Source organism: Rhodococcus sp. GQ147 (assembly GCF_059759155.1).
This window is the reverse complement of the sequence record NZ_JCAXDU010000011.1, coordinates 57,672-172,708: the sequence shown is the minus strand read 5'-3', so window position 1 is coordinate 172,708 and position 115,037 is coordinate 57,672. Positions and strand designations below refer to the sequence as shown.

Annotated in this window: 101 protein-coding genes and 4 pseudogenes (2 of these 105 cut by a window edge); 57 read left to right on the top strand and 48 right to left on the bottom strand. The window is 67.7% G+C overall.

The features are described from left to right. Positions 1 to 981: the 5' portion of an alpha/beta hydrolase gene (locus AC6CID_RS14715; protein WP_498354136.1), read on the bottom strand. The gene continues 756 nt to the left of window position 1, outside the view; only the first 981 of its 1,737 coding nucleotides appear in the window; the start codon lies at positions 979 to 981; its stop codon lies off the left edge, out of view. A gap of 109 nt (positions 982 to 1,090) precedes the next feature. Beyond that, positions 1,091 to 2,812: an alpha/beta hydrolase gene (locus tag AC6CID_RS14710; RefSeq protein ID WP_498354135.1), complete on the bottom strand. Its 1,722-nt coding sequence runs from the start codon at positions 2,810 to 2,812 to the stop codon at positions 1,091 to 1,093. A 328-nt stretch (positions 2,813 to 3,140) separates the two neighbouring features. Between AC6CID_RS14710 and AC6CID_RS14705 the strand changes: the two genes are divergently transcribed. Then, the gene (locus AC6CID_RS14705; RefSeq protein ID WP_039584755.1) at positions 3,141 to 4,067 is read left to right on the top strand and encodes an HNH endonuclease; all 927 of its coding nucleotides are present in this window, start codon (positions 3,141 to 3,143) and stop codon (positions 4,065 to 4,067) included. Positions 4,068 to 4,163: 96 nt separating this feature from the next. On the opposite strand, the pseudogene AC6CID_RS14700 reads toward AC6CID_RS14705, so the two are convergent. Then, a pseudogene (locus AC6CID_RS14700) lies at positions 4,164 to 4,633 on the bottom strand (transposase); the annotation flags it as partial. A 404-nt stretch (positions 4,634 to 5,037) separates the two neighbouring features. Then, positions 5,038 to 5,385, bottom strand: a complete 348-nt coding sequence (locus AC6CID_RS14695) for a hypothetical protein (RefSeq protein ID WP_039584756.1) — start codon at positions 5,383 to 5,385, stop codon at positions 5,038 to 5,040. Between the two features lie 315 nt (positions 5,386 to 5,700). Between AC6CID_RS14695 and AC6CID_RS14690 the strand changes: the two genes are divergently transcribed. After that, complete coding sequence (locus AC6CID_RS14690) at positions 5,701 to 6,189, top strand: DUF2510 domain-containing protein (RefSeq protein ID WP_033098702.1); 489 nt, start codon at positions 5,701 to 5,703, stop codon at positions 6,187 to 6,189. A 16-nt stretch (positions 6,190 to 6,205) separates the two neighbouring features. Here the strand turns inward: AC6CID_RS14690 and AC6CID_RS14685 are convergent, their stop codons facing one another. From AC6CID_RS14685 to AC6CID_RS14630, 12 genes and pseudogenes are all read right to left on the bottom strand, one after another. Beyond that, entirely contained in the window at positions 6,206 to 6,976 is a 771-nt protein-coding gene (locus tag AC6CID_RS14685; RefSeq protein ID WP_257235729.1) for a helix-turn-helix domain-containing protein, read from the bottom strand. A 238-nt stretch (positions 6,977 to 7,214) separates the two neighbouring features. Beyond that, positions 7,215 to 8,096: an HNH endonuclease gene (locus tag AC6CID_RS14680; protein WP_200359794.1), complete on the bottom strand. Its 882-nt coding sequence runs from the start codon at positions 8,094 to 8,096 to the stop codon at positions 7,215 to 7,217. 97 nt (positions 8,097 to 8,193) lie between these two features. Continuing rightward, a complete protein-coding gene (locus AC6CID_RS14675; protein ID WP_498354134.1) occupies positions 8,194 to 10,065 on the bottom strand; it encodes a DNA/RNA helicase domain-containing protein in 1,872 nt (623 codons plus the stop codon). Between the two features lie 125 nt (positions 10,066 to 10,190). Further along, positions 10,191 to 11,228 carry a DUF8808 domain-containing protein gene (locus AC6CID_RS14670; RefSeq protein WP_200359798.1) on the bottom strand — a complete coding sequence of 346 codons (1,038 nt, stop codon included), beginning with the start codon at positions 11,226 to 11,228 and terminating at the stop codon, positions 10,191 to 10,193. 629 nt (positions 11,229 to 11,857) lie between these two features. Further along, a pseudogene (locus tag AC6CID_RS14665) lies at positions 11,858 to 13,247 on the bottom strand (IS1380 family transposase). Between the two features lie 602 nt (positions 13,248 to 13,849). After that, positions 13,850 to 14,227, bottom strand: coding sequence for a hypothetical protein (locus AC6CID_RS14660; RefSeq protein WP_498354133.1), 378 nt, complete (start codon positions 14,225 to 14,227; stop codon positions 13,850 to 13,852). After that, a complete protein-coding gene (locus tag AC6CID_RS14655) occupies positions 14,224 to 14,529 on the bottom strand; it encodes a hypothetical protein (RefSeq protein ID WP_498354132.1) in 306 nt (101 codons plus the stop codon). The genes AC6CID_RS14660 and AC6CID_RS14655 overlap by 4 nt, the downstream gene beginning before the upstream one ends. A gap of 18 nt (positions 14,530 to 14,547) precedes the next feature. Next, the gene (locus tag AC6CID_RS14650; protein WP_498354131.1) at positions 14,548 to 15,444 is read right to left on the bottom strand and encodes a hypothetical protein; all 897 of its coding nucleotides are present in this window, start codon (positions 15,442 to 15,444) and stop codon (positions 14,548 to 14,550) included. Further along, positions 15,408 to 16,022: a DUF8017 domain-containing protein gene (locus tag AC6CID_RS14645; RefSeq protein ID WP_232238051.1), complete on the bottom strand. Its 615-nt coding sequence runs from the start codon at positions 16,020 to 16,022 to the stop codon at positions 15,408 to 15,410. The genes AC6CID_RS14650 and AC6CID_RS14645 overlap by 37 nt, the downstream gene beginning before the upstream one ends. A gap of 365 nt (positions 16,023 to 16,387) precedes the next feature. After that, positions 16,388 to 16,948, bottom strand: coding sequence for a DUF8017 domain-containing protein (locus AC6CID_RS14640; protein ID WP_498354130.1), 561 nt, complete (start codon positions 16,946 to 16,948; stop codon positions 16,388 to 16,390). 361 nt (positions 16,949 to 17,309) lie between these two features. Continuing rightward, complete coding sequence (locus AC6CID_RS14635; RefSeq protein WP_498354129.1) at positions 17,310 to 18,047, bottom strand: DNA/RNA non-specific endonuclease; 738 nt, start codon at positions 18,045 to 18,047, stop codon at positions 17,310 to 17,312. Beyond that, positions 18,044 to 18,451, bottom strand: coding sequence for a hypothetical protein (locus AC6CID_RS14630; RefSeq protein WP_498354128.1), 408 nt, complete (start codon positions 18,449 to 18,451; stop codon positions 18,044 to 18,046). Before AC6CID_RS14630 ends, AC6CID_RS14635 begins: the two co-directional genes overlap by 4 nt. A gap of 553 nt (positions 18,452 to 19,004) precedes the next feature. On the opposite strand from AC6CID_RS14630, the gene AC6CID_RS14625 reads away from it, so the two are divergent. Then, positions 19,005 to 19,370, top strand: a complete 366-nt coding sequence (locus AC6CID_RS14625) for a VOC family protein (protein ID WP_498354127.1) — start codon at positions 19,005 to 19,007, stop codon at positions 19,368 to 19,370. Between the two features lie 209 nt (positions 19,371 to 19,579). Here AC6CID_RS14625 and AC6CID_RS14620 read toward each other — a convergent pair whose 3' ends face one another. Continuing rightward, a complete protein-coding gene (locus AC6CID_RS14620) occupies positions 19,580 to 21,124 on the bottom strand; it encodes an HD domain-containing phosphohydrolase (RefSeq protein WP_498354126.1) in 1,545 nt (514 codons plus the stop codon). Positions 21,125 to 21,233: 109 nt separating this feature from the next. Between AC6CID_RS14620 and AC6CID_RS14615 the strand changes: the two genes are divergently transcribed. The 3 genes from AC6CID_RS14615 (at position 21,234) to AC6CID_RS14605 (ending at position 26,224) form a co-directional block, all read left to right on the top strand. After that, positions 21,234 to 21,971 carry a hypothetical protein gene (locus AC6CID_RS14615; RefSeq protein ID WP_498354125.1) on the top strand — a complete coding sequence of 246 codons (738 nt, stop codon included), beginning with the start codon at positions 21,234 to 21,236 and terminating at the stop codon, positions 21,969 to 21,971. Between the two features lie 337 nt (positions 21,972 to 22,308). Then, positions 22,309 to 23,409, top strand: a complete 1,101-nt coding sequence (locus AC6CID_RS14610; protein WP_498354124.1) for a hypothetical protein — start codon at positions 22,309 to 22,311, stop codon at positions 23,407 to 23,409. Beyond that, positions 23,396 to 26,224 (top strand): FtsW/RodA/SpoVE family cell cycle protein, encoded by a 2,829-nt coding sequence (locus tag AC6CID_RS14605; RefSeq protein ID WP_498354123.1) that lies wholly within the window; start codon positions 23,396 to 23,398, stop codon positions 26,222 to 26,224. Before AC6CID_RS14610 ends, AC6CID_RS14605 begins: the two co-directional genes overlap by 14 nt. Positions 26,225 to 26,228: 4 nt before the next feature. Here AC6CID_RS14605 and AC6CID_RS14600 read toward each other — a convergent pair whose 3' ends face one another. From AC6CID_RS14600 to AC6CID_RS14590, 3 genes are all read right to left on the bottom strand, one after another. Then, positions 26,229 to 27,218 carry a rod shape-determining protein gene (locus tag AC6CID_RS14600; RefSeq protein WP_024103618.1) on the bottom strand — a complete coding sequence of 330 codons (990 nt, stop codon included), beginning with the start codon at positions 27,216 to 27,218 and terminating at the stop codon, positions 26,229 to 26,231. Between the two features lie 171 nt (positions 27,219 to 27,389). After that, positions 27,390 to 27,743 (bottom strand): hypothetical protein, encoded by a 354-nt coding sequence (locus AC6CID_RS14595; RefSeq protein WP_498354122.1) that lies wholly within the window; start codon positions 27,741 to 27,743, stop codon positions 27,390 to 27,392. A gap of 140 nt (positions 27,744 to 27,883) precedes the next feature. After that, the gene (locus AC6CID_RS14590) at positions 27,884 to 28,435 is read right to left on the bottom strand and encodes a helix-turn-helix domain-containing protein (RefSeq protein ID WP_019288188.1); all 552 of its coding nucleotides are present in this window, start codon (positions 28,433 to 28,435) and stop codon (positions 27,884 to 27,886) included. An 82-nt stretch (positions 28,436 to 28,517) separates the two neighbouring features. Between AC6CID_RS14590 and AC6CID_RS14585 the strand changes: the two genes are divergently transcribed. Beyond that, positions 28,518 to 28,877, top strand: a complete 360-nt coding sequence (locus AC6CID_RS14585) for a hypothetical protein (RefSeq protein WP_006552826.1) — start codon at positions 28,518 to 28,520, stop codon at positions 28,875 to 28,877. A 9-nt stretch (positions 28,878 to 28,886) separates the two neighbouring features. Here AC6CID_RS14585 and AC6CID_RS14580 read toward each other — a convergent pair whose 3' ends face one another. Continuing rightward, positions 28,887 to 29,552, bottom strand: a complete 666-nt coding sequence (locus tag AC6CID_RS14580; RefSeq protein WP_006552827.1) for a FadR/GntR family transcriptional regulator — start codon at positions 29,550 to 29,552, stop codon at positions 28,887 to 28,889. Between the two features lie 11 nt (positions 29,553 to 29,563). Here AC6CID_RS14580 and AC6CID_RS14575 point away from each other — a divergent pair, with 11 nt between their 5' ends. From AC6CID_RS14575 to AC6CID_RS14455, 25 genes are all read left to right on the top strand, one after another. Further along, positions 29,564 to 30,784, top strand: a complete 1,221-nt coding sequence (locus AC6CID_RS14575) for an MFS transporter (protein ID WP_006552828.1) — start codon at positions 29,564 to 29,566, stop codon at positions 30,782 to 30,784. Between the two features lie 82 nt (positions 30,785 to 30,866). Then, positions 30,867 to 31,745, top strand: coding sequence for a sulfurtransferase (locus AC6CID_RS14570; RefSeq protein WP_112319981.1), 879 nt, complete (start codon positions 30,867 to 30,869; stop codon positions 31,743 to 31,745). 121 nt (positions 31,746 to 31,866) lie between these two features. Next, entirely contained in the window at positions 31,867 to 32,496 is a 630-nt protein-coding gene (gene pnuC / locus AC6CID_RS14565) for a nicotinamide riboside transporter PnuC (RefSeq protein ID WP_220666802.1), read from the top strand. After that, a complete protein-coding gene (locus AC6CID_RS14560; RefSeq protein WP_498354121.1) occupies positions 32,496 to 33,551 on the top strand; it encodes an AAA family ATPase in 1,056 nt (351 codons plus the stop codon). The genes pnuC and AC6CID_RS14560 overlap by 1 nt, the downstream gene beginning before the upstream one ends. 115 nt (positions 33,552 to 33,666) lie before the next feature. Beyond that, positions 33,667 to 36,216, top strand: coding sequence for a phosphoenolpyruvate synthase (locus tag AC6CID_RS14555; protein WP_498354120.1), 2,550 nt, complete (start codon positions 33,667 to 33,669; stop codon positions 36,214 to 36,216). Positions 36,217 to 36,276: 60 nt separating this feature from the next. After that, positions 36,277 to 37,062 carry a helix-turn-helix transcriptional regulator gene (locus AC6CID_RS14550; RefSeq protein ID WP_064061379.1) on the top strand — a complete coding sequence of 262 codons (786 nt, stop codon included), beginning with the start codon at positions 36,277 to 36,279 and terminating at the stop codon, positions 37,060 to 37,062. Between the two features lie 141 nt (positions 37,063 to 37,203). Then, on the top strand, positions 37,204 to 38,241 hold the full coding sequence (locus tag AC6CID_RS14545; protein WP_039583813.1) for an iron-siderophore ABC transporter substrate-binding protein: 1,038 nt from the start codon (positions 37,204 to 37,206) through the stop codon (positions 38,239 to 38,241). 20 nt (positions 38,242 to 38,261) lie between these two features. After that, positions 38,262 to 39,281, top strand: coding sequence for a FecCD family ABC transporter permease (locus AC6CID_RS14540; protein WP_498354149.1), 1,020 nt, complete (start codon positions 38,262 to 38,264; stop codon positions 39,279 to 39,281). Beyond that, positions 39,278 to 40,330 (top strand): FecCD family ABC transporter permease, encoded by a 1,053-nt coding sequence (locus AC6CID_RS14535; protein WP_033098035.1) that lies wholly within the window; start codon positions 39,278 to 39,280, stop codon positions 40,328 to 40,330. Before AC6CID_RS14540 ends, AC6CID_RS14535 begins: the two co-directional genes overlap by 4 nt. Continuing rightward, positions 40,327 to 41,127, top strand: coding sequence for an ABC transporter ATP-binding protein (locus AC6CID_RS14530; protein ID WP_033098034.1), 801 nt, complete (start codon positions 40,327 to 40,329; stop codon positions 41,125 to 41,127). Before AC6CID_RS14535 ends, AC6CID_RS14530 begins: the two co-directional genes overlap by 4 nt. Before the next feature lie 150 nt (positions 41,128 to 41,277). Further along, positions 41,278 to 42,327, top strand: coding sequence for a LacI family DNA-binding transcriptional regulator (locus AC6CID_RS14525; protein WP_033098033.1), 1,050 nt, complete (start codon positions 41,278 to 41,280; stop codon positions 42,325 to 42,327). Positions 42,328 to 42,459: 132 nt separating this feature from the next. Further along, complete coding sequence (rutA, locus tag AC6CID_RS14520) at positions 42,460 to 43,545, top strand: pyrimidine utilization protein A (RefSeq protein WP_498354119.1); 1,086 nt, start codon at positions 42,460 to 42,462, stop codon at positions 43,543 to 43,545. 72 nt (positions 43,546 to 43,617) lie between these two features. Next, the gene (locus AC6CID_RS14515; protein WP_498354118.1) at positions 43,618 to 44,583 is read left to right on the top strand and encodes a carbon-nitrogen hydrolase family protein; all 966 of its coding nucleotides are present in this window, start codon (positions 43,618 to 43,620) and stop codon (positions 44,581 to 44,583) included. Next, complete coding sequence (locus tag AC6CID_RS14510) at positions 44,580 to 46,232, top strand: amidase (protein WP_064061383.1); 1,653 nt, start codon at positions 44,580 to 44,582, stop codon at positions 46,230 to 46,232. Before AC6CID_RS14515 ends, AC6CID_RS14510 begins: the two co-directional genes overlap by 4 nt. 8 nt (positions 46,233 to 46,240) lie before the next feature. After that, complete coding sequence (locus AC6CID_RS14505) at positions 46,241 to 47,728, top strand: MFS transporter (protein WP_498354117.1); 1,488 nt, start codon at positions 46,241 to 46,243, stop codon at positions 47,726 to 47,728. Further along, on the top strand, positions 47,725 to 48,375 hold the full coding sequence (locus AC6CID_RS14500; protein ID WP_498354116.1) for an isochorismatase family protein: 651 nt from the start codon (positions 47,725 to 47,727) through the stop codon (positions 48,373 to 48,375). Before AC6CID_RS14505 ends, AC6CID_RS14500 begins: the two co-directional genes overlap by 4 nt. A 131-nt stretch (positions 48,376 to 48,506) precedes the next feature. After that, positions 48,507 to 49,685 carry a sugar ABC transporter substrate-binding protein gene (locus AC6CID_RS14495; protein WP_064061384.1) on the top strand — a complete coding sequence of 393 codons (1,179 nt, stop codon included), beginning with the start codon at positions 48,507 to 48,509 and terminating at the stop codon, positions 49,683 to 49,685. Next, positions 49,672 to 51,210, top strand: a complete 1,539-nt coding sequence (locus tag AC6CID_RS14490; protein WP_498354115.1) for a sugar ABC transporter ATP-binding protein — start codon at positions 49,672 to 49,674, stop codon at positions 51,208 to 51,210. The genes AC6CID_RS14495 and AC6CID_RS14490 overlap by 14 nt, the downstream gene beginning before the upstream one ends. Next, positions 51,210 to 52,241: an ABC transporter permease gene (locus AC6CID_RS14485; protein ID WP_217579977.1), complete on the top strand. Its 1,032-nt coding sequence runs from the start codon at positions 51,210 to 51,212 to the stop codon at positions 52,239 to 52,241. Before AC6CID_RS14490 ends, AC6CID_RS14485 begins: the two co-directional genes overlap by 1 nt. Positions 52,242 to 52,408: 167 nt before the next feature. Beyond that, positions 52,409 to 52,912 (top strand): NADPH-dependent FMN reductase, encoded by a 504-nt coding sequence (locus tag AC6CID_RS14480; RefSeq protein ID WP_016692083.1) that lies wholly within the window; start codon positions 52,409 to 52,411, stop codon positions 52,910 to 52,912. Further along, positions 52,909 to 53,406: a flavin reductase family protein gene (locus AC6CID_RS14475; RefSeq protein WP_498354114.1), complete on the top strand. Its 498-nt coding sequence runs from the start codon at positions 52,909 to 52,911 to the stop codon at positions 53,404 to 53,406. Before AC6CID_RS14480 ends, AC6CID_RS14475 begins: the two co-directional genes overlap by 4 nt. Further along, positions 53,403 to 54,623, top strand: coding sequence for a 3,4-dihydroxy-2-butanone-4-phosphate synthase (ribB, locus tag AC6CID_RS14470; RefSeq protein WP_019288208.1), 1,221 nt, complete (start codon positions 53,403 to 53,405; stop codon positions 54,621 to 54,623). Before AC6CID_RS14475 ends, ribB begins: the two co-directional genes overlap by 4 nt. A gap of 130 nt (positions 54,624 to 54,753) precedes the next feature. Further along, positions 54,754 to 55,812, top strand: coding sequence for a DNA polymerase IV (locus tag AC6CID_RS14465; protein WP_498354113.1), 1,059 nt, complete (start codon positions 54,754 to 54,756; stop codon positions 55,810 to 55,812). Between the two features lie 29 nt (positions 55,813 to 55,841). Continuing rightward, positions 55,842 to 57,839, top strand: a complete 1,998-nt coding sequence (locus tag AC6CID_RS14460) for an ABC transporter ATP-binding protein (RefSeq protein WP_498354112.1) — start codon at positions 55,842 to 55,844, stop codon at positions 57,837 to 57,839. After that, positions 57,836 to 58,621 (top strand): energy-coupling factor transporter transmembrane component T family protein, encoded by a 786-nt coding sequence (locus AC6CID_RS14455; RefSeq protein WP_019288902.1) that lies wholly within the window; start codon positions 57,836 to 57,838, stop codon positions 58,619 to 58,621. The genes AC6CID_RS14460 and AC6CID_RS14455 overlap by 4 nt, the downstream gene beginning before the upstream one ends. Positions 58,622 to 58,625: 4 nt before the next feature. Here the strand turns inward: AC6CID_RS14455 and AC6CID_RS14450 are convergent, their stop codons facing one another. Then, a complete protein-coding gene (locus AC6CID_RS14450) occupies positions 58,626 to 59,285 on the bottom strand; it encodes a DedA family protein (protein WP_230810661.1) in 660 nt (219 codons plus the stop codon). A gap of 136 nt (positions 59,286 to 59,421) precedes the next feature. Here AC6CID_RS14450 and AC6CID_RS14445 point away from each other — a divergent pair, with 136 nt between their 5' ends. Next, complete coding sequence (locus AC6CID_RS14445; protein WP_006552865.1) at positions 59,422 to 59,688, top strand: hypothetical protein; 267 nt, start codon at positions 59,422 to 59,424, stop codon at positions 59,686 to 59,688. After that, complete coding sequence (locus AC6CID_RS14440) at positions 59,685 to 60,167, top strand: flavin reductase family protein (RefSeq protein WP_006552866.1); 483 nt, start codon at positions 59,685 to 59,687, stop codon at positions 60,165 to 60,167. The genes AC6CID_RS14445 and AC6CID_RS14440 overlap by 4 nt, the downstream gene beginning before the upstream one ends. Before the next feature lie 64 nt (positions 60,168 to 60,231). Here AC6CID_RS14440 and AC6CID_RS14435 read toward each other — a convergent pair whose 3' ends face one another. Both AC6CID_RS14435 and AC6CID_RS14430 read right to left on the bottom strand, forming a co-directional pair. Further along, a complete protein-coding gene (locus AC6CID_RS14435; RefSeq protein ID WP_498354111.1) occupies positions 60,232 to 61,836 on the bottom strand; it encodes an MFS transporter in 1,605 nt (534 codons plus the stop codon). A gap of 90 nt (positions 61,837 to 61,926) precedes the next feature. Next, positions 61,927 to 62,124: a DUF4177 domain-containing protein gene (locus tag AC6CID_RS14430; protein WP_006552868.1), complete on the bottom strand. Its 198-nt coding sequence runs from the start codon at positions 62,122 to 62,124 to the stop codon at positions 61,927 to 61,929. A gap of 104 nt (positions 62,125 to 62,228) precedes the next feature. Between AC6CID_RS14430 and AC6CID_RS14425 the strand changes: the two genes are divergently transcribed. Next, entirely contained in the window at positions 62,229 to 63,191 is a 963-nt protein-coding gene (locus AC6CID_RS14425) for an Acg family FMN-binding oxidoreductase (RefSeq protein WP_498354110.1), read from the top strand. 78 nt (positions 63,192 to 63,269) lie between these two features. On the opposite strand, the gene AC6CID_RS14420 is transcribed toward AC6CID_RS14425, so the two are convergent. Next, a complete protein-coding gene (locus tag AC6CID_RS14420) occupies positions 63,270 to 63,707 on the bottom strand; it encodes a PPOX class F420-dependent oxidoreductase (RefSeq protein WP_371746955.1) in 438 nt (145 codons plus the stop codon). Between the two features lie 57 nt (positions 63,708 to 63,764). Here AC6CID_RS14420 and AC6CID_RS14415 point away from each other — a divergent pair, with 57 nt between their 5' ends. Further along, on the top strand, positions 63,765 to 64,544 hold the full coding sequence (locus AC6CID_RS14415) for a maleylpyruvate isomerase family mycothiol-dependent enzyme (protein ID WP_039587782.1): 780 nt from the start codon (positions 63,765 to 63,767) through the stop codon (positions 64,542 to 64,544). A gap of 126 nt (positions 64,545 to 64,670) precedes the next feature. Here the strand turns inward: AC6CID_RS14415 and AC6CID_RS14410 are convergent, their stop codons facing one another. Both AC6CID_RS14410 and AC6CID_RS14405 read right to left on the bottom strand, forming a co-directional pair. Next, positions 64,671 to 64,946: a hypothetical protein gene (locus AC6CID_RS14410; protein ID WP_498354109.1), complete on the bottom strand. Its 276-nt coding sequence runs from the start codon at positions 64,944 to 64,946 to the stop codon at positions 64,671 to 64,673. Positions 64,947 to 65,101: 155 nt separating this feature from the next. Then, on the bottom strand, positions 65,102 to 66,001 hold the full coding sequence (locus tag AC6CID_RS14405; RefSeq protein WP_498354108.1) for a helix-turn-helix domain-containing protein: 900 nt from the start codon (positions 65,999 to 66,001) through the stop codon (positions 65,102 to 65,104). Between the two features lie 36 nt (positions 66,002 to 66,037). On the opposite strand from AC6CID_RS14405, the gene AC6CID_RS14400 reads away from it, so the two are divergent. Continuing rightward, complete coding sequence (locus AC6CID_RS14400) at positions 66,038 to 66,598, top strand: TIGR03086 family metal-binding protein (protein ID WP_033098055.1); 561 nt, start codon at positions 66,038 to 66,040, stop codon at positions 66,596 to 66,598. A gap of 20 nt (positions 66,599 to 66,618) precedes the next feature. Further along, a complete protein-coding gene (locus tag AC6CID_RS14395; protein ID WP_019288910.1) occupies positions 66,619 to 67,527 on the top strand; it encodes a pseudouridine-5'-phosphate glycosidase in 909 nt (302 codons plus the stop codon). A gap of 30 nt (positions 67,528 to 67,557) precedes the next feature. Here the strand turns inward: AC6CID_RS14395 and AC6CID_RS14390 are convergent, their stop codons facing one another. Next, positions 67,558 to 68,223 (bottom strand): NUDIX hydrolase, encoded by a 666-nt coding sequence (locus tag AC6CID_RS14390; RefSeq protein WP_231411936.1) that lies wholly within the window; start codon positions 68,221 to 68,223, stop codon positions 67,558 to 67,560. 61 nt (positions 68,224 to 68,284) lie between these two features. Between AC6CID_RS14390 and AC6CID_RS14385 the strand changes: the two genes are divergently transcribed. Further along, a complete protein-coding gene (locus AC6CID_RS14385) occupies positions 68,285 to 69,265 on the top strand; it encodes an ADP-ribosylglycohydrolase family protein (RefSeq protein WP_217579970.1) in 981 nt (326 codons plus the stop codon). Between the two features lie 116 nt (positions 69,266 to 69,381). Continuing rightward, positions 69,382 to 70,512, top strand: coding sequence for an iron-containing alcohol dehydrogenase (locus AC6CID_RS14380; protein WP_258913894.1), 1,131 nt, complete (start codon positions 69,382 to 69,384; stop codon positions 70,510 to 70,512). Between the two features lie 7 nt (positions 70,513 to 70,519). Here AC6CID_RS14380 and AC6CID_RS14375 read toward each other — a convergent pair whose 3' ends face one another. The 6 genes from AC6CID_RS14375 to AC6CID_RS14350 all read right to left on the bottom strand — a co-directional run bounded on the left by AC6CID_RS14375 (position 70,520) and on the right by AC6CID_RS14350 (position 81,590). Next, positions 70,520 to 70,714, bottom strand: a complete 195-nt coding sequence (locus AC6CID_RS14375; RefSeq protein ID WP_006552878.1) for a hypothetical protein — start codon at positions 70,712 to 70,714, stop codon at positions 70,520 to 70,522. Between the two features lie 129 nt (positions 70,715 to 70,843). Next, positions 70,844 to 71,305 carry an SRPBCC family protein gene (locus AC6CID_RS14370; RefSeq protein ID WP_039587779.1) on the bottom strand — a complete coding sequence of 154 codons (462 nt, stop codon included), beginning with the start codon at positions 71,303 to 71,305 and terminating at the stop codon, positions 70,844 to 70,846. Positions 71,306 to 71,328: 23 nt separating this feature from the next. After that, entirely contained in the window at positions 71,329 to 72,102 is a 774-nt protein-coding gene (locus AC6CID_RS14365; RefSeq protein ID WP_039587793.1) for a PIG-L deacetylase family protein, read from the bottom strand. A 38-nt stretch (positions 72,103 to 72,140) separates the two neighbouring features. Continuing rightward, positions 72,141 to 74,183 carry an elongation factor G-like protein EF-G2 gene (locus AC6CID_RS14360; RefSeq protein ID WP_418345575.1) on the bottom strand — a complete coding sequence of 681 codons (2,043 nt, stop codon included), beginning with the start codon at positions 74,181 to 74,183 and terminating at the stop codon, positions 72,141 to 72,143. Positions 74,184 to 74,334: 151 nt separating this feature from the next. Further along, a complete protein-coding gene (locus AC6CID_RS14355; RefSeq protein ID WP_217579967.1) occupies positions 74,335 to 76,098 on the bottom strand; it encodes a sulfite reductase subunit alpha in 1,764 nt (587 codons plus the stop codon). Beyond that, the gene (locus AC6CID_RS14350; RefSeq protein WP_498354107.1) at positions 76,095 to 81,590 is read right to left on the bottom strand and encodes a glutamate synthase-related protein; all 5,496 of its coding nucleotides are present in this window, start codon (positions 81,588 to 81,590) and stop codon (positions 76,095 to 76,097) included. The genes AC6CID_RS14355 and AC6CID_RS14350 overlap by 4 nt, the downstream gene beginning before the upstream one ends. A 326-nt stretch (positions 81,591 to 81,916) precedes the next feature. Here AC6CID_RS14350 and AC6CID_RS14345 point away from each other — a divergent pair, with 326 nt between their 5' ends. Then, positions 81,917 to 83,341: an aldehyde dehydrogenase family protein gene (locus AC6CID_RS14345; protein WP_024103652.1), complete on the top strand. Its 1,425-nt coding sequence runs from the start codon at positions 81,917 to 81,919 to the stop codon at positions 83,339 to 83,341. 111 nt (positions 83,342 to 83,452) lie between these two features. Here AC6CID_RS14345 and AC6CID_RS14340 read toward each other — a convergent pair whose 3' ends face one another. Next, a complete protein-coding gene (locus tag AC6CID_RS14340; RefSeq protein ID WP_452585223.1) occupies positions 83,453 to 84,250 on the bottom strand; it encodes an SDR family NAD(P)-dependent oxidoreductase in 798 nt (265 codons plus the stop codon). A 149-nt stretch (positions 84,251 to 84,399) separates the two neighbouring features. Then, positions 84,400 to 84,696: a chorismate mutase gene (locus AC6CID_RS14335; RefSeq protein WP_019288919.1), complete on the bottom strand. Its 297-nt coding sequence runs from the start codon at positions 84,694 to 84,696 to the stop codon at positions 84,400 to 84,402. Positions 84,697 to 85,015: 319 nt separating this feature from the next. Here AC6CID_RS14335 and AC6CID_RS14330 point away from each other — a divergent pair, with 319 nt between their 5' ends. Beyond that, entirely contained in the window at positions 85,016 to 85,963 is a 948-nt protein-coding gene (locus tag AC6CID_RS14330; protein WP_094980687.1) for a hypothetical protein, read from the top strand. Between the two features lie 192 nt (positions 85,964 to 86,155). Beyond that, the gene (locus AC6CID_RS14325) at positions 86,156 to 87,340 is read left to right on the top strand and encodes a thiolase family protein (protein ID WP_094980686.1); all 1,185 of its coding nucleotides are present in this window, start codon (positions 86,156 to 86,158) and stop codon (positions 87,338 to 87,340) included. A 60-nt stretch (positions 87,341 to 87,400) separates the two neighbouring features. On the opposite strand, the gene AC6CID_RS14320 is transcribed toward AC6CID_RS14325, so the two are convergent. Genes AC6CID_RS14320 through AC6CID_RS14310 form a run of 3 tightly spaced genes read right to left on the bottom strand, consistent with a single transcriptional unit; the run spans position 87,401 to position 94,295 of the window. After that, positions 87,401 to 91,627, bottom strand: coding sequence for a TIGR02680 family protein (locus AC6CID_RS14320; protein WP_498354106.1), 4,227 nt, complete (start codon positions 91,625 to 91,627; stop codon positions 87,401 to 87,403). Beyond that, the gene (locus tag AC6CID_RS14315) at positions 91,624 to 92,769 is read right to left on the bottom strand and encodes a TIGR02678 family protein (protein WP_498354105.1); all 1,146 of its coding nucleotides are present in this window, start codon (positions 92,767 to 92,769) and stop codon (positions 91,624 to 91,626) included. Before AC6CID_RS14315 ends, AC6CID_RS14320 begins: the two co-directional genes overlap by 4 nt. Further along, on the bottom strand, positions 92,766 to 94,295 hold the full coding sequence (locus tag AC6CID_RS14310; RefSeq protein WP_094980683.1) for a DUF2397 domain-containing protein: 1,530 nt from the start codon (positions 94,293 to 94,295) through the stop codon (positions 92,766 to 92,768). Before AC6CID_RS14310 ends, AC6CID_RS14315 begins: the two co-directional genes overlap by 4 nt. Before the next feature lie 175 nt (positions 94,296 to 94,470). Here AC6CID_RS14310 and AC6CID_RS14305 point away from each other — a divergent pair, with 175 nt between their 5' ends. Next, positions 94,471 to 94,959 (top strand): MarR family winged helix-turn-helix transcriptional regulator, encoded by a 489-nt coding sequence (locus tag AC6CID_RS14305; RefSeq protein ID WP_094980682.1) that lies wholly within the window; start codon positions 94,471 to 94,473, stop codon positions 94,957 to 94,959. After that, positions 94,952 to 96,742 carry an AMP-dependent synthetase/ligase gene (locus tag AC6CID_RS14300; protein ID WP_064061204.1) on the top strand — a complete coding sequence of 597 codons (1,791 nt, stop codon included), beginning with the start codon at positions 94,952 to 94,954 and terminating at the stop codon, positions 96,740 to 96,742. Before AC6CID_RS14305 ends, AC6CID_RS14300 begins: the two co-directional genes overlap by 8 nt. A 75-nt stretch (positions 96,743 to 96,817) precedes the next feature. Here the strand turns inward: AC6CID_RS14300 and malQ are convergent, their stop codons facing one another. Then, positions 96,818 to 98,941 (bottom strand): 4-alpha-glucanotransferase, encoded by a 2,124-nt coding sequence (gene malQ / locus AC6CID_RS14295; RefSeq protein WP_498354104.1) that lies wholly within the window; start codon positions 98,939 to 98,941, stop codon positions 96,818 to 96,820. Between the two features lie 61 nt (positions 98,942 to 99,002). Here malQ and AC6CID_RS14290 point away from each other — a divergent pair, with 61 nt between their 5' ends. After that, positions 99,003 to 99,533 carry an O-acetyl-ADP-ribose deacetylase gene (locus AC6CID_RS14290; protein WP_094981099.1) on the top strand — a complete coding sequence of 177 codons (531 nt, stop codon included), beginning with the start codon at positions 99,003 to 99,005 and terminating at the stop codon, positions 99,531 to 99,533. On the opposite strand, the gene AC6CID_RS14285 is transcribed toward AC6CID_RS14290, so the two are convergent. Continuing rightward, complete coding sequence (locus tag AC6CID_RS14285) at positions 99,524 to 100,957, bottom strand: TY-Chap domain-containing protein (RefSeq protein ID WP_094980679.1); 1,434 nt, start codon at positions 100,955 to 100,957, stop codon at positions 99,524 to 99,526. The genes AC6CID_RS14290 and AC6CID_RS14285 overlap by 10 nt on opposite strands. Before the next feature lie 231 nt (positions 100,958 to 101,188). Here AC6CID_RS14285 and AC6CID_RS14280 point away from each other — a divergent pair, with 231 nt between their 5' ends. From AC6CID_RS14280 to AC6CID_RS14270, 3 genes and pseudogenes are all read left to right on the top strand, one after another. Beyond that, positions 101,189 to 101,347, top strand: a complete 159-nt coding sequence (locus AC6CID_RS14280) for a hypothetical protein (protein WP_019288929.1) — start codon at positions 101,189 to 101,191, stop codon at positions 101,345 to 101,347. Next, a pseudogene (locus AC6CID_RS14275) lies at positions 101,344 to 102,309 on the top strand (FAD-binding protein); the annotation flags it as partial. The gene AC6CID_RS14280 and the pseudogene AC6CID_RS14275, both read left to right, overlap by 4 nt. Further along, a pseudogene (locus tag AC6CID_RS14270) lies at positions 102,309 to 102,557 on the top strand (4Fe-4S dicluster domain-containing protein); the annotation flags it as partial. The pseudogenes AC6CID_RS14275 and AC6CID_RS14270, both read left to right, overlap by 1 nt. Positions 102,558 to 102,598: 41 nt before the next feature. Here the strand turns inward: AC6CID_RS14270 and AC6CID_RS14265 are convergent. Continuing rightward, entirely contained in the window at positions 102,599 to 103,633 is a 1,035-nt protein-coding gene (locus tag AC6CID_RS14265; RefSeq protein ID WP_264721788.1) for an alpha/beta hydrolase, read from the bottom strand. A 341-nt stretch (positions 103,634 to 103,974) separates the two neighbouring features. On the opposite strand from AC6CID_RS14265, the gene AC6CID_RS14260 reads away from it, so the two are divergent. The 5 genes from AC6CID_RS14260 to AC6CID_RS14240 all read left to right on the top strand — a co-directional run bounded on the left by AC6CID_RS14260 (position 103,975) and on the right by AC6CID_RS14240 (position 109,290). Beyond that, on the top strand, positions 103,975 to 104,289 hold the full coding sequence (locus AC6CID_RS14260; protein ID WP_228044996.1) for a non-ribosomal peptide synthetase: 315 nt from the start codon (positions 103,975 to 103,977) through the stop codon (positions 104,287 to 104,289). 93 nt (positions 104,290 to 104,382) lie between these two features. Continuing rightward, positions 104,383 to 105,921, top strand: coding sequence for a carboxylesterase/lipase family protein (locus AC6CID_RS14255; RefSeq protein ID WP_498354103.1), 1,539 nt, complete (start codon positions 104,383 to 104,385; stop codon positions 105,919 to 105,921). A 102-nt stretch (positions 105,922 to 106,023) separates the two neighbouring features. Beyond that, positions 106,024 to 106,680, top strand: a complete 657-nt coding sequence (locus AC6CID_RS14250; RefSeq protein ID WP_006552906.1) for a TetR/AcrR family transcriptional regulator — start codon at positions 106,024 to 106,026, stop codon at positions 106,678 to 106,680. Between the two features lie 10 nt (positions 106,681 to 106,690). Next, positions 106,691 to 107,638, top strand: a complete 948-nt coding sequence (locus tag AC6CID_RS14245) for an ABC transporter ATP-binding protein (RefSeq protein ID WP_217579952.1) — start codon at positions 106,691 to 106,693, stop codon at positions 107,636 to 107,638. Then, positions 107,635 to 109,290: an ABC transporter permease gene (locus AC6CID_RS14240; protein WP_231411917.1), complete on the top strand. Its 1,656-nt coding sequence runs from the start codon at positions 107,635 to 107,637 to the stop codon at positions 109,288 to 109,290. Before AC6CID_RS14245 ends, AC6CID_RS14240 begins: the two co-directional genes overlap by 4 nt. 4 nt (positions 109,291 to 109,294) lie before the next feature. Here the strand turns inward: AC6CID_RS14240 and AC6CID_RS14235 are convergent, their stop codons facing one another. Genes AC6CID_RS14235 through AC6CID_RS14210 form a run of 6 tightly spaced genes read right to left on the bottom strand, consistent with a single transcriptional unit; the run spans position 109,295 to position 112,528 of the window. Beyond that, a complete protein-coding gene (locus AC6CID_RS14235) occupies positions 109,295 to 109,585 on the bottom strand; it encodes a GNAT family N-acetyltransferase (protein ID WP_006552909.1) in 291 nt (96 codons plus the stop codon). Then, entirely contained in the window at positions 109,582 to 110,232 is a 651-nt protein-coding gene (locus tag AC6CID_RS14230) for a Type 1 glutamine amidotransferase-like domain-containing protein (RefSeq protein WP_498354102.1), read from the bottom strand. The genes AC6CID_RS14235 and AC6CID_RS14230 overlap by 4 nt, the downstream gene beginning before the upstream one ends. A gap of 4 nt (positions 110,233 to 110,236) precedes the next feature. Further along, positions 110,237 to 111,091, bottom strand: coding sequence for a maleylpyruvate isomerase family mycothiol-dependent enzyme (locus AC6CID_RS14225; RefSeq protein ID WP_006552911.1), 855 nt, complete (start codon positions 111,089 to 111,091; stop codon positions 110,237 to 110,239). Next, positions 111,088 to 111,528, bottom strand: a complete 441-nt coding sequence (locus tag AC6CID_RS14220) for an HIT family protein (RefSeq protein ID WP_217579948.1) — start codon at positions 111,526 to 111,528, stop codon at positions 111,088 to 111,090. Before AC6CID_RS14220 ends, AC6CID_RS14225 begins: the two co-directional genes overlap by 4 nt. Before the next feature lie 9 nt (positions 111,529 to 111,537). Further along, positions 111,538 to 112,302, bottom strand: coding sequence for an SIR2 family NAD-dependent protein deacylase (locus tag AC6CID_RS14215; protein ID WP_064256615.1), 765 nt, complete (start codon positions 112,300 to 112,302; stop codon positions 111,538 to 111,540). A gap of 22 nt (positions 112,303 to 112,324) precedes the next feature. Continuing rightward, the gene (locus tag AC6CID_RS14210) at positions 112,325 to 112,528 is read right to left on the bottom strand and encodes a hypothetical protein (RefSeq protein WP_006552914.1); all 204 of its coding nucleotides are present in this window, start codon (positions 112,526 to 112,528) and stop codon (positions 112,325 to 112,327) included. Between the two features lie 436 nt (positions 112,529 to 112,964). On the opposite strand from AC6CID_RS14210, the gene AC6CID_RS14205 reads away from it, so the two are divergent. The 3 genes in view from AC6CID_RS14205 to AC6CID_RS14195 are tightly spaced (each overlapping or abutting the next) and all read left to right on the top strand, a layout consistent with a single transcriptional unit that may run on beyond the window. Beyond that, a complete protein-coding gene (locus tag AC6CID_RS14205) occupies positions 112,965 to 114,092 on the top strand; it encodes a Re/Si-specific NAD(P)(+) transhydrogenase subunit alpha (RefSeq protein ID WP_006552915.1) in 1,128 nt (375 codons plus the stop codon). Next, positions 114,093 to 114,422, top strand: coding sequence for an NAD(P) transhydrogenase subunit alpha part 2 (locus AC6CID_RS14200; RefSeq protein ID WP_006552916.1), 330 nt, complete (start codon positions 114,093 to 114,095; stop codon positions 114,420 to 114,422). Continuing rightward, positions 114,422 to 115,037: the start of an NAD(P)(+) transhydrogenase (Re/Si-specific) subunit beta gene (locus AC6CID_RS14195; RefSeq protein WP_006552917.1), read on the top strand. It continues 809 nt past the right edge of the window; 616 of the gene's 1,425 nt are visible here — the first part of the coding sequence; its start codon is at positions 114,422 to 114,424; its stop codon lies off the right edge, out of view. Before AC6CID_RS14200 ends, AC6CID_RS14195 begins: the two co-directional genes overlap by 1 nt.

The following is a 115,037-nucleotide window of genomic DNA, read 5'->3' as shown; positions in this document are numbered from 1 at the left end:
CCAGCCACGACCTGTCGTCGTAGCCACGGCGAGGTACTCGCGCTCGAAGGCGCCTGTGCGGTCGAGTTCGGCAACGACATGCGAGGCGAGCACCTCCATCTCGTCGTAGTCCGTGTAGCCGTCGAGACTGTCGAGGGAGCGGTAACCGGCGTAGACGCGGATCGGCATCATCGCGGGTTCCCCGGTCACCGCGGTGATCTCCTCCGGAGACGGACCGCCTGCGACGAACGTGCGCCCTTCACGTCCCAGCGAATCCCACGGTTCGAGAGATGCGTCCGACCCGGATCGCTCCGGCGCCTGTGGCTGCTCGACCCCGTCGGCGGTGCCCTCGTCGACGGCCCTCGCCGATCCGTTGGCGATCCGCGCGATCTCCATCGACAGCAGACCTTCCACCGCCCAGAACATGATCAGCCCGACCAGCACGACACTCACGATGCGCGCCAGGGGAGCCGGCAATACGCGGACGACGAGTCCGGTGACCCATTGCGCCACGTGCCGCAGACCGCGGCCGATGACGAGCAGGAGCAGCGTCACCACCACGGCGACGAGCAGCACACCCGGATAGTCCCAGCTGCTGCCGGGTTCCATCCCGACGAGTTCGCGGCTGATGTCCTGCCACCACGAACCGAGGACGAGGAAGGTCGGCACCACCACGACGGCGACCGCTGCGAGCAGGTACCAGCCGATCTTCTTCACGGTCGCCGACCAGTTCGTCTCGAAGCCGCACTTGCGGACGATCCACGCGACGAGCACGCCGATGCCGTAGCCCGTGATGACGCTGATGCCGGTCGCGACACCCTGCAGGTACCAGGGGCGTGGAAGCAGGGACGGCGACAGCGACCAGCAGTAGAACAGCAGCGCGACGGCGAGGCCGACCGGATGGAACCGGCCCAGCCATCGCAGGATCCCGTCCTTCAGCCGAGCCGAGAACGATGGGGATGGCTCAGGAGGTGCGGGCTGTGTATCGAGGGTCGTGGTCATCGGCGGTCGCTTTCGTCGGTACCAGGGCGCAGGAAGGCATGGCGAAGAGACGGAATGCGAAGCCGTAGGGGAGAAGCTAGCAGAGCCTCGGGCAGCGTGCCGTGCTCGACTACTCGTCTGCGGTGTTCAACTGTTCGACGGCCTCGGCGATCCGCTGCGTGTCGGTGAGCGTCCACCCCTCTGGGGACGTCACGGCGGCCCAGCCGTAGGGGATGAGGTCCTCGTAATTGTGCCCGTGACCGGCGGGTGGCGACGTGCCGACCATGATGTCGGCCGCGACCTGAGCGAAGGTGACGATCGGGTACCACCGCATCGACGGTGAGCGATCCGTGCCCGGAGGTTCGGCGAGCCAGTCGGGTCGCTCGAAGAGCAGTCCCGGTCCCCACCACACCACCGGATCGGACGCATGCTGCAGATACAGGACCCGCGGGTCGTTCCACGGTCCTTGCTGGTCCTCGAGCGTCTGCAGGTCGGAGGCGAACCGCACCGCGACGCCGTCTTCGTAGACGGGCAGGACCTCGGGGCTGCCGGGATCACGATGGTCGACGATGCTGCGCCACAGCTGGTTCGAGTTCGGAGGTCCGACGAACAGCGCGCCGTCGATCTGGCTGCGCATGTCAGTGAGGTCGTCGAAGGCGGCTTCGGCGGATTGCGAGCCGAGGCTCTCGCCGTAGACGACGAGCTTGGGTCGCTGGTCCTCCGGCAGTTGCGACCAGCGTTCGTGGACACCGTTGATCAGTGTGTTGCCGGCGGCCTTGGCGGCGGAGCCGTCGACGAGGAAGGAGATCCAGCTCGGCAGGAAGGAGTACTGGATCGCGGCGATCGCCGAGTTGCCGTTGTAGATCGCTTCGATCGAGTCGGCGGCGAACGGGTTCACCCACCCGGTCCCGGTGGTGCCAGCGACGACGAGGATCTCGCGCTCCCACGCCTTCGTGCGGTCGAGTTCGTCGAGGATCAGCTGCACCTGCTCATCGGTGGTGCCGTCGGCTTCGAGTCCCGCGTACACCCGTATGGGTTCGAGTGCGGGAGCGTCGTTCAGTTCGGTCAACTGCTCGGCGTCCATCCCACCGGCGACGAACGTGCGCCCCTGACGTCCGAGACTCTCCCACGTCGACGGCGACGCTGAGCTTCCCGACCGCTCGGGAATCTGAGGCTGCTCCACGCCGGGGTCGGTGCTGTTGTTGTCGTCGGCGAAGACGATGCGTGCTGCCATTGAGCTGCTCGCGAGCAGAACCTGGTCGACGAACACGACCACCACGAGCACGAGGATGACCGGTGCGAGGACGCCGGCCGCGGCGACCGGAACACGCAGGCGGGTCGCGAGGAACTCCGCGAAGCGTCGTCCGACCCACCGCAATCCGCGCGCGATGTAGAGGAGGGCAGCGAAGATCGCGACGCTCACCAGACCGGTGCGGAGATACGCGAAGCCCGTTGTGGTCTCGATGCCCATGAGCGCACGGACTTCGTTCTGCCATTCCGCCGCGGCGAGCAGGCTCCCCAGAAGTGTCCCTACCGCGATGAGGGCCACCACCACTTCGGCGATGCGGCGGACCGTGTGGCGCCGTCGCCACCACGTGAGGCGCGGCGCGATCCATCGTCGTGCAGGAAACGCGACGAGCACACCGATGCCGTACCCGACGATGCCCGTCACACCGCTGATGAGTCCCTGGAAATACCACTCGCGGGGAATGAGGGAGGGGCTCAGACTCCACGCGAAAAAGAACAGGGCGACGACGAGACCGAGAAAGTCGAGGCCGAAGACGGAGAGGTGGCGCCGACCCGTATTGCCTTCGCGCGGAGTTGTCTCGTCTGTATCGACTTGCGTGCTCACGGGAGCGACCCTAACCCGGTCGGTGACCCACCGCGGGCCGAGCGAAGCCGGCCTCTCGTCGCCTTTGAGCTCAGGTTTGTGCGCTGCTGGGCGCGACGTATCCGGGTCCTGACGCCGCTGCCAGCGCCGTAGTGAAGGCATTCCGGCTCAGTGATGAGGGTCCGTCCGCCGGCTGGGACCCATGGAAAGTAGACGACACTTCCATGCAATCGCTGGGTGAGTCCACGAGGAAGGCGTTCTAGTTGCTAATGGTTCAATAGGGATCATTCGACTGATGCGCCGAAATATCGCCGGCGCGTGGTCTCTGATGGGGTAATCAGGAGGATTTGTGAGTGACGGTTCGTGGAGCGGCGACGATTTCGATGCTCGTCTCCGCCGCGAGGCAATGGCATGGTTGACCATCCGCACGAATGACGGTCTCGATCCGATCAGTCGACAGGACCTCCTCGACTTCACGATCGATGGGGAGATGTTCCGGCTCATGGACCCGACGCGCGGGATCCGGAAGCCGAAGGAGCTTTCGTCAGCTCTGTCCATCAGTACGACGTATCGCGCGCCCGGTGCGAAGCGTCCGTACGAGGATCAGGTCGGCTCGGACGGACTCTTGCGCTACAAGTGGTCGACGACCGACCCGAACAACATGGACAATCGTGGTTTACGCGCGGCCATGAACGAGGGCGTGCCACTGATCTGGTTCTACGGCGTCGGTCCGAGCTTGTTCCAGCCCATCTATCCGGTGTTCATCATCGGGGAAGAACCTGACGAACACCAGTTCGTCATCGCCACCGAAGTCGCTCGCGATCTTCATCGTCCCGATTCCCGAGCGGAAGAGCAGCTTCGGCGATATGTCGTAGCAGAGACAAAGCGTCGGCTCCATCAGCCGGTTTTTCGTGCAACTGTGATGCGTGCGTACGAAACGCGATGTGCGGTCTGCGCTCTCGGTCATAGTGAGCTGTTGGATGCTGCGCATATTGTGCCTGACTCACACGAGGCAGGTATTGCGTCGGTGACTAACGGGCTCGCTCTGTGCAAGATCCACCACGCTGCGTACGACGTGAACATCCTTGGCATTACGCCGGACTTGGTCGTGGAGATCCGGAGGGCCCTTTTGGACGAGATCGACGGCCCGATGCTCGAGCATGGCTTGAAGGAGCGGCATGGACAGAAGCTGATGGTGGTTCCGCCGTCTCGTAGTGAGCAGCCTGACCGAGAACTCCTGGAAATTAGTTACGTCCGCTTTCTCAGCGCAGGCTGAGAGCTGACAGCAGCAGTCCCGCGTAGACCAGGACGATTGGACCTGGTGCACGACTCGGTGACAGTTTCGATCACGCAGCCTGTGCGGTTGGTGTAGTCATGATGTCTCGAACTCGACAGGCGTCAATCTGCCCAGTGGGAGCTGACGTTTCCAACGGTGATAAGTCCGCGCGATCCTCTTACCGCAAGCGGGTGGTGCCCCAGTGACGATCGCGACGCGCAACTGCTCGCAAGTGACCCAACGCTGCCGGTCGAGGACGTTGCGCTGGAGCAGCGCAAAGAACGATTCCATCGCGGCGTTGTCGCCGGCCGCCCCGACCCGGGCACATCGTCCTGACCAAGCCGTGACAGCCCCAGAACGCGAACGAATGCCGGCTGCGAAATTGCGATCCGCCATCGGGATGCACCACGTACCCGGCGACCGAACCTCGCCGAGCCACTGCGGATTCGAGGGCGGCCACAGCGAGTCGAGACTTCATCCGGTCACCAATCGAGTAGCCGACGATCTGGTTCGAGCAGACGTCCTTGATCACACAGGCGGAGCTTGCCCTCGTCGGTGCGGTGCTCGGCGGGGGTACTTCCCTTCGCGCAGTTCAGCGCTCTTACCGGCGGTGGTGCCGGGTGTGATGCGGTCTTCGACGTCAGCCTTTCGCATCCAGTTGGTCGAGCAGGATGCGCTGATGCCGAAGTCCGTGGCGAACTGCCGCAAGTGCTGGCCTGGTTCGCGGTGGCGGGCCACGCGCACGACGTCGTCGCGGAACTCTTTCGTGTAGGGCTCGGGCACGGGGTCGATCCTTCCAGCAGTGCCTGACGACACCGCAGTTCAGATGTCATCGATCCGTGCAGCAGTCCCGGTGCTCTGGCAACGCTGCCGAGAAATTCAAACCCGCAGTGCGCCGGCATCCATCGCAGAGAGCAGCTTCGAACTCGTGTGCGTAGCGCGGGCAGTCCGTCACGGATATCAGCGACCGTCAGGTCGACGTGCAAGCGCAGCCATCCAGGCCCGATCCGTTGTCGCGGCGGAACCAAGCCCAGGGTCCACGCCGCGAGGTGCGGCTGGCCTTCGAGCCGGCCCACGTCCACCAGCGCCGGTCGTTCCGATCGTCGCGCATGATGACCAACGCGCCGTCGGTGACTTGGTCGGAGCGGTGCACCCGCTGACCGTCAAACGCCGCTACGGCTCGCCGCGTCAACGTCACTCCGGAGGGTATTGCACCCAGCAGGATATCGCGAATGTCGCGCGCGATCTCGAACGATGCACCGTCGGGCAGGGGATCCCACTTGGCGTGGTCTTGGATATGGGTTGGCTCGACGAACACGTGCCGTCGCTTCCAGGCGATGCGGGTGACCTTCTACGACCGTCCGCCGAGTAGCAGTATATGGGGCCCTCGACGTCGTCGGTGAGCACGCTGGTCTCCACAGAATCGATCTCTTGCCGGCCCGGCCTATACCGTGAACTCTGGGGCAGTGGCAACGCGGTGCGGTGCGCCAACTCGGTCGGTCCCTTGATGAGCTCCACTACAGCAGGCACCGGCGGTGCACTCTTACTGCGACCCGCCGCTGGGCGGAACCGGTAACAGTGCTCGCTTGCATGCCGATTAGTCCAACAAATCCCAGTCGAGAATGGACAAGTGATGAGCACGCAAGCGGGATGGTACGCGGACGGCAATAGCCCGGGCGTCGAGCGCTGGTGGGACGGAAATCAATGGACAGAGCAGACTCGTCCGATGTCGGGGCCAGGATTCGGAGCGCCAGCTCCCGTAAATCCGGAGAAGAACGGGATGGGCCTGGCCTCGCTGATTCTGGGGATCGTGGGTCTCCTGTTCTGTTTGATGCCGATCACCGGGTTCATCGGCTTCATTCTCGGCATCATCGGGCTCGCTCTGGGTCTAGCGGGTATCAGCCGTTGTCGTAAGAACAAGGCGACGAACAAGAAGACCGCGATCTCGGGCACCATTCTCAGTGCCCTTGCCGTGATCTTCGGCATCGTTGGCATCGTCATGTTCTTCACCGCCGTCGACCAGCTCGGAAACGATCTCGACCAGATCGGAACCGACCTGCAGGATTACAGTGATTGCATCAGTGAGGCAGAGAATCTCGACGAAATGAACCTGTGCGAGTAGCCGCAGTTTCGGCTCTTCACGCTGCCTGAGCAGTTCGGCAGGGACACCTCACCGCCCTGCCGTGCGCGTCGTCCGGTAGCCACCCGTACTCGTCGCACGCTCCGCACTTCGCCGGTCGGATCCGTGGAACGGACAGTCCCTGCCACATCGGTAGCCACGCGTGCGCGTATCGCATCGGATCGCTGGGGCGATGCGCCGCCTTCGCGGTCGCTACCAGCGTCGGAACGCCGTGCGTCGCGATCAACGCTTCGATCGCGGCTACGGCATCCGGCCTGAGGTACGCGAATGTTGCTGTCAGTCCGGATTCTTTACATGCCGCCGCCAACCGGGCGACCTCGGGACTGTGCGATGCGTTCGAGACCTGGGACGTGCGGTTGGTTTCCGTCCTTGGTGAATCAGTACTTAAAAGACCGCCTGGCTCTCCGATGTCCGCGCTGCCGCGGGTCGGATTTTCAGGCCCCGGCTGGACGTGCGGCTCTTCGTAGATCGTCTGAATGGTGATCCACTGGCCGCGCTCGTTCTGGATCTTCTCGCGGATCAGGTAGCCGAGTTCGGCGAGCTCACGAAGGGCGGAGCGGATGGCGTCGCGACCTTCCTTCGGCGACTGGCCGGCGATCGAGTCGGACCGCGTACGCCAGTCGTCCGGCTTGGACAGCAGCCAGATGAGCACACCGCGTGCTCGGAAGGACAGGCGCTCGTCGTTGATGACGGCGTTGCTGAGGATAGTGAAGTTGCTGGCCAGGCGCGGTCCACGACGCACGCCGCCAGCCAGGGTATTCTGGCCCACGTTCGACTCCATTCCAGTCGGACATCTGGCCCGTCGGGAGTTGCCGCTCCTGGCGGGCCTTCTTCACTTGTGACGCCACGCGGATCGGTGACGATCTTGAGATCTTGGCACTCCTCTGGATGTGCGCGCAAGGGAAATCTTCTAAGCCGCTTTACCGCAACGGTTTACATGACCACGCGGGTCGCGACATCTCTGCGGCGGTCGTCATCGAGTCTTCCTGTCGGAGTTAGGGGGCCGATCAGATCCAGCTGCACGCTTCTCTGTGCCGGGCGAGCGCCGCAGCGTCCGGACGATGAGCGGAGCTTTTCGGTACTCGAAGTCGCTTGCCGGCTAATGCGGCGTACTCGCTGCTCGCGAGTTGGGGAGCCACTTCGATGGTGAGGTCGCTGCGCACCGTCCACAGTTGCAGGTCGAACAAAGTGTGGAGGTCGGCGCGGAGGAGCAGACCATTGGTCACATGGTTGCTGTGCTCTCCGAAGTAGCGGTCGATATGGGCTGCTTCCAGGACCGCCTCGACGTCGCATCCCGTAACTGCGCAACGACGTTCATACGCTGCCAGCAATGCGCGACGGAACTTGGGCTGACCGTATCGCACAGCAATGGCTCGTTGAGCGCGTTTACGGACATCGTCGCCCTTCTCATAAGTGGGAAGGCTGGCGGGCAGCTCTATATCGACGACGGGGAAGTGGGCGAAAGCAAGATCGGCTTCCGGGCCGAACAGAGAGCGCAAGCGACTCTCGGCGGACGGGTCGGACACTTGGTTGGCTCCGGCCTGCGCCGCGAGGTTCCTCCCGAGCAACTTCTGTAGTTGAGCCCAGGTGGGCGATGAAACTACGTCCTCACTGATTGTGTCGAACTCGAATCGGTGGGTGTAACCGCCGGTCCGAACGTCGCTCCAGTGTGCGGGCGGCGCGCTGGGCGTGATTTCGTAGAGGCCGGAAGTTGCTCGTGCATACGCGACGAACCCGTTGCCTTGACCCGTTATCCAGAAGTAGATGTCGTCACCGGGCACAATCTTCTTGAAGTACGACGGGCTACGCACATCCCAGAAGCCGTCGTCCCTCGCGTAATCCCAGTGTTGTGGCGTCTTCTCGTTGATCTTGACGATCCAGCTGGTCATTGCCCATGCGCCTTCTCAGGTTCGCATCGGGTGGGGGCATGTCCTGCTGTGGAAGCCCGTCGGGCCGTGCTCGGTGTTCGATACTCGTCGTGAGGTGTCAGTCGGCGATCAGTGCACGGAGCGCGTCGCGTGTTTCGGCGTCGGTCGAGTAGATGACGGTGCCGATCATTCCGCGGGTGAGCAGCACCTTGTAGACGTTGCGGACCAACCGGTCGAAGCGCACGTCGGAAATTCGCGTGCGGTTCTTGAAGTCCGGATCGCGGTTGGCCTCTCGGACCGTGGTGAATCGTTCGTTACGCCAGACCAGATCAGGTCCGAGGATGACTCCGTTCCAGTCGTATTCGAAACCCTGGGCGGTGTAGACGCAACCGACCTGGCCGAAGCCCCCGTCCTCGGTAGCCCACAACGCAGCTGGGGGAGCGTCGCCGACCCGGCGGTCGCTCTTGCTGTTCCACGGACGCGCCCAGCTGCCGATCCGAACGTCGGGAACCAGATTTCCGGCCTTGTCCGCATTACTCCACGGCCAGCAGTAGCCTGCCGTCATCCGCGCCGAGTATCCGCGCTCCCGCTGCTGGGAGAGGAAATGTTCCATCTCCTCGGGGCTGTCCGCAACACGAACGGTGAACTGCGGGTCGCCCTTCCACTCGAACGGCCCTCCGTCCTCCAGATCGAGCAGCCGCTTCACCCATAGCAGATACTCCTCGCTACCCCCGCAGCGGAACTGTTCTCCCAGATGGATGTGCTGCGTCTCGAGCCCGAGTGAGGCTGCATAACGTTCGATCTGGGCGAAAGACCCCATCTCTCCGGGGCGTACCACCTGGTGCTCGTCGAGAAGGAAGACAGGGACGCGCGCGGCCGCGATGAGTTCGTCGACCTGCGGTCGGTCTGTGCGGAGCTCGGCTCGGGTGTAGCGGTCTACAGAAGTTTCGCGAATGCGGTGGGCCTCGTCGAGGATGAGGACATCCAACCCATTGCGATCTGCTGTCATGAACTGGTTGAAGTACTTGAACATCTTTTGCACGCGCGGCGCACGGTGTCCCGCAACTTTCCGGAGGGTTTGCGTGAACGATCGAGACCCGGTCGCGTGTAGGACGGTTCGTCCGCGCCGCGCGAGCTCGCCGAGCAGTGACAACGCCACCACGCTCTTACCGCTGCCGGGACCGCCGGTGACGATGATGACGCGCTTGCGATCGGCGGCGCGTGACTGTTCGACCTCGTGGAGTACGAGGTCGACGGCGAGCTGTTGGTTTCCGAGCAAATGGAACTGGGGGCGGTCGCGTACTTCTGCGGCGGCAACCTCGAGGAGTTGCCGGGAGGGGGCGATCGCCGACTTCATCAGAGCGTCGCCGGCGGAATAGCCGGGCGCAGCGGCGAGACGGCTCCGAAGGAACGCGATCATGTCTCCGCGCTCGGCAGCGGTGAACATCCGTCCCGTGACGCTCATCGGATAGGAACGCAAATCGGCGACGGCACTCTGATCGGTGGCGTTGTGGAGGTAGGCGATACCGGCAAGGGCGTCGGGTTGATCGGAAACCGTGCGGGCGAAGTCCACGAGATAGTCGCAGTACCCCTTCACCTGCGCGGCCGGGTGCAGCTTCGGTCCTCCCGGCATCCCGGCTACCTCGACAAGTTCGGGGTTGTCCTCGTACCGCCGCGCTGCCGACCATTGCTTCAACTCGACGACCACATACGAGGCCGCACCGGTCTGCGGATGCGTCCCTGCCAGGACGACGTCGGCACGCTGGGACGTCAGAGGAAGGTGATATTCGAGCAGCATCTCGACGTCGTCCAACCCGGCGTCGACCAGGTCGCGAGCGAGAACGGGCAGGCTCCGTGCCCAGGACTTCTGCTCGGATTCTCCGGCGCGTCGTCCCGTGCGAAACAGCATCTGTTCCAACAACTGCTCCGCGAGCGATTCGGGACGATCGAGGTCGACGATCCGGCGGGCGGTAGTACGAAGCAGCGTCACAGTCAGGTCCCCAAGGCAGCACGAATCCACTCGTGCGGGTGGGGGCATGTCCGTGGCTGCTCATCGCAGCGGAAGTCCGTCGGGCCGCAGACAGAACTATATCGGTGAGGGGTGCCGCAACTCGTTCAGGGCGAGTGTGGCTGGTACGTACCGGACGATCTCCACAGCAACGAGCCGGCAGGCAAGGCCGCATAGACGCCGTGAGCGGCCGACGCCGTCCGCTTGTGCAGAACCGGGATCCGGGTGAGGCTGGAAACGTCGGCCAAGAATTGTCGTTCCAGGGCTCGCGTCACATGGTCCTGCACCGGGATGCTGGCCGACTTGTCGAGGTTGCATCGCGCGTCGGTTGCCACCAGGTTGGCAACACCGTCGATGGGGATCATCGACCACGGCACCACGTGATCGATGTGGACTTCGGAGTGCAGACGACCGTCGCAGTAGAAGCAGCGACCCGACTGCAGGTCACGGAGCGGGTCGACGAGAGCACGCAGCGCGGTGCGGTCGGTGCCGAAGAGAAAGCCGTCGACGTCCTCGGCATCGAGTTCGGCGCGGTTGAGATCGATGACATCGTGCGCCCATACGGAGCGGACGAAGGTTCTGAGCAGCACGGATGTGCGGCGAAGCCCCTCGGGCACACCTGGGCGCAGCACGATGACGGCGATCCGGTCGACGTCACTCACGGTCATCTTCTTGTGAAAGCCCGCCGCGTCGTACAAGAACTCGTCGCGGGTAGCGCTGTGGGGGACGGTCTGAAGATGCGTGAGCGGTTGTTGCGCGATCGTCAGCCGTAGGGAGCGAACGAGTCGTCGATAGACCGGATGGGCGGACTCCCGAGCTGCCTCCGCGGTGCGAAGCCCATCGGATATCAGGATGCCTCTGACCTCTGCGATGCGATCCGGGATCGAACGTCCGCGCCGGACTTGAACGAGTCGTCCGTGGCGGTGGAACGACCGAACCTGATTCCAGTAATAGCCGATGATCCGGTGCGCGATCTCGTCGATCGGAACGGTGAGACTCCCGTCTGGAGCAGCGGTGTTCTCGACGCAGATGTCGACGAGTGCCATGACGGTCGCGAGTTTGTACGTGGAATTGCGGCGGCCGGCTTCGAGGAGTTGCACGACGCGGCCGGCGACGTCGAGGGGGTCAAGTGCCGCGTAGCTCATCCCGGCACAATATCCGCCGCTCGAGCCGTGAGGCTTTCGCGCTACGAATTCGAAACCGGAGGTCGTGCGGTGAGAGCGCTCGGTCGATGCGGTTCTTCTGTCAATCCGAATCGTTCATCGAAGATGTCCTGCAACGTGAGAGCGATCTACTGCTCGGCTCAAGCATGGGCGAGCAGCATCGTGGCGTTTGGCCACTGTATGGGGGCGGATCCGAATGGAGACAGGGACGACGAGCGACCGGCAATGATCGAACTCGAACCCGAATTTGATATGTGGACGATAGGGGAGTGCAATGGGCTTCCTCGCGCGCCGAACTCGGGTTTGCTCACGCTACACGCGGGGCAAGCCTCGGGTCAGCGCGCGAGAGTTGTGGGGGCGCACGCGGCCTGGAGACAGGATCCCGGGCCTTCTGGGCTACGACCCCTTCCACTACGTCGTGTACACCCAACCGTCGTTGCCGCAAATGACTGCGTCGAGATTCTTAGCCTGAATCCACTGACGTGATGCCGAAGCCCGTTCCGGCCGGGCGAGTGGATGTATGGGCAGTTGCGGACATGCGGTGACCGCTGGTTTGCCCAGCTTTCCACGGTGCGGTTCCGGTCGTGCCGTCTCGGCGGGTCGGTCGGTGTTCAGGCGATAGCTGGCGGGCTGTGGCCGATGGTATTGGTCCACAATCGAAGCCATGCGTCCGACCAGGGCCAGTGCGTGGGTAGCCGCAAGATCGGTTTTCGTTGCGGTCGACACAATCGGGCCGGGATATCGACGATCTTGCGCCGTAGCGTCGCCCCACGGGCGCGAACATGCCCACCACCTGCAAGAAGGCCGGCGGCGCGCAGCAGGTTGTGGGCGATCGCCGCGCAGAGCACCCACGCGGAGTTCGCCCCGAAGCGCCCCGACAGCATGTGCGCCAGGGGTCCGTCGATGAGGTCGGCGAAGACGGTTTCGATGATCGCGTGCCGGCGATGGGTGACATCGGCGTCGGTGGCCGAGGTAGTGGTGTTGGTGAAGAACGGATGATGCCGCCACACCGGGAACAACGCGTCGGGATAGCGGGCGTCTTTGACGCGGCGCACGATCAACCGGGCGGTAACCGGAGTCGTGGTGGAAGCAAAAGCGGTGTAGGTGGTTTCGGCGACCTCGGCATCTTCAGATCCACGCTCCGGTGTCCGGGTCGCGGACCGCTCCGGGGTACTTCACCGGGATCCACGCCTCGTCGGCGATGGAGTCGATCGCGCGCCGGACCGCGGTGTTCTTGTCCAGGACCAGCGAGAAGCACACTTTCGCGCGCAGGCACGCCGAGATGACCGAACGGGTGCCGTAGGCGGAATCACCGCAGACCGTGATGGCACCGGCCGCGCCCGCTGCCCGGGCGGTGACGATGGCCTGGGTGACCATCCGACCTGCACCGTTACCGGAGCCGGCTTTCCCGGCGCGCAGTCGCATCCCGGTGATGATCGGCGTGGAGTCGGCTGTGCTGATGGTGGTGGCCAGTGGGGACAGGCCTTTGCGCAGGATCTGTTTGCCGGCGATTTTCGTGTGTCCGTAGCTCGCGCCTTGTTTGGCGCGGTCGTAGACCGGGCGCAGCAGCGAGTCGATGTCGATGAACGCCTGCTCGGCCAAACCGGGCAGGATCTCGACCCGGGCCGTGAGTGCGATCAGGTGTTCGCGGAGCACGGATTCGAGCTGGCGGGCATGACCGAAGCTGAACTCGCGTAGCAGTGTTCCCACGGTCGAGGGGGCGTAGACACCTCCGAAGAGGTGTGTCATGCCGCCGGAGCGTAGCAGGTCGATGTTGTCGGCGCCGGCGCACATCCCGGCGATCAGGGTGAGCAGTTTCGGTGCCGGGTTCGCCGCCCCGGACGCGACCTTCGTGGTGGTGATCGAGACCTTCTCGGCGAGCAGGTCCGGCAGGTGGGTGTGTTCGGCCAAGGTCATGATCGGGACCAGTCCGGCGCACGAGACGAGGTTGTCCTCGTCGAACATGGCGGAGCCGTCGATGAACTTGTGGGACACTTTCACCGGAAGTGCCTTTCGTGAACTGGTGGATTTGTTGTGTGAGAACTCCAATCTTCCCAGTTCAGGGGGCACTTTCTTCAGTTCGACACGCTGCTACGCAGTCGGTCTTTCGGTGGAATCAGGGTAAGAGCAGGAATGAGATCGGTGTTGCCGAGGCGCGTCACACATGTGCGACAAAGTACCTCCCGCAGGTGGTGTCGGCTGCGTCAGAAGCTCGCGTCTTTGCTGTCATCGGCGTGCATGCAGCTCGGGAGGTTTCACAATTGTTCCACCTGGGTCTCGACGGAGAGCACCGATACGCGGAGTTCGTTCACGACGGCCGTCCGCGAGCGTTCGTCTATCTCGACCATCCGTCGAGTGGCGGCAAGAAAAAGCGATTCGCGACGGCCGTGACACCAGAGCAACTCGATCGCCTACGCACTGAGTTCGCGGCCACCACGATCTGACGCTGCGCGAGATCCTGGCCGTCGATGCCGACGCGACAACGACTTGGGTGTTCCAGCCCCGCTATCCGGGGGTGGAACCACCCAAATCAGGAGGAGCTGCACCAGCTCGCAATCCACGTCCGCAGGGACAGCTCTACAACGAATGCACGTGATGGTCGATCATCGCTGCCAGGGAATTCTGTACGGCTCTGGCTCGTCCTCGACCGGAGTTGCGGCAGGTGGCTGATGATCCCAACGCCAGCGGTAGTGCTTCGATGCTTTCAGTTCGATCACCTCTGGAGGGAGAGTGCGAAGGATCCGTTCGATGTCGCGCCATTCGGCTGTGCCTGCGTCGACGCGGGCCGCGAAGGCTCGGAGCGCGTCGGATGCGGCGTCGGTTTCGGCGAGCCGGCTCATCAGTGCTTCGTCGACGTCGATGCGCGTATCCCAGTCACCGTTGCTCGCCTGGTCGGCGCGGATGCGGCGGGTGTCGATGGCGTGTCCGGCGTCCTGGATCCTGCGGACGGCTGCTTCCAGGTGGGGCGGGACGTCCCTCATACGGCATCCGCCCAGGGGTCGTCGCCGACGACATAGCCGGATTTGGGGGCGTTGCATGTATCGCCTGTATCGGCCACGCTGGCGATATCCATGGCGAGTTCGGCTTTCGTCTTGGTGTCGGTGTCGGTGTAGGCGTCGGTTATCGGTGCAAGCTTTTCTTCGAACTTCTCGTTGAGATAGCCGGACGGAGATGCCATCGCCGCAAGGAATCCTTCGAGCGCCTCGACGATCTCCCGCACGCTATCCACGAGATCATCGATCTGCGAAGCCGCTTGTCTGATGATCTCGACAATGGCGTTCACCTGGATGTACGTGCCGATTCAGGGGATCTTCTTGACGGCGAACTTCAATGCCTGGGTGGTGTTCTCGAGTGAGACTTCCGCTTCCAGCATCGTGGCGAGTCGCCGAACCCCACTGATTGCAGCATCCCTGACCTTGTCGGAGGTGAAGAAACACATCTCCTTCGCTACTCGGCCTACCGGGCCTTCCCACTCCATAGCTGCCGCTTGGCGTTCAGCGTGCTCGGTGAAACTTTGAGCAGCGGCACCGTCCCAATGCGGATCGAGTTGTTCATAACCTGCACGGAGGTTGGAACCACATGTCTCCATACCTTCGGCTGCGATGCGATATGCGTCGCCGATACGCTTCAGTTCGTTCCAGTTTCCCGTCAATGGCTCCACGAACTGCAGGAGCGGACTCCATCCCGTTGCAGCGTGAATCGCGTCGTCTACATCTCCGAGCCAACCTGCTGCGTCCGCGATGACTTGCCGAATATCCTCGGCTCCTACTTCGGACAGCGGAAGGTCTACTTCCTCTGCCTTCCGGTAAGTCACCGGGTCGAGGAACGGAGCTGCGGGGCCGGGCGCTGGGGTGTACGAGTCGTAGTGGGCGTCGATCGGCTCTTCGAACAGTATGTTCGCGTTGAGAGCGTCATATGTTTGGGCCTCTTGGTCTGCGTACATCCACGCAACTCGGTTGAGCTCCACACCGGTCGACCGAGTAACCGCCGCCAAGCCGCCGTACCGGGAAGACATGAAGTCCGCGGTCGCTGCCAGAGGGGCGCTCAATAGTGCAAGTACACCTGCGCCCAATCCTTGCTGAACACTGCATTCCGCACGTATGTAGTCGGTGGAGGCCGAGGCGTCGTCGGCAATGTCATCGAATAACACAGCGGTTCCGGCTACTTCTTCGGGAGCTGCCTTGAATGTTTCGCCCATGACACTTTCTGTCTTCTTGATGCGCTTCGTTTGGTGGGTCGAAGCGTCGAAATGATGTCGTCTGCAACCCCGCCCTCGTACGCGCCATCGATATCCTGGTGGACTTCGACCATCAACACCATGGTTTCTGCGGTGGCGTAACCTGGCGTCGCCACGACGTCGAAGCGGGCCGAGCCTGGTTCGCACGAACTGATTCGCGGGATATCGGTAACGAGGGCTGAGACGCGGACCGCGGGCCGCCCTGCGACTTCGAACCATACGGGGCCGGTGTACTCGACCGTCGGCAATGTTCCGGCATTGTCGTCGAAAATCCACTCGACGGCGCGGACCTCTTGTTGCGCTACCGATTCGAGGTCCAGGTCCCGCGAACCTGCCGCGCCGGAGATCGCAAGCCAGCCCCCGTCTTCCTCCGGGCAATAACCGTAACCGAAGAACCCGACAGCTCCATAACTGGCCTTGTCGTTCTCGTTGGACCATCCGGCGATAGAACGGTAGTCGTTGGTCCAGTCCGCCGGAATATCGTATGTAAGACCGTATCTCGTGCTGATCGGTTGCGGCGCACCTGGAGCGGCGGTCATCTGAGGCGGTGGGCGCAGCATCGAGGGGAACCCCTCCGGCAATGGCGGGGGAGAGGTTCGTGGACCCACCGGTGCCGATGGCGCGGAGGTAGTCGGCACCAAGGTCGGAACCGAGGGGACGTCAGGGCCGACAATCGAGGACACCCGCGGTAGCAGCAGGATTGCTGCTATCCCTCCTGCAATAGGCAGTACGGTGCGCAACAGAAACGACTTCACGTGCCCCCTCCCGACTGGATCTCGACCCCCTCGAGATCAGCGCGGAGACTGTAACAGGTGCCGCGGTTCGTCTCGTCGAGTGCACTCGACGAGAGCTCCATCGACTGGGATCTGCACAGTGCTGCGGTGTCAATGAGTCCAAAAGTCGATCAAGACGGTCGGAGCGTTGCGATGATGTCGTCGGCGACGTCGACGTCGTACGCGCCTTCGTTGACCTGCACCATCAACACCATGGTCTGCGCCGTCGCATAGCCCGGGGTGGCAACGATGTCGAACCGGGCGGCGTTGGGTTCGCAACCACTGACCTGCGGAATACCATTGATACGGGCGGAAATTCGAACGGCGGGGCGGTCAGCGATCTCGAACCATACGGGGGCGGCGTACTCGACTGTCGGCCGCGTGCCGGCGTTGTCGTCGAAGATCCACTCGACGTCTCGGATCCTCTCGGTAGCTACGGTTTCGAGGTCGATATCTCGCGAGCCCGCCACGCCGGACATCGCCAGCCAGCCTCCGTCTTTTTCGGGACAGGACCCGTAGCCGAACGAACCGACGCTGCCGTAGACGGCATGGCCTTCCTCACCGGACCATCCGGAGCTAGCGCCGTGGTCGTTCTTCCAGTCCGCCGGAATCTCATAGATGAGGCCGTATCTGGTGTCGATCGGTTGCGGTTGCCCTGGCTCGACGTCGATCTTCGGTGGGGGAAACAACATGGAGGGAAAACCCTCCGGAAGGGGAGGTCGCGTGGTCTGCGGTGTGGAAGGGCCCGATGCGGCGACGGTGGTCGGCACCAAGGTAGGTACGGACGGGACTTCGGGACCGAGAAACGAGGACACCCGAGGAAGTAGCAACAGTGCTGTTATCCCGCCGACTATCGGCAGCACCCTGCGCAGCAGACAAGACTTCACGTGCCCCCTTCGACTTGATCTCGGCCCCTCGAGACCAGCGCGGCGACTGTAACAGGCGCAACTTGATGCGCTGAAACGAGGCTCGCTCGCGCTACACGCGAAGCGAGCCTCGGTTCAGCGCGCGAGAGTTAAAGGGACGCAACCGCTCCCGCGCCTATGCGAGACGTCACCAGTGGATGGCGGCCACCGAATCCAGTGGCTCGGCGATCGTCTCCGCTGCGACCTGCAGATCCGCATCTCGCAACGCCTGCGGAATCCGCAGCCGGGCGCGTTGTTCGATCTCGGCCAGCGGAACCTGGAAGACCCGGAACTCGTCGAGGTCGAGCACCTCGAGCTGGTCGAGGTTCTGGCTCAGCAGGAAGCCTCGGGCCTCGAGCTCGCCGTTCTCCATGAACACGAGCACCTTCCAGAACTCGTGGGGGATCTTCACCCTCCTGAACTCGCGGTCATCGTCCGCGAACACCGGGCCGCCGAACGCCGACACCTTGAGGTCGTCGACGTCCACGTCGGCGAAGACCGCGTCCTCGAGCTTGCCCCAGACGCCGTCGCGGGCGCTCTGGTTGAAGTCGTCCATCTGCGGGGTGATGTTGGTGTAGATGAACGAGTCCCTGTTCGCCTTGGTTGCTTCGCTCGTGCTGCCCCACAGCAGGTCGGCGCGTCGTGCGAGGTGCCCGCGATCGAGTCCGTTCGCTCCATACAGCTCGTTGCCGACCTGGGCGTCCGCTGCCAGACGTGGATCGTTGACGAAGTCGATGTTCTTGCGGCTGACCTTCTTCATGGATCCGCCGTCGATGTTCCACGCCACCCATGCGGCGAACCGACGCGACTTGCGCATCGCCAGCGAGAAGTGCGTGTAGTGCAGCACCTCGGAGCCGTCGTTCGCCTTCGCGATGTCGGGCTTCACTTCGGGAAGCGGGACGGGCGTCGACAGGAAGTTCGGGCCGAAGCCGGCGTTCGCGACCGCCTCTTCCGGGCCGGCGGGGTGAGGGTCACACCCAGCTTCTCGAAGACGGATTGCGGCAGGCACGCCAGCGCGTGCTCGTCGGAGCTACCGTTCGCTTCGCCGGCGAAATGCAGGCCGGCAAAGACTGTGGTCGCCGCCGCGTCGGTTCCGGACCGGAACATCCATGCCGCTCCAGAGTGGCCGCCGCTGCTGATCTCACCGTCGGCTGCGGGGTGTTTCGGGTCGGGTCCGATCTCGAACGCACCGATGGACTTCGTGCCGAGCCCGCAGATCTCCGGATCGAACTGCCGATCCTTGACCGTCGCCACGGCAATGTCCCCGGCCGGCCCCAGGTGCGACCGCACGAGTCGTCCTATCCGGTTGTCGTCGCGTTTTCCGGGGCGGCGTCGCTGCTTCCGGGGCGCGATGGAATGCGGGTTCGGACGACCGCTCGATCACATCGGTCGGGACCTTCACACCGTTCACGGTGATGCTCTCGAGAAGCGGGGAGGTGCCCGGTGCTTCGAGAGCCTTGGGCTTCGATACCTTCTCGTTCACCGTGAACTGCACGGCGAGCTCGCCGGTGGGTTTGCCGTCCACATGCTTGTATCCGACGCCGACAGACGAGACGTTCGGATCATCGAGGTAGTCGGCGCCCTTGGTGCGGATGAACTTTCGCAGAGCGACGGTGAGTTCATCCCTCTCGGGGCGGGGTGTGCGATTCGTCGGCCAGAGAGAGTGCGGCGGCCTCGGCTTCGTCCAACAGCCGCCACTGTCCGGGTTGCGTACTCATTCTCGGGACTCCGAAGCGCGGGTAGTGGTGTACTCGAATTCGAGATGACCCATCACCCGATTTGTGTGGAATGAACCCCGCTGAGCGGGGTCGAACCCACCGAAGATCGTCGAAGGAGTGACCGCATGCGTCCGACCGGCATCACCACGAACATCAACGTCCCGGACATCGGGGAGGCGCGGAGCTTCTACGCGGACTATCTGGGGCTGAGCGTCGAAGAGATGAACCTCGGATGGGTCGCGCGGTTCACCACTCCCGACGGTCGTGCCGTCGTCCAGTTGGTCAGTGGTGACGAGAGTGCTCCCGTGGACTCGGCGATCTCCGTCCACGTCGGCGACGAGGTGGAGGCGGCCTACGAGGAAGCGCAGCGTCGCGGGTTCGAGATCGTGTATCCGCTGACGACGGAGCCGTGGGGAGCGCGGCGGTTCTTCGTCCGTGCACCGGACGGCACGGTCGTCAATATCGTCAGCCACTCCGACGACCCGCGGTAAGGGGACGAGGACGCCGTTCCGATCCGGTGTTCTCGACGGCGTATATATCGGTCGAGAACACCAGATCGTCCGGATCGTCGCGCCGTCGCGTGCGGAGGCGAGGAAGTACCCAGTCCTGTAGTACGTCGGCATACATCTGGTGCATCGCCTGAGGCGGACACTGCTTTGTGTGGGTTCGACCCCGGATAGCGAGGCTGAGTCCACACGGATCAGCTCAGACCGAGGTCGATCGCGGCGAGTCCGGCCTGTGTGCGGTTGTGGACGTCGAGCTTCGTGTACACGTGCTCGACGTGATTGCGCGTCGTCTTGTGCGCGATACCCAGCTCGTCGGCGATCTGCCGGTTCGAATAACCCAGAGCGACGAGTCTGAGGATCTCCACCTCGCGACCCGTCAATCCCGCAGGCCAGGGCGCGCGTCGCTTCGTCGGGTGCCCGGCCGCGAGCAGCACGGCCTCGACCGCGTCCGTGTCGAGTCGTCCGGCCTGCGCGTCGCGGCACATCCTGGCCGCCGCGGCCTCGGCCGTCAGTGCTCTACGGTGCGGTCTAGCTTCTCGTAGCCGCTGATAGGTCTCCGCGGCGGCGAGGATCCGCGCCGTCACGCTCAGGTCGACGGCCCGGAGTCCGCCGGGATATCCGGAGCCGTCGAGTCGCTCGCGGTGCGTCACAGCGACGGCGACGACGGGCTCCAAGCCTCCGACGCGGCTGAGGATCCGTCCGGTCAGATACGGGTACAAGCGGACCCGTTCCCATTCCGCGGTGGTGAGCGGATCGACCTTCTCCCAGATCTGGTTGGGCACACCCATTCGCCCCGGTCCGTGTACGAGCCCCGCACGGTAGAGGAGTTCGACCTCCGCGACCGGAAGCCCACGATGCCGGCCCGCTGCCGCCGCCAGATCCGCAACACGTCGCGAATGTCCCAGCAGATAAGGGCATTTGAGGTCGACGAAATCTGCCATCGCGCGCAGCATCTCGTCCAGTTCGGGCTTGCTCAATGTGTAATCTCGATCGGACGCCTGGGCCAGCGCCGCCGACCATGCGTCCTGTTCGAGCACACCCGCCGTGATCGCGTCGACGTCGTCGACGAACACCTGCACCACGCGCGGGCCGAACTGGGTTCCGCTTCGCGCACGAGCGACGGCGACCGCCTGCGTAGGCCCACCGAGACGTAAATGCACTTCGGTCACGTCGGCCAGGTGGACGATCTGCATCTCGACGGGAATCTCGTCACCGCGCGCACCCGAAGGTAGCCCCGCACCGTCCCAGCGCTCGAAGGTGAAGGTCAGCATCGCGCTCACCCGAGGATCCAGCCCGACGCGATCGGAGAGAACACTCGCGGACCCACAGTGGGATCGGATGAGTTCGGACACCTGCCGGCGCGCGGTGAACAGGAAGGCCGTGGCGTGGAAGAAGCGCTCCGCGAACGGCAGTCCCCGCCCGCTGTGACCCATCAGCATGCGGAAGAAGGGGAGTCCCGTCATGTCCAATGCATAGGTGTCGGCGCGGAACGCGATATCGTCGCCGAACATCCGTGCCAGTTCGTGGGAGTCCGCGTGACATCCGATCCAGGCCACCAGGTTCGCGTAGAAGACGACGTCCCTCTGGTCGGCGCTCAGCTCCATCCGGTCGGCGATGCGCGTGGCGATCACCGCCGAGCGCAACATGTGCTCCATCGGCTGACCGAGACCCAGATCGATCGCAAGGGACAGCGCGGCGACCAGCTCCGCCCGTCGCGGACCGTCACCCGTGGACGTCATGGACTCAGTGTCCTCGCGCGATGCCCGGTCCGAAAGATGAGGCAGCGGCCTCATGACGTGCGGAGGCGGCGGGCACAGGATCGAAGTACCCGCAATCGAGGAGGACGACATGACCATCACCCCGCAGGCAGCCGCCCAGCAGTCCTGCGAACTGCCCCGGGTTTCCGGAGAGCGTTTCGCCGGCTACGCCGTGATCGGCGCGCCGTTCGCGAGCGGCCACTATCTCGCGCTGCGCAGATTCCCGACCAACAGCATCGGCGCCGGCTTCACGTCCGTGTGGCACCGCGACCCGGACGGCGCATGGACGGTGTACAGCGACGTCCCGGCCGAACTGAGCTGCCCGCGCTATCTCGGTCGCGCGCTGAGCCGCACCGAGCAGACCGACGTGCGCGCCGAGTGGACCGACCCCGCCGACCTGCACGTGACCGTCGGTACCGAACTGGAGTGGGATCTCCGGATGACCACCTCGCCGGCGACCACCGTCATGAACGCAGCGGGCAGTCTGATGCCCGACGCCCTCTGGCACAGCCCGACGGTGCTGGCCGCGATGGGTCGCGCCGCCGGGCCGGTGCTCGGCGCCGGCCGGATGCGGCTCGGTGGGCACCTGCCGAACGGGCAGTGGTTCCGGGCCAACCCGCGGCAACTGTGGGTCGCGCACACCGAGCGTGCCGTCGTCGGTGGAGTGGCTCTCGGACCGGAAGGTCCACTGACTCACCAGGACCGCTTCGGCGACTTCCGGCTCCCGCAGCGCGGCCTGTTCGCGACGGTGCAGGTCTGGCTCGAACCGTTCGACGCCCGGCGCCACCACCCGGCACGTCCCGACACGGTGTATGCGGACGGCGAGTGATCGGTGGGTGTTCCCGGTGGTAACAGCCTCTGGGGCAGAAGTGCCGCAAGGTTTCGTTCGAAAGTCGAGGCAACTCTTGCGCAAATGACACACAATGGATTTCGGTAACGAGTCGTCAAGTGGGAAAGGCAATTCAAGGTCAATTCACCCGCCCGCTCCGGTCTGGCTGACACTTGCGGGAGGCCTGGCGTTTTCGGGATGCGCGATGATCGAAGCAGTCTTGGGAATCCATGCGAGAGACTACGAGCCCGTCGAGGTTCGATCCGTCCCGCCCACACGGACGGACGACGACGCAGGGGGCGGCGTAGAACTCGGAAGACTGCTTGCCGTAGCGACTTTGACGCCTGCGCAGGCCGCGCTGCTCGTTACCGATACGGTCGATCAACTCGAACTCGCGCACACCCGGGGCCACCATCCGATCCGCCTCCGAGGCGACGCCGTGATGGTGTCCGAGAACGGTCAGCTCACCATCGACTGCGTCAAGAACGCGGGCTCCTGGGACGAGGTGCGCGACGCGACGGCCGGACTTCTTCGCCGAATCGTGACGAACTGCCGCAACGAAGCGCTCGAGGAGAGAGTGGACGCGGCGATCGCCGAGTCGACGGATTTCGTCGTCCTGGCGAGACGCGTTCGTTATGCTGCCGCAACCGAATTCGACGAAACCGAGGTAGGAAGGAAACGATCGCAGATCGCCGCGCTCGTCTCGGTGGTGAAGGGGCATGCTCGTCCGGTGGACGGTACGGCGGAACGGGCAGACGTGCCGCGCGTGACGGAAGAGAGGACCTTCGTCCCGAATCGACGTCGCCCGCCGGCCGGGACGGTGTGGCATCGCAAGAAGCGACGGCTGCCGCGACGCCGGACGGTCATCGCGCTGGTCGCGATCATCGCGCTCGTCGGGCTGGCGTGGGTAGCTCCCGCAGCGTGGTCGGAGCTGAATCGGGGCTGGCACACCCTTCTCGACCCGGTGGACTCGTCGATGGACGACCGGATCGATCCGGTCTCACCACCGCCGCCGGTGCCCGAAGCGGCACCGGAGGCGGGCGTGCCGGGTCCCGTCGACACCGGTCTTCCCACGAACGCCGGACCGATCACGCAGGTCGCCGCGAGCTTCGCGAATGGTCCGTGCGAGCCGGGACGATCGTGCACCGTCCGCGTCGACGTCGGGCTCGACCCCGCCGCGAATATCGGTGCGGTCACGTGGAATCTGACCGTCTACGACCGATGTACGGGCGTGACACTGCCGGGCGGGACGATCACCCTGCCGGTGCCGGCGGGAAGCCCGGAGGCCTACGGCATCGGAAGCGTCGACCTGCCACCCGGGTCGGCGCTCGCCGTCGCCGCGGTCACCACCGTTCCTGCAGAGGCCGCGTCCGAGCCGGTGTACGTTCCCACCGAGAATGCCGCCTGCGTGCCCGGGGGCTCTCGTGACGGCGGATAGGCACCCATCCGATCCCTGGCTCGTCACGGCGGCCGTCGCACTGGTCGCTCTCGGCATGCTCAACATGATCTCGACGGGCATGTCGTCGCTCGCAGTGCGTCACGCCCTGCTCGCCGCCGTGGGGATCGGTGCGATGTGGGTGACGTCGCGTATGCGGATCGCCGCCCTGGGGCGTTTCGGGTGGGCGCTGTTCACCGCGTCGGTGGTCCTGCTCGCGGCGGTGCCGCTGGTGGGTATTGCGACCAAGGGCGCACAGCGCTGGCTGGACCTGGGTGTGTTCACCCTGCAGCCCTCCGAGATCGCCAAGCTCGCGCTGGTCATGGTTCCCGCCGCAATACTGGCCGGCGGGTACACGCTCGGCAGGTTCGTCGGTGTCCTGATCGTGTCGGCGGTGCCGATCGCCCTGGTGGCGCTGCAACCCGACCTTTCGACCGCCGTGGTGCTCGTGGCGACCGTGCTGCTCATGCTGATCCTGGCGAGAGTCCCATTGCGGTCGCTGTTCCCGCTGTTCGCGCTCGGGCTCGCGTCGCTGCCGATGGCCGTGTTGTTCCTGCGTCCGTACCAGCTCGAGCGGATCCACGTCTTCCTGTCGAACGACGCCGACCCGCAGGGATCGGGTTGGGCCGCATGGCAGGCGGACATCGCGATCGGCAGCGCGGGGTGGTGGGGCCTCGGGCGCGAACCGGACTACGATCTGCGGGCGCAATATCTCCCCGAGTCGGAACACGACCTGGCCTTCGCGAGTCTCGTGTACGGGTGGGGCCTGGTAACCGGCATCGCCGTCGTGGCGGCCGTCGTGATCATCGTGTGGCGTTCCGTGGTCGCCGCCCGCGTCGCACGCACTCGGGAGGCGGCACTCGTCGCAGCGGGTATCGGCGGTGTGTTCGGGCTGCATACCGTGGTGTCGGTGGCCCAGAGCCTGTCGCTGTTGCCGCACACCGGCATGCCGATCCCGATCTTCAGCTACGGAGGCACCGCCTCGATCATCGGGTTCGTCTCGATCGGCTTGGTGCTCGCGGTGCGCCGCGACGGCGTGACCCGGCCGCTGTGGGTGACCGAACCAAAGAAGCGCCGTCTGCCGCGCGGAGTGTCGGTGGGTGCGCTGACGCTGACGGCCTCGCTCGCCGCGATGTCGGTCTTCGCGTGGCAGATGCAGACCGAGCACGGCACCGAGTTCCGCGCGACGAGCGATACCCAAATGCTCCGCTGCATCCGCCTGCCCGCCGAGCGCGGCCAGATCCTCGACCGGACCGGCGTTCCCGTCGCGACGAACGTCGCCGAGTACACCGTCGCCGTGGTCGCCCGGATGTTCGCCGAAGGTGCCCCGTCGGCGCGCTACGAACTCGCGGCGCTCCTCGGCATGCCACTGGAGAAGCTCGACGAGGAACTGCGGAGCAGTACCGGCGGGGAGATCCAGGTCGTGCTCGGACGCGTCGGGCCCGAACAGGCCCGGGCGATCGTGGACGCTCGGCTGCCGTGGGTGCTCGTCTACCCGACGGGCCGCAGACAGTACCCGCACGGGGAGATGCTGGCGTCGCTCCTCGGATACGTCGGGATCGCGGACGAGCAGGACATGGAACTCTGGCCGACCCTCGCGCTCGGATCACGGGTCGGCAAGGCCGGGCTAGAGCGGCAGTACGACGCGTTGCTGCGCGGCGTCGACGGCAAGCAGTGCGTGTACGTCGATCCGTCCGGACGTCCGGTGGGCACGGGGGAGCGGGTGGATCCGATCCGCGGCCACGACCTGCGGTTGCATCTCGATGTCGGCATGCAGCGGGCCGCGACCGACGCGCTCGCCCAGACGGTGCGCACCAGCGGAGGCGACCTCGGCGCCGCGGTCGTGATGGACGCCCGCACCGGCGCGGTGCTGGCGCTGGCCAGCGTTCCCGGCTACGACAACAACGTCTACGGACCCCCGGCCGACCTCGCCGCGATCGCGGCGCAGACCGCGGCATCGGGTCCGGGCCGCATGCTCAACCATGCGGTGCAGACGGCAGCGCCACCGGGGTCGACGTTCAAGATCGTCACAGCGTCGACGAACGCGGCGTTCGACGTGCTGTCCCCGGATGCCTTCCTGGCGGGCGGCGCGGCCTACACCTACGGCGGTCACACCTTCGCCAATTGGCAGCCGATGGGCCCGAACAACCTGCTCGGGGCGATCCAGTGGTCCGACAACGTCTACTTCTACCAACTGGCCGACCTTCTCGGTCCCTACCGCATCGCCCAGATCGCTTCCGAGCTCGGCGCAGGTGCCCCCTCGGGGATCGATCTGCCGGCCGAGTCCGCAGGCTTCCTCGGTACCCCGGACAACGTCGAGAGCATCGGAGGTGCCTGGTATCCGGGTTCGACCCTGCTCATGGGTATCGGCCAGGGCACCGTCACGGCCACGCCGATCCAGGTCGCGCGGTGGACGGCGGGTATCGCGTCGGGTCAGATGGTGACCCCGAAGCTCGCTGCCGCCTACGGACCCGGCGACGCGGTCCCGATTCCCACCGAGCAACCTCGGCCGTTGTCGTTCGCCGACAAACTCGAACCGGTGCGCGCCGGCATGCGGGCGTCGGCCTCGGCCGGCACCGCCGGTCAGCTCGCGAGCCTGCCGGTCACGGCCGCCGCCAAGACCGGCACGGCAGAGGATCCCTCGGCACCGGGCAAGGGGCTCAACGCCTGGTTCTCCGCGGTCGTGCCCGCCGAGTCGCCGGAGGTCGTGGTGACAGCGCTGGTGCGCGGTGGCGGTTTCGGATCGGCCACCTCGGGACCGGTCGTCAAAGGTCTGCTCGAGCGTTACCTCGCGCAGCTCCGGACGCCGAATCCCTGACAGGTCAGGCGGCGTAGGCGGCGATCACGTCGGCGTGCTCGATGCACGAGGTCGCGCCCTCGGCGACGCAGGTGAGCGGACGCTCGGCGGTCTTCACCGGCAGGCCGAAGGCCTCCTCGAGCAGTTGCGGCACGCCGCGCAGCATCGATCCGCCGCCGATCGCCAGGATGCCTTCGGCCATCACGTCGCTGATCGCGCGCGGCGGCAGGTCGTCCAGGCAGCTCGACAGCGTCTGCACGATGCTCGTCGTGGTGGGCCGGACCGCATCCATGATCTCTTCGGTCTCGAGTGTCACCAGACGCGCGCGGCCGGTCGCGGCGTCGCGACCTTCCACCACGAGCGACCGTTCGTCGGCGGTCTCGGGCGCACCCACCTTGGCGCGCTCGGCAGTGAGTTCGCCGACGATGATCTGGTGTTCGGCGCGGAGATACCGGAGGATCGCGCTCGTCAGGTCGTCCCCGGCGATGCGGCAACTGCGGTGCGACAGGACACCGCCGTAGCAGAGAGCGGTGACTTCCGCAGTGCCGCCGCCGATGTCGACGACGAGATGGGTTCGGGGCTCGAGCGGGTCGATCCCGCACCCGATGGCACCGGCGACCGGCTCGGGAATCAACCCGACCTTCCGCAGACCGGCCTCGTGCCCCACCTCGAGCAGCGCACGACGCTCGAGCGGCGTGGCCCCGGCGGGAGCTGCGATGACGCCCACGGGCCGGATGCCGTAGCGACGTCGGGGCGCGAGCTGGGCGAGCACGGCCGTGACGAATGTCCGTGCCGTTTCGAGATCCACGATCACCCCGTCGCGTATCGGGTGGACGGGAGTGATCCCACCGGGTGTGCGGTCGACGAGGTCACTCGCCTCCTTGCCGATCGCGAGCGCTCGGCGCGGTTCCTTCGTCCGCACCATCATCAGCGACGGTTCGTTGAGCACTATGCCCTCGTCGGGCGTTCCGACTACGGTGTTGGCTGTTCCGAGATCGATACCGAATCCACGCACGTCGGCCTCCGAGGGGATCCCAGCGAAATTTTCCGGATGGTGTCCAACGGCATCGTGATGATGTCGTGTACCGCTCAGGTTACCGCCGCCGAATTCTGTTACGCGCGTTGTTCACCGGAATGATATGCCGCGTTGTGCCGCTGAGTGCCCCGCTCGTCTCGGATGACCGGATCAGGCGGGATCGAGTTGCAGCACAACCTCGACGCGACCGCGTTCGTCGCGTGTCGCGACGGCGTGGCCGGTGCGTTCCTCGTCGTCGAGTTGGATGCTCATGGGAGCACCGGCGCCGAGAAAGTTGCGCCACCAGGACTTCTCGTCGGGCATCGCGACGCCGATCATCACGGAGTCGCCCGAACGTCGGTAACTGATCGGCAACGTGATCGTCCTGCCGGATTTTCGACCCGTGTACCTGATCGGTGCGACATAGCTGCGGATCCGGTTACCGATGACGGGTAGACCGGTGGCTGCCATGACCATGGAGTTGAAGGGGCCTGCGAGACGGAACAACGTACCGGCAACTGTCATGTCTACCTCCCGCAGACACGGTACGGGAAGGCGTAACCGTCCGACATCGGTTCGACTTCGGCCGGCCCACGACGATCTTCGCGCAGTGGGCCGACGCGCACGTCGCCGAGTTCCGCTGAGGTCTGTTCCTCTGTCGAGCCCTACCCCTCTTCGGACGCGGTGCCAGGAGGAACCGGTATCACCGCGGTCGTCAGGGTGATGCGCATCCGGTCGTCACCGGTATCCGTGCGATACGGGGCGAGGATGTCGGCGAGCCTGCTCTGGATATCCGCGAGATCGTCGGTCGTGACGTAGAGCGGGGTGGTCCCGAAACCCAGATAGTCCCGCAGGCTCCGGTCGTCGTCCCCGATGAACTTGTCGAAGCTCTCGCCGAGCGCACCCAGGAAGGTGACGAAGGCATTGCGCAGTTCGGCGTCGCTCATCGCGGCGAGGTCGTCGTGGCCGACGTGTGCCATGCGGTCGCCGAGCGCGAGGGTGCGTTCGACGGTTCCGCGCACGCGACGTTCGTCGACGACGGTGACGATCTCGGCGTCGATCAATGCTGCGACGTGCCGGTAGAGCGTGGCTTGGGTGACGTCGGGGAGTGCCGACCGGAGTTCGCTCGTGGTCAGCTGCCGTCCTCCGAGTTGCTGCACGATCCGCAGTCGAACCGGGTGCAGCACGACTTCCGCGATCGGGGACGTCTTCGCCATCGGTACCTACCCATCATTGTTATCACCGTGATAATGTTCTCAGTGCTGTAGTCAGTTTACCGTCGACGGAAGGTCCGACGTCATGGCCCGAACGACATACGACAACGCAACCCTCCACCTGTCCTTCTCTCGGTGGGAAGCCTTCATGGTCCGCCGAACCGCGATGGAGGTGCCGATCTCGGCGATCACCGGCGTGGAGGTCCTTCCGGGATGGACGTCCGAGATCCTCGGCATCAGATCGGGCATGGTGATCTCCGGCTTCTTGAAGGTGGGCACCTTCCGGCACCCGCGCGGCATCAAACGCCTGGTCGTCATGAAGCGAGGCCATCCGGTGCTGCGCGTCGCGCTGGGCGGCCCGGGCGTCGAGTTCGACGAACTTCTCCTGAGCTCTCCGGAGGCGTACACCCTTGCGGACGGCCTGCGTTCGGCCGGGGTTCGATGAGCGGCGGCGTCAGTCGGTGAGTTCCGCGAAGAGCCCCTGCGCCGCCTCCACGGTGGCGTCCTCGTCGCCGGCGATGACGGCGGCGACCAAGGTGGTGTGTTCGGGTTCGAAACCCAGGCCCGTGACGCGGACGTGCCGGTCGATGGTGCGGCGGATCGACGGAAGCAGCGAGTCGTAGAACTCGAGGTACACCGCGTTGTGGCTGGCCTCGACGATGCCGCGGTGCAGGGCGACGTCGGCGGCCACCGCGGCGTCGATGTCGGATCCGGCGAACAATCGGTTGCGCTCGGCGAGCAACTGTTCGAGCCGGGCCACGTCGTCGGGGGTGCGCCGGCGCGCGGCCAGGACGGCGGCGGTGACGTCGAGGGCCTGCCGCAGTTCGAGCACATCGCGTTCGTGGGCCGTGGCGAAATACTTGCCGAGGGTGCCGGTGACGTCGGAGGTCGCGAGGACGTAGGTGCCCGAGCCCTGGCGACGTTCGAGCATGCCGGTGTGGACGAGGGCCTGCACGGCTTCGCGGACGGTGTTGCGGCCGGTGCCGGTGAATTCGCACAGGTGCGGTTCGGTGGGGATCTTCTCACCGACCTTCCAGCGACCGCTGCAGATCTCACTGCGCAACTGCTCGGTGACCTGCTCGATCAGGTTCGTTCGCTGAACAGGTTTTCCCGAAGTCATCCCATCATCCTATGATTTCCGGTGTGAGTCTTCTGCGTGGCCGGCTGCTGGTGTTCTGTGCGATCGCGATGTCGGCCCTCGTGCTGAGAGTTGCGGTCACCTCGTTCAGCCCGCTCGCCGCGCAGATCAGTGAGGAGATCGGCTTCTCGTCCACGGTCGTCGGTGTCTTCGGCATGATCCCGACCGCGATGTTCGCGGCCTTCGGCCTCGCCACCCCGGCGCTCGGCCGACGATGGGGACTCGAACGCACCGCGCTGATCGCCATGCTCATGGCCGGCGTGGGCATGGCGACCCGCGCGCTCATGACCGACACCTGGTCGCTGCTGCTCCTGTCGGGGCTCGCGCTCGGTGGGATGGGCATCGGCAACGTCGTCATCCCTCCTCTGGTCAAGCGCTACTTCTCCGACACGCTGGCACTCGTCAGCTCGGTGTACATCGTCGGCGTGCAGCTGAGCACCATCGTGCCCGCCTTCGTCGCGGTTCCTCTCGCCGACGCCTTCGGCTGGCGCGTCTCGCTCGGAGTGTGGGCGCTCGTCGGATTCGCTGCGGCCGTTCCGTGGGTGTGGGTGCTGCTGCGTCATCGGAATGCCGATGCCGGGGAAGTGGCTCCCGTCGACCGGAACGTCGACGGCAGGGTCTGGCGGTCGCCGGTGGGTTGGGGGATGGTCGGCATGTTCGGCATGACGTCGCTCGTCACCTATTCGATGTTCACGTGGATCCCGGACATCCTCGCCGACGCCGGCGCCAGCCCCGCTTTCGGAGGCGCGATGGTGGGGCTGTTCGCCCTGCTCGGACTGGTCTCCGCATTCGGCGCTCCGTCGCTGTGCGCGCGGATGACGAATCCGTTCCCCGTGGTCGTGGCGTGCGCGTCGTGCTTCCTCGTCGCCTTCGCAGGCCTGTGGATCGCGCCGATGAGTGCACCGATCCTGTGGATCGTGCTGCTCGGACTCGGGCCGAGCACGTTCCCGATGGCCCTGACCCTCATCAATCTGCGCTCCCGCAGCCACGCCGGATCCGCAGCCCTGTCGGGATTCACCCAGGGTGTCGGCTACACCGTGGCGTGCCTGGGCCCGCTGCTGTTCGGTGTCTTCCACGACCTCACCTCGGGCTGGGCGGCCTCGTTCGCCTTCATGACGGTCGCCGTCGCGGTACTGGTGGCCGGCGCCTATCAGGCCTGCAAGCCGCGGGTGGTCGAGGACAGCTGGAACACCCGCCCGATCTCGGTGGGTTAGACACCGCTCAGCGGGGACGAACCCACCCAAGTCGTATGGCTGCTCTACTGGAAGGAGATTCCGAGAGCAGAGGAGGACCTCGATGAGCGACACGAAGCCGAACACCGTCTCCGCGGAGTGGCTGTACGAGCAGTTGGGGGACGAGGACCTCGTCATCGTCGACGCCACCGTGCACCTGAGCACGCCGCCGGACGGGTCCGTGCACATCGAACCCGGGTTGGCGACCTACCTGGAAGAGCACATTCCCGGCGCGGTCTACGCCGACCTGTTCACGGACTTCTCCGATCACGAAGCGCCGCAACCGTTCACCGCGGCGTCGTCGGAACGGTTCGCCACCGCCGCCGGTGCGGTCGGCATCGGTGAGGGACGCCGCGTGGTGCTGTACGACCAGAAGAACGGCATCTGGGCCGCGCGACTGTGGTGGCAGCTGCGGCTCGAAGGTTTCGGCGACGCCGCCGTGCTCGACGGCGGACTGCCCGCCTGGAAGGCTGCCGGCTATCCGGTCTCCGACGAGCAGGTGGTCCCGCACGGCGCGACCTTCACCTCGCAGCATCGGCCCGAGCTCGTGCGGTCGACGGAGGAGATCGCGGCGTCGCTCGACGACCCGAACACGCTGATCATCAACGCCCTGGATCCTGCGACCTACCGCGGTGAGAGCCCGTCCTACCCGCGGCGCGGACACATCCCCGGCAGCATCAACATCCCCTTCGGCGACCTCGTCGACCCGTCGACCGGACGCTTGAAGCCGGCGGCGGAACTGCGCGAGATCTTCGACAAGGCGGGTGCCCTGAATCCGGACGTCAAGCCGGTGACCTACTGTGGCGGCGGCATCGCGGCCTCCGGACTCGCGCACGCGCTCGCAGCTGCAGGTCGGTCGGACGTTGCGGTGTACGACGGTTCGCTCAACGCGTGGACCGCCGACGAATCCCTGCCGCTCGTGGAGGGCCCCGACCCCCGCTGATCCTCCGAAACTTCGGTGTTCTCGACGTCGTATAGCGCCGTCGAGAACACCGAAGTCGGTTTCACCGTTGCATCAGTTAGAGCAAACATGATCTAATCGCTGCCACAAGCGAAAGGCGGCGATGATGATCGCATTTCTGAACTCGACGGCATTCACCGCACTCGGTACGCCCACCACCTGGGCCGAAGTGTTCGGCTTCGTCAGCGGCGCGTGGTGCGTGTATCTGGTGGGACGGCAGTCGATCCTCAACTGGCCGATCGGGATCGCCAACAACCTCGTGTGGATCCTGCTCTTCGCGACCGCCGGACTCTACGCCGATTCCGGACTGCAGGTCGTGTACATCGTGCTCGCCGTGTGGGGTTGGAGCAACTGGGCGCGGGGCAGGGACGGGGATGCCCTGCCGGTGACGGGCACGAACACGACCGAGTGGAGCGTGCTCGCGGTCGTCGGTGTCGCTGCGGTGATCGGGCTGACAGCGTTGCTGGAGGTCGCGACGAACTCGACCGTCGCGTTCTGGGACGCGACCACCACCGTGCTGTCGTTGCTCGCGACGTGGGGGCAGGCGAAGAAGCGGTGGGAGTCGTGGCTGCTGTGGATCGTCGCCGACCTGATCTACATCCCGCTCTACCTGCACAAGGGACTGACGCTCACGGCGTTGCTGTACGCAGGTTTCCTGCTCCTGTGCATTCGGGGCCTGGTTGCCTGGCGACGCTCCATGGCGGTCGAGTGGCAACTGGTGGAGGTGCAGTGATGTATCGGCACGCACTCGTCATCGGGAAGTTCTATCCATCTCACGTCGGTCACCATCACCTCGTCCGGCGCGCTGCGGAAATCGCCGAACGCGTCACCGTCGTCGTCATGTCCTCTGTAGCAGAGACGATTCCGTTGGGTGACCGCGTGTCGTGGATGCGCGATTCACACGCCGTCGACACGACGGTCACCGTGACGGGAATTCCGTGCGACGCACCGATGGACCTGGAATCGGACACCGTATGGGCCGCGCAGGTCGCCTGTATGAAAGCAGCCGCGCGCACCGTCACCGATGTTCCGGTCGATGCGGTGGTCTCCAGCGAGAGGTACGGCGACGAGCTCGCGCGACGCTTCTCGGCCACGCACGTGTGCGTCGACCCGCTCCGTGTCGCGCATCCCGCCTCCGGCACAGCCTGCCGTAATGATCTCGCCGGGCGCTGGGACGATCTCGACGCACCGGCCCGTGCCGGCCTCACGACCCGCATCGTCGTCCTCGGCTCCGAATCCACGGGCACCACCACCGTGAGCCGAGAGTTGTTGCGTCGATTCCGAAATCGCGGTGGTGTGTGGGAACGAACCGGCTGGGTGCCGGAATACGGACGACAGGTCACCTACGACAAGCTCCGCACCGGAGAAGTGATCGACATCATCTGGACCGGCGACGATTTCGAGAACATCGCCGTCGAACAGACGCGACTCGAGGAACAGGCAGCACGGGAAGGGTCTCCGCTGCTCGTCTGCGACACCGACGCGTTCGCGACCACCGTGTGGGAGCGACGCTATCTCGGCAGCAGTGAGCGGGCGTGGCGCGGTGTCCGCGACCGGCGAGCGCTGTACTTGCTTACCGACCACAACGGTGTTCCGTTCGTGCAGGACGGCATCCGGGACGGCGAACACATCCGCGCGCAGATGACGGAGTGGTTCGTCGACGCGCTCACTGCCACGGGACGCTCGTGGGTGATGCTCACCGGCAGTCTCGAGGAGCGGGTCGACCTGGCGGAACGGGTGGCGGACCAAGCATTGCGGCTGGGCTCGCAGTTCGGCGCGCCGCTGTAGCGTCGAAATTCGTCTCCCCCTTCTCACGTTATACCGGATCCTCGGCCCTCATGAGGATCGAAAAGTGGGTTCATACTCGCCCACACAGCATTGAAGCCGCAGGTGGGGAGCTGAAATGGGTTACATACAGAATTTTCGGGAGATCGACCGCACGGCGGTGTCGATCGTGGGTGGCAAGGGAGCGAGCCTGGGGGAGTTGTGGCGCCTCGTGCCGCTCCGCGGCAATACGTCCGCCGCCGACGTCGACGTGCCCGACGGGTTCTGCGTGACGACGGACGCCTATCGAACGGTGCTCTCCGAGCTACCGTGTGTCGACGACCTGCTCGAGCGACTCGCGAAGGCCGAACCCGACGACATCGCAGCGCTGAGCACGCAGATCCGTACGGCGATCGAAGAGTGCACGATCCCCGGTGACATCGCGGAGGAGATCGCCGCGCGGGTCCGCGAACTCGGGGAGGACGTGCCCGTCGCGGTGCGCTCGTCCGCGACCGCCGAGGATCTGCCGACGGTGTCGTTCGCCGGGCAACAGGACAGCTACCTGGACATCCGGGGTGTCGAGGACGTTCTCCGGCACGTGAGCAGGTGCTGGGCCTCGTTGTTCACCGAGCGTGCCGTCGCCTACCGGGTGAACAACGGTTTCGACCACCGGAAGGTGTACATGGCCGTGGTCGTGCAGAGGATGGTGTTCCCGCAGGCATCGGGTGTGCTGTTCACCGCCGATCCCGTCACTTCGGACCGCACGGTGTCCCGCGTGGATGCGGTCGCCGGGCTCGGTGACGACCTGGTGTCGGGCTTGGTGAACGCCGACGCGTACGCGGTGCGTGCCGACGAGGTCGTGGACCGGACGCAACGGCAGGAGACACCGGTGCTGAGCGACACGCACCTCGTCGAACTCGTCGGGTTGGGCAGGCGCCTCGAAGCGCACTTCGGGCGTCCCCAGGACATCGAATGGTGCCTGGCCGACGGCGTCTTCCACATCGTGCAGAGTCGACCGATCACCACGCTGTTCCCCGTCCCGGAGGCCGGCGACGACGACAATCACGTGTACCTGTCCGTCGGACATCAGCAGATGATGACCGATCCGCTGAAACCGTTGGGAATCTCCTTGTGGCAGTTGACCAGCCGTGCGCCCATGCGACACGCGGGTGGGCGGCTGTTCGTCGACGTCACGCCCATGCTGGCCTCACCCACCCAGGGACCGGGCATCGTGGACATGATCGGCAGGTCCGACCCGCTCTTCGGCGACGCGCTGCGAACCGTGCTCGATCGAGGATTCGTCCCGACGCGCCCGGATGACCCTGCCGCCTCGCGGGTCGGCCTGCCACCCGCTCCGGACGAGATCGACCCGGCCGTCGTGCCCGAACTCGTCGCGCGCAACGAGGCCGCGATCGCCGAATCGGCGCGTCGCATCGAGAACGAAACCGGTTCGGCACTGCTCGATTTCATCCGCGCCGACATCCGCGAACTGCAAGATTCGTTGTTCGGTAAGGAGGTCGGAGAGGTGCTCGCCGCCGGTATGCAAGCGGCCGAGCGTCTCAACGAGGTGGGGCAGAAATGGTTGGGGGAGAAGAACGTTGCGGACGTCGTCTCGCGCTCGGTGCCCTACAACGTCACTTCGGAGATGGGGTTGGCGCTGCTCGACGTCGCCGATGCCGCACGCCCGTACCCGGACGTCGTGGCGTTCCTGCGGCAAGTCGACGAGGAGGGCTTCGACGACGCACGCTTCCTCGGCGAACTCGGCGCGCGTGAGGGCGGACCGCAGGTACGAGCGGCACTCGAGGACTTCCTCGACAAGTACGGCAGGCGGTGTGTCGGGGAAATCGACATCACCCGTCCCAGGTGGGGTGAGCGCCCCACGATGCTGGTCCCGATGATCGTGAGCAATCTCGACAACTTCGAAACCGGTGCCGCGACACAGCGTTTCGACGATGGTCGCCGCCAGGCGGAGGAGAAGAAGCGCGAACTCCTCGAACGTGTGCGGGGTCTGCCCGACGGAGAGCAGAAGGAGCGGGAGATCGAGAGGCTCGTCGACCGGGTCCGCGCGTTCGCGGGATATCGGGAGTATCCGAAGTACGGCATGATCGGCCGCTACTTCGTCTACAAGCAGGCATTGTTGCGGGAAGCGGAACGTCTCGTCCGAGCCGGGGTGATCGACGACGAGGAGGACATCTTCTTCCTGCGGTTCGACGAACTCGAGGACGTCGTGCGCGCGCCGCGGCCGGTCGGCGACCTCGTTGCGGAGCGGAAGCGGGAGTTCGCATCGTTCGCCACGCTCACGCCGCCTCGGGTGCTGCTGTCGACAGGTGAGACGCTCACCGGCGCGTACAGCCGTGACGGCCTGCCCGACGGGGCGCTACCCGGTATCGCGGTGTCCACCGGTGTCGTGGAGGGCCGCGCCCGCGTGGTCACCGACCTGGACCGGGCCGAGCTCGAACCCGGCGACATCCTGGTCACCGCGTTCACCGACCCCAGCTGGACCCCGGCGTTCGTCACCGTCAGCGCGCTGGTGACGGAGGTCGGGGGCGTGATGACGCACGGCGCGGTGATCGCGCGCGAGTACGGGCTGCCGGCCGTGGTGGGCGTGGAGGACGCCACCCGCATCATCCGCGACGGACAGCGCATCCGCGTGCACGGCACGGAAGGGTACGTCGAGATCCTGTCCTGACCGGCGCCTCGGCAGCGCGACGTGTGAGGATTGTCGTCGTCGTGCAGCGGAGGAGGCCGAGTGAAGAGTGTCGAGGCGGCGGAGAGCAGGACGTTGCCGGTCTACGAGGCCGGCGAGATCGACGTGCCGTTCGTCATCGCAGGCATGGACGAACTCGTCTCCCGCGAGACCCGCTTCGAGCCGCATTCGCACCCGACGCACGAGTTGCTGTGGAACGACCGGGGTGCGTCCAGCGCGACCATCGGGTCGCGCACATGGACCATCACCTCGACGATGGGACTGTGGATTCCGGCGGGCCTGCTGCACTGGGGTGTCATGCCCGCCGGAACCTGGTACCGCACCGCGCATTTCGGGATCGACTCCGCTCCCTCGCTGTCCGACGGTCCGGTCGCGGTGGAGATGGCACCCCTGCTGCGACTGCTGCTCGACCGGCTGGCGGACGATCGTCTCGGCGACGAGTCGCGGTCGTTGACCGAGCGCATGGTGCTCGACGTGCTCACCCCCGCCGAGCACGAACTGATGGTGCAGGTGCCGTCGTCGACGGTCGTGCGACCGATCGTCGAGGCGATCGCCGAGGACCCGAGCGATCCGCGGACGCTCTCGGATTGGGCGGCCGAACTCGGGGTGAGCACCCGCACCATCACCCGCACCTTCCGGGCGGAGACCGGCCTGAGTCTCGGACGCTGGGTCGCGGCGGTCCGTGCGCAGCGAGCGGTGATGCTGCTCGGCCACGGCACGGATGTCGACGACGTCGCCGAACAGGTGGGCTACCGATCGGCGAGCGCGTTCGGCGCGGCCTTCCGCAGGGTCACCGGCACGACACCGGGAATGTTCCGGGTGGGCTGATGTCCCGATCGCTACAGGGGATGTCCCGATCGAGCGATTGCGTCGGATTCGGGCGAACATTACGGTTTAGGCAAACCTCGCCTAACTGCCGCCAGTGGTAAGGCCGAGCCCCCACCCCGTACGAGAGTGAGTTCTGCCTCCATGCGTTCGAAGCGCCTCCTGACGATCGCCGCCGCATCCGTCGCGGTCGCCCTCGGTCTCACCGCCTGTGGATCCTCCGACTCCTCGGACACCGCCGACTCCGGCTCCGCCGGTTCGGGCGAGTACCCGATCACCATCGAGCACGCGCTCGGCACCGTCACCCTCGACGAGAAACCCGAACGCGTCGCCACGGTCAACTGGGCCAACCACGAGGTGCCGCTCGCGCTCGGCGTCGTACCGGTGGGTATGGCAGCCGCCAACTTCGGTGACGACGACGGCAACGGCATGCTGCCGTGGGTCGAGGAACGTCTCGAGGAACTCGGCGCCGAGACCCCCGTGCTGTTCGACGAGACCGACGGCATCGACTTCGAGGCCGTGTCCGACACGAACCCCGACGTCATCCTCGCCGCCTACTCCGGTCTGACGCAGGAGGACTACGAGACCCTCAGCGAGATCGCTCCCGTCGTCGCGTACCCGGAGGCTCCCTGGGCCACCTCGTGGCGCGACATGATCGAGCTCAACAGCGCCGGCCTGGGCATGGCCGAGGAGGGCGAGGAGCTCGTCGCGAGCCTCGAACAGGAGATCGCCGACGCGGCCGCCGCCCACCCCGAACTCGAGGGCAAGGCGACGATGTTCCTCACCCACGTCGACACCGCCGACCTGAGCCAGGTCAGCTTCTACACCGCCAACGACACCCGCGCCGCCTTCTTCGAGGACCTCGGACTGGCCACCCCGAAGAGCGTCGCGGACGCCTCCACCGACGACGCCTTCTCCAAGAAGGTCAGCGCCGAGCAGGTCGACGTCTTCGACGACGTGCAGATCATCGTCACCTACGGCGACCAGGAACTCGTCGACGCGCTCGAGGCCGACCCGCTGCTGTCGCAGATGCCCGCCGTCCGCAACGGCTCGATCGTCTTCCTCGACGGCTCCGGGCCGCTCGGCACCGCAGCGAACCCGACGCCGCTGGCGATCTCCTGGGTTCTGTCCGACTACGTCCAGCTGCTCTCCGACGCAGCTGCCAAGACGAACGCGGAGTGACCGCACTACACGACGAGTCGATGCCGAGCGCCTCCGAGAAGGGGCGCTCGACCATCGGCAATTCCGTCTGGCTTCTCGTTCTGCTCGGTGTGCTCGTCCTGCTGGTGATCGCATCGATCACGATCGGTTCGCGCAACGTCGACTGGGCCGACATCGTCGCGGCTCTCGGCGGCGCCACCGACAACATCGGTCAGGGCGCGATCGCCAAACGCATCCCGCGCACGGTGCTCGCGATGCTGGTCGGCGCGGCGCTCGGTCTCGCCGGCGCCGTGATGCAGGGGGTGACCCGTAATCCCTTGGCGGACCCGGGCATTCTCGGCGTCAACATGGGTGCTTCGCTCGCCGTCGTGATCGGCATGGCATGGTTCGGACTGTGGACGCAGACGTCGATGATCTGGGTCGCGATCATCGGTGCCGCCGCCGCTGCGGTGTTCGTCTACACGATCGGGTCGCTCGGGCGTGGGGGAGCGACACCCCTCAAGCTCGCCCTCGCCGGTGCCGCCACCTCGGCGGCGCTCGCGTCGTTCGTCACCGCCGTGATCCTGCCGCGCGGCGACATCGCCGGCAGCGTGCGGTCGTGGCAGATCGGCGGCGTGGGTGGAGCGAACTTCGACGCCATCTCCCAGGCGTTGCCGTTCTTCGTCCTCGGCTTCGCCATCTGCCTGCTGTCGGCGCGCAGCCTCACTTCGCTCGCGCTCGGCGACGACATGGCCGCCGGTCTCGGCGAACGGGTCGCTCTCGCCCGCGGCATCGCCTCGCTCGGTGCGGTGCTGTTGTGCGGGGCGGCGACCGCCATCGCCGGCCCCATCGCGTTCGTCGGCCTCGTCGTGCCGCACCTGTGCCGGTTGCTCATCGGCATCGACAACCGGTGGTTGCTGCCGTTTTCCGCTCTCGTCGGCGCGGGATTGCTCACCGCCGCCGATGTCGTCGGCCGCATCGTGGCGCGACCCGCCGAAATCGACGTCGGCATCATCACCGCGCTCATCGGAGCGCCCTTCTTCGTGTACATCGTCCGACGGCAGAAGCTGCGCGAACTGTGACAATCACACTCGAGACCACCGAACCCGACATCGACGAACTCGCCGCGAGCAGAGTGCGGCGCGGACGGCGTCGACACCTCGTCATCGCCGTGCTCACGACTCTCGTGGCCGCAGCCTTCGCCGCGAATCTGATGTTCGGCAAGACGTTCTATCCGCCCGCGGACGTGCTGCGCGTCGTCCTCGGACAGGACGTGGCCGGCGCGAACTTCACCGTCGGACGCCTGAGACTTCCCCGCGCGGTCCTCGCGGTGGTCGCCGGAATCTGCTTCGGGCTCGGCGGCATCACCTTCCAGACGATGCTCCGCAACCCGCTCGCGAGCCCCGACATCATCGGCATCAGCTCCGGGGCCGGTGCCGCGGCGGCCTTCGCCATCATCGTGCTCGGACTCGGTGGCACCGGGGTGTCGGTCGTCGCGATCATCGCCGGTCTCGCCGTGGCTCTCCTGATCTACGGCCTGTCCTATCGCGGCGGGGTGGCGGGCACACGCCTGATCCTCATCGGCATCGGTATCGCCGCCATGCTCGACAGCGTCACCTCCTACCTGCTGAGCACCGCGGCGACCTGGGATCTGCAGGAGACGATGCGCTGGCTCACCGGCAGCCTCAACGGTGCGACGTGGGGTGCGACGGTGCCCGTCGTCGCCGCCCTCCTGGTGCTCGGGCCCGTGCTGCTCGTGCAGACACGCAACCTGTCGATGGTCCAGCTCGGCGACGATGCCGCGCAGGCACTCGGCGTGCGGGTCGAACGCACACGCGTGTTCGCGATCGTCTCCGCGGTCGGACTCATCGCGTTCGCGACCGCCGCGGCCGGACCCATCGCATTCGTCGCCTTCCTGTCCGGCCCGATCGCCGCGCGGATCGTGGGGCGGGGCACGTCGCTGTTCGTCCCGGCGGCACTCGTCGGGGCGCTGCTCGTGCTGGTCGCGGATTTCGTCGGCCAATACGCCTTCGGCACGCGCTACCCGGTGGGGGTGGTGACGGGTGCGCTCGGCGCGCCCTATCTCGTCTACCTCATCATTCGCTCCAACCGCGCGGGAGGCTCGCTGTGACCGCAACGCACGCCCTGATCGCCGAGAACCTCGAACTCGGCTACGGCAACCGCACCGTCGTCGAGAACCTCGACCTGCAGGTGCCGCCGGGGCGGATCACGTGCATCGTCGGCGCCAACGCGTGCGGGAAATCGACGCTGCTGCGGTCGATGTCGCGACTGTTGTCGCCGCGCGGCGGCCACGTCCTGCTCGACGGCAAGGACGTCCACCGCTTGCCCGCCAAGAAGCTCGCCCGCACGCTCGGGCTGCTGCCGCAGTCGCCGATCGCCCCCGAGGGCATCGTCGTCGCCGATCTGGTGGGCCGCGGCCGGCATCCGCACCAGCGGGTGCTCTCGCGCTGGAGCCGGGAGGACGACGCGGCAGTGGCCGATGCGCTCGCCGCCACCCACACCACCGAACTCGCCGAGCGTTCCGTGGACGAACTGTCGGGCGGTCAGCGGCAGCGCGTGTGGATCGCGATGGTGCTCGCGCAGCAGACCGACCTGCTGCTACTCGACGAACCCACCACCTTCCTCGACGTCAGCCACCAGGTGGAGGTGCTCGACCTGCTCACCGACCTCAACCGCGACCGCGGGACGACCATCGTCATGGTCCTGCACGACCTCAACCTCGCCGCGCGCTACGCCGACCACCTCGTCGCGATGGCCGACGGCAGCATCTATGCGTCGGGGGATCCCTCCGAGGTGCTCACCGGGGAGACCGTGAAGGCGGTCTTCGGTCTGGACAGTCGCGTGATCTCCGATCCGGTCTCCGGCAAGCCGCTGGTGCTGCCGGTGGGTCGGCACCACATCATGTGACCGTCCATCCGCTACAGGAATGGTCATCCGCTACGGAAATTTCTGCAGCGGATAGCAGAAGTCGTAGCGAATGCGCGGGAGAGGCCGGAGGTTCGCCCTGTTCTCCGCGCGAACTCTGCTCTCCCTGTCTCGTGTCCCTACAATCCGGGAATGGGGAACAGGTCGGTCACCAGTTACGACGTCGCCCGCCGCGCGGGGGTGTCGCAATCGACGGTCTCGCGCGCCCTGCGCGACGACCCGCGCGTCGTGGAGAAGACCCGCCTGCGCATCCGGGCTCTCGCGAAGGAGATGGGGTATGTCCCGCACGTCACGGCCCGGAGCCTGATCACCCGGAAGTCGTCGACCATCGGGATCGTCAGCGGCGACCTGCACAATCCGTCGTACCCGACGCTGGTCAACACTCTGCAGGATTGCTTCGCCCGCAACGACTACCGGGTCCTGCTCATGAGCGACCGCACCGAGGGATCTCTGGATAAGGACATCCTCGCGTTGCGCGGGGGACTGGTGGACGGCGTCGTGTTCATCTCCTCGCGCCTCGATTCACCGATGGTGTCGGAGATCATCGACTGGAAGATTCCCCTCGTCATCCTCAATCGCGACGTCGACGGTCGGTATGCGCACCGGGTGGATCGGGTCACCTCCGACAACATCGGTGGTGGCAGGCTTGTCGCCGACCATCTGGTCGACATGGGACACACCCGCATCGCCCTGATCTCCGGTCCTCTGGAGAACCCCAGCATCCGATTGCGTGAGAAGGGCTTCCGCGACCGGCTCGAGGAGCGCGGTATACCGATCGACGAGGGGTGCGTCCATCGCGGTGCCGTCGATGCGGCCACGGGTCTCGCCGGTGGGTTGATGCTGCTGACCGGGCCGGATCGTCCCACGGCGGTGTTCTGCGCGACCGACTACATCGCCTACGGCACTCTCGACGCGGCCAAGCGGCTCGATCTGGATGTGCCCGGTGAGGTCTCGGTGGTGGGATACAACGACCTGCAGCAGTCGAGCTGGTCGATCTTCGATCTGACGACCGTGCGCCAGCCGCTCGAGGACATGGCGGTGGCCGCGGCGGAGCTGCTGCTGGCGCGGATCGACGGGGACGAGGGACGGCCGGTGCATCGGAACTTCGACGTCGAGTGGGTGCCGCGGGGGAGTGCGGCACCCTGTTCGGTGCCCTTTGCGCAGTCCGTCGCCGATCGTTAACGCGGGCAACAATCCCGTTACCCGTCGACACACATCCGGCAACAACTCCTGAATACATTCGAAGTCACAGCGAGCCAGGCAGTGCCGCCGGATCGCTTCCTCGAATCTCCCCGCCCCTCAGGAGTGAGTGACATGGAAATCGGCGTCTTCATCCCCATCGGCAACAACGGCTGGCTCATCTCCAAGAGCGCCCCGCAGTACATGCCGTCGTTCGAACTCAACATGACGATCGTGCAGAAGGCCGAGAAGCACGGCCTCGATTTCGCCCTGTCGATGATCAAGCTCAAGGGTTTCGGTGGCGAGACCGAGTTCTGGGACCACAACCTCGAATCCTTCACGCTCATGGCGGGTCTCGCGGCCGTCACCGAGAAGATCAAGCTGTTCGCCTCCACTCCGATCCTCACCCTGCCGCCGGCGATGGTCGCCCGGATGGCGTCGACGATCGACTCGATCGCTCCCGGCCGGTTCGGTGTCAACATCGTGACCGGTTGGGCGCCCAACGAATACACGCAGATGGGTTTGTGGCCCGGCGACGAGTACTTCGGCTACCGCTACGCGCAGGCCACCGAGTACGTGACGGTGATGAAGCAGTTGTGGGCCGACGGCGTCAGCAACTTCAAGGGTGCGCACTACACGATGGACGAGTGCGTGCTCTCGCCGAGCCCGTCCGGCGGCGGGGTACCGATCGTCGCGGCGGGACAGTCCAAGAGCGGCATGAAGTTCGCATCCGAGATGGCCGACTTCAACTTCATCATGGGCACCGGGATCAACACCCCGACCGCCATCTCGGACTCCGTGGCGAGCCTCGTCGACGCGGCCGCTGAGACCGGCCGGGACGTCGGTGCGCTGACCCTGTTCATGATCATCGCCGACGAGACGGACGAAGCGGCACAGGCGAAGTGGCAGGACTACCACGACAACGCCGACCTCGCCGCACTCGGCTACATGGCCGATCAGTCCGCTGCCGATGCCACCGCCGACGATTCCTCCACGGCGAAGACCATCTCGCTGCCCGAGGGCGCGGTCAACTTCAACATGGGCACCCTCGTCGGCTCCTACGAGACCGTCGCGAAGATGCTCGACGAGGTCGCGGAACTCGAAGGCATCAAGGGCATCATGCTCACCTTCGACGACTTCGTCGAGGGCATCGAGAACTTCGGTACCCGCATCCAGCCTCTGATGAAGAGCCGCAACACCATCCAGGCCGCCGCAGCCTGACACGAACGACGGGTGGGAGCGCGAGCGTCGAGCCGCGCTCCCACCCGTCAACCCATTTCCAGGAGGTTTCTCTTGACTTCGCGCACCCTCGACGTCGCCATTGTTCAGGCCGGCGAACTGACCGAGGACCTCCTCGGCAACCTTGCCGGACTCGCCGCCCTCGTGCGCGCGGCAGCTGCACCCGACGACGGCACCACACCCGACCTGGTGGTCCTGCCCGAGCTGATCACCAATCCCTACTTCTGCACCAGCCACGAGGTCGACCGCACGTCCTGGGCCGAGACCATCCCCGGCGACGCCACCGACCTGTTCGGCGCACTCGCGCGAGAACTCGGATGCGCCATCGCCTTCGGTGTCTTCGAACGTACCGCCCACGACGTCACCCACAACTCCGTCGTCATGATCGACGCCACCGGCGAGATCCTGAGCTGGCACACCCCCGACGGCGGAACACTGCCCGCCTACCGGAAACTGTCGCTGCCGGCGAGCAAGGTCGGCGACGTCGACATCGACGAGAAGTACCACTTCGCGCCCGGGCAGGCGCCCGCGACCGTCGACGCCTTCGGCACCCGCTTCGGTTGCGTCATCTGCTACGACCGCACGTTCCCCGAGAACTGGGCGGTCGCCCGTGCACTCGGCGCCGAGGTGATGCTCGCGATCGTCTCGTCGCTCGGCACCCGCGAGGACCTCTTCCTCGCCGAACTGCAGACCCGCGCCCTCGAATCTCAGATGTGGATCGTCGCGGCCAACCGCGCCGGCCCGGAGACCCTCAACGGGGTCACGGTCGACTACTTCGGCCTGTCGTGCGTGATCGCCCCCAACGGTGCGATCGTCGCCCAGGCCCCGGCCCATCGTGCGGGGGAGACGTTGCGGTTCACCCTCGATCTCGACGCGGTCCCCACGCAACGCGCCGCCTTCCCGCTGATGCGGGACCGGCGCCCGGACGTGCTGCGCCTGCTCGCCGACCTCACCACCGGCACGGTGCGGCCGGCCCCGCTGCCTCGGCCGGCCTCCGCGACGACGGAGGTGCTCCGATGACCACCACCGACTATCCCGACCTCACCGCCGCATCGGCCACGACCGTCGACGACCTGCTCCCGCAGGCTCGCGCCGACATGGAGCCGCTTCTCGCGGCAGGGCGACGCACGCCCCTGGCCTCGGTGCCGGACGGTCCGGCCTGCGAGCCGGCGCATTCCACCGCGTTGCTGGCGGCAAGTCCCGTCCCGGCCTCGCCGATCGAGGCACCCGCCCACGCCGTCCGTACCGACACGCCCGTACACGAACTCGGCGTCCTCGACCTGCTCGCCGCCTACCGGTCCGGCGCGACCACCCCCACCGACGTTCTCACCGCGCTGCGGGCCCGATGGAGCGACCCGGAACTGTCCGGTGGGGCCGTCCTCGCCGTGATCGACGGTGCCGACGGCGCGGCCGCGGACTCGGACCGACGGTGGAGCACCGGCACCGCACGCCCGCTCGAGGGCGTCTTCTTCGCCGTCAAGGACATCATCGACGTGGCCGGGGCGCCCGTCACCGCGGGCTCACGCACCACCGGCGACCGCATCGCGGCGACCGACGCGACCGTCGTAGCCCGCCTCCGCGCGGCCGGAGCCATCCCCGTGCTCATGACCGCCACCACCGAGTTCGCCTGCGGTGCACCGCACAACGCACGCTACGGTGCCGTGACCAATCCGTGGGACCGGAACCGATGGACGGGAGGATCGTCGACCGGTTCGGCCGGCGCCCTCGCCGAGCGACTCGTCCCGCTCGCCCTCGGCACCGACACCGGTGGATCCATCCGGGTGCCCAGCGCCCTGTGCAATCTCACCGGAATCAAGCCCACCTACGGTCTCGTGCCGCGCACCGGCGTCGCGTCGTTGTCGTGGACCCTCGACCACATCGGTCCCATGGCACGTTCCGCGGCCGACCTGCGGCTCGCCCTCGAGGTGCTCGCCGGGCCGGACGGTTACGACCCGGCTGCCGTACCGGACGAGACAGCACAGCAGGTGCAGGACGGACTCGTCGCCGCGGGAACCGCCGCGGCACCGTCCCTGGCCGGTGTTCGCCTCGGTGTCCCTACGACCTGGTTCACCGAGCTGTGCGACGCCGGCGTGCTCGCCGCCTGGGAGACCGTCGTGGACACCTTCCGCACCCTCGGCGCGGAGATCGTGTCCGTCGACATCCCGGAGGCCCACCAGCTCCACGACGACGTCACGATCGTCATGACCTGCGAGCTCGCCTCCAATCAGGAGGGCGCCCTCGAGAAGTTCGCCCTGTACGACGTCGGCACGCAGGTGCGGATCGCGCGCGGACTCGTGCCCTCGGCGGTGGACTATCTGCGGTCGGTGCGCCGGCGCACGCTCGCCCAGCAGGACGCGATCCGCGCTTTCGACACCGCGGGTATCGATGTGCTCGTCACGCCGGGTATCGGCGCCACGGCGGCGCGATTGTCGGACGTGACGATGGAGATCGACGGCGTGCGGTACCCGATGCAGTCGATCGTCGGCCGCAACACGGGGCTGTTCGACTATCTCGGCCTGCCCGCCGTCATGGCGCCCGCGGGTTTCTCCGACGGGATGCCGGTCGGTGTGCAATTGGTGGGACGGCCGTGGGCGGACGACACGTGCTTGCGCCTGGCGCAGGTGCTGCAGTCCGTCACCGATGTCCACGACCGCCGTGCCGATGGATAGCCGTGCCGATGGATAGCCTGGCCCCGCAGCGTCATCCGCATCCGTGGCGGGTATTTTCGGCGACGAGCATCGGGGTCGTCGCGGTGTTCCTCAGCCTGAGCGGGTTGACCGTCGCACTGCCCACGGTCGCACGCGAACTCGATGCCTCCGGCGCCCAGTCGACGTGGATCCTGCTCGGCTACATGCTCGTCACGACCGCCCTGATCCTGGTGTTCGGCCGGCTCGCCGACATCATCGGACGACGACCGCTCTACCTCGCAGGACTGATCACCTTCACCGTCGCGACGGGACTGTGCATGCTGGCGCCCTCGGCGGGTTGGCTCGTCGCGGCTCGCGTGCTCCAGGGAGCCGGGGCGGCTGCCATCGTCACGAACAACACGGCGCTGCTCACCGACACCTTCCCGCCGCGGACCCTCGGTCGGGCGCTGGGCTGGAACGCGACGGTCGCGGCCGTCGCGCAGGTGGTGGGACCGGTGATCGGCGGTGCCGCCACCGCGGTCTTCGGGTGGCGTGGGTTGTTCGTCGTGGTGCTGCCCGTGGGGTTGCTCGCGATCGCCGCGTCGATCGCGGTGATTCCGCGCAGTCCCTCCAGGGCGGTGACCCGGGAGCCCTTCGATGTCTCCGGCGCGGTGCTGTCCACTGCGCTGCTCGCCGCGGTCGTCCTGGCTCTCACCCCGGGCGTCGGTTCGATGCCCTGGTTGCCCTGGACGTGCGGCACGGCGAGCCTCGTCCTCGCCGGGGCATTCGTCGCGGTGCAGATCAGACGGACCCATCCGCTCGTCGACCTGTCGTTGTTCCGCGACCGAGGTATCGCGCTCGTTCTCGCCGCGGTGCTCGTCAATGCGATCGCCACCTACGCCGTGACGCTGCTCGTGTCGCTGTACGGGCAGGCGGTGAGCGGAATTTCCGCGGTCGCCGCGGGTGCGCTGGTGATGCCGGTCGCGATCGGCACCGTCGTCGCCGCGGCAGCAGCGGGATCCCTGATGCTGCGTTTCAGTCCTCGCACGCTCACCGCGACCGGCATGGGACTCAACGCCGTCGGTCTGCTCGGAGTGGCACTGTTGTTGTCGCCGGACGGCGGCCCGCTCGGGGCGACCGCGCCCTTCCTGTTCGTACTCGGTTGCGGCACCGGACTGTTCATGACACCGAGCACCAGCGCATTGATGCTCACCGCCCCCGCGGACCGCCGTGGCATCGCCAACGGGCTGCGCTCGACCCTGCAGAACGTCGGCTACCTGCTCAGCACCGCGCTGGCGTTCGTCTTCGCTACTGCCGGCCTCAGCGCCGCTGCCCGCCAGGCTGCCTACGGCGGGACTCTCGGCACGCTCGGCAGTGCGGAGGTGGCGCGGTTCGTCGACAACGTGCGAGCGGTCGGCATCGCGCTCGCCGTCGTCGCCCTGCTCGGTGTCGGCGTGTGTCTCGCCTTTCCCCGCCGGAATCCGGCCGCGACCGTCCACACCCTCGAATCCGTCACCCCACTGAAGGAGTCCGCATGACCATCGTCGATCGTGCAGAACAGGCCGCCGACTACGCCCGCGCCGGTTTCGGGCAGGAGCTCCAGCCCGGAACCCGTCCTGCGCTGGTCGTCGTCGATCCCGCCCGTGCCTACATCGATCCCGACTCCCCGCTGTATGCAGGGGTGGAGGAGAACGTCGAGGCGATGCGCACCCTGCTCACTTCCGCGCGCGAGGCCGGAATCCCGGTGGTGATCACCGAGGTTCGCCTGCGCGCCGACGGTGCCGACGCCGGGGTGTTCTTCAAGAAGTCGGGCACCCTCGTCGCGTTCTGCGAAGGCAGTCCGTACGGGGAGTTGATCGAGGGTCTCGAACCGACGTGCGCGGAAATGCTGGTGACGAAGAAGTATCCGAGCGCGTTCTTCGGGACCACTCTCAATTCGCACCTCACGTCGCTCGGCGTGGACACCGTGCTCATCGCGGGGTTGTCCACCAGCGGGTGCGTCCGCGCGACGACACTGGATGCGATGCAGCACGGCTTCGTTCCGATCGTCGTGGAAGATGCTGTGGGAGATCGTGATCCGGCGATCCATTTGTCGAACCTGTTCGACATGCAGCAGAAGATGGCAGAGGTGTGGCCGCTCGGCCGGGCACAGGAGTACCTGGAGACGATTTCCGCACGCAATTAACACGATCGAACCAAGGATGTCGGCGCACGCAACACGATGCGGATACATTCGAAGTCATCGCCTTCCCAGTCGGTCCCGCAACGACGCGGCCGCTTCTTCTTCGGCACACTCCTCATCCCCCAGGAGAATCCATGCGTCATTCCCTTCCCGGCCGCGCCGCGATCGCCGCGCTCGCCTTCTCGGCCGTCTTCGGTCTCGCCGCGTGCAGCAGCGTCGGCTCGGGTGGCGGCGACGTGTCCGACGCCGACGTCACCGCCGGAATCGAGTACGCCCGCGCCCAGCTCGCCCTGTACGAGGCGGACCCGGAGTTCACGCTCGAGGCCGAGCCGTTCCCGATGAAGGACATCGCCGGCAAGACGATCTTCGCGATCCCCACCAACAGCGAGAACCCGTACAACGTCGCCGTCGACGAGGAATCGAAGAAGGTCGCCGAACGCTACGGCGCCACCTGGATCGAGTACACGAACCAGGGCCAGCCCGCCCAGTGGGCGACCGGTGTCGAACAGGCCGTGAACCAGAAGGTCGATCTCATCATCCTGTCGCAGGGTGTCGACGCATCCCTCATCAAGCCGGCGCTCGAAAAAGCCGATGCTGCGGGGATTCCCGTTCTGCTCACCCATACCATCCTGCGCGGCGAGCCGGTGCCGACCGACCTCGAAGGACTGATCGACGCCACCACCGACGCCCCGCTCTCCGAGGCCAACCGGCTCACCGTCGACTGGATGATCGACCGCACCGAAGGCGAGGGCAACGCGCTCATCATCACCTCCAACGAGGTTCCGCCGGCCAAGGCCGAGGTCGCTGCGATGGAAGACGAGATCGCACAGTACTGCCCCAAGTGCACCTACAAGATCGTCAACGTCCCGGTCACGGAGTGGGCCACCAAGATCCAGTCCGAGGTGCAATCCGCGCTCTCCGCCGACCCGAACATCAACTTCATCCTGCCCATCTACGACTCGATGTCGCTCTACGCCCAGTCGGGCATCAATGCCGCGGGCAAGACCGGCCAGGTCGAGATCTCCTCGGTCAACGGCACCCCCGCAGTCCTGAAGATCCAGCAGGACGACGGCATCGTCACCATGAACGTCGGTGAATCCATCCCGTGGCTCGCATGGGCGACGATGGACCAGGCCGGTCGACTCCTGCTCGGCTACGACCCAGTCCCCAACGGTGCGCAGGAGACCCCGCTCAAGCTCATCACTGCCGACAACATCGACGAGACCGGCACCCCGCCGCAGCCCGACAAGGGCTATGGCACGGCCTACGTCACCGGTTACGAAGCACTGTGGGGGCCCAGTGAGCAGTCCTGATCCCATCGTCAACATCGTCGGTCTGTCCAAGACCTTCGGTGAGCACACGGTGCTGAAGAAGGTCGGCCTGACGATCCACGCCGGCGAGGTGCACGGTCTGCTGGGTGAGAACGGTTCGGGCAAGTCCACGCTCATCAAGGTCCTCGCCGGCTTCCACGCTCCCGACCCCGGCGCCGCGCTGCAGGTGCGTGGCAGGGACGTGGCACTGCCGGTCCCGGCCGGCGGATTCCGCGACCTCGGCATCAGCTTCGTCCACCAGGACCTCGCCCTCGTGCCCGATCTGTCGGTGGTCGAGAACCTCCGCGTCGGACCCGTCGTGGCCGGATCGAAACCGTGGATCTCGTGGCGGCGCGAGAAGCGCACCGCCCGAGCGCTGTTCGAGCACTTCGGACTTCACATCGATCCCGAGGCGCCGGTGTCGAGCCTGAACGAGACCGAACGTGCCCTCCTCGCGATCCTGCGAGCGACCGAGGAACTGGGGGAGCGTCGCACCCTGCTCGTGCTCGACGAACCCACGGTCTTCCTGCCCCGCGAGGGCACCGACCTGCTGTTCGCCGTCGTCCGCGAGATCGTCGCCGACAAGAAGGCCGCCGTCCTGTTCGTCTCCCACGATCTCGACGAGGTGCTCGACCACACCGACCGCGTCACCGTGCTGCGCGACGGGGTGTCGCAGGGCACGCACCGCACCCGCGACCTCACCGCGACCTCGCTCATCGACCTCATCGTCGGACGCAGTCTCGACTCCGCCGACCCGCGCGTCGCCGGGCCCGTCCGCGACTTCGAGGACGTTCCCGCCCTCGCCCGGATCGAGGACCTCGAGACCACCACCGTCGACGGTGTCGGGTTCGACGTCCGGCCCGGGGAGGTCGTCGGACTCACCGGCATCGCCGGCTCGGGCTACGACGACGTGCTGCCCGCCCTGTACGGGGCGCGGCAGGCTCGTGGCGGGCGGCTGACGGTCGGCGACGACAGCGTGGAACTGCCCGCGATGACACCGATCGACGCGCTGGCCCGCAAGGTCGTCTACGTGCCGCCGGACCGCAAGGTCGAAGGCAGCGCACCCGAACTGACCGTCGCCGAGAACGTCACCCTGCCCGTGCTCGGTACAGGCTTCGTCAAACCGCGAGCGCTGAAGGACATCGCGACCGCGCTCGCCGAGCACTGCGACGTCCGGCCACGGGACCCGCAGGCCGTCTACGGGTCGCTGTCCGGCGGCAACCAGCAGAAGGCTCTGCTCGGCAAGTGGCTCCATACCGACCCGGTACTGGTGCTCCTCGCCGAACCCACCCAGGGTGTGGACATCGGTGCCCGCGCCCGCATCTTCGAGATGTTGCGAGAGACCGCACGTGGGGGAGCGGGCATCGTCGTCGCCAGCTCCGACTACGAGCAGCTGTCGGTCCTGTGCGACCGCGTCCTCGTCTTCTCCCACGGACACGTCGTCGCCGAACTCACCGGCGACAACCTGTCCAAACACCACATCTCGGACAGTGTTCTCGGTCTGACCCGACAGGAAGTGATCGCCTGATGTCCGTCACCATCGACAAGAGCAACACCGCGAAAACCGCATCTACCGAATCGGATCCCGCGCGCTCTCGTCGCTCTCTCGGTCCGCTGTTCGAGAAGTACGCGCTCGTCCTGGCGCTGATCGCCGTCGTCGTCGTGTTCAGTGCCCTGCGACCCGAGACCTACCCGACCGCCAACAACCTGCAGAACATCCTCGGCTCCCAGGCCGTCCTGCTCGTCCTGGCCCTGGGGCTCATCGTCCCGCTCACCGCCGGCGAGTTCGACCTGTCGGCCGTGTCGACGATGTCGCTGGCCGCCATGACGATCGCGGTGCTGAACGTGCAACACGGCTGGTCGCTACTGCCGGCCATTGCTGTCGCCGTGCTCGCGTGCCTCGTCGTCGGCCTGATCAACGCACTGCTGGTCGTGCGATTGCAGATCGATTCGTTCATCGCGACCCTCGGCAGCGGCACCGTCGTCCTCGGTGTGGTCCAGTGGATCTCCGACTCGACCTCGGTCACCGGTGTCGACTCCGCGCTCGTCGACGCGACCATCGGCACCCGCATCTTCGGGGTGTCGCTGCAGTTCTACTACGCCCTCGCCCTGGTGCTGATCATGGCAGTAATCTTCCAGTACACCCCGATCGGACGCCGACTGCTCTTCGTCGGACGCGGTGCCCAGGTGGCCCGACTCAGCGGCCTGCACGTCGACCGCATCCGCGGCGGCGCACTCGTCACCTCCGCGCTCGTCGCGGCTCTGGCCGGCATCGTCTACGCCGGCATGCTCGGTGGCGCCGACCCGTCCTCCGGCCAGTCGTTCATGCTGCCGGCCTTCGCGGCGGCCTTCCTCGGTGCCACCGCGATCGTCCCCGGCCGCTTCAACGCGTTCGGCACGCTGGTCGCGGTGTACTTCCTCGTCGCCGGGGTGGTCGGCCTGCAGATGCTCGGTGTCGCCAGTTTCGTCCAGCAGTTGTTCTACGGCGGCGCACTGGTGGTCGCGGTCGCGCTGTCCGGCGCGGTGCGGCGCCGCACGGCGTCACGCTCCACACGATGACGAACGGCGGAATCGGGCTGCATCGTCGGATCCGCCCTGGTGCCACGCAGCCAGATCCGCCTCCCGACGGCGCAATGTGCACGCCATATTTCGGCATCGTTCCCGACATGCCTGTCGGGTCGAATATCCGGTGACGGGCGGAAAGCCTCGCCCGAAAGGAGATCCACATGAAGGTCACTGTCGTTGCCGGTAACCCGAAGCCCGGCTCCCGTACGCTCGACGCCGCCACCGTGCTGGCCACCGCGCTCACCGGGGAGGCCCCCGATCACGTGGTCGACGTCGTCACTCTCGGTCCGGGCCTGCTCGGCTGGGGCGACGACGCGGTGAAGGAGGCGGTCGAGACCGTCGCCTCCTCCGACCTCGTGGTCTTCGCCAGCCCGACCTTCAAGGCCACCTACACCGGCATCCTGAAGTTGTTCCTCGACCAGTTCGCGACCGGCGACGGTCTGCGCGACGTCACGGCGGTGCCGCTCATGCTCGGCGCCGGCCCGGCCCATGCGATGGCGCCCGACCTGCTGCTCAAGCCCGTGCTCGTCGAACTCGGCGCCACCTGCCCCGCCGCGGGGCTGTACCTGATCGATTCCACCTACACCACCGACACCCGGATCGCCGAGTACGCCGAGCGCTGGGCGCCGGTGCTGCGATCCACCATCCGGACGGAGGCACGATGACCACCCTCGCCCTCGACGGCGCCACCCTGCGCCGCGCGTTCGCCCACGTCCCCTCGGGTGTCGTCGCGATCTGCGCCGACACCGGCAGTGGGCGGATCGGCATGGCCGCAAGCACGTTCGTTCCCGTCTCACTCGATCCACCGCTGGTGGCGTTCTGCGTGCAGAACAGTTCGACCACCTGGCCGAAGCTCGAAGCGCAACCGCGTCTGGGCATCAGCGTCCTGTCGTCGGAACATGACATCGCGGCCCGGGTGCTCGCCGCAAAGAACGGAGACCGGTTCGCGGGCATCGAGACCGAAACCCGTGAGGGTGGAGCGTTGTTCGTCAACGGCTGCGGTGTGCGGATGGACGTGTCGATCGAACAGCAGGTGCCGGCCGGTGACCACGCGATCGTGGTGCTGCGCGTGCACGAATTGTTCTGCGGCGAAGCCGATCAGGCGACGGAGCCGATCGTCTTCCACCGCAGCTCGTTCCGGCGTCTGGTGGCGTCGTGAGCCGCATCGAGGCGGCGTTCGAGGCGTTGCGGGCGGGTAAGCCGGTCCTCGTCTCGGACGCCGCCGACCGGGAGAACGAGGGCGACGTCATCCTCTCCGCCCAGCACGCGACCGCGGAGTGGATCGCGTGGACCGTCCGGCACACCTCGGGTCTGCTGTGCGCCCCGATGACCGGTGCCCGCGCCGACGCCCTGGACCTGCCGGCCATGGTCGCCGACAACCAGGATCCGAAGCAGACCGCCTACACCGTCACGGTCGACGCCGCGCGCGGCGTCACCACCGGCATCAGTGCTGCGGATCGTGCGACGACCCTGCGCGTGCTCGCCGATCCGACGGCCACCTCGCGTGATCTGATCCGTCCCGGCCACATCCTGCCGTTGCGGGCCCGCCCGGGTGGAGTGTTCGAGCGTCCCGGTCACACCGAAGCCGCCGTCGACCTGTGTGCACTCGCGGGTCTGCCGCAGGTGGGTGTGATCGCCGAGCTCGTCTCCGACGACGGATCGATGATGCGCATGCCGGAGATCGAAGCGCTGGGTGCGCAGTACGACCTGCCCGTGCTCACGATCGAGGAGTTGATCCGCTACCGCGCGGCGCATCCGTTTCCGTCACCGGTGGTGCCGTCCGGGCGGGTCGTGAGGGCCGACGAGGCATCGATGCCGACCCGCTTCGGAACCTTCCGTGCCGTCGGCTATCTCGACCGCCACACCGGCGCCGATCACATGGCGCTCATCGCCGGACCTGTGGGTGACGCCCCGCTGGTCCGGGTGCATTCGGAGTGTCTGACGGGCGAGTCGTTCGCGTCGCAGCGCTGTGAGTGCGGTCCCCAGCTCGACACCGCGCTGGAACGGATCGCCCAGGAAGGCGGCGTCCTCGTCTACCTGCGTGGCCACGAAGGCCGGGGGATCGGCCTGCTCAAGAAGCTCGCGGCCTACCGACTGCAGGACGGCGGCTTCGACACGGTCGCAGCCAACCTCGAACTCGACGAACCGGCCGACGGACGCGAATACGGCGGCGCCGCGGCGATACTCCACGATCTCGGCGTCGGCTCGGTGCGACTGCTCACCAACAACCCCGCCAAGATCGCCGGACTCGAGGACAACGGCATCGTCGTCGCAGGGCGGGAGCCGCTGCACGTCGGCGTCGCACCGGCGAACGTGCGGTATCTCGAGACGAAGCGGCGGCGGATGGGCCACATGCTGCCCGCGGCGCAGAACTGAGTCGGATCCTCGCTACACGAACCGAGGTTCGCCCCTGCTGCAGCAGGGGCGAACCCCGTTTCGGCGCGCGAACCCGGACACTGTCGGAATTCTTGAACGCGCACTTGCCGCGCGTCCTACGGTTGTCGGCATGGGCACGCCCGGTATCGACCAGTGGGTCCTCCACGTCGACCTCGACCAGTTCATCGCCGCGGTCGAGGTGCTGCGCAATCCGGAGTTGGCGGGCCGTCCGGTGGTGGTCGGCGGTCGCGGCGATCCCACCGAGCGCGGCGTGGTCTCCACTGCGTCCTACGAGGCGCGGGCGCACGGGGTGGGGTCGGGGATGCCGCTGCGGGTCGCTGCGCGCAAGATCCCCGACGCGGTCTTCCTCCCTGTCGACGCCGATACCTACAACGAGGTATCGCAGGTCGTGATGGACACCCTCCGCGGCTTCGGCACGGTCGTCGACGTGCTCGGATGGGACGAGGCGTTCATGGGCGTGCAAACCTCCGATCCGGAAGCGTTCGCGCGCGAGGTGCAGGCCGCCGTGCTCGACGCGACCGGGCTGCACTGTTCCGTCGGGATCGGCGACAACGTCCTGCGCGCGAAGATCGCGACGGGTTTCGGCAAGCCCCGCGGGATCTTCCGGTTGACGCGCGACAACTGGTTCGCGGTGATGGGGGAGCGCTCACCCGATTCGTTGTGGGGCATCGGTTCGCGCACGGTGAAGAAACTCGACGACATGGGCATCCGCACGGTCCGCGAGCTGGCGAGTGCCCCGGTCGACGAGATGGCGGCGCGGTTCGGACCCAAGATCGGCCCGTGGCTCGTCGGCCTCGGCGCCGGTGCGGGTTCGACGGAGGTGTCGGCGGAACCGTGGGTGGCGCGGTCGCGCAGTCGGGAGACGACCTTCCAACACAATGTCGGCGACTGGAACGCGATCACCGAGTGCGTGCGCGACCTCGCGGCGCGGGCCGTCGACGACATCCGAGGTGAGAGGCGTGAGGGAGTGCGGGTCGCGCTGAAGATCCGCTACGCGCCGTTCGTCACCCACACCGCGAGCGTCGCTCTTCCATCGCCCACCACGGATCTCGCGACCGTCACGGAGGCCGCCGTCGGACTGCTCGACCGGTTCGATCACGAGCGGGAGGTCCGGCTCGTCGGAGTGCGGGTGGAGATGACGCCACCGGAGAACGTGCGGTCGCACTAGCGGCTGGCAGACTGGACCCGGTGCGATCGGTGACCAGGACACGGGGACCTCTACGACCACCGGAGGCCGCCGCAGCGGCGGTCTTCGGGACGTTGACGGCTGTGCTGTCGGTCGTCGCGGGACTGATACCCGTCGGTGTCGCCCAGGTGCTCGTGGCGCTCCCCGTCGCTTTCCTCGGCGCCACCGGCCGCCTGCGCGCGATCGTCGCTGCGACGGTCGCCGCCGGTGTCGTGGCGCTCGTGGCCGGTGGGCCGTTCGCCGTCGCCGCGGTCGTCGTCCTGTCCGGGATCGGAACGCTCGTCGGGTTCGCGCACAGGCGGTGGGGTCACGCGGCGGTGTTCGTGGTGCTGGCCGGATCCGTCCCGGCCGGGCTGCTGCTCGCGGCCGCCGCCTGCGGTCTGCTGCTGTTGTTCGACCGGACCCGGGTGCTGCTGCTCGAGGCGCTCGAAGCGTCGATGCGCGGCACGCTCCGGGCGTTCGAGGCAGCGGGGGCCGGCCAGCAGTTCGTCGACACCTGGGAACGGACCCTCGAGATCATGGTGCGGCTGTGGTGGGTGTGGATCGGCGGTGCGGTGCTGGTCGGGACCGTGGGCACCGCACTGCTGTGCTTCGGGATCTTCCGCGTGGTGGCCCTGCGCAGCACGTGGGCGACCCGATCGGTCGACTGGCCCGAGCAGGACCCCACGGCCGACCCGGCTCCGCTTCCCGTCGCACTGCGGCTCGTCGGCTACCGGTATCCGGGAACCGACCGCGACGCCCTGTCGGACATCGACCTCACGATCGGGCCGGGGGAGTTCGTCGCGATTGTCGGCGGCAACGGCTCGGGCAAGTCGACACTCGTGCGGCTGCTCGCGGGACTCGAGCCGACCGTCGGCCTGGTCGACCGGCCCGGACCCGTCGGGCCGGGACGACCCGGTGGCACCGCGATGATCCTGCAGCATCCCGAGAGCCAGGTGCTCGGCCGCACCGTCGCCGAGGACCTGCGGTGGGGGATCGACGACGTCGACGTCGACGATCTGCTCGCCCGCGTCGGCCTGGTCGGAATGGAGGATCGCGCCACGGAGGATCTGTCCGGCGGGCAACTGCAGCGACTGGCACTGGCGGGCGCACTCGCCCGGCGACCCGCACTGCTCATCGCCGACGAGATCACCGCGATGGTCGACGCCGACAGCCGCGCGGACCTGATCCGCCTGCTTGCCGACGTCGCGCGGGAGGGCACCGCGGTCGTGCTCGTCACCCACCTCGACGACGAGGCCCGCGCCGCCGACCGGATCGTGCACATCGCCGACGGCCGGATCGTCCCGCGGGTCGCGGCGCCGCCACCCCCGGCGCCGGTGCCTGCTACCGTCCCGTCCTTCCCGCAGCCGATCCTCGAACTGCGCGACGTCACGCACATCTACGCGGCCGGCACACCCTGGGCACACACCGCGCTGCGCGAGGTGTCGCTGACGATCTGCCGCGGTGAAGGGGTACTGGTCGTCGGGGAGAACGGTTCGGGCAAGTCCACGCTCGCGTGGATCGTCGCCGGACTGATGCGCCCCACGCGCGGAACGGCCGTGCTGCACGACACCCCGACGGCCGATCTGCACGGAGAAGTGGGCATGGTCTTCCAGCAGGCACGGCTGCAATTGCAACGACCGACCGTGGCCCAGGAGATCTCCGAGGTGGCCGGGCTTCCGCACACCGACCGCGGCTACGTCGCCGCCGTCCTGCACCGGGTGGGTCTGCGTCCCGAACTGATCGACCGGCCGATCGACCGGCTCAGCGGAGGCGAGATGCGGCGGGTCGCGATCGCCGCCCAACTCGCCCGCACCCCGCGGGTGCTCGTGCTCGACGAACCGCTGGCCGGACTGGACCTGCAGGGCCGCCGCGAGGTCGTGTCGATCCTCGCCCATCTACGCGCGGTCGAGCACGTCACCGTCGTCGTCATCTCCCACGACCTGCACGGAATGGAAGAGGTGTGTTCACGCACCGTGGTACTCGAGGACGGACGCATCGTGGAGCAGACGGGAGCGGTGATCGCATGAGTCGCACACGCACACGCACGCGCACACGCCAGCGGCGCCCGATCATCCTGCTGCGGCCCGTGCCTCGGGAGACACCCCTGCACCGGGTGTGGGCCGGCACGAAGGTCCTGTCGGCAGCGGCGCTGTCGGTGGCGGCGAGCTTCGCTCCGAGCTGGACCGGACTCGGCATCCTGCTCAGCGTGCTGGTCGTGGGTGTGCTCGTCGCACGGATCCCGCGCGGGGTGGTCCCGACGATTCCGTGGTGGGTGTTCGCGGTCCTCGCCGTCGGCCTGGTCCTCAACGCCGCCGGCGGCGGACTCACCGCCTACGTCCGGACGATGCTGCTCGGCGTGGGTTTGCTGGTCCTTGCGTCGCTGGTCGGGTGGACGACGCGACTGTCCGACCTCGTCGACGCCCTGCCCGTGTTGTTCGCCCCGCTGCGACTGTTACGGCTACCCGTCGACGAATGGGTGACGGTGTGCGCGCTGGCGCTGCGGATGCTGCCGACCGTTCGCGCCGAGATGCGGGTGCTGTTCGCCGCGCGCAAGGTCCGCGGCCGGCCCGGCATCCGCACTCCGGCGGGATGGTGGCAGGAGGTGGCCGACTCCGTCGGCGCGGTGGTGTCGGTATCCATGCGCCAGGTCCGCGATCTCGGCGACGCGCTGGCGGTACGGGGACCACGATCGGCGACCCGCCGGGGTCCTCGATCGGCGACCCGCCGGCCGCTGCGACTGCGGCTCGGGGACGTCCTGACGGTGCTGGTCGTGGCAGGCGCGTGCACGGCGATCACCGTGTGGGGTTGACCCGTCAGTTGCGGTTGTGCGAAGCGGTGTCCTTCGAACGCGAGCGGATGCGCCGGACGATCCCGTAGCCGATCACCGCCACGACGACGGCGATCACGACGTACTGCAGCGCCGAGGCGTACGGTTCGACGGCGCTCCAGTTCTCGCCGAGCTGATAACCGGCCAGCACGAAGATCGAGTTCCAGATGAGGCTGCCCGCGGTGGTGAACGCGAGGAACTGCCAGATCGGCATCCGTGTGACACCGGCGGGGATGGAGATGAGGCTCCGGAAGACGGGCACCATCCGGCCGAAGAAGACGGCCTTGCGTCCGTGCCGCTGGAACCAGGCGGTCGAACGGTCGAGGTCCTCGACATCGACGAGTGGAAGCTTCCGCACGACCGCGCGAATCCTGTCCTCACCCACCCAACGGCCGATCGAATACAGACCGAGAGCACCGACCACGGAACCGAGGGTCGTCCAGAACAGCGCACCGAAGAGGGTGAAACTGCCCAGGCTCGCGGCGAACCCGGCGAGCGGCAGGATGACCTCGCTGGGAAGCGGCGGAAAGAAGTTCTCGAGAGCGATCGCGATGCCGGCGCCGACACCGCCGAGGCGATCCATCAACTCGAGCGCCCATCCTGCGAGACCGTCCGTGGGGGCTGACTGTGAATCCGCGACACTCATCCACCCGACCCTACCGAGGGGTCGTCGAGGTTTCCGCTCGTACGGATCGAAACAGTTCCGGTCTGCTCGATCGGCGAGAAGGATGGCGGCGAATGTCGCTCTCCGCCCCGAGGGCCGATCCGGAAGGTGATCTCCAGTGACGATCGTTGTCGTCGCGGGCAACCCGAAGCCCGCGTCCCGCACCCTCGACGCCGGAGCCCGCCTCGCCACGGCCCTCACCGGACGAGAGCCCGATCACGTTGTGGATGTGATCACACTCGGTGGTAGAACTGGGGCGCTATGCCCGGCCCCCGGCCTGTATCTTCACGATTCGACCTACACAACCGAGATCCGTATCGCGGACTACGCCGAACGCTGGTCGTCGGTGCTGTCCGCCGCACTTCGAAACGAGGCCGCCTCATGACCACTCTCGACGGACCGTCTCTGCGTCAGGCCTTCGCGCACGTCCCTTCGGGTGTCGTCGCGATCTGCGCGGAGATGGACGGAGAGCGGATCGGGATGGCGGCGAGCACTTTCGTGCCGGTGTCGCTCGATCCGCCGCTCGTCTCGTTCTGCGTGCAGAACACCTCGACCACATGGCCGCGTCTGGCGTCGCTCCCGCATCTCGGCATCAGCGTGCTGAGCGAGGAGCACGACGGTGCCGCGCGGGTGCTCGCCGCGAAGAACGGCGATCGCTTCGCCGGGATCGACATCGAGAGCCGCGAAGGCGGCGCGCTGTTCGTCTCGGGCACGAGCGTGCGCATGGACGTGACCGTGCAGCAGGAGGTTCCGGCGGGCGACCACGCGATCGTCGTACTGCGCATCAACGAACTGCTCACCGACGCCGATGTCGAACCCATCGTGTTCCACCGCAGTTCGTTCCGTCGACTGCTCGCGTCCTGACCTGCATACGATCGATTTCGGTGGTTCCACCCCCGCTCAGCGCGGGTGGAACCACCGAAGTTCTCTAGGGCGGTGGTGTTCCGACCGATCGTCGCGGCAGCCGTCCGGTTCCGAACAGCGCCGCGATCGCGAGGAGCGCTGTCACAGCGAACGCGGTGCGCAGCGCGTCGAGTCGCGCATCGGCGTTGACCGCGACGAGTGCTTCCGTTGTGGACGGGTCGACACCCGCCTCGTCGAGCCCGGTCCGCAACTGGGTCGTGGACAGGAACGGCACACCGGAGGCCAGCTCGGTCGTCGCCTGCTGCTGCACCGACGGCGGGATGTCGGAGTTGTCCTCGATTCCGGCAACGACCGATGTGGTGAGGGTGGCGATCAGGATCGATCCGATCAGTGCGGTGCCCAGCGACGCCCCGAGATTCGTTGCGGTGTTCTGCAAACCGCCGACCTCGGCGCTCTGGGAATCCGGTACCGACGAGACCGTGATCGCGCCGAGCTGGGACGCCAACGCTCCCAGGCCGAGACCCATCAACAACATCGGTATCGACACCACGGCCGCATCGGCACCCGGGTCCATACCGGCAACGAGGATCAGGATCCCCAGGATCATCGAACCCAGACCCATACGCACCACACGTCGGGGATCGGCGTGGGGTCGCACTTTCGGGATCACCGTTGCGGCCAGCACCAGCGCGATCGACAACGGCAGGATCCGCACACCTGTCTGGACTGCGCTGAGTTCGAGTACGACCGACAGGAAGAGAGGGACGGAGAAGAAGACTCCGGCCTGCACCGCGAACTGTGCGAAGAACATCGTCAGACCACCGACGAGCTGTCGGTTGGCGAACAGCCCCGGATCGACCAGCGGGTCGCGGCCCTTGCTCATGAGAGCGTTCTGCCATCGCACGAATGCATAGAGCACCAGCGAGCCCGCGACGAGAAGCCAGATGACCGGGGACAGGCCCAGTACGGCGGGTGCGCCCGGCTCGGCCCGTACCCAGCCCCACTCGCTCGAGCGCAGGACGCCGTAGACGACGGATCCCAGACCGAGTACGGACAGTGCGGATCCCACGAGGTCGAGGTGGACGCGGTGAGGGGGAACGTCCTCGATGCGGCGCAGCACCAGCAGGATCAGCACTACCAGGACGACCTCACCGAAGAAGACGTAGCGCCACGACGCGAACGTCGTGACGGCCCCGCCCAGCAACGGCCCCACAGCCACTGCCGACGCACCGGCCGCCGCCACCAGACCGTACGCTGCGGCACGTCGCTCGGGATCGAAGTTGGCCGCGACGAGCGAGACGATCGCCGGCATTATCAGGGCCGCGCCGATGCCTTCGAGCAACGACCAGCCCACCAGTAGGACCGCGAGGTTCGGGGCGAGTCCGGTGGTGAACGAGCCGATGCCGTAGATGACCAGTCCGACACCGAACGCGCGACGTCGACCGAGGATCGTGCCGACCTTCCCGCCGGTGATCATCAAGGATGCCATCACCAGGGTGTAGAGGGTGATCGCGGTCTGGATGCCGGTGATCGTGGTGCCGACGTCCTGCGCGACGGTCGCCATCGACACGTTCATCACCGAGCTGTCGAGCGTCATCAGGAACTGGCCCGACGCCAGCACTGCGAGTACCAGTGTCGAACCCGAGCGGACCTCCGGCTGCGACGACACCTGTCCGTCCTTCGGCTCAGGTCGCCGGCAACGGCCGACAGGAGCTACTGCCGCTACCGGTGGGCACCGGCATCCGCTGCGACATGACTTCTATTCTTCGCGTTCGAACGTCACGAGCATTCCCTCGACGCCACCGGGACCGATCCGTCCCTTGATGTCGGCGGAGGTGATCGCCTTCAGGCGCCACCCATCTCGGGCATGATCGTTGAGGATCTTCTCGAGCTTGCCGCCGGACATCTTCCCGCCGAGCATGCCCTCGCGGATCTCGATCACCTTGTACGAGTACACCCGTTCAGCTTACGGTCGTCCCGCGAGAATCTCGTCGAAATCCGACGGCTGTACGTGACACTGGAAGGTGACGTTTTCGGAACCCGGAGGCAGCAGTGGAGACGATGCCGGACCGTCGGACTCTCGAGTCGGCAGTTGCGCTCGCGGGTCGAGCGCCGTCGCTTCACAACAGTCAGCCGTGGCGGTGGACTCTGGACGCGGACGAGCTTGCGCTGTTCAGCGACAGTGATCGCATCCTTCCGGCCACCGATCCGTCCGGTCGTCAGATGGTGTTGTCCTGTGGAGCGGTGCTGCACCATCTGCGGGTGGCGCTCACCGCCCGGCACTGGGCCACGGTGGTCGAACGGATGCCGGACGCGACGAATCGTCGTTGTCTCGCGACGCTGCGCTTCCGCCGAGTTGACGCGGTGACCGACACCGACCTCCGGATGGCAGAGGCGATCGGCCGCCGACGTACCGAGCGGTTACCGATGGGGGCTCCGCAGGAGTGGGCTCGGACCGAGAGCGCTCTGCAGATGTTCGCCGAACCCGCGGGTGTCCGCCTGAGTGCCATCGCCGAACACGAGCGACCTGCACTGGAAGAGTTGTCCCGTCGCATCGGCGGTGAGCGTCGCTCCGATGCGGCCTACCAGACGGAACTTTCCTGGTGGGCCGGGCACGGGATGTACCCGGACGGAATACCTCCGGACGCACTCCCACCGGGACGGCGCACGGTGGCGACGGAGCGGGAGTTCCCTCCCGGCAACGCGACCGGCGAGTCGGCAGAGACGGAGGACCGAGCCGCGATACTTCTCCTGTCGACCACGACGGACACGCGGCTCGACTGGCTGCGGAGCGGTGAAGCCCTATCGGCCGTGCTCCTCGCGTGCACCGCCCGTGGACTGGCCACCTGCTCCGTCACGCACCTGACGGAATCCGAATCCTCACGTGCGTTCCTGCGGGAAACGGCCCGCATCGAGGGCGTGCCGCAAGTGATGATCCGGGTCGGTGTACGCGCGGGACCGGGTCCGGATGCGGCGACGCCGCGCCGTCCGACCTCCGCGATTCTGTTCCGCAAGCAATCCTGATCCCGAACTTCGGTGTTCCCGACCGAGCTCAGCGACGTCGAAACCACCAGAATCGTTCGAGGACAACAAAAGCCCGGATCAGCGGGCGGCGCCGTAGAAGCGGGAGACCCGTACACGCAGCAGCAACCTGCGATCGGCGACCATCGCGGCCCGGAAGTCGTCCCAGTCCGGATGCTCGCCCTGCACCGCTCGATACAACTCGACGAGCTGCTCGACGGTGTCGTCGTGGGGGTCCGCGGCCACCGGCGTCAGCTCGGCCTCGCCCTCCGCGACGGCGTAGGACCACTTGTCGTCGGAGTCGACGAACAGGCTCACACGCGGGTCGCGGCGCACGTTCCGGGTCTTTGCCCGGTCGTCGGTGATGGAGACGGAGAACGTGCGGGTCGCGGGCTCGTACCGGTAGGTGACGTTCGACAACTGGGGTCGCCCGTCGCGCTTGATCGTCGCGAGCACAGCGACACCGGTGGGAGGGAACAGGGCTTCGAGTGCGCTCTCGTCGGCCGGCATGGCGCCCAGACTACGGCCGACCGTGCAGAATCGGGGCGGGTATCGGGCCGAGTACGAAGGGTAGGCATGCTGGACTACGCGCGTTACTGCGGAGAGATCGTCGAACAGACGGAACTGCTGGTGGACTCACTGGCCGGGCAGGACATGACCACACCGGTGCCGTCGTGCCCGGGATGGAACCTCGGTCAGCTCGCCCGACACATCGGCTACGGCCACCGCTGGGCGAGCGAGGCGGTCCGCGGTGAAGGGGCGATGCCGCGCACCGACCGCGCGATGCGGGAGTTGGCGGACTACGTCGACGAGGATCCGGACGAGCTGATTCCGTGGTTACGGGAAGGAGCGCGCGAATTCGGGGCCGCGTTGCGGGAGGTCGGTCCGAACATGCGGGTGTGGACACCGATCCCGGGTGGCAAGAAGACCCCGGAGTTCTTCGCCCGACGCTTCGCCCACGAGACCGTGGTGCATCGCGCCGACGCTGCACTCGCACTGGGAGCGGACTTCGAGCCGGCCCACGATCTTGCGGTGGACTGCGTGGACGAATGGCTCGACCTGGCGGTCGTCACCTGGCCACGACTCGATGTCGAACGGCACCGCGCGTTGCACGGACCCGACCGGACGCTGCATTTCCACGCGACGGACACGTCGGCGGAATGGGTCGTGGACCTGTCCGGCGAGGACTTCGCGTGGCGGCATGCCCACGAGAAGAGTGCCGTGGCGGTACGCGGCCCGCTGACGGAACTGCTGTTGGTGCTCTATCGTCGGCGCGCTGTGGGCGCAGCCGACGTGGAGGTCTTCGGCGACTCCGGGTTCCTGGCGTCCTGGCTCGACGTCAGTCCCTTCGGATAGAACGCACAGCGGGTGGCCGCACCGCGACGGGCCCGAGTGGTCGCACCGCGACGGGCCCGAGTAGTCGCACCGCGACGGGCCCGAGTAGTCGCACCGCGACGGCGAGACGCGGCCCCCACCTGTGAACTAGACCGACAGGTGCGAGGCCGAGTACGCGTGGCGGATCGCGTCGAGTGCGCTGGTGCAGGGAATATGAGCTTCCTGCAGCGAATGGATCACCTCGGCGATCGGTCCGGACTGCTCGAAGGCGCTACCGGCGGCGACGGCCCAGGCGACTTCGCCGGGCTCGAACGTCCGGGTGGGCTTCCATCCTCGCTGAGGAGCGAGCTCGCGCAGAGTGCTCCAGTGCGCGACCTCGTCCGCATCCGGACGTCCGATGAAAAGTAGGCGGTCGTGTCCCACGGTGAACCCCTTCGTTCCTTCTCGTGCTTCGACAGGTAGGTCGTCTTCACTGTGCGCTTCGTTACATTCACCTGATCGAGAAGCGTCGCAGGTTTAGGACCTTCCATTATGTGGTACACCCGCCCGAATCCGACGGACCTGTCGGACAAGGGCGATCATCCACCGCCGTAGCGAGCCGCGAACGCGCCCGGCGTCATGCCCATGACCTTCGCGAAATCACGTACGAAATGCGGCTGGTCGGCGTAACCGAGGACCGTGGCGACCTCCGACAACGAACCGGGTTTCTCGCGCAGGCGACCGGCGGCCTCCTGCAGTCGCCGCCGCTGGATCAGCCACTTCGGGGTCAGCCCGATCCGTCGCTGGACGAGGCGTTGCAGCGCGCGCTCGCCGAGACCGAACTCCGCGCGCACCTGCTCGACCCGCAGGACGTCGGAGTTCTCCTCGACGAACGCCACCACCCGGTTGACCAGTCGCCCCTCCTCATCGATCGGCAGATGGGCGCGCAGCACGTCGTCGAACGCCTCCGTCGCGGCGCGGTGCGACTCGCGAGAGTCCGGGCCGTGTGCCATCGCCTCCCGAACCCGCGTGATCAGACGCGCGCCGGCATCGCCGAGGACATCGGTGAGGTCGACGGCCCGGTCGGTGAACGCCGCGAGCGAGGTGCCCGTGATCAGTGCCCCGGCCGCCGGGCTGAGCATGGACCCGACCGCCCAGCCCTCGCCGGTGAGGGTGACCGTGGACAGTCCGTGTTCGACACCGTAGAAGCGCGCGTAATCGTGCGCAACCACCAGTTGGCAGACCGGATAGCGCAGCACCCGCTGGGGTGCCTCCCGCCCGGCCGGCACCGACCACACGGGAATCCAGTACCGCTGCATCAGATCCGTGAGGTCGGAAGCGGCGGGATAACGGTGGATGGTGTGCGAGGCGTCGTGCGGATCCTTCAGGTGGGCACGTTCGATGTCGTCGCGACCGCCGACACGGTCGGTGTCGTCGCGACCGCCGACACGGTCGGTGTCGTCGTGACCGCCGAGGGGGTCGCCGCCGTCGGGTTTCATCAATACCTCACGCTCGCCGGTCGTCAGTATCGAGTCATGAATACAACAGCACTGCGACACGCAGAGGCCGACAAGCCGCTCACCGACGTGATCTCGTCGCTCCGCGGCACCGACTGGGATGCGCAGTCGCCGTGTGAGGGGTGGACGGCGCGCGACGTCCTGGCCCACGTCATCGACACGCAGCGGGACTTCTTCGCCGGACGCGGCGTCGAGATGGGGGAGCGGCCCGAGACCGACCGTCCTGTCGAGGCGTGGAGGACGCACACGGCACGGATCGCCGAGATCCTCGCGGACGACTCGTTCGTCTCGACGACATACGACGGATACTTCGGGCCGACCACGGTGGGTGCGACCTTCGAACAGTTCTACCTCTGGGACATGCTCGTGCATCGCTGGGACATCGCACGCAGCGCGGGGGTCGATGTGACCTTCTCGGACGCCGAACTCGACCGGATGGAGGCCGGCGCCGACAGTTTCGGCGACGCGCTCTACATGGACGGTGTCTGTGCTCCGGCGGTGCCGGTTCCCGAGGACGCAGACCGCACGGCCCGGATCCTCGCGAAGATGGGACGTCGCACGGCCGCGTCGATCGGTTAGGCCGCGTTATCGTCGGTCGTATGAGCGAAACGATCCGCGTCGCGGACTACGTGCGCGAAGCGATCGCGGCCGGACGGCCGGTCGTGGCGCTCGAATCGACGATCTTCACACACGGCCTCACCCGGCCACGCAACGTCGAGGTCGCCCTCGAGGCCGAGAAATGTCTGCGCGATTCCGGGGTGCTGCCCGCGACCATCGGGGTTGTCGACGGCACGCCGACGGTCGGTTTGTCGGAACAGCAGATCCGCATGCTCGGTGCCGAGGACGTCCCGGTCGTCAAGCTTGGTATCCGCGACCTGCCGGTCGCGGCGGCGAAGGGATTGCACGGGGGAACCACGGTGTCGGCGACGGCGCTGCTCGCGCATCGCGCCGGGATCGACGTATTCGCCACCGGCGGCCTGGGCGGCGTGCATCGGGGGGCTTCGTCGACCTTCGACGAGAGCGCGGATCTCGTTGCGCTGGCGACACTTCCGATCCTTGTGGTGAGCGGCGGCGTCAAATCCGTCCTCGACATCCCTGCCACACTCGAACGGCTCGAGACGCTCGGGGTGGTCGTGGTCGGCTATCGGACCACGCGTTTTCCCGGATTCTATGTGCGCGACAGCGGCTGCGATGTCGACGAGGTGGAGTCGGCGGAGCAGGCCGCGGCGGTGGCGCGGGCGCGGGACGGGCTGGGTCTGCGGGCGGCGGTACTCGTCGGGAATCCGGTGGCTGCCGAGGCTCAGATCGATCCGGAACTGCACGATCGCGTGCTCGCCGAGGCCGAACACGCCGCAGCCGAGGCCGGGACACGCGGCAAGGCGATCACCCCGTTCCTGCTCGAACACATGCACCGGGCCACCGAGGGGCGCTCGCTCGAGACGAATGTCGCGGTCTATCGCGGGAACGTCGCGGTCGCCGCGGAGATCGCGCACGCGCTGGCGTCCTGATTCTTCATTGCAGGCCGACGGCCTGATTTCTCACTGTAGGAGGAAGGCGGCGGTGGACGACGGCAGGGGAGTGCCGCGCCGGCGGTAGATCTCGGCGGGCCGGCCCGTGCCCTCCCTGTGCAGTTCGCCGGTGGGCTCTAGGCCGTGCAGCAGGTGCCGGCGGAAGGTGTCCTTGGGATAGCTGCGGGCATAGACGGTCTCGTACAGCAGCCGCAGGTCGAGCACGGTGAACTGCTCGCCGAGGAAGTTGCCGGGGTCGACCTCGGCGGAGTACCTGCGTCGCAGGTCGGCGATGGCCAGGTCGACGATCTCGGCATGGTCGAAGGCGAGGTCGGAGGTCTCGGTGGTCGGCACGAGATACGCCTCGGCGGGGATCTCGGCGACCGGCACCGCGGCGCCGTGGGCCATCGACAGCACCCACCCGCGGTCGTCGCGCTCGGGATCGTCGAGCATGGCCAGCTGGTGGAAGTCGACACCCGTGAGTCCGGCCTTGTCGCGCAGGGCGCGTTCGGCGGCCTCGGCGAGTCGCTCACCGGGGTGCAGGAAGGTGCCCGGCAGGGCGAAGGTGCCGTCGGGACGTTCGACGACCAGTACCTTCAGTACTTCGTCGATGGTGAGGACGGCGACGTCCACGGCCACCGAGGGGCGCGGGTAGTCGGTGAGCGACCTGCCGGTCGAGTCGGTCGGTGTGCCCATGATGGACATTCAATCATTGATGCGCTAACGTTAGCGCAAACGTGATCGAATAGAGGGGTTCATGGAAACAACCGCAGCACAGAACGACCGGGCAGCCGGAGTCCTGCTCGCCACCGCAGCAGGCGACGCACTCGGGGCCGGATACGAATTCACGTATCCGACGGACACCACGCCCATCGACATGATCGGCGGCGGACTCGGGCCGTTCGCGCCCGGTGAGTGGACCGACGACACCTCCATGGCCCTCGCGATCGCCGAGGTCTCGGCGACCGGCGTCGACATCGGTGAGGGCGCCGGACTCGACGCGGTCGCGGCGCAGTTCCTCCGCTGGTACGCCACGAACCCCAAGGACATCGGCAACCAGACGCGTGCCGTCCTGCGCGAGGCGGGCCCCACCGCCGTCACCATGACGGCGCGCGCCCGCAGCCTCCCCGGACGCACCGGTGGCAACGGATCGCTCATGCGCACCGCACCCGTCGGGCTCGCCTACCTCGACGACGCCGAGCGGTGCCTGTCCACGGCGCATGCGATCAGCAGCCTCACCCACGCGGACGAGCAGGCATCCGAGGCATGCCGACTGTGGTCGTTCGCGATCCGTCACGCCGTCCTCCACGGCACCTTCGACGGGGTGCGGGTCGCCCTGTCCTGCCTGTCCCAGCCCGTCGCACAGCGGTGGACGGCGCTGCTGGACGAGGCGGAGACCGCGCCGAGTCCGCGCGTGTTCGACAACAACGGCTGGGTCGTCCACGCCCTGCAGGCGGCGTGGTGGGCGATCACGCACGCCCGCACCGACGGCCCCGGACACCTGCCGGAGGCGCTCGAACTGGCCGTGCGCGCAGGCAACGACACCGACACGGTCGCCGCCATCGCGGGCGGACTGCTCGGCGCCCGGTGGGGTGCGTCCGCGGTGCCGGAACGGTGGCGTCGCATGCTGCACGGATGGCCCGGTTACCGCGCGGACGACCTCGAGCGCCTCGGGCTGCTCACCGCGCGGAAGGGCTCCGGGGCAGGCGGGGATGTACTACGGGTCGTCCAGAGCTGAGACTCCCCGAGATCCGCCGGATGTCTCCACTCGCGGTTGTGATGCGGTAGACACGACCCGTCCGACGGATACTCGAGGAGGGATCGCACGTGGCTTCCATCGCACTTCCACGCATCATGCGCGTCGGCGGGGGCGCCGTCGAGGAGATCGGTGAGGTAGTCGCCGGACTCGGACTCGCCCGGCCCCTGGTGGTGACCGACAAGTTCCTGGTCGGCACCGGTGCGGTGGATCGGATGGTCGCGCAGCTCGAGGCCGCCGGACTGCGGCCGGCCGTCTTCGCCGAGACCGTTCCCGACCCCACCACCGCCTCGCTCGACGCGGGTGCCGGAGCGGTCGCCGAGCACGACGCCGACTGTGTGATCGGGTTCGGTGGAGGAAGCCCGATGGACACGGCCAAGGCCCTCGGCCTGCTCGCCCGGAAGGGCGGTCACATGCGCGACTACAAGGTGCCGCGCGACAACATCGGCCCGGCGCTACCGGTGATCGCCGTGCCGACCACGGCGGGAAGCGGCTCGGAGGCAACCCAGTTCACGATCATCAGCGACAGCGAGTCCGACGAGAAGATGCTGTGCACGGGCCAGGCCTTCCTGCCGGTCGCTGCGATCGTCGACTATCGGCTCACCATGACGATGCCCCCGCGCCTGACGGCGGACACCGGCGTGGATGCACTCACCCATGCCATCGAGGCCTATGTCAGCAGGAAGGCGAACCCGTTCTCCGACAGCCTCGCGCTCGTCGCGATCGACACCATCGGACAGGTACTGCGGCGCGTCTACGCGGACGGGCAGGACGCCGAGGCGCGCGAGCGGATGATGCTGGCCGCCACGCAGGCGGGCATCGCCTTCTCCAACTCCAGCGTCGCGCTCGTGCACGGCATGAGCCGTCCGATCGGGGCGCACTTCCATGTTGCGCACGGACTGTCGAACGCGATGCTGTTCCCGGCGGTCACCGAGTTCTCGGTGGATGCCGCCGAGTCCCGCTATGCCGACTGCGCCCGCGCGCTCGGCGCGGCCTCGACGGACGCCTCGGATGCGACCGCCGCCGCAGACCTGGTCGTCGCGCTGAAGGAACTGTGCCGCGACGTGGAGGTGCCGACACCGAAGTCGTACGGCATCGACAAGCAGACCTGGGACGAGAGGCTCCCGGTCATGGCCGAGCAGGCGCTGGCGTCGGGATCCCCGAACAACAACCCGAGGATCCCGACGGCCGAGGAGATCTGCGATCTCTACGGGCGGATCTACGCCTGAGGCCGACTCATTCGGGAGCCTGATCGTCGGGCTCGACCTTCTCCGTCCTCACCCGGTCCGCGACGTTGCCGGGCGCACCCTCCTCCTCGCGTTCCTTCTCGACCTTCTGCTCGAGCTTGTCGACGAGATGCTTGATCTTCTGCCCGGTGAGGTCGTCGTTGTCCTCTGGGCGGCCCGAACCGTGCTTGGGGGCGTTGTCCATCGACGTCCGTCCTTCGTTCGTAGGGTGCAGGGGAGCGGTACCCGAGCGCCGGAACGGTCAAACGGGCAACGGTTCTGCTCACACCGATCACCACCGGCAAGCTCGATGAGACCGTTCCCGCCGCCTAGCTCATCCCGCCCGCTCGGCTGCGGCGGCGATGTCGGCGAGGTCCTGTTCGAGGGCCTTGCGGGTCGCGCGTTTCGCGAGCGGCGCGAACACGGTCATCGCAAGCTGAGCGAAGGCGCCGAGGGGTCCGCTCTCGCCGGAGAACTCCACGGACAGATCCGTGCCGCCCGCCGAGGGGGTCAGATCGAAGACGGTCCGGTAGCGGGCGCCGCGGGATTCGGCGACGACGACGGTGCGCCGCTCCGGATCCGCCTCGGCGACCTGCATCTCCTCGGTCGCCGACTGCCCGAACATCACGCGGGTCTCCCGCCACCGTGTGCCCACCTCGTAGCCGGTGCCGTCCAGTCGTTCCACGGCCTTCACCGCACGCAGGGTGGTGGGCGCCTCGTCCAGCGCGGTGAGCACCCGCCACACCGCGGATGGTGGTGCGGCGATGTTGCGCGAGACCTCGATGCGTTGTTCCACTTCTCTCCTCGTGATCGTTCGGGTCAGAGCGGGAGCTCGGTCTCCTGCAGCCCGGGCGGAACACCGCGGCGCCGGAACCATTCGACACCGAAGGCGGCCCGCAGGTGTTCCTCGGGCATGTTCAGCATCGGCCCGAAGTCTCCGATCTGCGACTCATAGCCGATCATGGCAGCGCGTTTGGCGGCCAGCGCCGTCGACACGTCCACCGCGGTGGTCAGTTCCGATTCCGGTAGGCCGAACGTCTCGAGGTCCGGTGGGCGCACGTCGTCGGGGGTGTCCGGCAGCGCCGAGAGCAGCCGCATCAGGTGGTCCCGGTTGCTCGATGCCTCGTAGACGGCGTCGTGTCCGGTGATCCGTTCGGCATGGATCCCGGCCCGGTGGACCTGGACGTGATCGGGATGACCGTAGCCGCCGTGCGCGTCGTAGATCGTGACGACATCGGCGCGTTCCTGCTCGATCACGGCGGCCAGCCTGGCTCCCACCTTGCTCGGATCGGCGTTGGTGAAGGCATTCGGGTCGTGGTTGCCGGCGGTGCCGGCCATCCCCGAATCGCCGTATCCGAAGGGCACCACCCGCGCCGCACCCAGCGCCCGGGCCGATTCCTCGAGTTCCTTCGTGCGGCGGGCGGCGAGGGATTCGCCGGGCGCGAGCAGCCCGTCGGGATATTCGCCGCGGGCACCGTCGGTGGCGACGACGAGGACGACGCGATGCCCGGCGTCGGCGGCTCGGCGCATCACGCCACCGGTGAGGAACACCTCGTCGTCGGGGTGTGCGTGAAAGCACAGCAGAACGCTCATGGCGTTCATGCTGACACGCTGCTCGTGCGGTGCAGCGGTCAGTCCGACTCGCCGTAGCGGGCCGCGAGATTCTCGGGCATCGGTTCGTGCCGCAGATACTGGCGGGCGAAATCGGCGGTGCCCTGCGTGATGGCCCGCAGTTCCACCGGATAGCGGCCGAGTTCGAGCTCGGGAACCTCCGCGCGCAACAGGGCGACACCCGGCTCGGGGGATTCGGTGCCGAGCACCCGTCCGCGTCGGGCCGACAGATCGCCGAGGACCGCGCCGAGATACTCCTCCGGCACGATCACCCGCACGGCAGCGACCGGTTCGAGTACGCGAACGGTGCTGTGTGAGGCCGCATCCCGCAGGGCCAGCCCGGCGGCGGCCTGGAAGGCCGCGTCGGACGAATCCACCGAGTGGGCCTTGCCGTCGACCAGGGTGACCTGCACGTCGACGAGCGGATATCCCGTCGTCACGCCCTTCTCGGCCTGCGCGTACACGCCCTTCTCCACGGACGGGATGAACTGGCGCGGAACCGCACCGCCCACCACCTTCTCGGCGAACACCACCCCGCTGCCCACCGGCAGTGGTTCGACCTCGACGTCGACGACCGCGTACTGACCGTGCCCGCCGGATTGTTTGACGAGCCTGCCGTGGCCTTTCGCGGGGCCGGCGAAGGTCTCCTCGAGCGGCACCCGATGCTCGACCGTGTCGACCTGGACACCGTGCCGGGTGCGCAACCGTTCGAGGACCAGTTCGGCGTGCGCTTCACCCGTGCACCACAGCACGAGCTGATGGGTCTCGGGATTCTGCTCGACGCGCAGCGCGGGATCCTCGGAGGCGAGGCGCGACAGGGCCTGGGACAGCTTGTCGTCGTCGGTGCGGGTGTGTGCCTCGATCGCGACGGGGAGCAGGGGAGTCGGGGTGGGCCACCGGTCGAGCGGGACCGGATGGTCGGGGTCGTACAGGACGTCACCGGGTTGTGCCGTCGCGAGCTTCCCGACGGAGGCGATGTCTCCCGCCACGGCTTCACCGACCGGGCGCTGTTGCTTGCCGAACGGGCTCGTCAGGGCGGGAATGCGTTCGCGGCTGTCGCGGTCGCCGTCGGCCAGCGCGACGATCGTGTCGGGTCGCAGCGTGCCGGAGTACACGCGCACCAGGCTGATCCGCCCGACATAGGAGTCGCCGGCCACGCGCACGACCTGCGCGGCGAGCGGACCGTCCGGATCGCACGGCGGTGCACCACGACCGCGCTGCGTCGGTGCGGGGAATCCGGTGGTGATCAATTCGAGCAGTTCGACGGCACCGATTCCCGTCTCGTCGGCGGGAACGGCCGGGTGCAGGGTGCACGCCAGGATCTCGCGGGTGAGTCCTTCCTGCAGGGAGGCCGTGTCGAGTTGCTCGCCGGCGATGAACCGCTCCATGAGCGTGTCGTCCTGGCCGGAGATGGCCTCCACGAGGCTCTCGCGCGCTTCGGTGGACACCGGGCACGGACCGGGTTCGCCGTAGCTGCGGCCCGTCAGCAGACCCATCGACCCGATCGGGCGGTCGCCGTCGTAGACGGGATAGAACATGGCCCTCAGGGTGTCCGGTCCCAATCCGAAGGCGACGTGACAGTCGGTGAGCATGTCGTCGAAGCTGTGCCGGGCGACATCGAGTTTGTTCACCACGATCGCGCGGGGGATCGCCTCGTCGTCGCATTCGCGCCAGAGCGCGCGGGTCGCTGCGCTGATGGGATCGGTGGCGGAGACGACGAAGATCGCCGCGTCGGCCGCGTGCAGGGCTGCGCGGACCTCGGCGTCGAAGTCGGGGTGTCCCGGCGTGTCGATCAGGTTGATCTTGATGTCGTTCCATTCGAGGGGGACGACGGACAGCTGCACCGACCTGCGGTGGCGCTGCTCGATCCCCTCGTAGTCGGACACCGTGGTGCCCTCTGCCACGCGCCCGGCGCGCCCGACGGCGCCCGCTGCGACGGCGAGGGATTCGGTGAGGGTGGTTTTCCCGGAGCCGCTGCACCCCACCAGGGCAACGTTGCGGATCCGGTCGGGACTGTCGGCGGTCGGTGCCTGCCGGCTGCGTGCTGCGGAGCGATCGGGCATCGAGCTACTCCCTCGTGTGACCTGCAGCACAGTCTAAGGCATTCCGATGGTGCCTCCGGGGAGGTTCGCAACACGCGCTCGGGGCTCGCAACGCCACCGGTGACCGATGGTGTTGCGAGCCTCGCGGCGGCGGTGCGTACCCCCGGCCTGCTCAGTACACGTCGCGCACGTACCGCTTCTCGCGCTTGAGGGTGGTGACGTACTCGGCGGCCTGCTCGTCGTTCATGCCGCCGTGCTCGGCGACGATCTCGTGCAGCGCACGGTCGACGTCCTTCGCCATCCGCGACGCGTCGCCGCAGATGTAGAAGTGTCCACCCTCCTCGAGCCACGCGAACAGTTCCGCGCCGTGCTCCTTCATGCGGGTCTGCACGTAGATCTTCTCGGCCTGATCGCGGGAGAACGCCAGGTCCAGGCGCGTGAGCACACCCGAGTCGGCGAACTCGGCCAACTCCTGTTCGTAGATGTAGTCGCAGCCGCGCTTCTGGTCGCCGAAGAACAGCCAGTTCTTCCCCGTCGCACCCCGTGCGCGACGTTCCTGCAGGAAGCCGCGGAAGGGTGCGATGCCGGTGCCCGGACCGACCATGATCATCGGTGCGGTGTCGTCGGCGGGCACGCGGAAGGCCTTGTTCTTCGACACGAAGATGCCGACCTTGCCTTCACCGACACGATCGGCGAGGAAGGTCGAACACACGCCGCGACGCTCGCGGCCGTCGGTGCCGTAGCGCACCGCCGCGACCGTGAGGTGCACCGAACCGTCGCACGCGTTCGGGCTCGACGAGATCGAGTACGCCCGGTGCTGCAGCGGACGCAGCAGCGCCAGGAACTGCTCGGCCGACAGTTCGGGCGCGGGATCGAGCAGGAGCACGTCGAGAATGTCGCGGCCCCACAACCATTCGTCGAGCGCGGCCTTGTCGCTGTGCCGCAGCACATAGGTGAGTTCCTCGTTACCCGTGTGTTTCTCGATCTCCTCGAGGAGATCGACGGACGGAGCGGTGATCTCGTAGTTGTAGGTGAGGAGGTGCTCGAGCGTGTCGTCGTGACTCTCGGGGACGGTCGCGCCGTCGAGACCGAGCCGACCGAGGATCGCGTGCACGAGTTCGGTGTCGTTGACGGGCACCACGTTCAGCGCGTCGCCCGCTTCGTATTCGAGACCGGAATCGGCGAGCGCGAACTCGTAGTGCCGAATCTCCTTGGCCGAGTCCTCCCCGGACAGGAGCACGTTCGACGTCAGCACCGCCGGATAGGGATTCTTGCGGGTCCACTGCGGCTTCGCCCGGGCCGGTGCCGCCGGTGCCGCGGGAGCGGGAGCACCATCGCCCACGATGCCCTCGACGGCCGCGACGAGCGGCAGCGTCTCCGCGATCCACGTCGCGGCGAGCTCCTCGAACTCGACGTCGCAGTCCACCCGCGGCACGATGCGCTGCGCACCGAGCTGCTCGAGACGCATGTCGATGAGCTTGCCGGCCTGGCAGAACCCGTCGTACCCCGTGTCACCGAGAGCGAGCACCGCGAAGTTCATGCCGTCGAGGCGCGGCGCGCTCTCGGCCGACAGCGCATCCCAGAACAGCTCGGCGTTGTCGGGCATCTCGCCCTCGCCGTAGGTGGATGTGACGATCAGGACCTGGCCCAGACCGGCGAACCGGTCGAGGTCCATGTCGTCGAGAGCGCACACGACGGGCGCGAAGCCCTGGGTGCGCGCTGCAGCCGCGGCGTCCTCGGCGACGGCTTCGGCATTGCCGGTCTGCGAGCCGTAGAGCACGTGCAGAGCAGGCGCCGAGCCGACGGTCCCGGCATCGGCGGCGGGACCACCGGAGAACAGGCGGGTCTGCATCCCGGCGACGAAGCCGGAGAGCCACGACCGCTGATCGGCGGTGAACGGAGCGTCGAGGGGAATGAACGGGCCGGTGGTGGTCACGCGGAGACTCCCATCGTGGAGGTGAGGACGTTCGGGACGGCGTTGCGTGCGAACAGTTCCTCGTAACCGGGCAGGCGACCTGCGGCGTCGAGATTCTTGCGGCTCTGCAAGAGGATCCAGCCGTAGGTACCCGGCGCATCGACCGAGCGGACGTTGCGCAGGTCCAGGGCCTGCTTGTAGTCGTTCAGGCGCTTGTCGGCGACCAGCGCCGCGAGCTGCTCGTCGGTGTGATCGGCGATCGCCGCGAGGGCGTAGCGCTTGAGCTTCGCGACGAGGAAGAAGTCCTCGGTGAGCAGCAGATTGCGTGCGGCCTTCTGCACCGCCGGGTCGGCGACGTCGGTGGCGCCGGGCACCTTCTGCAGCGCCATCTCCTGCGCGGCGGCAAGCACCGTGTAGTTGTTGAGCAGCGCGTACATGGCCTCGGTGTCGGTCGCGTCCGGGGTGACACCACCGGCGACGGGAACACCCGAGCGGTAGTTCTCCTTGAACTTGCGCACCTGGTGCGCGACCAGCGCCGTGGCGACCTCGGCAGCGAGGTCCTTGCGCGACGCTGCGGCGAGGATCTCGTCGAGGTCCTGGTACTGCAGCAGCGCGCGCGGCATGCCGTACGCGAACCGGTGCTGCTCGACCTGCCAGTTGTCGATCAGGAAGCGGGCCTTCACAGAGCCGGTCGCCTCGACGTGCAGGTGCAGCAGCTGCAGCACCGCGGCGTTGTGGATCGCGGCCTGCGGGTCGTCGCCGGTGATCGACCCGAGGACGATCGAGTCGGCGCTGGCCTTGCGGGGGAGCAGGCCCTCGGGGTCGTACTGGTAGACGAACCCGCCCGACATGCCGTTGCCGAAGCCCTTGCCGAACTCGCCGATGTTGAGCACCGCGCCGTTGGTCATGTACTCGCAGGCGAACTCGCCGACACCCTCGACGACGGCGGTGGCACCGGAGTTGCGCACCGCGAAGCGGTCGCCGGCCTCGCCCTCGACGAACAGGCGACCACCGGTCGCACCGAAGAGCGCGAAGTTGCCGATGAGCACGTTGCCACCGCGATCGTCGCTGCCGCCACCCGGTGAACGCAGCACGATCTGCCCACCGCACTGGCCCTTGCCGACGCCGTCGTTGGCGGTACCGGTGTGCTCGATGCGCATGCCGTCGTTGCAGAACGCCCCGAAGGACAGGCCCGCCGAACCGGAGGTGGTGATGGTGACGGTGCCGTCGCGCAACCAGCGGCGTCCGCGCTCGTCGTCGAGCACGGCCGGCAGGACGCCGAGATCCTCGTGGTTGAGCATGCGCTCGATGTCGATCGCGAGCTGCGCACCGACGCTCTTGTTGTTGTTCGTCAGCTGCACGCCGTCGCCGAGCGCGACGGTGAGCTCCATCCCATCGACGAGGGCCTCGCGCAGCCGGGCCACCCACGCCTCGTCGAGCGAGTAGTCCTTCTCCATGTAGACCGGGTTGTCGATGTGCACCTCGGGCAGCACCGCGAGCATCGCCCGCAGGTCCAGCCGGCCCACGCTCGACGGGTGGTCGAGCAGGTGCAGCAGGTCGGCGCGGCCACGCGCGTCGCGCAGCGACCGCAGACCCAGGCGGGCGAGCAGCTCGCGGGTCTCGTGCGCGACGTTGAGCAGGTACTGGGCCATCGCCCGCGGATCACCGTTGAACACTTCGGGATTCGTGGTCAGACCTGCCGGGCACTTGACGTTGCAGTTCTTCGCCATGACGCAACCGAGCATCATCAGCGCCGTGGTGCCGAACTCGAAGCTGTCGGCGCCGAGCAGCGCGGAGACGATGACGTCCGACGCCGTCTGGTGCGCACCCGAGCACCGCAGCACGACCTTGTCGCGCAGACCGTTGGCCGTGAGGGCCTGGTGGACCTCGGCCACACCGATCTCCGCGGACCGGCCCGCGTACTTCAGCGAGGTCACCGAGGCGGCGCCCGTGCCGCCGGTGTTGCCGGCGACGTTGATGACGTCGGCGCCCGCCTTGGCGACACCCACAGCGATCGTGCCGATGCCCTCCGAGGAGACGAGCTTGACGATCACCCGCACCCGCGCCGCCTTGGCGTCGTGGATGAGCTGGGCGAGGTCCTCGATCGAGTAGGTGTCGTGGTGCGGCGGCGGCGAGACCAGCTCGACGCCCGGGGTCGCACCGCGCGCCGCGGCGATCTCCACCGTGACCTTCTTGGCGGGTAGCTGGCCGCCCTCACCGGGCTTCGCGCCCTGCGCGATCTTGATCTCGATCTCCTCGAGCATCGGATCGGCGAGGTAACCGGCCCATACACCGAAGCGTCCGGACGCGAACTGCTTGATGCGCGACCCGCGGATGGTGCCGTAGCGGGAGATGTGCTCGCCGCCCTCACCGCAGTTCGACATGCCGCCGACCATGTTGGTGCCGTGGGCGACGGCTTCGTGGGCGTTGGAGTTGAGCGCGCCGTGGCTCATCGCGCCCGACGCGAGCGCCGGGGTGATCTCGTGCGCCGGCTGCACCCGGTCGAGTCGCACGCTCAGCGGGGCCTGACGGACCTGCTCGAGATAGCGCGCGGCATCACCGATCGCGTGCACGGTCAGGGTGTCGCCGTAGCAGCGGTGCGAGACGATGCCGTCACCGAAGCGGGCGACGAGCGAGGCCGCGAGCGCATCGGGGCGACGGTGGTCGTCGGCGAGCGGACCGGTCAGACGCAGGACGAACTCGCTCTCACCGACCCGCGCGGCGGAGATTCCGCGCACGAGCATCGAGTTGTTGCCGAACCGCGCGAAGCGGCCCATCTCCTTGGTGAAGTCCTCGGCGGTGACGGCGAAAGTGACGTCGGCGGGCAAGGCGAGCACGTCGCGCAGCGCCGCGGGACGCTGTGTGCGCTCGTCGGCCATCGTGCGAGCGAACGCGCGGTAGCCCGGGGTGATCTCGAAGGCATCGATCTCGGCGGGTGTCAGGGCCCGGAAACCGCCGTAGCGGTACGACGTGTCGTCGAGACCGTGCGCGTCGGAGAGCCGGTGCAGCGGCAGCAGACGCAGCGCGTCTGTCAGGTCCGGCTCGGCCTCCTTCTCGACGGGCAGCGCGAAGGGTTCCTCGGTCATGTCCACGAAGCCGCGTACGGCGGTCGTGCCGAACGAGTGACCGGCGCCCTCGGCGCGCTCCTTGAACAGACCCAGCAGTGGGACGTCCTTCTCGGTCTCGACTGTGAGGGCGCGACGGTGCCAGTCGGCGACGGCCTGCGCGAGGGTGGTGAAACCGACACCGCCGACCGGGGACTTGACGTTCGGGAACCAGCGCGCGAGCACCTCGTCACTCGTGTCGAGATAGCTCGGCTCGAAGAACTCACCGCCGATGTACGACTCGACGGTGCACAGGCCGACGCGTCCCATCGTCTTCATGAGCGACTTCTCGGCCGCCTTGCGGAACTTCAGGAACGCGGCGTCGGCATCGTCGCCGAACTTCTCCTCGGCGCGCATCTGCACCGTGAGCGGATACACCGCAGCGGCACCGAAACCGAGGGTCGCGGCGATGTGATGCGACGAGAACAACTGTCCGGACTCGACGATGACGGACACGCGCAGACGCAATCCCTCGTCGATCAGGCGCTGGTTGACCGCGGCGACGGTGAGCACCATCGGCAGTCCGGCGCGGTCGGTGGAGACGTGGCGGTCGGTGAGCACGGCGATGCCACCGGATTCGCGGGCGAAATCGGCAATGGCCTCGGCCGTACCGTCGATCGCGGCGGCGAGCGCGGCCGCGTTCGCCTTGGCGTCGTCGAAGACGGGGGAGTACAGCATCTCGAAACGCCGCACCGGGGTGTCGGACTGCTCGCGGATACGCAGCATGTCGAGGTGCGTGAGGATCGGGGTGGGCACCACGATCTGGGTCGCGGACGAGACGGGAGCACCGCTACCGGGGCGAGCACCGAGCGCGACGCGCAGGGTCATGCCGTCCGCTTCGCGGATCGAGTCCAGCGACGGGTTGGTGACCTGGGCGAAGCGCTGCGAGAAGTACTTGGCCACACCGCCTTCCTGATCCGACAGCGCGTTGATGGCGTTGCCGTAACCCATCGCGGAGATGCGCTCCTGACCCGACGCGAGCATCGGGTCGAGCATGAACCGGAAGGATTCCTGGTTGATGCTGTAGGACACGTAGCGCTGGTAACGCTCGAGATCGCCGTTGTAGCGCAGCGGGGAACCGGCCTTCTCGGCGGGAACCTCGGGCAGGGCATCGAGATTGCGGCGGGCCTCGTCGACGAGCGACGCGTAATTCTGCCGGGCAGCAAGAAGTTCGAGCGCCTCATCAGCTCCGTAGGAGCGGCGCGTGCGGTGATCGAAGTACAGCATGCCACCGGCCTCGATGCGGCCGCGACGCAGCACGGTCTCGGGCGCGAAGTCGAACTGGCCGGCCTCGGAGGTGACGGCGAGGTACTCTTCGGTCTCCACGGTGCGCAGCGGACGCAGGCCGAGGCGGTCGAGGCGCGCGCCGACGACGGTGCCGTTGCCGAAGACCAGCGCCGCGGGGCCGTCGTTCTTCTCCTCGTACAGGGAGAAGAACTCGAGCATCGCGCGGACCTGTGGCGACAGCTCGGTGTCGTTCTCCCAGGCAGGCGGCATCATCTGCACGACGGCGGTGACGAGGTCGAGTTCGTTGTGGGCGATACGCGAGGCCAGGGTCTGGTCGAAGCGGCAGCTGTCGGACTGTCCCGGCGGGCGAATGATGTCACGGCCCATCGCGCGGGCGAGGGCGCCCTCGAACAGCCGGTTCTTGCGATCGGTGTTCAGCTCACCGTTGTGCGCTATGAGGCGGAACGGCTGCGCCATCGTCGGATGCGGATCGGTGTTCGTCGAGAACCGGGTGTGGAAGAACAGGGTGTGCACCGCGTGCCGCGGATCGGTGAGATCGCGGAAGTACGGGATGACCTCGTGAGAGTTCAAGCGGTTCTTGAGAACCTGCGTGCGCGCACTGAGCGAGAGCGGGTACAGCCCGCCCAGTTCCGGCTCGGTGTAGGCGCGGGCCTCGACCTCGAGGAGCACGCCGTGCAGCAGTCGGTCGAACTCGTCGGCGGAGTCGCACGCATCGGGCCGCGTGAAGATCCACTGACGGATCGGCAGCTGGTATTTCGTTGCGGCAGAACGCAACACGCTGTCGTCGACGGGGACGTCGCGCATCGTGAGCACGGTGACCCCGGCTCCGGCGAGTGCCGACGAGACGAGTTCCTCGGCATCGGCATGCGCCGCGGGATCGGTGGGGAGGAAGAAGTTTCCGACACCGAAGTGCCCTTCCTGCAATGGTTTTCCGGTGATCTGGGAGAAGAAGGCGACCGACAGGTCCACGTTGATGCCGGCTCCGTCGCCGACACCCTCGGCGGACATGCCACCGCGGTGCGGCACGACGCACAGGGCCTCGTGACCGCGGGTGAGCACGTCGTGGGTCTGCACGCCGTCCTTGCGGGTGATGAAACCGACACCACAACTGCTCTTGTCCAGCGTGCTGTCGTACAGGCCGGTGTCACTGGCGTGCGTCACGGACGTCCTCCTCGGTGCATCGAATTCGACGTCGACCGGCAGTGACGATGCGAAGAAGGGGAACGCGTGGGAAGGCGCAGCTCCTGAGGTGCATAGACGTGTGCCGGAGACGATGTGTGTGAATGCAGACGTCTTTGTCCGAATGCGCCGTGCGTTGCGACGGTGGAGCGCGCGAGCAGCAATGGCAAGTGTAGCGTACGTGTTAACTCCGGTGACGGCGGGATACATCACAACCCGCCGGGAGTAAACGCTGTATTGCGGGAGGGTCTTCGCTACGCTCGCGCCCAACGGCGTCGACAGGCCGGACTACGAGCAGGGAGAGCGATATGACCGACATTCTCGACCGCACGAAGATCTACATCGACGGGCAGTGGGTGGACTCCGACGGCGCCGGCCGCATCGAGGTCGTGAACCCGACGACCGAAGAGGTCGTCGCCGCGGTCGCCGAGGGTGCCGCCTCCGATGTCGATCGGGCGGTCGCCGCAGCGAAGGCGGCCTTCCCGGCCTGGTCCGCGCTCAGTGGTGCGTCGCGCGCCGCCTACCTGGAGAAGGTCTCCTCGCTGGCGAACGAGCGTGCCGACGAACTCACGAGCGTCGTCTCCCAGGACATGGGGATGCCCGCTCACTTCGCGCGTGCCATCCAGGTCGGGATGCCGCTGAAGAATATTGCCGCCTATGCGTCGCTGGCCGGAACGTACGACTTCGACGACCAGGAGATCGGCAACGCCCTGGTCGTACGCGAACCCATCGGGGTCGTCGGGGCGATCACCCCGTGGAACTACCCGCTGCACCAGGTGGTGCTCAAGGTGTTCGCCGCGCTCGCCGCTGGGTGCACCGTGGTGCTCAAGCCCACCGAGGTCGCGCCGCTGGTGACCTACGCGCTCGTCGACATCGTCGACGAGGCCGGCCTGCCGCCGGGCGTGTTCAACCTCGTCAGCGGTTACGGACCGGTCGTCGGCGAGGCCATCGCCGCACACCCCGACGTCGACATGGTGTCGTTCACGGGCTCGACGCGTGCCGGCAAGCGCGTCTCGGTCGTCGCTGCGGAGACGGTGAAGAAGGTCGCGCTCGAACTCGGCGGCAAGTCGGCCAACATCATCCTCGACGATGCCGACCTCACCGCCGCCGTCACCGAGGGTGTCGGCAAGTGCTTCCTCAACTCCGGCCAGACCTGCACCGCCCTGACCCGCATGCTCGTCCCCGCCGACCGTCTGCAGGAGGCCACCGCCGTCGCCGAGCAGGTCGCGCGGGCCTACACCCTCGGGCTGCCCGACGATCCGTCGTCGAAGCTGGGCCCGCTCGTCAGCGGCACGCAGCAGGCACGCGTGAAGGCGTACATCGACAAGGGCGTCGAGGAGGGGGCCGAACTGGTGCTCGATGGACGCGAAACCGAGTTCACCACCGGCTACTTCGTCGGCCCGACCGTGTTCACGAACGTCGCGCCGGAGATGACGATCGCCCGCGAGGAGATCTTCGGGCCGGTGCTGTCGATCATCGGATACCAGGACGAGGACGATGCGGTGCGCATTGCCAACGACAGCGAGTACGGCCTGTCCGGTGGGGTCTGGTCGGCCGACCCAGCGCGAGCGGAGGCCGTGGCCCGCCGTATGCGCACCGGTCAGGTCTACATCAACGGCGGCGCCTTCAACACCGACGCACCTTTCGGTGGTTACAAGCAGTCGGGTATCGGACGCGAGGCCGGTGTCTTCGGGCTCGAGGAGTTCCTGGAGATCAAAACGATCTTGCGCTGACGGCGGTGCCGTCGAATCTTGCGCTGACGGCGGTGCCGTCGAATCTTGCGCTGACGGCGGTGCCGTCGAATCTTGCGCTGACGGCGGTGCCGTATCGTTTCGTCGGACCGGTCAGTAGTAGACCGCGCCGGGTACGCCGCCGCCCACGGCGATCGCATCGCCGGTGATGCCGATGCTGCGCGGGCTCGCGAGGAACGCGACGACGTCGGCGACCTCGCTCGCGTCGATGAGGCGGTTCACGGAGTTCTTCGCGATCTGCTGTTCCAGTTCGGCTATCGGCGTGCCCGTCTCGGCGGACTCCTCGGCCAGTCGCGCCGCCAGCCGTTCGGTGCGGGTGCGGCCGGGGTGGACCACGGTGACGTTGATGCCGTGCGGGCCGAGTTCGTCGGCGAGGTTCTTCGTCACGGCTGCAACGCTGACGTTCCGGACCGTCTGGGCGATGGAGTTCGCGCTGCGCGCGCCGAGCCCACTGATGTTGATGATCCGGCCCCAGCCCTGCTCGATCAGGTAGGGGGCGACGGCGCGTGCGGTGCGCAGACAGCCGAGGACCTTGATCTCGACTTCGTTGCGCACGATGTCGTCGGTGGTCGCGGCGAAACTCGTCGGCTTGTCGGCGGTCCAGGGTGTGGCGGCGGAGTTGACGAGGATGTCGACGCCACCGAGTTCGGCGACGGCCCGCGCGACGAGTGCGTCGACCGAGGCCTGGTCGCTGGTGTCGGTGGGCACGGGAACGATTCGTCGCCCGGTCTCCTCCGAGAGGGTCTTCGCCGCGATGTCGAGATCGGCCGCGGTACGGGCCGCGATCACCACGTCGGCACCTTCGGTGGCCAGTGCCCGCGCGATGGCGTAGCCGATGCCGCGGCTACCGCCGGTGACGATGGCCCTCTTCGCAGTGAGTCCGAGATCCATGCTGCCCTTGTCCGTTCTTCGGGGATGTCCCGACGGTATGCCGACAGGGGAGCGGGCGGCCACATTTGCGACCGGCGTGATGCGAAGCGGTGGACGGCTACGGCGACGGCCCCCGCACCATGTGGTGCGGGGGCCGTCGGTGGTAGGTCTCAGGCCTTGCGGGTGCGGCCGAGGCGCAGCAGCGTCATCGCGAGCGTGCTGCCGTCGGTGCCGAGTTCGGCGAAGCGTCCCATGACGGCCATTTCCTCGGCCTGTGCTTCGCGGCTCGCGTCGGTGCCCTTCGCGGATGCTCCGGCGCGCTGAACGAGCTCCGAACGCCGCTTGATCACCGCGAGCAGCTGAGCGTCGAGCTCCTTGATCTGCTCGAACAGCTCCCCGAGCTCTGCCTCGGCCGACGAAGCTTCGCCGACGGACGCAAGGCCAGGCGAATCAAGCTGGACAGTCATGCAGACTCCTCCGGTCTCGTCTGAATCGTCACAGATTGTGTCGTGCTCACGCCTATAGGTGTTACCGACACGTAGGGAAAAATTCTCGCGAGATTCTCCCATGCGCGTCCTGTTCCTTCATAAACGGCCGTGACCTGGTTCAACACCCCGATGACCGAGGGGTATGTTAATTGTCACACCGACCGGTGCCAACTCGTGTGCCCGTCGGTGACGTCGCACCCGAAGGGTCCGCATCGGGTCCGCCGCTCGAGGTAGCGTTCCGGCCGACCGGCAGGGCCGAGGACGTCGGGGCTCCTCGGTACACCTGGAGGGGAGACCGATGCGACGACCTGTTGTCCCGTGGGGTGGGCGCGGCACGGAGGCTGCGACTTCCGGTGCCGAACCGACTTTCGGTGCCGAACCGACATCCCACATCGAACCGCCGAGCGAATGGCAGCACGGCACGCGCAATCTGCACGTGTACGCAGCGGCCGGTGTGGCGGTGCTCGTGGCGATTTTCGCCGCGGCCCGCGGAGCGAGCGCGTGGGGCACCGATTCGGTGGGCGCCGACCGCTTCTATTCGATCCTGGCGGTGCTGATGCTGCTGACGGCGGCCTTCGGCGCCACCTTCTGGTGGCCTGCCGGATCTGGGGCCCGGCGACCGTCGTCGTGGCCTCCGAGCCGCACACCGCGGTTCCGGTACGTCGAGACGGCCGATCGCGGCAGTACCGAGATCGCGGGCCGTCGCCCTGTCTTCGGTCTGCTGCTCGCGATGGTGCTGTGCGGGACGTTCCTCTCGCTCGGCGCAGCCGTGGAGATCGTGGTCGGGAACGAGGGTCTACCTCTCGTGGCGCTGGTGCTGGCGCTCGTCGCCGGGGTGTGTCTGGCCTTCCTCGTGGAGGTGGCACTCGGGCGCATCCGGGCCGGTTCGCTGGTTCTCGGGCCGGACGGGATCAGGCTGCGCGGCTGGTTCGTGGAGTCCTATCTGCCGTGGGTGTCGGTGCGGGGTCTTCGTGCGGTCGACCGGGGGTTCCCGGAAATCTGGATCGAGGGGCACGGGTCGGCGGCGTGGGCGCGTCGGCGCACGAGTCGGGTGTTCCCCTTCGAGCGCCTGCCGTCCGAGCCCCGGATCGAGGTGGACTCACGGCATCTGGCCGTCGATCCGGTGCAGTTGTACCGTTTCCTCGAGTTCTACGTGGAGCACCCTCGCCACCGCCGTGAACTGGGCACACCGGCGGCTGCGGAACGTCTCGCGGAGGGTCCTCCGTTCACCGTCGACGACGAGTGAAAATAACGCAGTCCGTATTGTAGAATGGCGTTTCCGTTCCCGTTCCTGCAACTCGTGTTCGGACCTTCGCAAGTGCGGCACTCGGTGCCGTAGCATCGAGTCAGACGCTTCGGGAGGACGCCTTCCCGAAGATCTGTGCGCTCGGCGGTGCCGGCGCGTGGACCCCAGGTGTTCGACCAGATTGGACGAGAAATGACCGCTCCGGAACGCATCGTCATCGTCGACGGCGCACGCACCCCCGTCGGCAGCTTCGGCGGCGCACTCAAGGACGTACCCGCGCACGAACTCGGCGCCACCGCGGTCCGCGAGGCGCTGCAGCGCGCGGGTGTCGCAGGTGAGGACATCGACGAGGTTGTCATGGGTTGCATCGGACAGGTAGGTGCCGACGCCTACAACGCCCGTCGCGTCACCCTCGCCGCCGGACTTCCCGTCTCCACCCCGGCCCTCACCGTCAACCGCCTGTGCGGCTCGGGTCTGCAGGCCGTGTGGTCCGCAGCCCAGGAGATCCGTTGGGGTGCCGCGGAGATCACCGTCGCCGGTGGCGACGAGAGCATGTCGCGCATGCCGTTCTACGACTTCGGTGCCCGCAACGGTTACAAGCTCGGCAACCGCGAGCTCGTCGACGGCACCGTCGGCATGCTCACCGATCCGTTCAGCGGACTGCACATGGGCGTCACGGCCGAGAACGTCGCCCGCGAGTACGGCGTCAGCCGCGAGCAGCAGGATGAGTTCGCCCTCGAATCGCAGCGCCGCGCCGCCACCGACGCTGCGAAGGCCGCCTTCGCCGAGGAGATCACCTCGGTCGAGATCGGTGGCCGCAAGCCCGTCACCGTCACCGAGGACGAGCACCCCAAGCCCGACACCACCCTCGAGGTGCTCGGCAAGCTGCGCTCGGCGTTCATCAAGGACGGCACCGTCACCGCCGGTAATGCCTCCGGGATCAACGACGGCGCTGCCGCGCTCGTCCTGGCCCGCGAGTCGGTCGCCCGTGAACGCGGTCTCGGTGCCTCTGTCGTGCTCGAGTCGGTCGTCACCTCGGCGATGGAGCCCGAGCTGATGGGCTACGCCCCGACCCTCGCCCTGGTGAAGCTGTTCGAGCAGAACGGCCTGACCCCGGCCGACATCGACACCGTCGAGCTCAACGAGGCCTTCGCCTCGCAGGCCGTGGCGGTGGCGCGCGACGCCAAGCTCGACCCGGAGAAGACCAACCCCTACGGCGGTGCCATCGCCCTGGGTCACCCGGTCGGCGCGACCGGCGCGATCCTGACGCTGCGCGTCGCCAAGGACCTGATCCGTCGCGATCTCGAACTCGGCGTCGTCACCATGTGCATCGGTGGCGGACAGGCACTCGCCGCGCTGCTGCGCCGCGTGTCCTGATCCGGGCAGGTTTCGAAGGACCGACAGTGGTGGGAGCGATACGTATCGCTCCCACCACTGTCATGTCTGCAGCTCGGTGAGCGGTCGGAGTTGCCGGACGCGCCCGTCCCAGTGCACGCGGGTCGTCACGGCCGCGCCGTCGGCGAGTCGCCGGACCTCGTAGACGTCGAGCTCGGGCACCTCCGGCACACAACCCCACAGTGCGTGCCCGGTCATGACGAAGTCGATATCCTGCCGTACGAGCAGACCCATGAGTTCACCGATCGTCGGGTCGTCGATCTTGGCGAACGCGTCGTCGAGCAGCACGAGCCGCAGTGCGGTGCCGGTGTCGGGTAGGCCCGAGAGATAGCCGTCCGCCGCCGCGAACAGCGCCACGTACGACACGAATCGGGTCTCACCCTGGGATATCTTGGCGCGCGCGGAGATCCGCCTCTCCCGGTCCGGTTCGGGGCCGAGGATGGTCACCTCGACCTCGTGCCAGCGCCGGTAGTCCAGTGCCTGCGACAGGTGCTGCGCGTAGCCGGCGGACGGATCGGCGGTGTGGGCGGATTCCACCCGGCGCCGCAGCACCCCGACCAGTTCGGACGCATCCTCGGGTGACCGCTCGGTGGCGGTGAGCAGCTGCGTCAGCCGCGCCGCGTCGGCGTCCTCGCCACCGGGGCGCCACTCGATCCTCACGCCGATCCCGTGCGTCGTGCGGCTGTCGGCGAGACTGTCGTTCATCGCGGCGATCACCTGTCGTGCCCGCTCGATCCGCCGGCGCAGTTCGTCGGCCACACCGCCGAGCACGAATCCCGTGAACACGTCGTGTTCGCGTTGCGACAGTGCCCGCCGGCCGTCCTCGACCTGCCGGGTCAGGGTGACTGAGAGACCCGCGGGCGTGGTGTCGTCACCCGCCCCGGCGATCCGGACGCGATGGGCGCCGTGCGTCACCGTGTGCTCGATGTCGAACCGGGCCGTGAGGTCGCGGTCGAACTGTTGCAGCGCGACGAGCATCGCGTTCTCGTCGACTCCCGTGCGTGGCGGCAACGTGGCCAGCAGGGTGCGGGCCACGGAGAGCACGTGATCCGGATCCTCGAGGTGGACGGGAGGCAGAACCGTCCGGGCAGAGGCGGAGTCCGACTCCGGATTCTCCTCGAGTGCGCCGCGTAGTTCGGGCAGCTGCAGGTGAGCGGCGAGCAGTTCGGCGGCCGCGGCGAGTTCGCGACGGTCGCGGTCGAGCCGTTCGCGTGCGGCAGCACATCGCTGCAGCACCTCGGCGACGGCACGGCCGAGATGGTCGCGATGGGCGACCGTGCGCCGGAACTGTTCGTCGGCGCGTGCCCGTTCGGCCTCCGAGTCACGCAGTTCCTGCGCCAGGTCGGCGGCGTCGACGTCGACAGCGGCGGTCTGGGCAGCGACCACCGCGGCCTTCGCGTGCCATTCGTAGCGGCACGATTCGGCGATCTCCTCCGAGTCGATCCGCTCGGCGGTGGCCTGCACGCACCGTTCGGCGGCATCCGTGAACCGGACGTGGGCAGCAAGGACGTCACCGAGATCGCGTGCCAGCTCGGTGCACAGTGTCTCTGCGGAGGCGCATCCGGCGACCAGCGCCTCGAGTTCCGGAACATCGCCGGGCACGCCGAAGTGCTCGCACGCTGTGCGGTGTGCGTCGAGCTCGGCGGTCCAGCGAGCACGCAGCGTCGTCGCCCGCTCGCGCAGTTCCACCGCGGTGTTCGCCGCGGACCGCACGTGCGCGTACGCGTGCCGACGTCGTTCGAGCGCGGCGCGCAGAGCGTGTGAGGTCGGCGCGGTCGACAGGTGTGCGTCGATCTCCGCCCGCCGGTGCGCCGCGTCGGGATAGTCGACGCGCAGCTGTTCCACCGCCAGGTCGATCCGGATGAGTTCGGCGCGGATCTCGTCGAGACGCACCCGACGTGCCGCGGTTGCGGCCTCCCGGGCAGGACTGCCGATGCTGCGCGGGGCCTCGGCGGTGTGGCGCCCGCGCAGAACTCCGTTGTGCCAGCGGCCGTCCCGTGAGACCGAGGCCACCGCGGTGGCGTCCTCGAATCCGATCGTGTTGAGGACCGCCTCGATCGCCGGGCGCGGTACGTCGGCCTCGGGGTCGGGACGCAGGACCGTCGACAGGGGCTGCGCCGGTGGTTCACCGCGCGGCGAGACGAGGACCTGGCCGCCGAGCGCACGCAAGCGGCCCTCGCCGTCGACCGTGGCGGTGAGGAAACCCGCGGAGAGCAACGCCGCCTCGATTCCGGCGCGATCGTCGTCCCCGAGGGTGTCGACGAACTCGACCGCCCGCCACAGTGGGACACCGTCGGTGCGCACGTGCCAGGGCGCCTGTTCCGGTCCCTCGCCGATCGCGTCGAGTGCCGCCTGTTCGCGGACGAGGTCCTCGCGCGCGGTCCGCGCCTCACGTTCGCGGCGCTCGCGCTCGGCCGGGGCGCCGGCGAGGTCGCTCAGGGCGGACCGAGCGGCGGTCGTGGGCAGCGAATCCAGCTCTGCGAGTGCCGAATCGAGGTCGATGTCCTCGGAGTCCGTGTCGCCGGTGTCGGTGGGGGACGAGTCGATCAGTGCGTCGAGTCGCGTGGACAGTCGGCGCATCAGGATGACCCGATCCCGATCGAGTTCCGGCAGCAGAGCCGTCGTGCGGTCGGCGGTGATCCACTCGCGCCACCGGTGCTGCAGACCGGCGGCGGCCGCACCGACACCGGCATCCGTCTCGGCGGCCTCGACGGCACGCTGCTCGGCGTCGCGGGCCGCGCGGTCGGCCGCCGCCGCGGCTTCCCGGACCGCATGCGCGGCGGCGTCGAGCCGACGCGCCTCGAGCAGTCGCCGACCCGCCTGGTCCCGCCGGCGACGGGTCGCCTCGGCGGCACGCAGGATCGCGCCCCGGACCTCGTCGACGTGCCCGGCGTCGAAGGAGACCGTCGCGACCACCGGCCGCACCACCTGCTCGGTGGTGTCGTCGATGCCGGTGCGCACGGGCTCGAGCACAGCGGGTGGACGGTCGGCGGAGAAGTGCAGCGTGGTCGGCGCGGTGTCGTGCGGAAGACCCACCGACAGCAGGTCGCGACCTACCGTCGCAAGCCGTCTCGCGGCACGCGTGACCGAGAAGGTCAGTTCGTCGAGGAGGCGGGCCGCGTGGTCGGTGTGGCGCCGTTCCTGCATGCGGCTGCGATCGGCGGCGGCGGTTGCGTGCTCGGCGGCGCGGCGGAGCGCATCGACGGCGAGCTGGCGCTGCGCGAGATCGTCCGCGGACCGGAACATCTCGTGGGTCTCGAGTCCGCGGATCGCGCGGTCGAGTTCGGCGACCTGGTCGCGGCGCTCCTTCAGGCGGGTGTCCGCGGCGGCGGCCTGCGCGTCGAGGTCGGCCGCCTCGGCTTCCGCGACGGTGAGTGCGCGTCGCGTCTCGACGACCCGCTGCGCGAGGTCGCGCGCGGTCTCGGCGCCGGCGCGCAGCAGATCCGCAGCGTACTGCCGGTACACCTCGTGGAACCGCAGCACGTGTGCGTGCGCCGCTTCGAGACGGACCTGTTCCTGACGGGTGTCACCGAGCAGGTCGAGGCGACCTCCCGCTTCGGCGAGCATGTTCTCCGTCAGCGGTGGCAGCGCATCCGACAGGATCTGAGGGAGGCGTCCCTCGTCGATGCGGTGGCCGACATCGGGTGAGCGCAGGGTGTGCAGCAGTTGCAACAAGCCGTCGTAGCGTTCGCGTCCCGTCTCCGCGTGCAGGCCGAACACCGACTTCCGCACGGTCTCGCGATGCCGCTCCGGATCACGGGTGAGGTTGTCGGCACCGACGAGTTCGGCGAGTCGCTCCCGCGAGAGCGGGATGCGGGCGTCATCGACGAGGTGCAACTCGGTGCCGACACGCAAAGGTGTCGTGAAGAAGTGCACGTCGCTGCGACGGGCGTCGGCGCGGTGCCGGACCTGCGCCCCGACGGTGAAATGTCCGCTGGGGCGCGCCAGTTCGAGCCAGAGATAGCCGACACGGTCGGTGGTGTCCGAGGCCCCGGTACGCATGAGTTCGTCGAGGTCGACCTTCGCGGCGCCCGTCGCGTCCATGCGCCTGCGGTCGGCGTCGAGCAGGAAGGGCAGCAACATCTCGAGGGCGCGGGACTTCCCCGATCCGTTGGTGCCGCGCAGGATCATCCGCCCACCGGACAGGACGAACTCGACGTCCAGGTAGTGCCACACGTTCACGATGCCGGCGCGGTGGAGACGCCAGCGATCCGGGAAACGGGGTGGAGAGTTCTCGTCGAGGGCGGACGGGTCGGACGAGTGGGTCATCGACACTTGCTTTCGGCGGGGACGGGGCGGTAGCGGGCGGCGGGTGCGGTCAGTTCGAGTCCGTTCTCGTGCGGGCGCGCCAGTCCGAGCCGGAAGAGCAGAGCGACGACGTCCCGGCGCAGGAGCGCGAAATCGCGGACATAGATGCTCTTCCAGGTGCGGGAACGCGCGGCGGCGAGATCGGCGAGAACCGAGTCGAGGTTGTGCGCGTCGACGTGCAATGTGGTCGCCGCCGAGTCGCCGAACCGTTCGGTGAGTTCGGCCAGGAGCAGCAGGCTGGCGTGCTTCAGGGTGCCCGACCCCGGGAACGCCTCGTCGGTGAGCACGCCGGCCGGGTCGTACGCGAGCGCACCCTCGGCACGCACCTCGAGCACGAGGCCGAAGTCGTTCTCCAGCATCCGGGCGAGCTCGTGCCGGTCGCGGGCGAGGATCGTCGCCGACTCGTCGTCCAGTTCGTCGCGCGCGACGAACGGGTCCTCGACGAGCCTGCGGTACAGGCGGAGAGCGGCGGGTTCGTGCTCGTGACGTGCGAGTACCGCTGCGGGACCGGGCATCCCATGGAGGGGAGTGTCGAGCAGCTGGGAGAGCAGGTCGCGGTGGACGTCGAGATGCGGCCCGTCGCCCCTCACCTCGTCGCCGCTCACCTCGTCCCCGTGACCGGACTCGGCGATCACGCCCCATTCCTCGAGGACGCGCAGGGCCGCAGCGAGGTTCCGCTCCTCGGACACCGGGTCGCCGAACACGATCCCGTTCTCGCGCGCATCGGCGCGCACCTGCTCGAGCAGGTCGTCGACGGACACCCTCTCGCCGGTCCCGGGTTCGAGCAGTGCCGCGCACACCAGCGCGAGACACGCGTAGGTGATCGCGCCGAACTCGGTGCCGTCGGCGTGGCGGAGCGCCCGGTGCGGTGAGGTGGGCCCGAGCGGTGCCTTGATCAGACGGGCGAAGGTCGGTTCGACGACGAGCCGGTATCCGAGGCGGTCGGCGAACATCGACTTCAGGGCCGGGGCGTGGCGCCGAACGAGGTCGAAGGTCTCCCGTTCGCTCGCGGCGGTGACGATCGGCTGTTGCAGCATCGCCCGCGCCGCGTCCCGCCGACCGGAGACGTCCCCGGACACCGTGCTCGCGTACGAGGTGCTCATGGCGCCGCCGCACTGTGATCGAGCGATGCCGTGACCGACGTGCGCAACGAGAAACCGTGCACGGTGAGATCGCCGTCGGGGGAGTGCACCACGGTGTCGGCGCCGGGCTCCGCCGTCAGCGACAACCCGAGATCGGGATCGTCCACCTGCACCGGACCGTCGGTGGTGAGGTGGCCCGCGAGCGCGGCGGCGAGGACGTCGAGCAGGACGTCGCGCGCCTCCGCCGACAGGTCCGCTCCGTGCAGGTCGCCCGCCGCACTCAGTTCGGCGACGGCGTCGGAGCGGCGGCGCGACTCTCGCCGGGCGAGTTCGTCGGCCCGGACCCGGTCGGGCATCGAATCGGGGAGTCGGCCGACGGCCGCGAGGGACGTGTGGTCGCCGCGTTCGCGCAACGACACGGGCACGACGACGGGATCGGCCCGCCACCACGACGTGCCTGCACCCACTCGCGGGTCGGTCTCGTCGGGGCCGAGCAGCAGGTGCCGGCTCGGGAAGGCACCGAAGGTCGCGGCGAACAACCGGTGGCCCTGCTCGTCGGAGGACTCGGTGAACCACCGGGCCAGGCGCAGGAGATCTGCGCGGTGCGAGAAGCCCGGCGTGCTCGCCATGATCCGCCGAGTGCGCACGAGCAGCCGGTTCAGCGCCTCCGCCGCTGCCTCGCGCATGCGGCGCGGGCCGGCGTCCTCGGCGTACCACTGCGCCAGTTCGTCCCAGTCGGTGCGACGGCGACCGGGGGACCCGGGCACGGTGTTCGGCAGGCCGGACTCGCGCAACGCGGCGAGCAGGGAGTCCAGACGCGGCCTGATCCGGTCGAGCCTGCCGGCGACGAGAGGGGCGAGGCGCTCGACGTCCGAACCGATGACGTCGACGTAGTCGAGGAGCAGGTTCTTGGTCTCCGCGTGATCGTCGACCGCCCCGGCGCGTTCGCGATCGGATGAGTGTTCGGGACGGCCGGAGTGCTCGAGACGGCTCAGGATCTCGGCGAGGTGCGAATAGAAATCGGCGACGCTGTCGGTGAACATCCGGTGGTGCGCGAACAGGGCGGTGACGTGGGCGGCCAGCTCGTCCCGATCGGGCACGTTCCCGTCGTCCACCAGCAGCTCCTCGATGCGGGCGAGCCCGTCCGCGACACAACGGAGCGACACGCGTGCCACGCCGCGCACGTCGTCGGAGGTGGAGAGAAGCCTGCCGGTCTCGCGGTGCACCCGCAGCCCGGCCGGTGTCGGCCGGTATCGGGCACGGACCTCGGTCGAGGCGGTCTCGGGAGCGCTCCGCCGGTGGGAGCCGCCACCGTCGGTTCCGCCGCTGGTGAGTGCGAGATTGCCCCACCGGACCAGGCTGCGACACCGGGCATCGACGACCGCGATGTCGAGCGCCACCCCGCGCCGCGCACACGAGACCGCGATATCGTCGGCGGACAGATCGGCGAGCAGGAGGTCGGTGAAGCAGTCCATGACCGCGAGGTACTCGTCCGCTTCGTCGGCGACGAGATGACGGAACAGGTCGCGACCGATGTGTTCGCCCATCCGACCTCTTCTCCCGAGTGCTGACGCCGTACGGACAGACAGGCTAGCCCGGTGAACGCCGAGCGGGGCGGACGAGTTCACCGGGTGCGCGCACGGGCTGTGGAGAGGCAGGCCGGAAATCGGCAGGACACCGCGCGGATTCGTGCCGTGCCTCACTCGCGTTTATAGTTGCCCTGTGCAACACAATCGGCAGGCCCGGCGGCCGTCTGCGGACGGCGTTGCCCGCGTATACGAGGAGTTCGTGCTTCTCCTGCGCTTCCTGACGTCCGGAGCACGAACGCAGGACAGCGGACTCTCGCTGGTCCAGCATTCGCTTCTCGGCTTCATCTCCCGAAATCCGGGCTGCCGCGCCACCGACATATCCGAGGTCTTCGGTGTCCACCGCTCGACCGTGTCGCGCCAACTGCGTCACGCCGTCGATGCGGGCTGGGTCGAGGCGGGGACGGGTCCGGCACGTGCCGGACATCCGCTCCGGCTCACCGACCACGGAGCGACAGTTCTCGAAGGTGCGGTCGTGCGTCGTCTCGACGACGTCCGCGCCGGCCTCGAGGGCTGGGACGAGAACGAACTCGAACGCTTCGTGGATCTCCTGCGCCGCTTCCGCGCAGGAATCGATTCCGACGACCGGACTCCCGACCAGAACGATGGAGATTGCAGTGCGTGAGTACTCGACCCCGGCCCCGTTCACCATTGGTGACGACGAATCGGTCGTCCACACGGTGTTCACCCATGCGGAGAAGACTCCGCACCGCGTGATGTACTCCCGGCCGCAGGGTGACGACTGGGTCGCGGTCACTGCGCAGCAGTTCGCCGACCAAGTGAAGGCCGTCGCAAAGGGCCTGATCGCCAACGGTGTGCAGCCCGGCGATCGTGTCGCGCTGCTCTCGGCCACCCGCTACGAGTGGTCGCTGTTCGACTACGCGATCTGGACGGCCGGCGCGGTGTCGGTACCGATCTACGACTCCTCGTCCACCGAGCAGATTCGCTGGATCCTCCAGGACTCCGGGGCCGTCCTCGCTGTCGTCGAAACCGCGCGGCACGAGAAGCTCTTCGTCGACATGCCCGACACCCTCCGTCGCATCCTGCAGATCGAGGACGGCGCGGTGAACACGCTTGCGGCCGATGGTGCCGAGGTCGACGACGCCGAGATCACCACGCGTCTGGCCGGAATCCGTTCCGGCGGCCTGGCTTCCCTCGTCTACACCTCGGGAACCACCGGGCGACCCAAGGGCTGCATGCTCACCCACCGCAACTTCCTCGCCGAGGTCCGGTCCATCCTCACCTCGGACATCGGTATCGTCGCCAAGCCCGGCAACCGCGGCCTGACCTTCCTGCCCCTCGCGCACGTGCTGGCGCGCGCGGTGTCGCTCGCGCTCTTCGAAGCAGGCACGGCGCAGGCTCACTGGGCGGACTTCTCGACCGTCTCCGCGCAGTTTGCCCGGTACTCGCCGAACATCATCCTCGGTGTGCCGCGCGTCTTCGAGAAGGTGCGTGACGCGGCAGCGGGCAAGGCGGCGGCCGGCGGACCGGTCAAAGCGGCGATCTTCGATTTCGCCGAGCGCACCGCCATCGCCTACAGCGAATCGCTCGACCACGGCGGCCCCACCTTCACGTTGAAGGCCAAGCGCGCCCTCGCCGACAAGCTGGTCTACTCCAAGCTGCGCGAGGCCATGGGCAACGAGTGCTGGTACGCGATCTCCGGCGGCGGTGCCCTGAGTGCCCGTCTCGGTCACTTCTTCCGCGGCGTCGGCGTGCCGATCTACGAGGGCTACGGCCTCACCGAGACCACGGCCGCACACAGCGTGAACACGCCCGGCGCGCAGAAGATCGGCACCGTCGGGCGTCCCATGGGCGGGAACTCGGCGCGCATCGCGGATGACGGCGAGATCGAGCTGCGCGGCATGGTCGTCTTCGACGGCTACTGGCGCAACGACGAGGCCACTGCCGGTGCCTTCCACGACGGCTGGTTCCGCACCGGCGACCTCGGCTCGCTCGACGAGGACGGCTACCTGTCCATCACCGGGCGCAAGAAGGACCTCATCATCACCGCCGGCGGCAAGAACGTCTCACCCGGGCCGATCGAGGACCGCATGCGGTCGCACACCCTCGTCTCCCAGGCCGTCGTCGTCGGCGACGGACGCAGCTTCGTCACCGCTCTGGTGACCGTCGATCCGGACGTCTTCGAGAACTGGAAGACCGAGAACGGCAAGCCCAGCGGTGCGACGATCGCCGACCTGCGCCACGACGCCACGCTGCGGGACGCGATGCAGACCATCGTGGACGACGCCAACACCCTCGTCTCGCACAGCGAGGCGATCAAGAAGTTCGCCATTCTCGACCGCGATCTCACCGAGGAGTCCGGTGAGCTCACACCGACGCTGAAGATCAAGCGCAACGTTGTCACCGAGCATTTCGCCCACGAGATCGACGCTCTGTACGCGAAGTGATGCTTTAGGGGCGCGTACCCGAGCAGCGGCCGCCGATCCGGCATCCGGATCGGCGGTCGCAGTGTTCGTGTGGTGTCACTCCACCGGTGAGGTGTCTCCGGAGACTGCCCGGGCCAGTCGCGCGAATCCGTCGTGGTCGACGAGATCCTCGACGAGCACGACCTTGCCGCGGGCATCGGCGAGCGGAACCCGCCAGTTCGGATACTCGTCGACGGTGCCCGGCTGGTTCTGGCTGCGACGCTCGCCGGTCACATCTGCCAGCGAAACGCCCAGCAGCGCAGACGGACTCGCCGCGATCAGCCGGTGCAGCGCCTCGACCTGGCGATCGACGTCGGTCTCGCCTTCGTCGAGCAGACCCCGTTCGACCGCGAGCGCCAGAACCGAGTCGCGTTCGGCCTCCGCATCGGTGAGTTCGGCGTCGAGGTCGCCTTCGAGCAGGCCGAGCTCCGACCGCAGCCGGATGTGGTCGCCCGCAAGGTATCCCGCGGTGGGCGCGAGGTCGTGTGTGGTCACCGAGGTCAGGCGCAGGGTGCGGTAGGTTTCCGGCCCGCGTGGGGAGTCCTCGTCGCGTTCGAACCACAGGATCGACGTCCCGGCGATCCCCCGCTCGGCGAGATACTCCTGCACCCACTCCTCGAAGACCCCGAGGTCCTCACCAACGACCACGGCGCCGGCGCGATGCGCCTCGAGCGCCAGGATGCCGACGAGTGCCTCGTGGTCGCTGCGGACGTACGCGCCGTCGGCGGGCGACATCCCCTCCGGTACCCACCAGGTGCGGAACAGTCCCAGGATGTGATCGGCCCGGACACCACCCGCGTGCCGCAACGCCGAGCGCACCACATCGCGGAAGGGGATGTATCCCAGCTCCGCGAGACGATCCGGCCGCCACGGCGGCTGATTCCAGTTCTGGCCGTTGCGGTTGAAGTCGTCGGCGGGGGCGCCCACCGTGACGCCCGACGCCAGCGCGTCGCCCAGCGTCCAGGCGTCGGCGCCGTGCGGGCCGACACCCACTGCGAGGTCGTGCAGGATTCCGATATCGGAACCTGCTGCAAGCGAAGCAGTCTGAGCGTTCGCGAGCTGCTCGTCGCACAACCACTGCAGCCGGCGGTGGAAGTCGATCCGCGAGGCCAGTCGCTCGCGCAACCGGGTGACCTTCGGGTCGTCGGGGCTCGGAGCGCGTGACGCCCACCGGTCGGCGCGGTCGCCGAACTTCTCGTATAGCGCGCACCACAGCGCGAAGTCGTCGAGCGCCTGCCCGCCCTCGGCGCAGAACGCCTCGTACCGTGCGCGGCGGGCCGGGCCGAGCGGCACCCGGTACACGCGCTCGAGGACGTCGAGTTTCGCGCGGAAAGTCGCGTCCCGGTCGAGACGCCGCGCCTTCCGGTTCGCCTTCGCCGCGCGCTGCGCGTGCTCGTCGAGTTCCTTGCGGTGTTTCGCGGGGAGGTAGGCCGCCTCCGGGATGTCCTCGATACGCAGGTACAGCGGGTCGACGAAACGCCGCGACGACGGCAGGTAGGGCGACGGTTCGTGCGGCGGCACGGGCTCGGCCGCGTGCACGGGGTTGATCAGGACGAAGTCGCCGCCGTAACCGGCCGTGATCGCCGCCAGATCGGCCAGGTCGGCGAAATCACCGATGCCCCACGACCGGCGGCTGCGCACCGAATAGATCTGGGCCGCAAGGCCCCAGCGCTTCTTCTCGAGCAGCCGGTCGGCGGTGGACAGCCGGCGCGGGGTCACGACCAGGAGCGCGGTGGTCTCGATGTCGTTGCTGCGGGCGTGCACGACATGCCAGCCGAGGGGCAGGCGCGGAACGGCGAAGGTCGCGCGGCCCACGAGCCGGCCGTCGACGGTCCGCGGGTCCACCCACACGTCGAGCTGCTCGACGTCGACCTCCGCCCCGTCCTCGGCGACGACCCACACCGACACCGGGTCGCCGTGCGGCACGTGCACCGGGAACGTCCGGTCGTCGCCCTCGACGACCACGAGCGCGGGCGGGAGCATGCAGCGCCACGGGCGGTCGTCGAAGTCGGCGAGCGATGCCACGACCTCGTCGTCCGTCCCGGCCGGGACGTCGAGCGCGGCGAGTACGCGCCGCAACGTCTCGTCGGAGACATCGTGGTCGCGTCCACCCCATCCCGTGTAGGTGGTGGTGATGCCGTGCTTTCCGGCCAGTTCGCGCAGCTTCGCCGAGGACGTCACGGTCCTGAATCATGCCAGCAAAACGACTCGGGGGCAGCGCGCGGAACATATGGTCGACAGGGTGACCGCTCTCGACATCGCGCACGGCGACATCACCAACATCGCGGTGGATGCGATCGTCAACGCCGCGAACTCGTCCCTGCTCGGGGGCGGGGGAGTGGACGGTGCGATCCACCGAGCGGGCGGCCCCGAGATCCTCGCGGCCTGCCGCGAACTCCGCGCGACCTCGCTACCCGACGGACTCGAACCGGGCCGTGCGGTGGCGACTCCCGCGGGGCGTCTCCCGGCGCGATGGGTGATCCACACCGTGGGCCCGGTGTGGTCGGCGCACGAGGACCGATCCGGGATCCTGCGTTCGGCGTACCGCAACAGTCTGCTCGTCGCGCAGGACCTCGGCGCCCGCACGGTGTCGTTCCCGCTCGTCTCGGCCGGCGTCTACGGCTGGCCACTCGACGACGCCGCCCTGCAGGCCGTCACCACCATCCGGGAGACACAGACGGATGTGGAGACCGTCGTACTCGTCGGCTTCGACAACGCCGCTGTCGACGCGCTCCGTCGCGCCGTGTCCCGAGCGGGATCGGCTCAGGAGTAATCGCCGAAGCCGTCGAAGAGGGTCGGTTCGTCGGGGTTGTCGAACAGTGCGGGCTGCTCGGGCGACGCCTCACGGCCGGCGCTCGATCTCGATGCGCGCGATCCGGTCGAATCGGTACCCTCGCCCTGTTCGAGGAACTGCAGAGCCTCCGCGAGCGAGCGGCTCGTCGCCTCCCATTCGAGTGCCCGAGCCCGTGCCTCGCGAGCACCGTCGGTGTTGAGCGCTGCCTCGCGGGTCTGCGACTCGCCGTCCCACCACACCTGCAGTTCGGTGCTGATGGTGAGGAACCGCCGCAACTGCTCGGGATTGCGATCGCCGATCGCCGCGACGGTGCTTGCGGTGACATCGGTCGCGCCGTCGAGATGGAAGTCGCGCACCGCGAGCAGGGCCACCGGCAGATCGTCCTCGGCGTCGGGTAACTGCGAGACGTCGCCCCAGGGCGGATCGGCCGCACCACCCGTCGCCCCGTCGAATCCCTGATCGCGCAGCAACGAGCCACCGATATGGGTGGCGAACGAACTGTCGACGGTGTCGAGGAACTGCGTGATGGTCTCGAGCGATCCGAGCAGGTGCGCCGGAGCGAACGGCGCGGCCGGAACATGGTCGACGATCGCGAGCCGGTCGTCGACCAGCACGAACTTCAGGTGCGGCCACCGGCGGTTGAGGTCGACGCAGATCTCGGCGGCCCGCGTGCGTCCGGTGATGGAATGGACGATCGGTGCGAACAGGTCGACGGTGCCGCCTCCGGGGCCGACACCGACGAACACCAGGACCCCGGCGATCCGCAGGACGAGATCGCCGTCCTCGTCCCAGGCGGGCAGATCGTCGATCCGCTCGTGCAGGGTGGATTCGATCAGTTCGCGCACGTGGTCGTCGCCGCTGGGGACGACCGCGAGCGGCACCTCCGGGGCCTGCGTGCGACCGGCCTGCGGCGTCTCGGGCACGAGGAACGAAGTGAGCTCGGCGACCGAGCGCTCCGTCCCGAATGTCTCGGCCCGCAGGAAGAGGGGATGGGGAACGCCCCACACCGAGCGCAGGGCACGCACGGCGATGACGGCGAGCTGATCGGCCCAGCTGCCCGGACGATCGATCCAGAACGCCGGGGATCCGTCGTCCTCCGGATCGTCCGGTCCGCGGGAGGGCGCCTTCAGCCCGAGTTCGAGGAGCATCTGCTCGTCGACCGGCGTGAGGTGCCGGTCGGGGGCGAGGTGGGCGTTGGACGGGACCTCGCAGCGGACGAGCCGGTCTCCCCACGCGTAGAACTGCACGCACGGCCCCGCCGGGCCGCCGGCCTCGTCGGTGAAGGGTTCGAGGACCAGGCCGTCGCCGTCGCTCATGGCCGCGACATGGTCGGCCAGGCGCGTGCGGAACTCGCGCCAGGCCGCATCGACGTCCTGGTCGAACCGGGTCTGCGCGTCGGCCATGATCGGACCCCCTTCTCTGTGCGGTCGAGCCGAGAGAAAGACTAGTCGCCGGTACCGACAGGCATTCCTCCGCTCGGTCGCACGAGCGACAGCTCGCCGGAGCGCACGGTGCGCGGTCGCCGGCGGCCCGCGCGAGCGCACGGTTCTCGGCCGCCGACGGCCCGCCGGAGTGTTCCGATCCCGGCGAGCGAAACCGTGTCGATCCGTCCGGAGATGGTCGACCATCGACGCATGATCGACGCCATCATCCGTCTCGTCCGGACGCTGCCGGCCCGCATCCCCGCAGTACAGTCGGCAGATCCGTTCGTGGAGATCGTCGCCATATCGGCCGGGGTAGCCGAATGCACCGCAGATGCCGTGGCGGACTACGCGATCCGCGTGTCGATATGACCGTCAGCGACGGGACGGAGATCGACACCGACGTCCTCGTGCTCGGCGGGGGACCGGCCGGTACCTGGGCGGCGTTCGCGGCCGCCCGGGCCGGGAGTCGCGTGGTCCTCGCCGACAAGGGCTACTGCGGGACGAGCGGCCCGACCGCGTCCGGCGGCAACAACCTCTGGTACCTGCCGCCCGGACCCGAGCGCGCCGCGGCCGTCGACCGCCGCCACATCGAAGGGGGACTGCTCTCCGATCCCGCCTGGATGCACCGGGTGCTCGACGAGACCTATCGACGCGTCGACGACCTCGCCGTCCACGGCCGTTATCCCTTCGGCGTGGACCCGGAGACCGGACGTCGCCGGGGCAGCAGCTTGCAGGGACCCGAGTACATGCGGCGGATGCGCCGCCTCGTCCACCGCGCCGGCGTGCGCATCCTGGATCAGTCGCCCGCCCTGCAACTGCTCGTCGATACCGACGGTGCGGTGGCCGGCGCGACCGGTGTCCACCGCCGGCAGGGGTACGAGCCGTGGACGGCGCGTGCCGGTGCGGTCGTCCTCGCCACGGGAGGCTGTGCCTTCCTCTCCGGCAGCTTCGGTACCGACGTCGACACCGGCGACGGTCACCTCATGGCCGCCGAGGCCGGTGCCGAGTTCTCCGGGATGGAGTTCTCCTCGGCCTACGCGCTCGCGCCTTCCTGGAGTGGGCACACGAAGGGACTGTTCATGCAGTTCGCGACGTTCTACGACGACGCCCGTGTGCGGCTCGGCGACGACCGCGCGACCGCCATGCGGTACCTGCTCGACGGTATCCCGGTCCACGCCCGTCTCGACCGGGCACATCCCGACCACCGCGAAGCGATGCGTCGTTCCCAGCCCAACTACTTCCTGCCTCTGGACAAGGCCGGGATCGACCCGTTCACCGAGATGTACCCGGTGCGGGCGGTCCTCGAGGGAACGGTGCGCGGTACCGGTGGGGGCTTCCCGTTGTCGCGCACCAGGAGGACTGCCAGACCTGCTTCATGTGCGAGGTCAACTGCCCCGCCGACGCTCTCTACGTCGCACCCTATTCGGCTGCGGTGAGCGAGGATTCGCCACACCGGGACGTCGATGCGCTCACGGAGTCCGGTGCGCTCGGGCGCTACCGCGCCGTCGTCGGATGGGGTCGGGGACGACGAGCCGGTGCCCGTGAGGACCGCAACGACCTGTTCACGGGCCGGGCCTGAGGGCAGCGGCACCCGGGGAGCGGGTTAGCGGGTTAGCGGGTTCACCGCAGTTCACGCACGAAGCGGCCGATCTCGGCGATCGCGCGGCCGCTCTCCGGGACGACCCCCGCCGCGGCCTGGAAGGCGTGCACCTGTTTCTCCCACACCTGGAGTTCGGCGGAGACCCCGGCGAGTTGCAGTCGCCGGGCCATCAACTCGGCGTCGACGTAGGTCATCTCCTCGGATCCGGTCTGGATGAGTGCGGGAGGCATCTCCGACAGATCGAGATCGACGGGGGAGGCGACCGGTTCGGCGCCTTCGCCGCCGAGGCGTTCGGCGCGTTCGACGAGGGTGGACAGCACAGCGACGGCGCGTCGCGGGAAGACGGCACACCGGTGCGAGTTGGGATGGTCGAGTTTGCCCCGCGGGTCGAGATCGGTGAGGGGCGACAGCGCGACGGTGCCGGCCGGGCGGCCGATGCCGAGTCGTACGGCTTCGTGGGCGACGGCGAAGGTGAGGAAGCCGCCGGCGGAATCCCCGGCGATCACGACACGCTCGGCCGGGTGGCCGTGCGCCACGAGCCAGCGCAATCCGTCGAGGCCGTCCTCGACCGCGCGCCGGATCGGATGGCGGGGCAGCATGCGGTAACCGACGGCCAGGACCGGCGCGCCGGTGGTGGCGGAGATGCGGGAGACCAGATGGCGGTGCGTGGTGAGGCCGCAGCACAGGAACGCGCCGCCGTGCAGGTACAGGACGGCGGTGCCGTCCATACCGACCTGCGCGGCGGTGCCGTCCATATCGACCTGCGCGGCCGGGAGTGCGGCACCCGGCGCCCAGAGCAGTTCCGCCGGGCACATCGGTAGGTCGACTCGCCGGCGGTGTGTGCCGGGCACGGGCACGAGAGGGAACGCGAGGTGGTCTATCGCCGACGCCGGCCAGGGGAGGGTCGGGGCGTACGACCATGCCTCGATGAACGGCCGCACGGTACGGCGCACCGAGAAGGACAAGGCACGGGACCGAGTGCTCACCCCCGCGAACTCGCGCGTGGTCGCGTGGTGCGTGGGCAGAGGGAGCAACTCGGTGCGGGCGACGCTCATGACCGGCACCTCCTCGGTCTGCCCGGAGTTGTGGTCGGACCCGGTCGGGGTGGCTGCACGAACTTCGGATTTACGAGGATACGCCCGTTCATCCAGGTCGCGAGGGTTTGCTGAGCAATCGTTGTGGTCCTGGTCTCAGAGTGACGATTCCGGGCGGAGGCGGGTTCTCGGCGATGTACCTTCTGTCAGGTACCGGCAGTGCAAAAAGTTTTCCGGACCTTCTACACATCCCGTACTTTTCGGGCCACACTGACTGTATGTTTCGACTGCGGCGCGCGGCCCGGCGTCGCTCCTGGGGGACGAACGAAGGCGAGATGTTGCGTAAATTCGACGTTGCAAGCATGAGTGCCGACGAGATCACCGCGGCGGACCTGCCCCGGATGGTGGCGGACGCCGCGGCATGCGAGCCCGACCGGATCGCCGTGGCGCACGGCATGGACACCACCACCTACGCCCGCTTGCACGATGAGGTCGTCAAGCTCGATGCGGCCATGGGGATCCTGCTGGGACAGGCCTCGCTCGTGCCCATCGCGCTCGCCACCGTCTTCCCGGCGCTGGCCGACTCGGCGCGCGGCGACCTGCGCAACGTGCTCGACGCACTCGTGATCGACCTCGTCGACTGCGTGGCCCCCGCGCCTCTTTCCGCGGCCGGCTGACGAACCGCCCGGTATCCACCATCATTGAATCGGTAGGTCGACGAACGAAGTGATCGGTGCTGCACGGCGGTACCGGTTCGGGTGGGAGGTCACATGGACGACGACACGCTCACCGTCGCCTGCAAGTACGGCGAGGTCCGGGGGTATCGCGACGGCGAGGTCTACGTCTGGAAGGGCATCCCGTACGCGGCCCCGACCGGTTCCCGGCGGTTTCGGGCGCCGCTACCGCCCGAACCGTGGGACGGCGTCCTCGACGGCGCACGGTTCGGACCGATAGCTCCGCAGAGCCGACAGAGCCCGATCGGGATCGACCCCGAGATGACGTTGAGCGAGGACTGTCTCTCGCTCAACATCTGGGCGCCGTCGCTCGACGGACGCCGACGCCCCGTCATGGTCTGGATCCACGGTGGCGCCTACGTGCTCGGTTACTCCGGTCAGAAGATCTACGACGGCCGAAACCTGTGCGAGAGCGGCGATGTCGTGATCGTCACGATCAACTACCGGCTCGGCGCGCTCGGCTTCCTCGACCTGTCGTCCTTCTCCACGCCCGGGACCACCTTCGAATCCAACGTCGGCCTCCGGGACCAGATCGCCGCCCTCGAATGGGTGCGCGACTGCATCGCCGACTTCGGTGGCGATCCGGACTGCGTGACGCTCTTCGGCGAATCGTCGGGTGCGGGGTCGATCACCACGCTCATGACGGTCCCGAAGGCCAAGGGCCTCTTCCATCGTGCGATCGCCCAGTCGCCGCCCGCCACCTCGGTGTACGGCAGCGACCGTGCCGCGACCGTTGCACAGCGCTTCCTCGAGATCCTCGACCTGTCGCCGTCCCGGGCCGCCGAACTACTCACGATGTCGACCGACACGCTGGTCGAGGCGTCGGAGGTGCTCGTCGCCGAGACTCCGACGAAGGTGCCGGGGACGCTCGCCATGACACCGGTCGTCGACCGCGGCCTGGTGCCGAAATATCCGGTCGCGGCCTTCCAGAAGGGGCTGTCGCACCGGATCCCGCTGATCATCGGCTCGAACAAGGACGAGCCGTCCATCTTCCGCTTCATGAAGTCCCCGCTGATGCCCGTCGACGACACGGCGGTGCAGGCCATGTTGGCGGCGTTGGCCGACGACCGGACGGATCTGCCTGCCGAGCGACTCGCCGAGATCGTCGCGGCGTATCCCGACCTGCCCAAACCCATCGGGGCGATGGCGCTCTCGCGCGACGCCGGTTTCCGCATGCCGGTGCTGTGGGTCGCCGAAGCGCACAGCGCGCATTCGCCGACCTGGGTGTACCGCTTCGACCACGCCACCCCGATGCTCAAGGCCGCCCGGATCGGAGCCGGGCACGCGACCGAATTGCCATATGTCTTCGGAAATTTCGGCACTCTCGGCCGGGATCCGTCCTTCTGGCTCGGCGGCCGCAAGGCCGCCGGTGAGGTCTCCGGTCGTGTGCAGCGGCGCTGGTTCGCGTTCGCGCACCACGGTGTGCCGGCGGCACTGGACGGTTCGAAGCACTGGCCGCAGTACGAGGCGGAGGAACGCTCGACCCTGCTCATCGACTCCACGGACAGGGTCGAGTCGGATCCGGACGGCGAGATGCGCCGGGTCTGGGGTACCGAGGTCATGGCCTTCACCTGAGCGCGCCCGCGCACCGGTGCGGCACGTGCTCCGATGGCACATGCCGTGAGATGACACATACGGTGCGTTGATCGGGTTGAACACGTGTGCAATCCTTGAAACGTGCATTCAACCGCCGCCGGTGACGACCTCACCACCCGTGCACGGATCCGCGACGCTGCCATCCGGTGCATCGCCGCGTACGGGGTCGGCGTGCCGCTGCGGACCATCGCCGCCGAGTGCGGCGTCAGCGCCTCGCTGATCGTGCACCATTTCGGATCCCGCGCCGGATTGAAGGAACACTGCGACCGGTACGTGCTCGACGGGATCCGGCAGGCGAAGAGTGCCGTCCTCGACCCGAAGGTCGGACCGGCCGCGCTGAACGACCAGATGGAACACATCGAGAACTACGCGACCACGGTCGCCTACCTCTTCCGCACCCTCCGGACCGGCGGCGCCCCCGCCGCCGACTTCCTCGACCGGCTCGTCGCCGACACCGAGGCCTATCTCGAGGAGGCTGTGGCCGCCGGAACCGTGCGGCCCAGCCGGTTCCCCTCCGAACGAGCACGTGCCCTCATCTCGTTCAGCGTCGGCGCCGTGCTCATGGACCTTCCCGGTCCCGACGAATACCTCGACCTCGAAACCTTTCCTGCCAGGCTGCGCGCCTACACCGAACGCCTCGCGCTGCCGATGCTCGAGCTCTACACCGAGCCGTTGCTGACGGACTCGACCCTTCTCGACGCCTGTCTGGCAGCGCGTGAGGCACCCCCCGACTCCTGACGGAGGAAAGATGGACACCCCTCTTATCGAAATCCGCGACATCGTCAAGACATTCGGAACCACCAGAGCTCTCGACGGGTTCTCGATGACCGTCGAACGCGGCACCGTCGCGGGATTCCTCGGACCGAACGGCGCCGGCAAGTCCACGGCGATCCGCGTGCTGCTCGGAATGCTGCGTGCCGATTCCGGCACCGCCCGTGTCCTCGGATTCGACCCGTGGACCGACGCCGTCGCGATCCACCGCCGACTCGCGTACGTGCCCGGCGACACGAATCTGTGGCCCACCCTCACCGGGGGCGAGATCATCGACGTCCTCACCCGCATCCGCGGGGGAGAGGCGCGCACGCGTCGTCGCGCCGAACTCCTCGAACGGTTCGAACTCGACCCGACGAAGAAGGCCCGCACCTACTCGAAGGGCAACCGGCAGAAGGTCGCACTCGTCGCCGCCCTCGCATCGGACGCCGAGCTCTACCTGCTCGACGAACCCACTTCGGGTCTCGACCCGCTCATGGAGGCGGTCTTCACCGACGAGGTGCGAAGGCTCCGCGACTGCGGCGCGACCGTGCTGCTGTCCAGCCACATCCTCGCCGAGGTCGAGAAGCTCTGCGACACGGTGACGATCATCCGGGCCGGACGCGACGTCGAGACCGGCACCCTCGCACAACTGCGGCACCTGACCCGCTCGTCCGTGCGGGCCACGACCACCGCCCCTGCCGAGCGACTGGCCGGGCTCTCCGGAGTCCACGACCTCTCCACCGACGACGGCAGGCTCGCGTTCGACGTCGACAACACCGCCCTCGCACCGGTCCTGCAGGAACTCGCCGGACTCGGCGTCGAGAACCTCACCATCACACCCCCGTCACTCGAAGAGCTGTTCATGCGGCACTACGGCGACACCTTCGACACCGGTGACGGGAACGGTGCCGGTGCCGGTGCCGTGGAGGAGGTGTCCTCATGATGACCACGACGACACCGACAGCAGTGCCGACCCCGAGCGGTACCTCCGCGACGTCCGCGGCACCGTTCACCGGGCTCGGCACACTGCTGCGGTTCTACCTGCGGTTGGACCGCGTGCGGATCACCGTCTGGACCCTCGCGCTCGCCCTCACGGTGTGGTCGACCGTCCTCAGCCTGGCCGCGGTCTATCCCGACGAGGCCTCCCGGCAGGCCCGCGCGGCCCTGCTGGAGAATCCGGCAGCCGTGCTCATGACGGGACCGGCCTACGGGATCGACAACTACACGCTCGGGGCGATGACTGCGAACGAGCTGAGTCTGACCGTCTTCGTCGCGACGGCGATCATGAGCATCCTGCTCGTCGTCAGGCATACCCGAGCGCAGGAGGAATCCGGCCGGCTCGAACTCCTGCGGGCTCTGCCCGTCGGGGCCTACGCCCCGCCGGCGGCCGCCCTGCTGTTGGTCTCGGTCGCGAATCTCGTGGTGGGTACCGGCATCACCGTCGCGCTCATCGCCGGCGGGCTCGATGTCGTCGGCTCGATCGCCTTCGGTGTGGCCTCCGCCGTCACCGGGGTGCTCTTCGGCGCAGTCGCCGCGGTGACCGCCCAGTTCGGTGAGCACTCCCGCTCGGCCACGGGCACCGCGCTCGCAGTGCTCGCCGCGGCCTTCTTCGTCCGCGGAGCCGGCGACATCATCGAGGCCACCGGGTCGTGGCTGTCGTGGCTCTCGCCGATCGCCTGGGCCCAGCAGACCCGGCTCTACGTCGACGAGCGGTGGTGGCCGCTGCTGTTGTCCGTCGCCACGACGGTCGTGCTGCTCACCGTCGCCGTTGCGCTGTCGCGGCGCCGCGACCTCGGAGCCGGTCTACGGGCGCCGAAACCAGGCCCCGCCGAGGCCGATTCCGCGTTGCTCGGTCCGGTGGGGTTGATCCGGCGCCTGCTGCGCGGAGCGTTCGTGGGATGGCTGACGGGACTGGTGCTGTTCGGTGTCGCGATGGGCGCCCTCGCCAGTTCCGTGGAGGATCTCATCGACGAGATGCCTCAGGTGCTGGACATGGTCGGCGTGGATCCCGACGCCCTCACCGCCTCCTTCGCCGGGATGATGCTGATGTTCCTCGCTCTCGGCGCCACCGCCTTCGGTGTGTCCGCGGTGGTGCGAATGCGCAGCGAGGAGGACGGCGGACGGTCCGGTCTCGTGATCATCACCGGAACCGGGCGCAGCGCATGGCTGTCCGCGGCACTCGGTGTGATCGTCGTCCAGATGGTCGTGGCGCTGCTCGTCTCCGGCGCCGCGACCGGACTGGGGGTCGCATTCGCGGTGGGCGACTGGGCGTGGGTGCTGCGGATGATCGCGGCGTCCCTGGCCTACGCGCCGGCGGCGATCCTCGTCGTCGCCGTGGCGTTCGCGCTGCTGGGCTGCGTGCCGCGCGCGACCGGGCTGGTGTGGGTGCTGGTGGTGTGGACGGTGTTCGTCGCGTGGCTCGGCGAGATGCTCGACCTACCCGACGAACTCGTCGCACTGTCGCCGTTCTCGCACATCCCGCTGGTGCCCGCAGAGAATGCGACGGCGATGCCGCTGATCATCCAGGCGGTCGCGGCGGTGCTGCTCGTCGCAGCGGCGATCGTGGGTTTCCGCCGCCGCGACGTGCAGGTGTGACGGATCAGTTGCGGTATTCGGGATGTTCGGAGACGAACTTCTCGACGTACGAGCAGGACGTACCGATCTTCAGTCCCTGCTTCTTGGTCTCGTCGAGGGCGTGCTTCACCACGATCCCGGCGAGACCCTTACCGCGGAACTGCGGGTCGGTGACGGTGTGGTCGAAGTCCCGCAGGTCGCCGTGCTGCGTGTAGTCGGCGTAGGCCGCGAGGTCGTCGCCGAGATAGAGCGCGAAGCGGGCCTTGTCGGCGTCGTGCTCGATCCGGGGTTCGGTGCCGTCGATGTTCTGCGTCATGATGTCACCGTACTCGGGGCGTGCTCTGGAGGAGTGTCGACGACGATCGCGTCGTCGTCGGTCAACGCCACGTGCTCGACGCCGTGCTCGCGCAGGTACAGCAGGGTCCGCTGTATCCCGTCGTCGGCCAGCAGCGAGTCGCCGGCGTGCGGCACGATCGCGTGCTCGACCCAGCCGAGTCCGTCCCACACCACCGGGATACCGCAGGTCGCGGCGACCTCGTCGGGGTCGTCGGAGAACTCGATGCCGCGCAGCGACGGTGTCGCGACACAGGCCCCGGCGCTGTATCCCCCGTACACGAGACGGTTGCTGCGCACCAGATCCGTGAGCACGGCGTCGCCTCCACTGCGGGCCAATTGCGCTCGCAGGACGAAGGTGTTGCCGCCGCGCACCCACACGGACGTGAAGCCCGACAGTCGCTGCCGCAGCGAGGCGGGATCGTCGAGGTGATCGCGCAGATCCACCTCCTCCGGAACGAAGCCGAGCGACCGCAGCGGGCCCATCTCGCTCGTGACCGCCGCCGCGCGGGCGGAGGCCGGCCACGCGTCGGCGGCGTTCGCGATCACCGCGATCCGGCCCGGCGCCACCAGACGGACGAAGGTGTCCGGGGCGGCGCCGAACCGGTAGGAGGACAGGAACAGCCGCACGACGTCAGATCGTGAACGCGAGGTTGTCGACGATGCGGCGCCCGACCTCGGTGTCGCCGCCGAGGGTGATCTCGTCGATTCGGTCCTCGGCGCGCACGCGTCCTCCGGCGAGCCGAACGAACAGTCCCGAGTCCATCGCGATCGTCGTGGTGGCCGGTTCGGAGAGGGCCGGGACCTCGGTGGCCCGTCCGTGCACCTCGACGTGGACGGTGCGCGCGAGGGGACCGGAGAGCTCGATCGTGATGCGTGCTCCCTCGGGGGCCTTGCCGCGCTTGCCCACAATGAACGGAACCGCACCGAAGACCTCCGCCGATCCGAGTTCGGCACGCGGGCCGCCCTCGCTGCCCGTCCTGCCGAGAGCGTCGCAGATGTCGAGTTCGTGGAGCCAGCAGTCGAACACGCGGATCCGCATGAAGCGTCCGTAGGGCGCCGGCCCGACGGGAGTGTTCGACTGCTTCCCAAAGTCCGCCTGTGTCATCGCGCCGAGTTGCTCCGTGCGTAGGGCGACGATCTCCCGGTAGCGCTCGAGCACGTCCGGGCCGGGAACGGGACGCAGCGACTCCACCCACAGCTCGTTGAAGGCCGCGATGTCGTTGCGGACGTGGTCGAACGAGCGCACGTCGCGTTCGATGCGCGGCGCTTCGATGCCCGCGAGCATCGACTCGGTGCCGATGAGATGCGCAGTGATGTCCTTGACCGTCCATCCCGGTAGGCAGGTGGCGGTGGTCCACTCGTCCTCGGTCGGTCCCGAGAGCAGATCGTCGAGCACGGCGAACTGCTCGAGCAGCAGCGGCCGGATCGTGTCGATCGGGAACTCGGCAGCGGAGGTATCGGGGGTGGTGTCGGGCTGCGATGTCACTGGTGCTCCTCGGCGGTGAGACGTTCGAGACCGGCGCGGATGAGTGCCGCGGTGGTCTCGGGGTAGTGGGGTCGACGGCGGACCAGACCGATACCCATCCGGACACGATCGCCGTTCCAGCGGGGCAGGACGTGCAGATGAGTGTGGAAGACGGTCTGGAAGGCTGCCCGTCCGTCGTTCAGGACGAGATTGGTTCCGTCGGTGGCGAGTTCGGAACGGGTCATCGCCCGGGCGATCCGCTGTCCGGCGCGGAAGACGGCCGCGCCCGACGCCGGATCGAGGTCCTCGAGGCGTGCGGCGTGCACGCGCGGGATCACGAGGGTGTGCCCGCGCGCGATCGGCCGGATGTCGAGGAAGGCCACGACCTCGTCGTCCTCGTACACCCGTGTCGCCGTACCGCTGCCGTCGGCTATGGCGCAGAACACACAGGAACTCACCGGGTCACCTTAACGCGGTGTGTCGGTCCCGATCCTCAGCGCGTCGACGAGGGCGGGAAGACCCACGGCGGCCGTGGTGCGCCAGGCGTGGTCGACCTGATCGCTCAGATCGGTCTCGCGCGGATCGATCTGTACCACCGGCACGCCGTGACTGCGCGCGAGCGACGGCAGGCCGGCCGCCGGGTAGACGACGCCCGAGGTGCCGACGACCAGCAGCAGGTCGGCCTCGCGCAGGGACTCGGTCGCGGTCTCCCACGGGTCCTGCGGCAGCATCTCGCCGAACCACACGACGCCCGGCCGGCCGTCGCCTCCGCATGCGGGGCACGACGGCGGATCGAGACGGGCGACGGGATCCTCCGGCGGATCGGGGAGGTCGACGGCACGCTCGCACCGGCTGCACCGCGGGGCGAACAGGCTCCCGTGCAGATGGGTGACCTCGTGGCTTCCGGCACGCTCGTGGAGGTCGTCGACGTTCTGCGTCACGATCTGCACGTGGGCCGCCCGTGCCCAGTCGGTGAGGGCCCGGTGTCCGGCATTGGGCTGTACACGCCGGACGAGCGCGACCCGCCACTGATACCAGGCCCAGACCGTCGCGGGATCGTCCGCCCACGCCGCTGGTGTGGCGAGGGCAGTGGCGTCGAAGTTCTCCCACAATCCGGTCTGCGCATCGCGGAAGGTGGGGACACCGCTCTCGGCGGACATCCCGGCGCCGGTGAGGACGGCGACGCGGCGGGCCGAGCGGGCGAGGTCGAGGACGGGTTCCGGCACGTTCATGGGGCCAGGTTAGGTGCTCGGGTCAGGAGGGATCCGGGATCGGGTGCTCCCTGCCGCATCGCGGGCACGGTTCCTCCTCGGAGGTGAGCATCGCCCCGCAGTCGGGGCAGAGGAGATGGAGCCAGCAGACCGGGTCGCCGCCGAGGTCGGCCGTGCCGGGGTCGTCGTCGACCGTGAAGTCGGCGGGCGTGTCGTTCGCGGGGTCCTTCCGAGGTTCGTGTGTCACGGACACCCCCTACGCGGGCTGCCGGACGAGCGCAAAGGCCGGGTCCGGTGACCGAGTATCTGAATCGATTCCGAAGTGTTCTGAATCGGTACACACCGCCGTTCGGTACACACGGAACGAATCTGTTTGCACTCCGCCTTCTTTCGCATCGGGGGCCGCTCCCGGGCCGTTTTCGGGACCGATTCCGATCGTCCTGCACGGTCTTGCTCACCGGAGGAAAATGGCATTTGTGAGGTGAGCTGCCTCACAAACTTGCGCCGTCTTGCTGTTCGGACTCGATTCAGATGATCTGACCAGGTTGCGAGGTCACGGGAGGGCACGGTAGGTCTGCTTAAGCCTTTCAGTGCATGACAGGCCGTCACATGGCCTTCGATAACGCATCTTTCGCCGCCGATCGCGGCACGACGCGCACTTTCATCGACGCAGGAGTCAAGAATTGAGTACCGAAGGATCGAACACGGGGAGCGGAGCGCACCGCCGTCCGACCGTCGGCGTGGTTCGTGAGACGAACGACGGGGAACGGCGGGTCGCGCTCGTGCCGAAGATCGTGCCCTCCTTGATCGGCAAGGGTCTCGACGTCGTCGTCGAGTCCGGTGCCGGCCAGGGCGCGCTGATTCCGGATGCGGCCTACAAGGAAGCCGGCGCGACCGTCGGCGACGCCTGGTCCGCCGACATCGTCGTCAAGGTCGCTCCGCCGAGCGACGCCGAGATCGCCCACCTGAAGTCCGGCCAGCGCCTGATCGGCTTCCTCGCCCCGCGCAACGCAGACAACCAGATCGGCGCCCTCACGCAGGCCGGAGTCGAGGCGTATGCCGTCGAGGCCATTCCGCGTATCTCCCGCGCGCAGGTCATGGATGCCCTGTCGTCGCAGGCGAACGTCGCCGGCTACAAGGCCGTGCTGGTCGCGGCGAGCGAATCCACCCGCTTCTTCCCGATGCTCACCACCGCCGCCGGCACCGTGAAGCCGGCGACCGTGCTGGTGCTCGGGGTGGGCGTCGCGGGTCTGCAGGCGCTGGCCACGGCGAAGCGTCTCGGTGGCCGCACCACCGGTTACGACGTGCGTCCCGAGGTCGCCGACCAGGTCCGGTCGGTCGGTGCCCAGTGGCTCGACCTCGGCATCGACGCCGCGGGTGAGGGCGGCTACGCACGCGAGCTCACCGAGGCCGAGCGGGCCCAGCAGCAGCAGGCGCTCGAAGACGCCATCAAGGGCTTCGACGTCGTCATCACCACAGCGCTCGTGCCGGGCCGCCCGGCGCCGCGCCTGGTGACCGCCGCCGCGGTCGAGGGGATGAAGCCGGGTTCGGTCATCGTCGACCTCGCCGGCGAGACCGGCGGCAACTGCGAACTCACCGAGCCGGGGCAGACCGTCGTCAAGCACGACGTCACCATCTGCTCGCCGCTCAACCTGCCCGCGACGATGCCGGAGCATGCCTCCGAGCTCTACTCGAAGAACGTGTACGCGCTGATCGAGCTGCTCCTCGACGAGTCGGGTGCCCTGGCCCCGGACTTCTCCGACGAGATCCTCGAGGCCGCCTGCGTGACGCGTTCGAAGGAGAACTCCTAGATGTACAACGAACTACTCGCGAACATCGCGATTCTGGTCCTGGCCGGATTCGTCGGTTTCGCCGTCATCTCCAAGGTGCCGAACACGCTGCACACGCCGCTGATGTCGGGCACCAACGCGATCCACGGCATCGTCGTGCTCGGCGCTCTCGTCGTGCTCGGTCATCTCCCCGGTGATGCCCACTGGGGCATCAAGATCATCCTGTTCGTCGCTCTGGTCTTCGGCACCCTGAACGTCGTCGGTGGCTTCGTCGTCACCGACCGCATGCTCGGGATGTTCAAGCAGCGCAAGGACTCCCCGGCTGCACAGAAGAAGGGGGCTGACGCCTGATGGGCTACCTCGTCTCGGTCCTGTACATCATCGCCTTCGCGATGTTCATCTACGGTCTGTCGGGTCTGACGGGCCCGAAGACCGCAGTCCGCGGCAACTACATCGCCGCCGTCGGTATGTTCATCGCAGTCGTCGCGGTGCTCATCGACATCCGTGACACGGAGAACTGGGGTCTGATCATCGGCGGTCTGGCCGTCGGCATCATCCTCGGCGTCCCGCCGGCACTGAAGACCAAGATGACGGCAATGCCGCAGCTGGTCGCGCTGTTCAACGGCGTCGGTGGTGGCACCGTCGCACTCATCGCGTGGGCCGAATATCTCGAGTCCACCAGCTTCACGACGTTGGACGACGACCCGACCGTGGTCATGATCGTCGGTTCACTGTTCGCCGCGATCATCGGCTCGATCTCGTTCTGGGGTTCGCTCGTCGCCTTCGCGAAGCTGCAGGAACTGCTGAACAAGACTCTCGAGCGCAAGCTCGTCGCGTCGGCGAAGCTGTTCCAGCTGGCCAACATCGTCCTCGTCCTCGCGTCGATCGCCATCGCCGTCTACATCGGCATCAGCGCCGACGGTGACCCGCTGGCCTCGTGGTGGATCCTGGCGCTGCTCATTGCCG

What these genes read in the sequence shown, in the direction of transcription:
- AC6CID_RS14265 (WP_264721788.1), bottom strand. Translation starts at nt 103,633, where the DNA reads ATGAGCGTCGCCCGCACCGAGTTGCTCCCTCTGCCCACGCACCACGCG.
- AC6CID_RS14585 (WP_006552826.1), top strand. Translation starts at nt 28,518, where the DNA reads ATGGCCCGAACGACATACGACAACGCAACCCTCCACCTGTCCTTCTCT.
- AC6CID_RS14415 (WP_039587782.1), top strand. Translation starts at nt 63,765, where the DNA reads ATGCTGGACTACGCGCGTTACTGCGGAGAGATCGTCGAACAGACGGAA.
- AC6CID_RS14615 (WP_498354125.1), top strand. Translation starts at nt 21,234, where the DNA reads ATGACCATCACCCCGCAGGCAGCCGCCCAGCAGTCCTGCGAACTGCCC.
- AC6CID_RS14525 (WP_033098033.1), top strand. Translation starts at nt 41,278, where the DNA reads ATGGGGAACAGGTCGGTCACCAGTTACGACGTCGCCCGCCGCGCGGGG.
- AC6CID_RS14690 (WP_033098702.1), top strand. Translation starts at nt 5,701, where the DNA reads ATGAGCACGCAAGCGGGATGGTACGCGGACGGCAATAGCCCGGGCGTC.
- AC6CID_RS14340 (WP_452585223.1), bottom strand. Translation starts at nt 84,250, where the DNA reads ATGGATCTCGGACTCACTGCGAAGAGGGCCATCGTCACCGGCGGTAGC.
- AC6CID_RS14640 (WP_498354130.1), bottom strand. Translation starts at nt 16,948, where the DNA reads ATGTTGTTTCCCCCACCGAAGATCGACGTCGAGCCAGGGCAACCGCAA.
- rutA (WP_498354119.1), top strand. Translation starts at nt 42,460, where the DNA reads ATGGAAATCGGCGTCTTCATCCCCATCGGCAACAACGGCTGGCTCATC.
- AC6CID_RS14395 (WP_019288910.1), top strand. Translation starts at nt 66,619, where the DNA reads ATGAGCGAAACGATCCGCGTCGCGGACTACGTGCGCGAAGCGATCGCG.
- AC6CID_RS14215 (WP_064256615.1), bottom strand. Translation starts at nt 112,302, where the DNA reads ATGAACGTGCCGGAACCCGTCCTCGACCTCGCCCGCTCGGCCCGCCGC.
- AC6CID_RS14590 (WP_019288188.1), bottom strand. Translation starts at nt 28,435, where the DNA reads ATGGCGAAGACGTCCCCGATCGCGGAAGTCGTGCTGCACCCGGTTCGA.
- AC6CID_RS14385 (WP_217579970.1), top strand. Translation starts at nt 68,285, where the DNA reads ATGGAAACAACCGCAGCACAGAACGACCGGGCAGCCGGAGTCCTGCTC.
- AC6CID_RS14620 (WP_498354126.1), bottom strand. Translation starts at nt 21,124, where the DNA reads ATGACGTCCACGGGTGACGGTCCGCGACGGGCGGAGCTGGTCGCCGCG.
- AC6CID_RS14345 (WP_024103652.1), top strand. Translation starts at nt 81,917, where the DNA reads ATGACCGACATTCTCGACCGCACGAAGATCTACATCGACGGGCAGTGG.
- AC6CID_RS14200 (WP_006552916.1), top strand. Translation starts at nt 114,093, where the DNA reads ATGTACAACGAACTACTCGCGAACATCGCGATTCTGGTCCTGGCCGGA.
- AC6CID_RS14240 (WP_231411917.1), top strand. Translation starts at nt 107,635, where the DNA reads ATGATGACCACGACGACACCGACAGCAGTGCCGACCCCGAGCGGTACC.
- AC6CID_RS14545 (WP_039583813.1), top strand. Translation starts at nt 37,204, where the DNA reads ATGCGTTCGAAGCGCCTCCTGACGATCGCCGCCGCATCCGTCGCGGTC.
- AC6CID_RS14510 (WP_064061383.1), top strand. Translation starts at nt 44,580, where the DNA reads ATGACCACCACCGACTATCCCGACCTCACCGCCGCATCGGCCACGACC.
- AC6CID_RS14235 (WP_006552909.1), bottom strand. Translation starts at nt 109,585, where the DNA reads ATGACGCAGAACATCGACGGCACCGAACCCCGGATCGAGCACGACGCC.
- AC6CID_RS14500 (WP_498354116.1), top strand. Translation starts at nt 47,725, where the DNA reads ATGACCATCGTCGATCGTGCAGAACAGGCCGCCGACTACGCCCGCGCC.
- AC6CID_RS14330 (WP_094980687.1), top strand. Translation starts at nt 85,016, where the DNA reads ATGCGACGACCTGTTGTCCCGTGGGGTGGGCGCGGCACGGAGGCTGCG.
- AC6CID_RS14485 (WP_217579977.1), top strand. Translation starts at nt 51,210, where the DNA reads ATGTCCGTCACCATCGACAAGAGCAACACCGCGAAAACCGCATCTACC.
- AC6CID_RS14390 (WP_231411936.1), bottom strand. Translation starts at nt 68,223, where the DNA reads ATGGGCACACCGACCGACTCGACCGGCAGGTCGCTCACCGACTACCCG.
- AC6CID_RS14360 (WP_418345575.1), bottom strand. Translation starts at nt 74,183, where the DNA reads ATGCCCGATCGCTCCGCAGCACGCAGCCGGCAGGCACCGACCGCCGAC.
- AC6CID_RS14670 (WP_200359798.1), bottom strand. Translation starts at nt 11,228, where the DNA reads ATGAGCTACGCGGCACTTGACCCCCTCGACGTCGCCGGCCGCGTCGTG.
- AC6CID_RS14575 (WP_006552828.1), top strand. Translation starts at nt 29,564, where the DNA reads ATGATTTCCGGTGTGAGTCTTCTGCGTGGCCGGCTGCTGGTGTTCTGT.
- AC6CID_RS14465 (WP_498354113.1), top strand. Translation starts at nt 54,754, where the DNA reads ATGGGCACGCCCGGTATCGACCAGTGGGTCCTCCACGTCGACCTCGAC.
- pnuC (WP_220666802.1), top strand. Translation starts at nt 31,867, where the DNA reads ATGATGATCGCATTTCTGAACTCGACGGCATTCACCGCACTCGGTACG.
- AC6CID_RS14285 (WP_094980679.1), bottom strand. Translation starts at nt 100,957, where the DNA reads ATGGCCGACGCGCAGACCCGGTTCGACCAGGACGTCGATGCGGCCTGG.
- AC6CID_RS14555 (WP_498354120.1), top strand. Translation starts at nt 33,667, where the DNA reads ATGGGTTACATACAGAATTTTCGGGAGATCGACCGCACGGCGGTGTCG.
- AC6CID_RS14425 (WP_498354110.1), top strand. Translation starts at nt 62,229, where the DNA reads ATGCCGGACCGTCGGACTCTCGAGTCGGCAGTTGCGCTCGCGGGTCGA.
- AC6CID_RS14580 (WP_006552827.1), bottom strand. Translation starts at nt 29,552, where the DNA reads ATGACTTCGGGAAAACCTGTTCAGCGAACGAACCTGATCGAGCAGGTC.
- AC6CID_RS14400 (WP_033098055.1), top strand. Translation starts at nt 66,038, where the DNA reads ATGAATACAACAGCACTGCGACACGCAGAGGCCGACAAGCCGCTCACC.
- AC6CID_RS14540 (WP_498354149.1), top strand. Translation starts at nt 38,262, where the DNA reads ATGCCGAGCGCCTCCGAGAAGGGGCGCTCGACCATCGGCAATTCCGTC.
- AC6CID_RS14480 (WP_016692083.1), top strand. Translation starts at nt 52,409, where the DNA reads ATGAAGGTCACTGTCGTTGCCGGTAACCCGAAGCCCGGCTCCCGTACG.
- AC6CID_RS14475 (WP_498354114.1), top strand. Translation starts at nt 52,909, where the DNA reads ATGACCACCCTCGCCCTCGACGGCGCCACCCTGCGCCGCGCGTTCGCC.
- AC6CID_RS14245 (WP_217579952.1), top strand. Translation starts at nt 106,691, where the DNA reads ATGGACACCCCTCTTATCGAAATCCGCGACATCGTCAAGACATTCGGA.
- AC6CID_RS14645 (WP_232238051.1), bottom strand. Translation starts at nt 16,022, where the DNA reads ATGACCGCCGCTCCAGGTGCGCCGCAACCGATCAGCACGAGATACGGT.
- AC6CID_RS14450 (WP_230810661.1), bottom strand. Translation starts at nt 59,285, where the DNA reads ATGAGTGTCGCGGATTCACAGTCAGCCCCCACGGACGGTCTCGCAGGA.
- AC6CID_RS14455 (WP_019288902.1), top strand. Translation starts at nt 57,836, where the DNA reads ATGAGTCGCACACGCACACGCACGCGCACACGCCAGCGGCGCCCGATC.
- AC6CID_RS14595 (WP_498354122.1), bottom strand. Translation starts at nt 27,743, where the DNA reads ATGACAGTTGCCGGTACGTTGTTCCGTCTCGCAGGCCCCTTCAACTCC.
- AC6CID_RS14440 (WP_006552866.1), top strand. Translation starts at nt 59,685, where the DNA reads ATGACCACTCTCGACGGACCGTCTCTGCGTCAGGCCTTCGCGCACGTC.
- AC6CID_RS14260 (WP_228044996.1), top strand. Translation starts at nt 103,975, where the DNA reads ATGAGTGCCGACGAGATCACCGCGGCGGACCTGCCCCGGATGGTGGCG.
- AC6CID_RS14375 (WP_006552878.1), bottom strand. Translation starts at nt 70,714, where the DNA reads ATGGACAACGCCCCCAAGCACGGTTCGGGCCGCCCAGAGGACAACGAC.
- AC6CID_RS14570 (WP_112319981.1), top strand. Translation starts at nt 30,867, where the DNA reads ATGAGCGACACGAAGCCGAACACCGTCTCCGCGGAGTGGCTGTACGAG.
- AC6CID_RS14320 (WP_498354106.1), bottom strand. Translation starts at nt 91,627, where the DNA reads ATGACCCACTCGTCCGACCCGTCCGCCCTCGACGAGAACTCTCCACCC.
- AC6CID_RS14560 (WP_498354121.1), top strand. Translation starts at nt 32,496, where the DNA reads ATGTATCGGCACGCACTCGTCATCGGGAAGTTCTATCCATCTCACGTC.
- AC6CID_RS14325 (WP_094980686.1), top strand. Translation starts at nt 86,156, where the DNA reads ATGACCGCTCCGGAACGCATCGTCATCGTCGACGGCGCACGCACCCCC.
- AC6CID_RS14310 (WP_094980683.1), bottom strand. Translation starts at nt 94,295, where the DNA reads ATGGGCGAACACATCGGTCGCGACCTGTTCCGTCATCTCGTCGCCGAC.
- AC6CID_RS14680 (WP_200359794.1), bottom strand. Translation starts at nt 8,096, where the DNA reads ATGACCAGCTGGATCGTCAAGATCAACGAGAAGACGCCACAACACTGG.
- AC6CID_RS14495 (WP_064061384.1), top strand. Translation starts at nt 48,507, where the DNA reads ATGCGTCATTCCCTTCCCGGCCGCGCCGCGATCGCCGCGCTCGCCTTC.
- AC6CID_RS14255 (WP_498354103.1), top strand. Translation starts at nt 104,383, where the DNA reads ATGGACGACGACACGCTCACCGTCGCCTGCAAGTACGGCGAGGTCCGG.
- AC6CID_RS14660 (WP_498354133.1), bottom strand. Translation starts at nt 14,227, where the DNA reads ATGAGGGACGTCCCGCCCCACCTGGAAGCAGCCGTCCGCAGGATCCAG.
- AC6CID_RS14505 (WP_498354117.1), top strand. Translation starts at nt 46,241, where the DNA reads ATGGATAGCCTGGCCCCGCAGCGTCATCCGCATCCGTGGCGGGTATTT.
- AC6CID_RS14650 (WP_498354131.1), bottom strand. Translation starts at nt 15,444, where the DNA reads ATGGGCGAAACATTCAAGGCAGCTCCCGAAGAAGTAGCCGGAACCGCT.
- AC6CID_RS14365 (WP_039587793.1), bottom strand. Translation starts at nt 72,102, where the DNA reads ATGAGCGTTCTGCTGTGCTTTCACGCACACCCCGACGACGAGGTGTTC.
- AC6CID_RS14625 (WP_498354127.1), top strand. Translation starts at nt 19,005, where the DNA reads ATGCGTCCGACCGGCATCACCACGAACATCAACGTCCCGGACATCGGG.
- AC6CID_RS14280 (WP_019288929.1), top strand. Translation starts at nt 101,189, where the DNA reads ATGATCGACGCCATCATCCGTCTCGTCCGGACGCTGCCGGCCCGCATC.
- AC6CID_RS14315 (WP_498354105.1), bottom strand. Translation starts at nt 92,769, where the DNA reads ATGAGCACCTCGTACGCGAGCACGGTGTCCGGGGACGTCTCCGGTCGG.
- AC6CID_RS14405 (WP_498354108.1), bottom strand. Translation starts at nt 66,001, where the DNA reads ATGAAACCCGACGGCGGCGACCCCCTCGGCGGTCACGACGACACCGAC.
- AC6CID_RS14380 (WP_258913894.1), top strand. Translation starts at nt 69,382, where the DNA reads ATGCGCGTCGGCGGGGGCGCCGTCGAGGAGATCGGTGAGGTAGTCGCC.
- AC6CID_RS14335 (WP_019288919.1), bottom strand. Translation starts at nt 84,696, where the DNA reads ATGACTGTCCAGCTTGATTCGCCTGGCCTTGCGTCCGTCGGCGAAGCT.